General features: G+C 70.5%; 104 protein-coding genes, 1 pseudogene and 1 riboswitch (2 of these 106 only partly in view). Of the genes and pseudogenes, 49 read left to right on the top strand and 56 right to left on the bottom strand.

Translation table 11 applies throughout. The annotated features are described in order from the left end of the window. From E7742_RS03820 to E7742_RS03805, 4 genes are all read right to left on the bottom strand, one after another. On the bottom strand, positions 1-475 hold the beginning of the coding sequence (locus tag E7742_RS03820) for a lactate utilization protein B (protein ID WP_137797726.1). The gene continues 1040 nt to the left of window position 1, outside the view; 475 of the gene's 1515 nt are visible here — the first part of the coding sequence; the start codon lies at positions 473-475; the stop codon falls past the left edge of the window. Continuing rightward, on the bottom strand, positions 472-1233 hold the full coding sequence (locus tag E7742_RS03815) for a (Fe-S)-binding protein (RefSeq protein ID WP_137797725.1): 762 nt from the start codon (positions 1231-1233) through the stop codon (positions 472-474). The genes E7742_RS03820 and E7742_RS03815 overlap by 4 nt, the downstream gene beginning before the upstream one ends. Positions 1234-1321: 88 nt before the next feature. Next, complete coding sequence (locus E7742_RS03810; protein WP_137797724.1) at positions 1322-1831, bottom strand: O-acetyl-ADP-ribose deacetylase; 510 nt, start codon at positions 1829-1831, stop codon at positions 1322-1324. Next, positions 1828-2814, bottom strand: a complete 987-nt coding sequence (locus E7742_RS03805) for an ADP-ribosylglycohydrolase family protein (protein ID WP_137797723.1) — start codon at positions 2812-2814, stop codon at positions 1828-1830. Before E7742_RS03805 ends, E7742_RS03810 begins: the two co-directional genes overlap by 4 nt. Positions 2815-2876: 62 nt before the next feature. Here E7742_RS03805 and E7742_RS03800 point away from each other — a divergent pair, with 62 nt between their 5' ends. The 3 genes from E7742_RS03800 to E7742_RS03790 all read left to right on the top strand — a co-directional run bounded on the left by E7742_RS03800 (position 2877) and on the right by E7742_RS03790 (position 5332). Next, entirely contained in the window at positions 2877-3575 is a 699-nt protein-coding gene (locus E7742_RS03800) for an NUDIX hydrolase (protein ID WP_137797722.1), read from the top strand. Between the two features lie 124 nt (positions 3576-3699). After that, on the top strand, positions 3700-4731 hold the full coding sequence (locus E7742_RS03795) for a T3SS (YopN, CesT) and YbjN peptide-binding chaperone 1 (protein WP_137797721.1): 1032 nt from the start codon (positions 3700-3702) through the stop codon (positions 4729-4731). Between the two features lie 169 nt (positions 4732-4900). Further along, positions 4901-5332 (top strand): DUF7144 family membrane protein, encoded by a 432-nt coding sequence (locus E7742_RS03790; RefSeq protein WP_137797720.1) that lies wholly within the window; start codon positions 4901-4903, stop codon positions 5330-5332. A 47-nt stretch (positions 5333-5379) separates the two neighbouring features. Here E7742_RS03790 and E7742_RS03785 read toward each other — a convergent pair whose 3' ends face one another. Beyond that, positions 5380-5778, bottom strand: a complete 399-nt coding sequence (locus E7742_RS03785) for an SHOCT domain-containing protein (RefSeq protein ID WP_137797719.1) — start codon at positions 5776-5778, stop codon at positions 5380-5382. 195 nt (positions 5779-5973) lie between these two features. Here E7742_RS03785 and E7742_RS03780 point away from each other — a divergent pair, with 195 nt between their 5' ends. Next, the gene (locus tag E7742_RS03780; protein WP_137797718.1) at positions 5974-6252 is read left to right on the top strand and encodes a GNAT family N-acetyltransferase; all 279 of its coding nucleotides are present in this window, start codon (positions 5974-5976) and stop codon (positions 6250-6252) included. A gap of 107 nt (positions 6253-6359) precedes the next feature. Beyond that, on the top strand, positions 6360-7358 hold the full coding sequence (locus E7742_RS03775; RefSeq protein WP_137797717.1) for an MBL fold metallo-hydrolase: 999 nt from the start codon (positions 6360-6362) through the stop codon (positions 7356-7358). Positions 7359-7404: 46 nt separating this feature from the next. Here E7742_RS03775 and E7742_RS03770 read toward each other — a convergent pair whose 3' ends face one another. Then, positions 7405-7605: a hypothetical protein gene (locus E7742_RS03770; protein WP_137797716.1), complete on the bottom strand. Its 201-nt coding sequence runs from the start codon at positions 7603-7605 to the stop codon at positions 7405-7407. A gap of 11 nt (positions 7606-7616) precedes the next feature. After that, positions 7617-8543 (bottom strand): SPFH domain-containing protein, encoded by a 927-nt coding sequence (locus tag E7742_RS03765; protein WP_137797715.1) that lies wholly within the window; start codon positions 8541-8543, stop codon positions 7617-7619. Positions 8544-8687: 144 nt separating this feature from the next. On the opposite strand from E7742_RS03765, the gene E7742_RS03760 reads away from it, so the two are divergent. Together E7742_RS03760 and E7742_RS23590 are read left to right on the top strand one after the other, a co-directional pair. Continuing rightward, positions 8688-9473, top strand: coding sequence for an enoyl-CoA hydratase/isomerase family protein (locus E7742_RS03760; protein WP_137797714.1), 786 nt, complete (start codon positions 8688-8690; stop codon positions 9471-9473). Positions 9474-9516: 43 nt separating this feature from the next. Beyond that, the gene (locus E7742_RS23590) at positions 9517-9639 is read left to right on the top strand and encodes a hypothetical protein (RefSeq protein WP_302660618.1); all 123 of its coding nucleotides are present in this window, start codon (positions 9517-9519) and stop codon (positions 9637-9639) included. Here E7742_RS23590 and E7742_RS03755 read toward each other — a convergent pair. The 3 genes from E7742_RS03755 to E7742_RS03745 all read right to left on the bottom strand — a co-directional run bounded on the left by E7742_RS03755 (position 9636) and on the right by E7742_RS03745 (position 11263). After that, positions 9636-10121 carry a DUF2029 domain-containing protein gene (locus E7742_RS03755; RefSeq protein ID WP_137797713.1) on the bottom strand — a complete coding sequence of 162 codons (486 nt, stop codon included), beginning with the start codon at positions 10119-10121 and terminating at the stop codon, positions 9636-9638. The two genes, E7742_RS23590 and E7742_RS03755, sit on opposite strands and share 4 nt — an antisense overlap. A gap of 2 nt (positions 10122-10123) precedes the next feature. Next, entirely contained in the window at positions 10124-10339 is a 216-nt protein-coding gene (locus E7742_RS03750) for a helix-turn-helix transcriptional regulator (protein ID WP_137797712.1), read from the bottom strand. Between the two features lie 63 nt (positions 10340-10402). Continuing rightward, on the bottom strand, positions 10403-11263 hold the full coding sequence (locus E7742_RS03745; RefSeq protein WP_175420395.1) for a spermidine synthase: 861 nt from the start codon (positions 11261-11263) through the stop codon (positions 10403-10405). Positions 11264-11381: 118 nt separating this feature from the next. On the opposite strand from E7742_RS03745, the gene E7742_RS03740 reads away from it, so the two are divergent. From E7742_RS03740 to E7742_RS03730, 3 genes and pseudogenes are all read left to right on the top strand, one after another. Then, the gene (locus E7742_RS03740; protein ID WP_254699153.1) at positions 11382-12122 is read left to right on the top strand and encodes an aspartate/glutamate racemase family protein; all 741 of its coding nucleotides are present in this window, start codon (positions 11382-11384) and stop codon (positions 12120-12122) included. A 183-nt stretch (positions 12123-12305) separates the two neighbouring features. After that, the gene (locus tag E7742_RS03735; RefSeq protein WP_254699152.1) at positions 12306-12947 is read left to right on the top strand and encodes a hypothetical protein; all 642 of its coding nucleotides are present in this window, start codon (positions 12306-12308) and stop codon (positions 12945-12947) included. A 608-nt stretch (positions 12948-13555) separates the two neighbouring features. Beyond that, positions 13556-16906 (top strand): annotated as a pseudogene (locus tag E7742_RS03730) (cation-translocating P-type ATPase); the annotation flags it as partial. 62 nt (positions 16907-16968) lie between these two features. On the opposite strand, the gene E7742_RS23700 reads toward E7742_RS03730, so the two are convergent. Further along, a complete protein-coding gene (locus E7742_RS23700) occupies positions 16969-17037 on the bottom strand; it encodes a hypothetical protein (RefSeq protein WP_354371112.1) in 69 nt (22 codons plus the stop codon). 150 nt (positions 17038-17187) lie between these two features. Between E7742_RS23700 and E7742_RS03725 the strand changes: the two genes are divergently transcribed. Then, positions 17188-17472, top strand: coding sequence for a hypothetical protein (locus E7742_RS03725; RefSeq protein ID WP_137797709.1), 285 nt, complete (start codon positions 17188-17190; stop codon positions 17470-17472). Between the two features lie 6 nt (positions 17473-17478). Here the strand turns inward: E7742_RS03725 and E7742_RS03720 are convergent, their stop codons facing one another. Both E7742_RS03720 and E7742_RS03715 read right to left on the bottom strand, forming a co-directional pair. Continuing rightward, positions 17479-18123, bottom strand: coding sequence for a response regulator (locus tag E7742_RS03720; RefSeq protein ID WP_137797708.1), 645 nt, complete (start codon positions 18121-18123; stop codon positions 17479-17481). Then, positions 18111-19364, bottom strand: coding sequence for a sensor histidine kinase (locus E7742_RS03715; RefSeq protein WP_137797707.1), 1254 nt, complete (start codon positions 19362-19364; stop codon positions 18111-18113). The genes E7742_RS03720 and E7742_RS03715 overlap by 13 nt, the downstream gene beginning before the upstream one ends. A 109-nt stretch (positions 19365-19473) precedes the next feature. Between E7742_RS03715 and E7742_RS03710 the strand changes: the two genes are divergently transcribed. The 4 genes from E7742_RS03710 (at position 19474) to E7742_RS03695 (ending at position 24461) form a co-directional block, all read left to right on the top strand. Next, a complete protein-coding gene (locus E7742_RS03710; RefSeq protein ID WP_137797706.1) occupies positions 19474-20244 on the top strand; it encodes an ABC transporter ATP-binding protein in 771 nt (256 codons plus the stop codon). A 2-nt stretch (positions 20245-20246) separates the two neighbouring features. Then, the gene (locus tag E7742_RS03705; RefSeq protein ID WP_254699151.1) at positions 20247-22760 is read left to right on the top strand and encodes an FtsX-like permease family protein; all 2514 of its coding nucleotides are present in this window, start codon (positions 20247-20249) and stop codon (positions 22758-22760) included. Between the two features lie 142 nt (positions 22761-22902). After that, positions 22903-24168 (top strand): MFS transporter, encoded by a 1266-nt coding sequence (locus tag E7742_RS03700; protein WP_137797704.1) that lies wholly within the window; start codon positions 22903-22905, stop codon positions 24166-24168. Continuing rightward, entirely contained in the window at positions 24165-24461 is a 297-nt protein-coding gene (locus tag E7742_RS03695) for a DUF2470 domain-containing protein (protein ID WP_137797703.1), read from the top strand. The genes E7742_RS03700 and E7742_RS03695 overlap by 4 nt, the downstream gene beginning before the upstream one ends. Before the next feature lie 113 nt (positions 24462-24574). On the opposite strand, the gene E7742_RS03690 is transcribed toward E7742_RS03695, so the two are convergent. Together E7742_RS03690 and E7742_RS03685 are read right to left on the bottom strand one after the other, a co-directional pair. After that, positions 24575-25909: an HNH endonuclease signature motif containing protein gene (locus tag E7742_RS03690; protein WP_137797702.1), complete on the bottom strand. Its 1335-nt coding sequence runs from the start codon at positions 25907-25909 to the stop codon at positions 24575-24577. Between the two features lie 48 nt (positions 25910-25957). Beyond that, positions 25958-27526 carry a carboxylesterase/lipase family protein gene (locus E7742_RS03685; protein ID WP_137801032.1) on the bottom strand — a complete coding sequence of 523 codons (1569 nt, stop codon included), beginning with the start codon at positions 27524-27526 and terminating at the stop codon, positions 25958-25960. Between the two features lie 125 nt (positions 27527-27651). Next, positions 27652-27748, top strand: a riboswitch (TPP riboswitch). On the opposite strand from E7742_RS03685, the gene tenA reads away from it, so the two are divergent. From tenA to E7742_RS03665, 4 genes are all read left to right on the top strand, one after another. After that, the gene (gene tenA, locus E7742_RS03680; RefSeq protein WP_137797701.1) at positions 27742-28470 is read left to right on the top strand and encodes a thiaminase II; all 729 of its coding nucleotides are present in this window, start codon (positions 27742-27744) and stop codon (positions 28468-28470) included. (Overlaps the previous riboswitch by 7 nt.) Continuing rightward, positions 28467-29495: an ABC transporter substrate-binding protein gene (locus E7742_RS03675; RefSeq protein WP_137797700.1), complete on the top strand. Its 1029-nt coding sequence runs from the start codon at positions 28467-28469 to the stop codon at positions 29493-29495. The genes tenA and E7742_RS03675 overlap by 4 nt, the downstream gene beginning before the upstream one ends. Continuing rightward, entirely contained in the window at positions 29473-30288 is an 816-nt protein-coding gene (locus E7742_RS03670) for an ABC transporter permease (protein WP_137797699.1), read from the top strand. Before E7742_RS03675 ends, E7742_RS03670 begins: the two co-directional genes overlap by 23 nt. Continuing rightward, positions 30281-31042 (top strand): ABC transporter ATP-binding protein, encoded by a 762-nt coding sequence (locus E7742_RS03665; RefSeq protein WP_137797698.1) that lies wholly within the window; start codon positions 30281-30283, stop codon positions 31040-31042. The genes E7742_RS03670 and E7742_RS03665 overlap by 8 nt, the downstream gene beginning before the upstream one ends. A 9-nt stretch (positions 31043-31051) precedes the next feature. Here the strand turns inward: E7742_RS03665 and E7742_RS03660 are convergent, their stop codons facing one another. The 4 genes from E7742_RS03660 to E7742_RS03645 all read right to left on the bottom strand — a co-directional run bounded on the left by E7742_RS03660 (position 31052) and on the right by E7742_RS03645 (position 34722). Beyond that, positions 31052-31240: a hypothetical protein gene (locus E7742_RS03660; RefSeq protein WP_137797697.1), complete on the bottom strand. Its 189-nt coding sequence runs from the start codon at positions 31238-31240 to the stop codon at positions 31052-31054. Positions 31241-31595: 355 nt separating this feature from the next. Beyond that, positions 31596-33134, bottom strand: coding sequence for an FAD-binding protein (locus E7742_RS03655; RefSeq protein WP_137797696.1), 1539 nt, complete (start codon positions 33132-33134; stop codon positions 31596-31598). 87 nt (positions 33135-33221) lie between these two features. Then, positions 33222-33740, bottom strand: coding sequence for a VOC family protein (locus tag E7742_RS03650; protein ID WP_254699150.1), 519 nt, complete (start codon positions 33738-33740; stop codon positions 33222-33224). Between the two features lie 112 nt (positions 33741-33852). Beyond that, positions 33853-34722 carry a uracil-DNA glycosylase gene (locus tag E7742_RS03645; RefSeq protein ID WP_137797694.1) on the bottom strand — a complete coding sequence of 290 codons (870 nt, stop codon included), beginning with the start codon at positions 34720-34722 and terminating at the stop codon, positions 33853-33855. 101 nt (positions 34723-34823) lie between these two features. Here E7742_RS03645 and E7742_RS03640 point away from each other — a divergent pair, with 101 nt between their 5' ends. Beyond that, positions 34824-35588, top strand: coding sequence for an SIR2 family NAD-dependent protein deacylase (locus E7742_RS03640; RefSeq protein WP_137797693.1), 765 nt, complete (start codon positions 34824-34826; stop codon positions 35586-35588). A 13-nt stretch (positions 35589-35601) separates the two neighbouring features. Here the strand turns inward: E7742_RS03640 and E7742_RS03635 are convergent, their stop codons facing one another. Together E7742_RS03635 and E7742_RS03630 are read right to left on the bottom strand one after the other, a co-directional pair. Then, complete coding sequence (locus tag E7742_RS03635) at positions 35602-37395, bottom strand: AMP-dependent synthetase/ligase (RefSeq protein ID WP_137801031.1); 1794 nt, start codon at positions 37393-37395, stop codon at positions 35602-35604. Next, positions 37388-37867, bottom strand: a complete 480-nt coding sequence (locus E7742_RS03630; RefSeq protein WP_137797692.1) for a MarR family winged helix-turn-helix transcriptional regulator — start codon at positions 37865-37867, stop codon at positions 37388-37390. The genes E7742_RS03635 and E7742_RS03630 overlap by 8 nt, the downstream gene beginning before the upstream one ends. 132 nt (positions 37868-37999) lie before the next feature. Here E7742_RS03630 and E7742_RS03625 point away from each other — a divergent pair, with 132 nt between their 5' ends. Beyond that, positions 38000-38272, top strand: coding sequence for a chorismate mutase (locus E7742_RS03625; RefSeq protein WP_137797691.1), 273 nt, complete (start codon positions 38000-38002; stop codon positions 38270-38272). Positions 38273-38368: 96 nt separating this feature from the next. Here E7742_RS03625 and E7742_RS03620 read toward each other — a convergent pair whose 3' ends face one another. The 3 genes from E7742_RS03620 to E7742_RS03610 form a co-directional block, all read right to left on the bottom strand. Beyond that, on the bottom strand, positions 38369-39067 hold the full coding sequence (locus E7742_RS03620; RefSeq protein ID WP_137797690.1) for a GntR family transcriptional regulator: 699 nt from the start codon (positions 39065-39067) through the stop codon (positions 38369-38371). A 31-nt stretch (positions 39068-39098) separates the two neighbouring features. Next, the gene (gene atzF / locus E7742_RS03615; protein WP_137797689.1) at positions 39099-40820 is read right to left on the bottom strand and encodes an allophanate hydrolase; all 1722 of its coding nucleotides are present in this window, start codon (positions 40818-40820) and stop codon (positions 39099-39101) included. Positions 40821-41010: 190 nt separating this feature from the next. After that, on the bottom strand, positions 41011-42156 hold the full coding sequence (locus E7742_RS03610) for an alpha/beta hydrolase (protein ID WP_137797688.1): 1146 nt from the start codon (positions 42154-42156) through the stop codon (positions 41011-41013). 148 nt (positions 42157-42304) lie between these two features. On the opposite strand from E7742_RS03610, the gene E7742_RS03605 reads away from it, so the two are divergent. After that, positions 42305-43453, top strand: coding sequence for a T3SS (YopN, CesT) and YbjN peptide-binding chaperone 1 (locus tag E7742_RS03605; protein WP_137797687.1), 1149 nt, complete (start codon positions 42305-42307; stop codon positions 43451-43453). A gap of 114 nt (positions 43454-43567) precedes the next feature. Next, positions 43568-44200 (top strand): TetR/AcrR family transcriptional regulator, encoded by a 633-nt coding sequence (locus E7742_RS03600; RefSeq protein ID WP_137797686.1) that lies wholly within the window; start codon positions 43568-43570, stop codon positions 44198-44200. 17 nt (positions 44201-44217) lie between these two features. On the opposite strand, the gene E7742_RS03595 is transcribed toward E7742_RS03600, so the two are convergent. From E7742_RS03595 to E7742_RS03565, 7 genes are all read right to left on the bottom strand, one after another. Beyond that, a complete protein-coding gene (locus E7742_RS03595; protein WP_137801030.1) occupies positions 44218-44805 on the bottom strand; it encodes a TetR family transcriptional regulator in 588 nt (195 codons plus the stop codon). 43 nt (positions 44806-44848) lie between these two features. Continuing rightward, positions 44849-45718: an SDR family NAD(P)-dependent oxidoreductase gene (locus E7742_RS03590; protein WP_137797685.1), complete on the bottom strand. Its 870-nt coding sequence runs from the start codon at positions 45716-45718 to the stop codon at positions 44849-44851. Beyond that, positions 45715-47916, bottom strand: a complete 2202-nt coding sequence (locus tag E7742_RS03585) for an acyl-CoA dehydrogenase (protein WP_137797684.1) — start codon at positions 47914-47916, stop codon at positions 45715-45717. The genes E7742_RS03590 and E7742_RS03585 overlap by 4 nt, the downstream gene beginning before the upstream one ends. A gap of 6 nt (positions 47917-47922) precedes the next feature. Continuing rightward, positions 47923-48786, bottom strand: coding sequence for an amidohydrolase family protein (locus tag E7742_RS03580; protein ID WP_137797683.1), 864 nt, complete (start codon positions 48784-48786; stop codon positions 47923-47925). Beyond that, positions 48783-49643: an SDR family NAD(P)-dependent oxidoreductase gene (locus tag E7742_RS03575; protein WP_137797682.1), complete on the bottom strand. Its 861-nt coding sequence runs from the start codon at positions 49641-49643 to the stop codon at positions 48783-48785. Before E7742_RS03575 ends, E7742_RS03580 begins: the two co-directional genes overlap by 4 nt. Next, positions 49640-50875, bottom strand: coding sequence for an amidohydrolase family protein (locus E7742_RS03570; protein ID WP_137797681.1), 1236 nt, complete (start codon positions 50873-50875; stop codon positions 49640-49642). Before E7742_RS03570 ends, E7742_RS03575 begins: the two co-directional genes overlap by 4 nt. A 233-nt stretch (positions 50876-51108) precedes the next feature. Then, a complete protein-coding gene (locus tag E7742_RS03565) occupies positions 51109-52461 on the bottom strand; it encodes a cytochrome P450 (RefSeq protein WP_137797680.1) in 1353 nt (450 codons plus the stop codon). Positions 52462-52573: 112 nt separating this feature from the next. On the opposite strand from E7742_RS03565, the gene E7742_RS03560 reads away from it, so the two are divergent. Continuing rightward, a complete protein-coding gene (locus E7742_RS03560) occupies positions 52574-53191 on the top strand; it encodes a TetR/AcrR family transcriptional regulator (protein WP_175420394.1) in 618 nt (205 codons plus the stop codon). A 26-nt stretch (positions 53192-53217) separates the two neighbouring features. Here the strand turns inward: E7742_RS03560 and E7742_RS03555 are convergent, their stop codons facing one another. Further along, positions 53218-54390, bottom strand: coding sequence for a hypothetical protein (locus E7742_RS03555; protein WP_137797678.1), 1173 nt, complete (start codon positions 54388-54390; stop codon positions 53218-53220). A gap of 109 nt (positions 54391-54499) precedes the next feature. Next, positions 54500-55375 (bottom strand): SDR family NAD(P)-dependent oxidoreductase, encoded by an 876-nt coding sequence (locus E7742_RS03550; RefSeq protein WP_137797677.1) that lies wholly within the window; start codon positions 55373-55375, stop codon positions 54500-54502. A 126-nt stretch (positions 55376-55501) separates the two neighbouring features. Between E7742_RS03550 and E7742_RS03545 the strand changes: the two genes are divergently transcribed. Together E7742_RS03545 and E7742_RS03540 are read left to right on the top strand one after the other, a co-directional pair. Continuing rightward, complete coding sequence (locus E7742_RS03545; protein ID WP_137797676.1) at positions 55502-56737, top strand: CaiB/BaiF CoA transferase family protein; 1236 nt, start codon at positions 55502-55504, stop codon at positions 56735-56737. Further along, positions 56737-57687 (top strand): hydroxymethylglutaryl-CoA lyase, encoded by a 951-nt coding sequence (locus tag E7742_RS03540; protein ID WP_137797675.1) that lies wholly within the window; start codon positions 56737-56739, stop codon positions 57685-57687. Before E7742_RS03545 ends, E7742_RS03540 begins: the two co-directional genes overlap by 1 nt. Before the next feature lie 15 nt (positions 57688-57702). On the opposite strand, the gene E7742_RS03535 is transcribed toward E7742_RS03540, so the two are convergent. Genes E7742_RS03535 through E7742_RS03525 form a run of 3 tightly spaced genes read right to left on the bottom strand, consistent with a single transcriptional unit; the run spans position 57703 to position 62932 of the window. Further along, positions 57703-60579 carry an ATP-binding protein gene (locus tag E7742_RS03535; RefSeq protein ID WP_137797674.1) on the bottom strand — a complete coding sequence of 959 codons (2877 nt, stop codon included), beginning with the start codon at positions 60577-60579 and terminating at the stop codon, positions 57703-57705. A 31-nt stretch (positions 60580-60610) separates the two neighbouring features. Next, the gene (locus tag E7742_RS03530; protein ID WP_137797673.1) at positions 60611-61750 is read right to left on the bottom strand and encodes an acyl-CoA dehydrogenase family protein; all 1140 of its coding nucleotides are present in this window, start codon (positions 61748-61750) and stop codon (positions 60611-60613) included. 6 nt (positions 61751-61756) lie between these two features. After that, positions 61757-62932, bottom strand: a complete 1176-nt coding sequence (locus tag E7742_RS03525) for an acyl-CoA dehydrogenase family protein (RefSeq protein WP_137797672.1) — start codon at positions 62930-62932, stop codon at positions 61757-61759. Positions 62933-63401: 469 nt separating this feature from the next. On the opposite strand from E7742_RS03525, the gene E7742_RS03520 reads away from it, so the two are divergent. Next, complete coding sequence (locus tag E7742_RS03520) at positions 63402-64589, top strand: serine hydrolase domain-containing protein (protein WP_137797671.1); 1188 nt, start codon at positions 63402-63404, stop codon at positions 64587-64589. Between the two features lie 50 nt (positions 64590-64639). On the opposite strand, the gene E7742_RS03515 is transcribed toward E7742_RS03520, so the two are convergent. The 5 genes from E7742_RS03515 to E7742_RS03495 all read right to left on the bottom strand — a co-directional run bounded on the left by E7742_RS03515 (position 64640) and on the right by E7742_RS03495 (position 72438). Then, entirely contained in the window at positions 64640-65680 is a 1041-nt protein-coding gene (locus tag E7742_RS03515; protein WP_137797670.1) for an alpha/beta fold hydrolase, read from the bottom strand. A 203-nt stretch (positions 65681-65883) separates the two neighbouring features. Beyond that, positions 65884-68409, bottom strand: coding sequence for an ABC transporter permease (locus tag E7742_RS03510; RefSeq protein WP_137797669.1), 2526 nt, complete (start codon positions 68407-68409; stop codon positions 65884-65886). Between the two features lie 4 nt (positions 68410-68413). Beyond that, positions 68414-69181 (bottom strand): ABC transporter ATP-binding protein, encoded by a 768-nt coding sequence (locus E7742_RS03505; RefSeq protein WP_137797668.1) that lies wholly within the window; start codon positions 69179-69181, stop codon positions 68414-68416. A 71-nt stretch (positions 69182-69252) separates the two neighbouring features. Continuing rightward, positions 69253-71607, bottom strand: a complete 2355-nt coding sequence (locus tag E7742_RS03500) for an arylsulfatase (RefSeq protein WP_137797667.1) — start codon at positions 71605-71607, stop codon at positions 69253-69255. Between the two features lie 69 nt (positions 71608-71676). Further along, positions 71677-72438, bottom strand: coding sequence for an SDR family NAD(P)-dependent oxidoreductase (locus tag E7742_RS03495; RefSeq protein WP_137797666.1), 762 nt, complete (start codon positions 72436-72438; stop codon positions 71677-71679). A gap of 113 nt (positions 72439-72551) precedes the next feature. On the opposite strand from E7742_RS03495, the gene E7742_RS03490 reads away from it, so the two are divergent. From E7742_RS03490 to E7742_RS03480, 3 genes are all read left to right on the top strand, one after another. After that, complete coding sequence (locus E7742_RS03490; RefSeq protein ID WP_137797665.1) at positions 72552-73328, top strand: deoxyribonuclease IV; 777 nt, start codon at positions 72552-72554, stop codon at positions 73326-73328. Between the two features lie 110 nt (positions 73329-73438). Next, positions 73439-74068, top strand: a complete 630-nt coding sequence (locus E7742_RS03485) for an AMIN-like domain-containing (lipo)protein (RefSeq protein ID WP_137797664.1) — start codon at positions 73439-73441, stop codon at positions 74066-74068. Positions 74069-74163: 95 nt separating this feature from the next. Next, positions 74164-76056 (top strand): ABC transporter ATP-binding protein, encoded by a 1893-nt coding sequence (locus E7742_RS03480; protein ID WP_137797663.1) that lies wholly within the window; start codon positions 74164-74166, stop codon positions 76054-76056. Here E7742_RS03480 and E7742_RS03475 read toward each other — a convergent pair whose 3' ends face one another. Together E7742_RS03475 and E7742_RS03470 are read right to left on the bottom strand one after the other, a co-directional pair. Further along, positions 76057-76656 carry an NlpC/P60 family protein gene (locus tag E7742_RS03475; RefSeq protein ID WP_441346879.1) on the bottom strand — a complete coding sequence of 200 codons (600 nt, stop codon included), beginning with the start codon at positions 76654-76656 and terminating at the stop codon, positions 76057-76059. A 170-nt stretch (positions 76657-76826) separates the two neighbouring features. Next, positions 76827-78641, bottom strand: coding sequence for a DEAD/DEAH box helicase (locus E7742_RS03470; RefSeq protein WP_137797662.1), 1815 nt, complete (start codon positions 78639-78641; stop codon positions 76827-76829). A gap of 213 nt (positions 78642-78854) precedes the next feature. Here E7742_RS03470 and E7742_RS03465 point away from each other — a divergent pair, with 213 nt between their 5' ends. Beyond that, complete coding sequence (locus E7742_RS03465; RefSeq protein ID WP_137797661.1) at positions 78855-80138, top strand: TrpB-like pyridoxal phosphate-dependent enzyme; 1284 nt, start codon at positions 78855-78857, stop codon at positions 80136-80138. Between the two features lie 55 nt (positions 80139-80193). Here the strand turns inward: E7742_RS03465 and E7742_RS03460 are convergent, their stop codons facing one another. Beyond that, positions 80194-80721 carry a DUF7700 domain-containing protein gene (locus E7742_RS03460; RefSeq protein ID WP_137797660.1) on the bottom strand — a complete coding sequence of 176 codons (528 nt, stop codon included), beginning with the start codon at positions 80719-80721 and terminating at the stop codon, positions 80194-80196. Between the two features lie 120 nt (positions 80722-80841). Here E7742_RS03460 and E7742_RS03455 point away from each other — a divergent pair, with 120 nt between their 5' ends. From E7742_RS03455 to E7742_RS03445, 3 genes are all read left to right on the top strand, one after another. Continuing rightward, positions 80842-81486 (top strand): phosphoribosyltransferase, encoded by a 645-nt coding sequence (locus E7742_RS03455; RefSeq protein WP_137797659.1) that lies wholly within the window; start codon positions 80842-80844, stop codon positions 81484-81486. Between the two features lie 68 nt (positions 81487-81554). Then, positions 81555-82265, top strand: coding sequence for a heme peroxidase (locus E7742_RS03450; RefSeq protein ID WP_137797658.1), 711 nt, complete (start codon positions 81555-81557; stop codon positions 82263-82265). Between the two features lie 164 nt (positions 82266-82429). Then, a complete protein-coding gene (locus E7742_RS03445; RefSeq protein ID WP_137797657.1) occupies positions 82430-84217 on the top strand; it encodes an AMP-dependent synthetase/ligase in 1788 nt (595 codons plus the stop codon). A gap of 102 nt (positions 84218-84319) precedes the next feature. On the opposite strand, the gene E7742_RS03440 is transcribed toward E7742_RS03445, so the two are convergent. The 4 genes from E7742_RS03440 to E7742_RS03425 are packed head-to-tail and all read right to left on the bottom strand — an operon-like array spanning position 84320 to position 87643. Then, a complete protein-coding gene (locus E7742_RS03440; RefSeq protein WP_137797656.1) occupies positions 84320-85075 on the bottom strand; it encodes a maleylpyruvate isomerase N-terminal domain-containing protein in 756 nt (251 codons plus the stop codon). Further along, positions 85075-85710 (bottom strand): alpha/beta hydrolase, encoded by a 636-nt coding sequence (locus E7742_RS03435; RefSeq protein WP_137797655.1) that lies wholly within the window; start codon positions 85708-85710, stop codon positions 85075-85077. The genes E7742_RS03440 and E7742_RS03435 overlap by 1 nt, the downstream gene beginning before the upstream one ends. 43 nt (positions 85711-85753) lie before the next feature. Then, on the bottom strand, positions 85754-86932 hold the full coding sequence (locus tag E7742_RS03430) for an alanine racemase (RefSeq protein WP_137797654.1): 1179 nt from the start codon (positions 86930-86932) through the stop codon (positions 85754-85756). 45 nt (positions 86933-86977) lie between these two features. Then, complete coding sequence (locus tag E7742_RS03425) at positions 86978-87643, bottom strand: TetR/AcrR family transcriptional regulator (protein WP_137797653.1); 666 nt, start codon at positions 87641-87643, stop codon at positions 86978-86980. Between the two features lie 77 nt (positions 87644-87720). Here E7742_RS03425 and E7742_RS03420 point away from each other — a divergent pair, with 77 nt between their 5' ends. From E7742_RS03420 to E7742_RS03410, 3 genes are all read left to right on the top strand, one after another. Next, positions 87721-89031, top strand: coding sequence for a D-arabinono-1,4-lactone oxidase (locus tag E7742_RS03420; protein ID WP_137797652.1), 1311 nt, complete (start codon positions 87721-87723; stop codon positions 89029-89031). Between the two features lie 69 nt (positions 89032-89100). Further along, positions 89101-90441 carry an amidase family protein gene (locus E7742_RS03415; RefSeq protein ID WP_137797651.1) on the top strand — a complete coding sequence of 447 codons (1341 nt, stop codon included), beginning with the start codon at positions 89101-89103 and terminating at the stop codon, positions 90439-90441. A gap of 80 nt (positions 90442-90521) precedes the next feature. After that, a complete protein-coding gene (locus E7742_RS03410; protein WP_137797650.1) occupies positions 90522-91694 on the top strand; it encodes a thiolase family protein in 1173 nt (390 codons plus the stop codon). Between the two features lie 70 nt (positions 91695-91764). On the opposite strand, the gene E7742_RS03405 is transcribed toward E7742_RS03410, so the two are convergent. Then, positions 91765-92631, bottom strand: a complete 867-nt coding sequence (locus E7742_RS03405) for a hypothetical protein (RefSeq protein WP_137797649.1) — start codon at positions 92629-92631, stop codon at positions 91765-91767. 206 nt (positions 92632-92837) lie between these two features. Here E7742_RS03405 and E7742_RS03400 point away from each other — a divergent pair, with 206 nt between their 5' ends. Both E7742_RS03400 and E7742_RS03395 read left to right on the top strand, forming a co-directional pair. Beyond that, a complete protein-coding gene (locus E7742_RS03400) occupies positions 92838-93377 on the top strand; it encodes a Dps family protein (protein WP_137797648.1) in 540 nt (179 codons plus the stop codon). A gap of 86 nt (positions 93378-93463) precedes the next feature. Beyond that, the gene (locus E7742_RS03395) at positions 93464-93724 is read left to right on the top strand and encodes a GlsB/YeaQ/YmgE family stress response membrane protein (RefSeq protein ID WP_137797647.1); all 261 of its coding nucleotides are present in this window, start codon (positions 93464-93466) and stop codon (positions 93722-93724) included. 91 nt (positions 93725-93815) lie between these two features. Here E7742_RS03395 and E7742_RS03390 read toward each other — a convergent pair whose 3' ends face one another. The 4 genes from E7742_RS03390 to E7742_RS03375 all read right to left on the bottom strand — a co-directional run bounded on the left by E7742_RS03390 (position 93816) and on the right by E7742_RS03375 (position 97957). Next, on the bottom strand, positions 93816-94781 hold the full coding sequence (locus E7742_RS03390; RefSeq protein ID WP_137797646.1) for an adenosine deaminase: 966 nt from the start codon (positions 94779-94781) through the stop codon (positions 93816-93818). Positions 94782-94786: 5 nt separating this feature from the next. After that, positions 94787-95548, bottom strand: coding sequence for a crotonase/enoyl-CoA hydratase family protein (locus E7742_RS03385; protein ID WP_137797645.1), 762 nt, complete (start codon positions 95546-95548; stop codon positions 94787-94789). Continuing rightward, positions 95538-97064 (bottom strand): class I adenylate-forming enzyme family protein, encoded by a 1527-nt coding sequence (locus E7742_RS03380; protein ID WP_254699149.1) that lies wholly within the window; start codon positions 97062-97064, stop codon positions 95538-95540. The genes E7742_RS03385 and E7742_RS03380 overlap by 11 nt, the downstream gene beginning before the upstream one ends. Positions 97065-97147: 83 nt before the next feature. Then, complete coding sequence (locus E7742_RS03375) at positions 97148-97957, bottom strand: enoyl-CoA hydratase/isomerase family protein (protein WP_137797644.1); 810 nt, start codon at positions 97955-97957, stop codon at positions 97148-97150. Positions 97958-98074: 117 nt separating this feature from the next. Between E7742_RS03375 and E7742_RS03370 the strand changes: the two genes are divergently transcribed. Then, entirely contained in the window at positions 98075-99220 is a 1146-nt protein-coding gene (locus E7742_RS03370) for an acyl-CoA dehydrogenase family protein (RefSeq protein WP_137797643.1), read from the top strand. Here the strand turns inward: E7742_RS03370 and E7742_RS03365 are convergent. After that, the gene (locus tag E7742_RS03365; protein ID WP_137797642.1) at positions 99183-100088 is read right to left on the bottom strand and encodes an alpha/beta fold hydrolase; all 906 of its coding nucleotides are present in this window, start codon (positions 100086-100088) and stop codon (positions 99183-99185) included. The genes E7742_RS03370 and E7742_RS03365 overlap by 38 nt on opposite strands. 165 nt (positions 100089-100253) lie before the next feature. After that, entirely contained in the window at positions 100254-102623 is a 2370-nt protein-coding gene (locus E7742_RS03360; protein WP_137797641.1) for an ATP-binding protein, read from the bottom strand. A 120-nt stretch (positions 102624-102743) separates the two neighbouring features. On the opposite strand from E7742_RS03360, the gene E7742_RS03355 reads away from it, so the two are divergent. Further along, positions 102744-103448: a GNAT family N-acetyltransferase gene (locus tag E7742_RS03355; protein WP_137797640.1), complete on the top strand. Its 705-nt coding sequence runs from the start codon at positions 102744-102746 to the stop codon at positions 103446-103448. 122 nt (positions 103449-103570) lie between these two features. Beyond that, on the top strand, positions 103571-104548 hold the full coding sequence (locus E7742_RS03350; RefSeq protein ID WP_441346906.1) for a glutathione S-transferase family protein: 978 nt from the start codon (positions 103571-103573) through the stop codon (positions 104546-104548). Between the two features lie 3 nt (positions 104549-104551). On the opposite strand, the gene E7742_RS03345 is transcribed toward E7742_RS03350, so the two are convergent. Then, on the bottom strand, positions 104552-104938 hold the full coding sequence (locus tag E7742_RS03345) for a VOC family protein (protein ID WP_137797638.1): 387 nt from the start codon (positions 104936-104938) through the stop codon (positions 104552-104554). A 163-nt stretch (positions 104939-105101) separates the two neighbouring features. On the opposite strand from E7742_RS03345, the gene E7742_RS03340 reads away from it, so the two are divergent. The 7 genes from E7742_RS03340 to E7742_RS03310 all read left to right on the top strand — a co-directional run. Then, the gene (locus tag E7742_RS03340; RefSeq protein ID WP_137801027.1) at positions 105102-105854 is read left to right on the top strand and encodes a hypothetical protein; all 753 of its coding nucleotides are present in this window, start codon (positions 105102-105104) and stop codon (positions 105852-105854) included. Positions 105855-105881: 27 nt separating this feature from the next. Beyond that, positions 105882-106703: an alpha/beta fold hydrolase gene (locus E7742_RS03335; RefSeq protein WP_175420393.1), complete on the top strand. Its 822-nt coding sequence runs from the start codon at positions 105882-105884 to the stop codon at positions 106701-106703. 31 nt (positions 106704-106734) lie between these two features. Continuing rightward, complete coding sequence (locus tag E7742_RS03330) at positions 106735-107142, top strand: DUF6153 family protein (RefSeq protein WP_137797637.1); 408 nt, start codon at positions 106735-106737, stop codon at positions 107140-107142. A gap of 79 nt (positions 107143-107221) precedes the next feature. Next, positions 107222-107905, top strand: a complete 684-nt coding sequence (locus E7742_RS03325) for a DUF305 domain-containing protein (protein ID WP_137797636.1) — start codon at positions 107222-107224, stop codon at positions 107903-107905. A 74-nt stretch (positions 107906-107979) separates the two neighbouring features. Next, positions 107980-108915 (top strand): ATP-binding cassette domain-containing protein, encoded by a 936-nt coding sequence (locus tag E7742_RS03320; protein WP_137797635.1) that lies wholly within the window; start codon positions 107980-107982, stop codon positions 108913-108915. Positions 108916-108968: 53 nt separating this feature from the next. Next, positions 108969-112817, top strand: coding sequence for an ABC transporter ATP-binding protein (locus E7742_RS03315; RefSeq protein WP_137797634.1), 3849 nt, complete (start codon positions 108969-108971; stop codon positions 112815-112817). A 112-nt stretch (positions 112818-112929) separates the two neighbouring features. Then, a protein-coding gene (locus E7742_RS03310; protein ID WP_137797633.1) for a multifunctional oxoglutarate decarboxylase/oxoglutarate dehydrogenase thiamine pyrophosphate-binding subunit/dihydrolipoyllysine-residue succinyltransferase subunit crosses the window boundary here: on the top strand, positions 112930-115343 show its 5' portion. It continues 1396 nt past the right edge of the window; 2414 of the gene's 3810 nt are visible here — the first part of the coding sequence; it begins with the start codon at positions 112930-112932; the stop codon falls past the right edge of the window.

The raw sequence follows: 115343 nt of genomic DNA, 5'->3' as shown, positions 1-115343 counted from the left end.
GCTCGGCCAGATCGGTCTCGTACGCGCGGATGCCGACGGACTCGAGATGTTCGTTGAGACCGATCTCCTGCGTGGCCATCGACTTGACCTTGATGACCTCGCGCGAGCCGGTCGCCTCCACCAGCTCGGTGACGATCGCGTCGGCCTCGATCGCGTCCGCCGCCCAGTGCACCACCCCGCCGCGGGCAACGACGGCGGCCTCGAACTGCTCGAGCAGCTCCGGCAACCGGTTGAGGGTGTCGACCTTGACCGCGGAACCGGTGTCGCGCAGAGCCTGCCAGTCCGGGAGTTCCCCGGTGACCCGCAGCCGTTTCTCCCGAATGGTGTGCGTGGCCTTGGCGATGTTCCTGCGCAGCTGCGGGTTGGCCAGTTCGTGGTGCGCCGCTTCCGGAAACGACTCGGTACCGCGCAGGAAGCCGACACCGTCCGGCGCTCGGGGCGGAAAGCCGGGCAGCCCCAGCCCGACGGCCGTCATACCGTCACCCCGCTCGCCACCTTCGACTCGACGGAGGCCAGGATCTCCGCCAGGTGGATGGTCCGGGTGGCCATCCGCAGGCGCGTCATGCCGCCACCGATGTGCATCAGGCACGACGAGTCACCGGCACAACAGAACTCGGCGCCGGTGTCGCCGACGTTGCGGATCTTGTCGGCCAACATGGCCGTCGACGTCTCGGCGTTCTTGATCGCGAACGTGCCGCCGAAGCCGCAGCACGAGTCGGCCGCCGGCAGCTCCGCCAGATCGATCTCGCGCACCGCCCGCAACAGCCGCAGCGGCTTTTCGCCCACCCGCAGCATCCGCAGCGAGTGGCACGTCGGGTGATACGTCACGCGGTGCGGGAAGTACGCCCCGACATCCGTCACGCCCAGCACGTCCACCAGCAACTCGGACAGCTCGTACGTCTTGGCCTTGACGGTCTCGACTCGGCCGCACAGCGCCGTGGTCCCGTACCGCCGGGCAACGATCTCGTGCTGGTGCCGCACTGAGCCCACGCAGGAGCCGGACGGCGCCACGATCGCGTCGATCGAGCCGTCGCCGAAATTCTCGGCGTAGTTCTCCACCAGCGGGAGCGCATCTGGCTGATAGCCGGTGTTCACGTGCATCTGCCCGCAGCACGTCTGCCCGGGCGGGAACACGACGTCGTGTCCCAGCCGCGTGAGCAGCAGCGCGGTCGACTTGGACGCGTCGGGGAAGAGCGTGTCCCCGATACACGTCGCGAACAGGGCAATCCTCATTCGGACCTCCCGCCGTCGGGCTGTAGCGCCCACGCTAGCGCCGATCCCGCGGCAGCGCCCGACTACTCCGGGAGTCGCGGCTGCAGCGCTACCCCGCCGCCTCCCGCAGCAGATCGGCCACGGCCGCATCGAACGCCACGAAGGTCACGACTGCGACGGCCGTCGTCGTGGCGCGGACGGCTCCGACCGCCTGTTCCACCGCGTCCACCCGCGGCCACCCGAAGGCGCCCGCCGAGATGAGCGGGAACGCGACAGTCGCGGCGCCGAGCTCGTCGGCGACCGCGAGGCTGCGCCGGTAGCACGAGCGCAGCAGCTCGCTGCGATCGTCACCGGGCGAGAACCGCGGCCCGACGGTGTGGATCACCCACTGGGCGGGCAGGTTCCCCGCGGTCGTCGCGACGGCCGCGCCCTCCGGGAGCCCGTGCGGCAGCGTCGTCGCCCGCAGCGCGCGGCACGCCTCCAGGATCGCCGGGCCACCGCGCCGGTGGATCGCGCCGTCCACGCCACCACCGCCGAGCAATGACGAATTGGCGGCGTTGACGACGGCGTCGACCCGCTGCGCGGTGATGTCGCCCTGCACGATGTCGATGACGGTCATGCGCGCTCCTTCGATGTGGTGGCGTCGGTTCCCGACCCCGGGCGCGCCTCGACCGACGCTATCGCCTCGGCCAGCCGCACCAGGTCGTCGGCGCGGTAGCCGGGCCAACCGTGCAGCATGCGGCTCCAGCGGGCCGGGACCGCGGAGGCACCCCACCGGGCACCGAGCAGTCCGCCGGCGATCGCCGCGGTGGTGTCGGTGTCGCGGCCGGCCCGCACCGCCCGCTCGAGAGCGCGTGGCAGGTGATCGGGACCGGACACCTCCGTGGTGGCGATCGCCCACCACGCGGTCAGCAGCGCGTCGACGACCCATCCGTTGTTCGGGAAGTCGGCGGGAGTACCCCGTCGGGCCACCTCGAGCAGCGGCGACCAGTAGGAACGCGTGCCCGCGGACGCTGTCGCCAGGTACTCCCCGACGCCGTCGAAAGTGCCGTACAGCACGGCATGCCGGACCGCGTACGTCCACATCTCGCATGCCTCGACAGCGCGCTCGTCGTGATGGGTGAGCAGTCCCACCGCCCGGGCCGCCCGCAGGCACCCCGGGGCGTCGTCGAGGTAGGCGAGCGCAATCGGAGCCGTACGCATGAGCGAGCCGTTGCCGCCCCGCCGCCCCGGGACGGCACGCGCGGCCCGGAGCATGGCGGCGGCCGTAGCCGGCCGGGCAGCGAGCACCGCGGACGTCTGATTCCCGATGTCGGGCGGATCGGAGTCGTACCACCGGATAAACTGTGCCGCAACAGCATCAAGCCCCGCACCGGACGCGAGGTCCACGCCGGTCGCGGCAACCTCGGCGATCGCGACGGCCATCGCCGTGTCGTCGGTCCACTCCCCCGGCGCGAATCCGCCGAGCCCACCGCCGATCATGTCGATCACCGTCTCCGGGCGCGGCGTGGTGAATTCGTAGCCGGCGCCGAGGGCGTCACCGGCGGCGGTCGCGAGCAGCACACCCGCCACCCGATCGGATCGAACCTCGGACAAGTCCATGACACCCCCATTGGATCGAAGTTGCGCTAAACATTAGATCACCATTGCGCTAACCTGCAAGGGTGGCTCGACAGTCAGCAGGAACCTCGTGGCGCGACCGCGCGGGCAAATCGCTCACCGACTACCCCCGCCCCTCGGTGGCGGTGGACGTCGCGGTCCTCACCGTCCGCACCGGGAGGCTGCACGTCGTGGTGGTCGGTCGCCCCGACGGCGGGTGGGCGCTGCCCGGCACTTTCCTCCGCCCGGGTGAGCGCCTCGCCGACGCCGCCGAACGCGCGCTGCGCACCAAGGCCGGCCTGACCGGTACCGGCTTCCATCAACTGGCGATGTTCGACGCCCCCGACCGGGACGACCGCGGTTGGGTGCTGTCGATGGCCCACGGCGCCGCCCTGCCCTCCGAGGATCTCCCCGCCGACACCCAGCTCGTCCGCGTCGACGGCCGGACGGTCGCCGAACCCCTCGCGTTCGACCACGCGGCCATGGTGGCGCACGCGGTCGACGATCTGCGCGAGCGCTACACCCGCCGCGTCGACCCGTCCGGACTCCTGCAGGAGACGTTCACGGTTCTCGAACTGCGCCGTCTGTACGAGACGGTCTTCGACCGCGCCCTCCCGAAGGACTCGTTCCGGCGACTGGTGATCGATGCGATCACGCCGACGGGCCGGACGGCGAGCGTGGGGTCCGGCCGGCCGGCCGAGCTGTTCCGTCGGCGCGGCGACGGCGACCTCGCCCCGGGCGCCGCACGCGTGCTCACCGACTGACCACTCGCGCCGCGGCCCGGCGCCCGAAAGTTGTCGGCCCCCCGAGCTAGGTTGAACCGGACACGAACGGGGTACCACCCAGTTACTCGCACGTGCCGCACCGGCCCGACAGACAGGGGGCATCATGTTCGACGACACGAGTTTCGACAGCACCGACTTCGACGCGGCCGTGGATCGAGCGTGGATCTCGTTCCAGCGCAAGCTCGCCGACCACCTCGCCGCCATGCGGACCGACGACATCCTGATCCTGGACTGGATCGACGAGACCACCGTGGACGGCTTCACGCCGTGGATCCAGTTCCTGCTCTGGGACGACGAGTACGTGCGCGCCGAGGTGTCGTCCAACGCCTACCTCGCGCCGCAGTACCGCCTCGGTTCCGCCGACGAGACCCGGCTGGTCGAGCTCGGCTGGGTGCCTCCCACCCGGCTGCCCGACGACGAGCCCGACGACGGGTCACCGGCGTTCTTCATCGACCGCGAACAACGGTGGGCCGACCAGATCGCGGCGATCGCGGTCACCACGCTGCGCGAGACGTGGAGCGTCCCGCATCCCAGCTTCCTGCGCCCGGAGATCGTGGGCACGCTCGAGGGCACCTACCTGCTGGGCGGTGATTCGGCCGATACTCAACCGGCACACCCGTCGCCGACACTCGACGACACCGCCTCCGTGCTGGCACGCGATCCCGCGGAGCTACGGGACCTGGTGGCCCGCACCGTCGAACAGACGCTCGGGTTCCAACCGGAGATCGACGAGGACGGTGACGTCGTGCTGCGGCTCGACGACGATCAGCCGGTGTTCGTGATCGCGCACCCCGAACGGCCCCTCGTGCGGGTGTGGGTGCCGCTACTGCACGGCATCATCGGCCGCACTCGCGCCGCCGAGAATCTGTGCGACCTCACCCGGCGCTGGCCCGGCATCCGGTTCACGCTCGACGACGACCGCCTCAACGCGTCGATCGACATCTCCGGAAATCCGTTCGTGCCGCGCCATCTCGCCGACGCGCTCGACCAGCTCAGCGCGTTCGTACCGCTCGTCGACACACAGTTCGCGGCGCGGTTCGGCGCGGCGCGGTTCGCCGACGGACTTCCCGACGACGAGAGCGACCCGTCCGATACCTCGGTCGACGACGACGGGGGCGCCCGGCCGCAGTGGTGACGCCGGCGTCCCGGCACCGGTCCGTCCCGCGGCGTTACGTCCCGCGGTAGGTCCCGCGGTGGTGATCACTCAAATCCGCGACCCGGGGGCCCAAGCCCGCCCGGCGGGCCGCCCGCTGGGTGCAGAATGGTGCCACCGCGGGCGGTGGAACTCGGGAAGGGGCACCACCATGTCGGACGAGACGGTTGTGGACGAGACGGTCATCGAACAGGCGGTCGCCAAGGGAACGGCGCTCGGCGGCGCCGTCCTGCTGATCACCGCCGGCGTGCTCGAGTTCTTGCAGGGCCTGTCGGCGGTGACGGAGGATCGGATCGTCACCATCGAGGTCGGTTACCTCTTCCGCCTGACCGACACCGCGTGGGGCTGGCTGCATCTGGTACTCGGCGTCGTGGTCACCGTCGTCGGCGCGGCACTCTTCACGGGCCGGGCCTGGGCGCGGCTCTGCGCCATGGTGATCTGCGCGGTCTCGATCGTGGTCAACTTCTTGTGGCTGCCGCACTACCCCACCTGGGCGATCCCGATCATCGCGCTCGACGCAGTGGTGATCTGGGCGGTCGCCACGTGGGATCCGCAGCAGAACCGGCCGGCGGCGCGTCGCTGAGGTGGACGGCCGGACCAGCCGGGAGCGGGCGCCATCGCGCCCACGGCTCACCTCAGCGCGTGTTGCTTGCGCTGCTCGAACTCGGCTTCGGTGATGAGTCCGGCCGCGAGCAACTGTTTGGCCTGATCGATCTGGTGCGCTCGTGATCCGCGGGCACTGCGAGCCGCGAAGTCCTGCTCCTCGTGTCGAATTCGGTCGAAGTCGTGCTCGAGGTGCTCGTACGCGGCATGGGAGCGCCGCGCCATGGCGTCGCCCTTGATGATTACGTAGATCAGCGTGGACGCCACCGGTACGACGAGTAGGAAGACGATCCACAGGGCCTTGGCCCAGCCGGAGGCCCGATGGTCGCGGAACAGATCGGCGAAAACCGCGAACAGCACCACCAGATAGGCGCCGAACACGAAGCAAGCGAGGACGGCCCCCGCCACGTTCCAGAAGTTGTTCATGGTTCGACTCCTGTCGCCCATCACACGACTTCGCCACCGGCGAGTCGAGGCCTCGACGCCGGGCTCTCAGTATCCCACCGGCAGGCGGGGCCGGGGCGGGGTTCCGCGAAGCCGGGCAGGCGGGAATACGCAACCCCGATTCGCGTGCTGTACCCGAGTAACGTGCGATCGTAAGCACAACGAAAGGAGCCGGCCGTGGCGAACAGGATCGAACACAACGCCGATCAGAACCGTTTCGAGATCTACGTCGACGACGCCCTCGCCGGGTACGCCGATTACGTGGAGTCGAACGGGGTCCGCGATTTCGGGCACACCGTCACCGATCCGGACTTCCGCGGCCAGGGCCTGGCCGGTCAGGTGGTGAAGGCGGCGCTGGACACCTCGCGCGAGCAGGGTTTCAAGATCGTGCCGTCGTGCTCGTACGTCGCGAAGTACGTCGACTCGCACCCGGAGTACGCCGACCTCGTCGCTTAGCCCCCCGGTTCCGTCGAGTGGGACCCGTCGCACTGCATCCGCGGGGCACGGGGTAACTATGAGGGCATCGATAGAACGGGTTTCAACTAGCCAACGAGGTTGCGCGAATGAGTGATGCTTCGGCCATCGGTGATGGCATCTTCCAGATCTCGGTTCCCATGTCCCACAATCCACTGGGCAGCACGCTGGTCTACGCGATGGAGTCGCCGGGCGGGCTGGTCCTGGTCGACGCGGGCTGGGACGGCGACGAGGGCTGGGAAGGTCTGACGGCCGGACTCGAGTCGGTCGGACATTCCGTCTCCGAGGTGGAAGGCGTGGTGCTCACGCACTTTCACCCCGACCACACGGGGCTGTGCGGCCGCGTCCGCGAGGCCTCCGGCGCTTGGATCGCGATGCACGAGGCCGATCACGACCTGTTCGCGAAGATGTCCTCCAGGCGCGACCAGGAGTGGATGGACTTCCAGCTGTCCAATCTCGAGCGCGCCGGCGCCCCGCACGCCGACCGTGAGGCGTTCCGGCAGGCCGCGGACCGCGAGCCGCCGGTCGGTCCGGAGTCCACGCCCGACCGGATCCTGCTCGACGACGAACTGATCGCGCTCGCCGGCCGAAACCTGCGCGCGGTGTACACCCCCGGCCACACGCCGGGCCACGTGTGCTTCTACCTCGAGGACGCCGACGTGATGTTCACCGGCGACCACGTGTTGCAGAAGACCACGCCGCACGTCGGCAACTTCGTGTACCCGCTCGAGGAGCGGGACGCGCTCGCCGACTTCATGGAGTCGCTGCGACGGGTGCAGAAGATGGACGTCACCCGCGGGCTGGGCGCCCACGGGCTGCCCATCACCGACGTCGCGGGCCGGGCCGGCGAACTGATCGACCACCACGAGGAACGCCTCGACCACCTGTACGAGGCGTTCGCCGACGACGAGATCACCGTGTGGCAGGTGGCCGAGCGGATGAAGTGGTACCGGCCCTGGGACAAGTTCCACCCGATGGCCAAGGGCATGGCGCTGTCGGAGGCCGCCGCGCACCTACGTCATCTCGTCGCGCGCGGACGGGTGGCGGAGGTGCCCGGCACCGAACCGGCGCGGTTCGCCCGCACCTGAACGGAGTCCAGTGGGGCCCGGCGGCACCGGCCGCCGGGCCCCACTGTCATTCCTCGTCCTTGCGCGGCCGTCCGGGCCGACGCATCTTCTCCGCGTTCGACGGCGCCCGCCCCGCCTCGTCGAGCGCCCGCCGCAGCAGGAACTCGATCTGGGCATTGGTGCTGCGCAGCTCGTCGGCGGCCCATCGCGCGAGCGCGTCGTGCACCGCGGGGTCGAGGCGCAACAGCACCTTCTTGCGTTCGACCATGACGGGGCAGCCTACTGGTAGAGGGTTCCGGTGTTGACGACCGGTTGGGCGCCCTGGTCACCGCAGAGCACGACCAAGAGGTTGGAGACCATCGCGGCCTTGCGCTCCTCGTCGAGTTCGACGGTGTGCTCGCGTTCGAGCCGGTCCAGCGCCGCGGCGACCATGCCGACCGCACCGTGCACGATCTGTTCCCGCGCCGCGATCACCGCCCCGGCCTGCTGGCGTCGCAGCATCGCCTGCGCGATCTCCGGGGCGTACGCCAGCTGATTGATGCGGGACTCGATCACCCGCACACCCGCCGATCGAACCCGCTCCCCCACCTCCTCGGACAGCCGTGAAGTGATCTCGTCCGCGTTCTGCCGCAACGAGATCGCGGAACCGTTGCCGTCGTACGGGTAGCTACCGGCGATGTGCCGAACCGCGGCCTCGGTCTGCACGGCGACGAACTCCTCGAAGTCGTCGACGTCGAACATCGCGCGCGCGGTGTCCTCCACCTGCCACACGATCACGGCCGAGATCTCGATGGGATTGCCGTCGGCATCGTTGACCTTCGCCTTGCCCGTGTCGTGGTTGCGGATTCGCGTGGAGATCGCGCGCCGAGTGTCGAGCGGGTTGACCCACCGCAGCCCGTCCTGACGCAGCGTGCCCTGGTAGGAGCCCTGCAGCAACTGCAGTACCCGCGCCTGCCCGGGTTCGACGAGAACCAGTCCGCCCAGCGCCACCAACGCCGCGACCACCACCACCGCTCCACACACCACGAGCGGAATGTTCGTGTCGGACCACACGAGCAGTCCGGCCGCGATGATGCCGGCGCCGGCGAGCACCGCCAATAGTCCCCCGACGGCGACAGGCCAGCCGTTGGCCGACCAGCCCAGACGCTCCACCACCCCGGTCGCCTCCACCACGCTGCGACCTGCTGGTTCGGTCCCCGCTGCCATCGATGTCCTCCTCATCCGCGTGCACCACGCCGTCGCGCCCATTCGAATGAGATATTAAAGTGATATCAGTTTTCAGGCAAACCGCGAACGGCGCGCCGACGGAAAGACATTCCGCCGGACGGAATTACCTTCTACTGTGCTGGCATGAGCATCCTCGTCGACGACCACGCGCGCGTCCGCACCCTCACCCTCGACCGGCCGGAGGCCCTCAACGCGTTCAGCGAGGCGCTCTACGACGCCACCACCGAGGCACTGTTGGCCGCCGCCGACGATCCGAGCGTCGCCGTCGTACTGCTCACCGGCAACGGCCGCGCCTTCAGCGCCGGCACCGATCTACGCGAGATGCAGGCCCTCACAACGGATCCGAACTACCAGCGCGGCAAGCACGGCTTCAACGGCATGATCGACGCCCTCGCCGACTTCCCCAAGCCGCTGATCTGCGCGGTCAACGGCATCGGGCTGGGCGCCGGCGCCACCATCCTGGGTTTCGCCGACCTCACGTTCATGTCCAGCACCGCGCGACTCAAGTGCCCGTTCACCGACCTGGGCGTCGCACCCGAGGCCGCCTCGAGCTTCCTGATGCCGCAACTGATCGGCCGCCAGAACGCCACCTGGCTGCTGATGAGCTCGGAGTGGATGGACGCGGACGAGGCCCGGCAGATGGGCCTGGTGTGGCGGGTGTGCGAACCCGACGATCTGCTCGACGTCGCCCGCGCCCACGCGGAAAAGCTCGCAGCCAAGCCTATTTCGAGTCTGATCGCGGTCAAGCGGACGATGACCGAACCTTTGCGCGCCGCAATCGCCGACGCCCGGGAACGGGAGAACGCCTGCTTCCGCGACATGCTGGGCGGCCCCGCGAACCGGGAAGCCCTGGCCGCCTTCGCCGAGGGGCGCCCGGCGGACTTCACCACCCTCCCGGCAGGCGCCTGAGCGTCCCGCCGCGCGTACCACTGGCCTCGGCATCCTGGTTCCGATGCCGGAGACACTGCTGGCGGCGCTCGTCGGAGTGGGCGCCGCCGGCCTGCTGGGCTTCACCCTGGGCGCGGCCTGGACGGGGGTGCGGGCCGCCCGCGGCCTGCCCCTTCGGGAGGACTAGTCCTCCTCCGCCTCGAAGCGCGCACGCCGACGTCGTGCGGCGGCGATTGCGTATGCCGCGGCGGCGGCGCCGACGGCCGCACCCACCGCGATTCCCCACCACGTGGAGACCGGACTGTCACTGTTCGGCACCATCAGTCGTGCCACGATGCCGACCACCCCCACGGCGTAGAGCACGAGCGCCAGGGCAAGGCGCGGCTTGCTCAGCGTGGCCGTCGCGTGCAGGTCGACGTCCCGATGCCGGGCGAATCCCAACGTGGCGGCGGAAATCCCGACCGCCACCACAAGAACACCCAGCGCCGTCCACGCTCCCACGGTCCCGGCCACCCACGGCAACACCGCTGCGGCGAGGAAGGCCGCCCACAGGAACAGCTGGAATCCGACGGCGGCCGCCTCGTTCCACACGTCGCGTTGCCGCTCGTCCCGGTAGAACTCGTCGTCGAGATCACCGACCACCCGCATGGCAGTGACGAAAGCGCTCACGGTCATCCCTCCTCGTTCAGCGGGAACAGCATCTCCACCGTCGTTCCCAGTGCCGCCGCGAGCCGCAACGCCAGGTAGACGCTCGGCGCGTAGTCACCGCCCTCCACCGACACGATGCTCTGTCGGCTCACCCCACCGGCCCGGGCCAACTCGGCCTGGGTGATCCCGGCCGCCTTTCGGTGTTCGCGGACTCGGTTCCGCCGCGGCTTGTCGGACACGACAAGAAGTAAAGGATGCTTGACACTAAATGTCAAGCATCCTTGTCACTGCGTCGTCGCCGGCTACTGCACGACCGGGACGTCGCGCAGCACCGTCGCCGCCTCGGCGAATCGGCGTACCTGCGCGTCCTGCCACACGTGCGCCTGAGCGCCGCCGCCGAGCAGGCGACTGGCGAGCGCCGACGACGTCCCGACGGGAGCGTCGCTGCCGGCGATGACGACGTTGCCGTCGCGCCGGCCCTTGAGCATCGCCGGGTCGGCGATGATCGCGGTGTGTTCGAACACCGCACCGATCGTCGCGGCCTCGGCCCGCGCGCCGCGCAGATCCGCGGCCCCGCCGCAGTTGACGACGTAGAGCCCGCCGGGTGCGAGCACGTGGCGCACGTGCCGGGTGAACTCCAGCGTGGTCAACGGATGTGGAGTTTCGTTGCCCGCGAACACATCCCGCACGACGATGTCACGACTGTCCTCGGTGAGCGCTTCGGTGACCGCGCGCGCCTCCCCCACCCGCACCCGCAGCAGCGGCGCCCGGGGCAGATCGAACCAGTCCCGGACCAGCACCGCGAGGCGTCCGTCGAGCTCGACGACGACCTGCCGCGCCTGCGGGTACTCGGCCGCGAAGGCCCGCGCGAGCGTGCACGCCCCGCCGCCGAGGTGGAGGAACCGCAACCGCGACGACGGATCCCACTGGGAGCGGACCAGTTCCGCGATCCACCGCATGTAGTCGAATGCCAGCGCGCGCGGGTCGGTGAGGTCGATGTGCGAACTGGGCTCGCCGTTGATCCGGACTATCCAGCTCTGCTGGTCGAACGGATCGGGCTCGAGTTCGCACGTGCCGGTGTCGATCTCGTACACCCCGGCGACGGGTCCGTCGGATCGCTCCGGACCGCCGTCATTCCTGCGGCCGCCCCGCTGCCTGCCCATCGACGCCATCCCTACTGCCGGTCTGCGCCACCACTGCGCACGCCCGCCGACAAGGGTAGCGGTGGGCGATGGGAGGTTCGGGCCGGTCCCCCGTGGACTCGATGAGAAGGTGGACCACATGAACGAGACGCCGATGCGCCGAATCGGGATGTTGGGCGGAATGAGCTGGGAGTCGACGGTCGAGTACTACCGGCTCACGAACGAGCTGGTGCGCGCTCGTCTCGGCGGCGTGCACTCGGCCCGGATCGTCCTCGACTCGGTGGACTTCGCCGACATCGAGACCCTGCAGGCGGCCGGGGAATGGGAGAAGGCCGGCGTCGCACTCGCGGCGAGGGCACACGCGGTCGAGGCTGCGGGCGCGGAGCTGATCGTCTTGTGCACCAACACGATGCACGTGGTCATCGACGCGATCGAGGACGCGGTCTCGGTTCCGGTGCTGCACATCGCCGACGCCACCGCCCGCAGCATCCGGGCCGCCGGCCTCACCCGGGTGGGCCTGCTCGGGACGGCCTTCACGATGGACCGGGACTTCTATCGCGGACGGCTTGCCGGCCACGGCATCGACACCATCGTGCCCGGTGCATGGGATCGGCAGACCGTGCACACCGTCATCTACGACGAGCTGGTCCGCGGCATCGTGTCCGACGCCTCCCGCGACGCCTACCGCGCCGTGATCGAACGCTTGGTCGTAGACGGCGCCGAGGGCATCATTCTCGGCTGCACCGAGATAGAACTTCTCGTCTCCGCGAGCGACAGCCCGGTGCCCGTCTTCCCCACGACCCGGCTTCACGTCGAGGCCGCCGTGGACCTGGCGTTCGGTGATCGACTCGACGGTCGCTCCGAGGAACCGTCCACCTAAACCATCCGGTCGCGACCTTCACTTCCCGCACAACCCTTGACACACTGGACGATTCGACTCGTTCTCCCCGAGACCGGTTCACATCACGAGTGGTCGGGTTTAGACTCGGCTACGAGTGGAAACCCCCCTCCCACGACAGACGTACGCGACGATTTCGCCCGCGAACCGAACGATGGGAACTCGATGGAACCGACAGGGAACACCTCGCACAACGGGCACGGATCCGGTAACGGCGGTTTGTCGTTCGCCGACGGTGCCGTTCGGACCGTGTCCGGCCTCGCCGAGGTGACGACCTCGTCCATCGGGGCCCTCGGCGGCGCCGCGGTGGGGAGCGTCGTCGGGGGGATGCGGGGCGTCGTCACCGGAGTCGCCGACGGCGCGCGCCGCGGGCTCGGCCGTGGCAGCCACTCGACACCGGCCGCCGTCCTCACGATGGCCGCCGCGGGTGCGGCCGGCCTGATCGAGTGGCCGGTGGTCCTCACCGTCGGGGGCGCCGCGCTCGTACTGCGACAACTGCACGAGCGCGGCGCGCAGCCCGGCCGCACCGACACGAACCACGCCGAGCCGGCACCGCCGGCGGTCGCTCCGGAGGCCGCCGGGCTCCCCGACACGCACACGGCGCAGGTTCCCATCCCCGAGGACTCCGCGACAACGACGACCGCCGCGACGACGCCGTCCGCGAACCCGGTGCGGAAGACCGCCCCGCGAGCGGCGACGCCCGAGAGCACCGTCGCGGGAAGCACCCCGACGCAGAAGAGCACGGCGGCGAAACAGCCCACCACGAAGAGCACGACACCCCGGCCACGGGGGCGTACCGCTCGGTGAGAATCGCGGGGGTCCGGACTCTGGCCGGGCAGGCCCGCGGGCTGCCCGGTCGGTCTCTCCACGCCGCGCTCACCACCGTCACCGTCGGAACCGCCGCCACGGCCGGTGTGGTGACCGGGGTGCTGGCGCCGTGGACTCGCCAGAGCCCGCAGACGCCGGCCTCGTCACCGCCGCTGCCGCCCGCGTGGGACGACACCGTACTGGCCGCTCGCGTCACCGCCCTCACCGCGCACTCGGTCGGCTTCGGGCTCGCGGCGGCCGGGCGAGTGCTGCGAATCCCCCGCCTCCCGGCGGCCGCAGCTGCACCCGTGACGCTTCTCGACTACCAGCCTGCGGCGCGGCGGCTGCTCGAGGCGGCGGTCGGTCCCGCTCGCGCCGACCTGCTGCTGTCGACCCTCACCGCGGCGAGTTACACGCTGGTGCAGGCGCCACCGTCGCTCGCGATCGAGGCGCTGATCCGCGCCTCCATAGTGGGCGAGGTGATCGCCGCCCGCCGTGCCTGGGAGCGCAGTGGGCGCCGTCCGGCACCGGACGCGGCGCCTCGCCCACCGGTGTCCGGTCCCGTCGACCGTCACCTCGTCCGTGCCGGCTGGGCCCAGCTGGCTAGCATGGCCGCGGTGGGCCTGGCCAGCCGAAGCGTCACCACCGCCGGCACGGCCGCACTCGTCACCGCCCCGAAGGCGGCGCCCACCGCCCGCGAGTCCTTCGCCAGCACGCTGGGACGGGGCCTCGCCGGCGACCACGACGTCCTGTACCGCGCACCCGACGTGCTGCGCCGGTTCGACGCCGTCACCGCGCTCGTCGTCGACCCACGAGCCCTGCTGACGTCCGACTTACGGGTGAGCCGGATCCGCGGCGTCCGCGACGCGCGCCGCGCCGCGGTGTGGGAAGCGGCCCGCACCGCTCTCGACGCCGGTGCCATCGGGGAGGGTTGGCATCGGCTGGCCGACGTCCCCGGCGCCGGGGCGGAGGATCCCGACGCGGCCGTCCTGATCTCGCCGGTCCGGGACCCGCTGGCGGGGGCCGTGCTCGAACAGGCGCGACAAGCGGGTGTCACCGTCCACTCCGTCGACGACGAGGCGCTGGGCACCCTGCGATCGGCATTCGACGAACTCCGGAAGCCGTCGGGGCCGGTCGACTCCGATCTGGTGTCGACGATCACCGGCCTGCAGGAGGCCGGCGGGACGGTGGCCGTCCTGGCGACCCGCTGCCCCGCCGCCGTCACCGCCGCCGACCTGAGCGTGTGCGTGGCACCGGGCGCGACGACCCCGTCCTGCGACCTCCTCGTACCGGACCTCGCCGCCGCGTGGCGGATCCTGCGCGCCCTGCCGGCCGCCCGTGCGGCCGCCCGTCGCGGCATCGAACTCGCTTCCGGCGCTTCCCTTCTCGGTTCGCTGCTGATGATCCCCGGGACGCACGGGCGAGGCCCCGGACCGGTGAGCGTGGGAGCGGGCGCCGCACTGTGGACGGGCCACTCGCTCGCCCGTCAGGTGCTGGGCGCCGACCCGCCGCGGCCGAGTCCTCAGCACGACTGGCACGCGATGTCGGTCGATCGCGTGCGGCGGCTGGTGGGTTCGCCGCCGCCGCGCCGATCGGTGGCCACGCCCGGCCGGATCGGCACCGGCATCGGTCGACTGCGGCGCCCGGTGACCGGGGCGTGGGCCTTCGGCAGGTCGCTGCGGACCGAACTCGCCGATCCCCTCACGCCGATCCTCGCAACGGGATCGGCGGCCAGTGCCGTGCTCGGCTCCCCCGTGGACGCGATCCTCGTCGGCACGGTGCTGGTCGGCAACGCCGCGCTCTCGGCGGCGCAGCGACTGCACGCCGAGCGCCTGCTCACCCGCCTGCTCGCGGTCGAGGACGCCCCGGCCCGGATCCGCGTCGCGGACGGTGAGTACGAGTCGGTGGATGCGCGGCTGCTGCAGCCGGGTGACGTGATCGAGGTCCGGTCCGGCGAGGTGGTGCCCGCCGACGGCCGACTGATCGCAGTGGACGGGGTGGAGGTGGACGAATCCTCGCTGACCGGCGAATCCATGCCGGTGGACAAGCAGATCGACGCCACCCCGGGCGTGCCGCTGGCCGAACGCAGCTGCATGCTGTTCGCCGGCACGACGGTTCTGACCGGCACCGCGCTCGCCCTCGTCACCGCCGTCGGTGACGACACCGAGACCGGCCGGGCCGCGGCGCTCTCCCCGGCACCGGTGCGGAAGGTGGGCCTGCAGTCGCAGCTGCGCGGGCTCACCGACCGGGTGCTGCCGGTGAGCCTCGCCGGCGGCGTCCTCGTCACGGTCATCTCGATGCTCCGCGGCGGTGGCCTGCGCTCGGCGGTGACGAGCGGCGTCGCGGTCGCCGTCGCCGCCGTCCCGGAGGGCCTGCCGCTGGTGGCGACGCTGGCGCAGCAGGCCGCCGCGCGCCGTCTCACCCACGCGTCGGTACTCGTGCGCGCCCCACGGTCCGTCGAGGCCCTCGGCCGTGTCGACGTCGCGTGTTTCGACAAGACCGGCACACTCAGCGAGGACCGCTTGCGGGTGACCGAGATCCGGCCGACCGGCACCGTCGACCGGGACCGCATCGTCGTGGCCGCCGCCCGCACGTCCGTACTCGCGGACGGCCGCGCCGCACCGCACGCGACCGACCGTGCCGTCGTCGAGGCCGCGCAGCAGCAACCCCGCGCGTTGGTGTCCGACGTCGTCCTGCCGTTCCGCGCAGGACGCCCCTACGCCGCGGCGTTGCAGGGCACCGAACTGACGGTGAAGGGCGCCCCCGAGGTGATCCTGGACGCCTGCGCCGACGATGCACCGCACGCGCGCGACGGGATCGCCGGTGACGTGCAGTCGATGGCGGCCGCCGGCCTCCGCGTGATCGCTGTCGGCCGGCGCACCGTCACCGACGCCGAGGCGAGACGAGCCGCGGCGGACCCCGACGTCGTCGAATCCCTGTGCGCCGGCGGGCTCGAGCCGATCGGGCTGCTGGGATTGTCGGACACGACCCGCCCCGAGGCGGTCGGACTCCTCCCCGAGCTCGAGGAGCGGGGTGTGTCGGTGCGCCTGATCACCGGCGACCATCCGGTCACCGCCGCCGCGGTCGCCCGCGACCTCGGGCTGGACGTCGGCACCGGTGACGTGCTGAGCGGGAGCGAATGGGAGTCGCTGGCACACCGCGACCAGGAGACCGCCGTCCGCGAGCGGCGGGTTTTCGCCCGGATGTCTCCCGAGCAGAAGGTCCAGATCGTGCAGACGCTCGAGCGTTCGGGGCACGTGTGCGCGATGGTGGGCGACGGCGCCAACGACGCGGCCGCGATCCGCGCCGCGAGCATCGGGATCGGCGTCACGTCGCACGGCAACCATCCGGCGCGCAGTGCCGCCGACATCCTCCTGATCGGCGGCCACGTCGACGCGATCCTGGACGCCGTCGACGAGGGCCGGCAGCTGTGGCAGCGGGTGCAGTCCGCCGTGGCCGTGCTGCTGGGCGGCAACGCCGGCGAGGTCGCGTTCGCGCTGATCGGCAGCGCGGTCAGCGGGCGGGCGCCGCTCAACGCCCGACAGTTGCTGCTGGTGAACCTGTTCACGGATGCGTTGCCCGCCGCAGCCCTCGCGGTGAGCCCGCCCAACCGGAACCACGCGTACGACGGCCGCGGGCCCGACCGTGCCGCACTGTGGCGGACGGTCGCCATCCGGGGCACGGCGACGGCGGCCGGCGCGGGTGCCGCGTGGGGAATCGCCTCGCTCACCGGACGCCCGCGGCGCGCGTCCACGGTGGGCCTGGTGGCGCTCGTCGGCGCCCAGTTGGGGCAGACGCTCATCGACTCCCGCAGCCCGCTCGTGGTGGCGACGGCCGCGGGGTCACTGGCGGTCCTGGCCGGGGTGATCAGCGTGCCCGGACTGAGCCAGTTCCTCGGTTGCACCCCGCTGGGGCCGCTCGCCTGGGCCCAGGCCCTCGGGCCGGCCGCCGCGGCGACCGCCGCCGCGGCTCTCACGCCGCGGGCACTGGCGCGCTGGTCGGAGCGGCGCGTCCCGACGGCTCAGTCGACGACCAGCACGCCGGTCCGCAGCAGCACCGCGTACGCGTGGCGCAACGGCGGCGTGAGCACGGCGGTGACGGCACCGGTCAACGGGTCCGGCGGCGACGGACGCAGGGCCGAGGTGAACGCGGACAACGCGGATAACGAAACGATCACAGTCAACACTGTGACGGCCGAAGGTGTCCGGCAGATGAACGACGAGGATGGGCGGGGCGAACTATGACCGAAGCAACCCTCCACCGCGGGGTCGACCTGCGCTCGCACACCGCCGCCCTGGCCCGGATCAACGCGGGCTCGCGGTTCGCGATCCGCGTGCCCCTGCTCGGCGACATCGGTATCCCGCGCCCCGACCAGCTCGCCTATCTCACCGCGCTGGGCTTGCTGGCGGCCTTCGAGGTGATCGACTGGCCGGTGGCGCTGGCGATCGCCGTCGGGCACGCGCTCGCGGAGGACCAGCGCCATCGCGCGCTGCGCGAGGTCGGTGCGGCACTCGAGAGCGTCTGAGCCGGGTCACGAGCGCAGGTGCGCGAGCACCGCCAGCACCCGGCGATGCCCGCTGTCCGACGCCGCCAGCCCCAGCTTCGCGAAGATGTTGCCGATGTGCTTGCTCACCGCGGTGTCGCTCACCACCAGGCGGCGGGCGATGTCGCCGTTGCCGAGCCCCTCGGCCATCAGTCCGAGCACTTCCGCCTCCCGGGGTGTCAGCGTCCGAATCGGGTCGTCGGCGCGGCGCCGGCTCATCAGCTGGGAGACCACCTCGGGATCCATCACGGTGCCGCCCTCGACCACGCGGCGCAGTGCGTCGACGAACTCCTCGACCTTTCCGACACGTTCCTTGAGCAGGTAGCCGACGCCGCCCGTGCCGCCCGCGAGCAGGTCACCCGCATAGCGGTCCTCGACGTACGCCGAGAGCACCAGTACCGGGAAGCCCGGGCGCCGCCGCCGGGCCTCGATCGCGGCCCGCAGCCCCTCGTTGGTGAACGTCGGGGGCATCCGGACGTCGAGCACGGCGCCGTCGGGACGGTCGGTCTCGAAGGCCTCCAGGAACTTCTCGGCGTCGTCGACGGCGGCGGTCACCTCGATCCCGACGCTGCCGAGCAGCAGCGCGAGCCCTTCCCGCAGGAGCGCGTCGTCCTCGGCGATCAGAATCCGCACGGCAGTTCCACCTCGAGTCTCGTCGGCCCACCGAACGGGCTGTCCATCGTCACCGTCCCCTCGAACGCTGCCACGCGTCGACGGATGCCCGCCAATCCGCCCCCGTCGCGCTCCACCGCGCCACCGGTGCCGTCGTCGACGACCTCGATCACCATGGTCGATCCGCCCGCGACGTCGCTGCGGGTGCGAATGGTGACCCGAACCTGGTGGGCGCCGCTGTGCTTGGCGACGTTGGTCAGCGCTTCCGCGACGACGAAGTACGCGGCGGCCTCCACCGCGGCGGGTGCGCGGCGCAGCTCGTCGACGTCGAGCACGCACGGCACGCTGCTGCGGCCCGCGAGCGCCGACACCGCCCCGTCCAGCCCGAGTTCGTCTAGGACCGGTGGATAGATGTCGTGCACGAGGGTCCGCAGCTCGGACAACGCGTCCGATGCCGCGTCCTGCGCGCGAAGCAGCTGTGGCAGTGCCTGTTCGGGCGCGACACGCAGGGATCGTTCCGCCAAGCCGAGCATCATCACGACGGCCACCAGCCGGTTCTGGGCGCCGTCGTGCAGATCCCGCTCGATGCGGCGCAGCTCCGCCGCGTGCGCGTCGAGGGCGGCGGCCCGGCTCGCCGTCAGCGCCGAAACCCGTTCCGAGAGCGCCATTTCCCGACCCGGCGCGAGCAGGTGCGCAGCCAGGGCCGCCACCGCGCGCGCCAGCAGCGGCGTCAACCACCAGCCCAGCGCGGCGTAACCGATCGCGATGAGCGGCATCGGTGCGGCACCCCACCACGACGTCACCGGGTAGAGGCCGCTGACCGGGTCGTCGGGCGGCATGGTCCACCAGTAGAACGGGATGGCCAGCGAATTGACGGCGGCGGCCGGCAGCCCCAGCGCCAGCAGTCCCGCGGTGGGGGCAGCCACCGCGTGGATCGCGACCCACCCGAAGTCGCGCCGCGTCGACGGCGCCACGAGCAGGCGGCGCAGGTCGTCGAAGCCGGCCCGTTGCGGGATCGGCGGGTAGCCGTCGACGATCGCCGACCCGCGGTAGTACCCGGCGCGGAGCCGCTCCCGGCCCGCCCACCACCGCAGCAGCCGCAGGTACGACGGCAGTGCCACCCATCCCACGATGAGGATCAGCAACGCCCCCACCACCAGGCCCACGACCAGAAGACAGAGGGACACGACGGCAGCGGCGGTCTCGACCGCCAGGAAGCGCAGGGCGCGCCACCGCACCGCGAGCCGTTCGCCGGAAACCATCGCTCCAGCATGCCGTACCGGTCCGGCGCTGTCGGTACAGCCAGCTACACCATCGATCCGGTACCGCGCGGGATGTTCCGTACCGTCGGCGCTCCATAGCGTTTCGGACATGTCCTCCTACACCGCCGCCCCGCCCCTCGTGCAGAGCCCGCCCCGGGCCGCCGTCCGGCTCGCCGACGTCACCAAGACGTACGGGTCCGGGCACACCCGGGTCACCGCGCTCGACGCCGTCAGCCTCGCCCTCGCCCCCGGAACCTTCACCGCGATCATGGGCCCGTCCGGGTCCGGCAAGAGCACGTTCCTGCACTGCGCCGCCGGCCTGGACCAGCCGACCCGCGGTTCGGTGTGGCTGGGCGACACCGAGATCAGTGCGCTGAAGCCGAAGGCCCGCACCGTGTTCCGGCGCGACCACATCGGCTTCGTGTTCCAGGCGTACAACCTCATGTCGGCCCTCACGGTCGAGCAGAACGTGACGCTGCCGCTACTGCTCGCGGGACGCACCACCGACCGCGCGCACCTGGACCACGTGCTGGCGGCGGTGGGCCTGGCCGACAAGCGCGACCGGCGCCCGGCCGAACTGTCGGGCGGCCAGCAGCAGCGGGTCGCGATCGCGCGCGCCCTGGTCACGCAGCCGCACGCGGTGTTCGCCGACGAACCCACCGGCGCACTCGACAGCCGCACCGGACGGCAGGTGCTGGACCTGCTGCACCACACCACCACCGAGCTCGGCCAGACGATCGTCATGGTGACCCACGACCCGGTCGCGGCCGCGCACGCCGACCGGGTCCTGTTCCTCGCGGACGGCCGGCTCGTGGGCCGCATGGAGTCCCCCACCGCCGCCGCGATCGCCGACCACATGACTCATCTCGGGGAGTGGTGACCATGTCACGCGCACGTCTACGCCCGCTCGCCCGCGCCAACATCCGGGCGCAGTGGGGCGGTTTCACTGCGGTGTTCGTCGCGGTCCTGTGCGCCGCCGTCCTCACCTGCGGCCTCGGGGTGCTCTTCGAGTCCGGGATTCGCGGCGGCGTGACCGCGCACCGCTACGCGGGCGCCGACGTCGTGGTCGGGGCAGCCCAGGCTCTCGACGTCCGTGAGGACATCGATCAGCCGTACGTCGAACGGGCGCTGCTACCGGCCTCGGCGGTGGACGATCTGGCCACGATTCCCGGCGTGCGTGCCGCGGTGCCCGACCTCGGGGTTCGCCTGACCGCCGAGGACGGCACCGTCGTCGACGCGCACGGCTGGGCGTCGGCGGCGCTCGCCCCCTACGAGCTCACGGCCGGGCGGGCCCCCACGGCGCCCGACGAGGTGGTCGTGACCGGGGCGGCGCACGGAGCCGTCGGCGATCGAATGACGTTGCGACATGGCGGTATCGCCACCGACTACCGCGTGTCCGGGGTGGTGGCGGCGCCCGAGCCCGAGCCCCGCGACCGGCCCGCCAGCCTCTTCCTCACCGACAGCCGCGCGCAGGCGTTGTGGCCGCACGGCGACCGGGTCGCGGCCGTGGGCCTGCTCGCTGACGACGGCGTGGATGCGGCGACGCTGGCCGGGCAGGCACGTGAGCGTTTGGCGGGCGAAGACGTGCACACCTACACCGGTAGTGCGCGCGGCGACGCCGAGTACCTCGACGTCGGGGCGGCCCGTAGCGAACTGATGATGCTGTGCGGATCGTTCGCCGGTCTGGCGATCCTGATCGCGATGTTCGTCGTCGCCAGCACACTGTCCCTGTCGATCCAGCAGCGACGACGCGAGTTCGCTCTGCTGCGGGCGACCGGCGCCACGCCCGGCCAGGTGCACCGTCTCGTGGGCAGCGAGGTGCTGTCCGTCGCCGGCGTGGCCGCCCTGCTCGGAGTCGGGCCCGGGTACGCGCTGGCCCAGCTCCTGCGCTCCCAGTTCGCCGCCGCCGGCGTGCTCTCGACGGATTTCTCGCTTGCCTACAGCCCGCTGCCGGCCGTGGTCGCGGTGGCTCTGGCGATCGGCACCGCCCGGATCGCCGCGGCCGTCGCCGCGCGCCGACCGGCTCGTCTCGACCCCACCGAGGCGCTGCGCGAGTCGGCGGTCGAACCGGCCTCCATCGGTCGGGTCCGACTCGTCACCGGCATCGTCTTCGGACTCGGCGGGCTCGCGACCTCGCTGCTGCCCGCGGTGCTGCCGGGGCCGGCCGCCCTGGCGGGTGCGGGTGCGTCCGCGGTGCTGCTGGTGATCGCGGTCGCGGTGCTGGGCCCGATGCTGGTGGGCGGCGCTGTCCGACGGTTCGGCGGGCCGCTCCGCCGCAGCGCGTCACCGTCGCTCGTGCTCGCGGCGGCGAACTCCGGGGCACGCGCGCGCCGACTCGCGTCGGCGATCACGCCGCTGGCGTTGGCGGTCGCCATCGGCTCGGTGCAACTGTTCACGCAGGACACCGTCGCCGCGGCCGCCGACCACCAGTCACGCGCCGGGATCACCGCGAACCTGGTCGTGACGGCGCCGGCCGGGCTGGCGCCCACCCTGGTCGACGCGATCGCAGCCGAGCCCTCCGTCCGCGCGGTCAACCCGGTCGCGCGCAGCCAGGCGCTGTTCACGACGGGCGGCGAATCACCGTCCACCGAGCCGTATTCGGTGCAGGGCATCGACGGCGCCTCGACTGCGCCCACCCTCGACCTCGACGTCCGCGACGGCGACCTCGGCGGGCTGCGGGACGGTACGGTCGCGCTCAGCACCGACGCCGCGTTCGGCATGAGCGCGCACGTGGGCGACACGGTGCCGCTGCGTCTCGGCGACGGCACCCTCGTGACCCCCACGGTGATCGCGACGTACGGCCGCGGGCTCGGGTTCGGCGACGTGACGCTCCCGGCGTCGCAGGTGCGGGAGCACACCACCAGCGGCCTCACCGACATGCTGCTGGTCGCGGCCGAGCCCGGGCAGGTCGACCAGGCCCGCGCGGCGATCGGTGCACTCGGTGGCGTCGCGGTGGCCGACCGCGAGCAGTTCGCCGCCGCCGGGCAGGAGGAGCGCCGCACCCAGGCGTGGGTGAGCATCGTCGCGCTCGCGGTGCTGCTCGGCTACCTCGCGGTGGCAGTGGTGAACACGCTCGTGCTCGCCACCGCCGAACGCGGCCGCGAATTCGCCCTGCTCCGGCTCGTCGGCGCGAGCGGCCGGCAAGTGCGCCGGATGATGCGGGCCGAGGCGGTGATCGTCGTGACCGTCGCCGCGGTGCTCGGGTCGGCGGTCGCGTTGCCCCCACTCGCCGGTGTCGCGGCGGCGGTGTCGGGGTCGCCCGTGCCGACCGTCTCGCCGGGTGTCTATGCGCTGATCGTCGGCACCACGGTCGTGCTCGGGCTCGCCGCGATCTCGATCCCCACTCGGACAGCGCTGCGCCAGGACCCGGTGGCCGCCATCGGCACCCGGGAGTAGCGACCGACGATCCCGGAGGATCCCGCCCGGCTTCCGGGCGGGATCCTTCGCGGACGGTCCGCCGGAGCGAAAACCGCTCGCGTGGGTTCCGTCCGCGCTGTTAGCTTCGGGTTCGACGCCCGTCCGACCGAAGGCCCGTGCCGTGACCGCCCCCGTTTCGCCCGAGACCCGGCGCTTCGCGCCGCTCGTCCTGCTCAACGTCGCCACCCTGCTCTCGGCGACCGGCAACGGCATCGTCATCGTCGCGCTTCCCTGGCTCGTGTTGGAACAGACCGGCCGCGCGACCGACGCCGCGATCGTGGCGGGCGCGGCGACCCTTCCCCTGCTACTCGCGAGCCTGTTCTCGGGCACCGTCGTCGACCGGTTCGGCCGCCGCCCCACCTCCCTGGTCTCCGACGCGTTGTCCGCGCTGTCGGTCGCTGCGATTCCGGTGGTCGCGGGCACGGCGGGCCTGTCGGTGCCGGTCCTGGCCGCGCTGGCCGCGCTCGGGGCCACGTTCGATCCGGCCGGCATCGCGGCGCGCGAGTCGATGCTCCCGGCGGCGACGGCGGCCGCTGGTTGGCGGCTCGACCGGGTCAACAGTCTGTACGAGGCGAACTACAACGTCGCCTACCTGATCGGCCCCGGTATCGGTGGTGTCCTCATCGCGCTGGTGGGCGCCGAAAGCACGCTCTGGGTCACCGCCGGCTGCTTCGTCCTCTCCATCGTGACCATCGCCTTCCTGCGCCTCGAGCACGCCGGGCGCCCGGATCACGCGACCCGCCCGGCGTCGATGTGGTCCGGCACGCTCGACGGCCTCCGGTTCGTGTGGCGCGATCGCCTGCTGCGCACCCTCGCGCTCGTGGACATGGTGATCGTCGCGCTGTACCTGCCGATCGAGTCGGTGCTGTTCCCCACGTACTTCACCGAGCACGGCGAACCCGCCCAGCTCGGCTGGGTGCTGATGGCGATGAGCGTCGGTGGACTGGTGGGGGCGCTGTCCTACGGCGCGCTCGCGCCGCACCTGCGCCGGCGCGACCTGATGCTGGTCGCGGTGTCCGGATTGGGGCTGGCGATGATCGGGATGGCGTTCCTGCCGCCGCTGTGGGTACTTCTCGGGCTCTCCGTGGTGATCGGCCTCGTGTACGGGCCGGTGGGACCGATCGCGAACTGGGCGATGCAGACCCGCAGCCCCGAGCACATGCGCGGACGTGTCGTCGGTGTGATGACCTCCACCGCATATGCCGCCGGGCCGCTCGGCTACCTCCTGGCCGGCCCGCTGATCGACCAACTCGGCATCCGGACGACGTTCTTCGCGCTCGCGATTCCCGTGGTCGGGGTGGCTGCGGTGTGCTTCGCGCTGCCGGTGTTGCGTGAATTGGACGCCGACCGGACGCCCCCGACGGTGCGGCTAGGCTCGCCGTCATGACGAGCTTCGATTCGGCCGTGGTCGCCGCCGTGACTGCACACATGAACGGCGACCACACCGCCGACAACCTGCTCATCGTCCGCGCGTTCGCCGAACCGGAAGCCACTGCCGCACGCATGACCGGACTGGACGGTGAGTCCGGCGAGTGGATAGCCGACGTCGCCGGGTCCCAGCGGACCGTGCGGGTGCCGTGGCTCGGCCCGGTCACCGATCGCGCATCGATCCGCACCGAAGTGGTCGCGCTCTACCGCGCCGCGTGCGACGAGCTCGGCGTCGCGCCGAACGAGCACTGACCGCAGCAGAGACACCGGCAGCGTTACCGAGCAGTACAACCCATTGCGGCCGGCACCCTTACTGCGGGTGTCGGCTACAACAGATGGTCGAATTAGCTTGCGGTTCCCCGGGTTCAGGCGGCGTGGGGTCCGGCGCGATTGTGCGCCGGCATGGGTTTCTTGTACGGGTCCACCAGTGACGGCGGGGTGAACCAGGGATGGTGGTCGGCGCCGATCTGCACTTCCCAGTGGGAGTGGTGCAGGAGCCGGTGGTGGTAGTGACACAGCAGCACGAGGTTGTCGAGGTCGGTGGGTCCGCCGTCCGCCCAGTGATGAACATGGTGGCCTTCGCAGTGGGCGGGCGGGGCTCCGCAGCCCGGGAAGGCGCAGCCGTGGTCGCGGGCGATCAACGCCCGGCGTTGCTTCTTGGAGACGGTTCGGGTGGTGCGGCCCAGGTTCAGCGGAATGCCGTCGTCCATCACGACCGGGGTGAGGTGGCAGTCGCAGGCGAGGCGGCGGGCGGTGGCGATGGTCAGCGGTCCCAGGTGCGGGAGGCGCGCGACGTCCCTTTTCTGAAATTGTCTGCTGCCGAACAGGTCCGGCGTGTCGGCGTCCCTGCCTCGGCTCGCCCACGCGCCGTGGTCGTGGTCGTGGTCGGTGCGGGCGAGGTCGCGCGCGTTCACGTGCAGCGACAGGTGCGGTCGCTCGCCGCCCTCGATGGGCGCGTCGCCGGAGTCGAGGTAGCGGCGCAGGATTTCGGCGAACGCTTCCGCCCGCCGCTGCGCCGGCGTGCGGGTCGCGGCGGGGTCGTCGTTCGGGTTCCGCGGTTTCGTCAGCGCGGACAGTGCCGTCAGCAGCATCTCCCCGGTGACTGCGTCGAGGTCGCCTTTGACCGCGACGCGCCCGTTCAGGGTTTTCGAGGCGTGAAATTCGTTGCGGTCACTGTCCTCGCTGGGCGGGAGTTCGTCGGATTCGAAGATCCGCTCGAGCCGTGAGATGCAGGTGCGCACACTCATCGTGGTCGCCGCGGGGTTCGCCGCGCAGTCGAGTAGTACTTGCCGGCACGATGGAAGGGCTTCAAAGGGCATCCCGCGCGGCGGCTGTTCGCAGAACTTGGTGATCAGAGCGGCATGCTCGGACGAAACCTGACCGTTCTCGTGCGCCGCGGCGACCTCGGGTTCCCGCCGCAGCACCTTCCCCAGCGCCAGGATTCGCGCCGCGGCAGGAACTTCCAGCAGCGTGTTGGTTGCGAGCCACTGCTTGACGCTACGAAACCCCAGCGTGTCGAACGAGACTGCGCGCTCGTCGATTTCGGCCACCGCCGTCACGCGCAGGGCTTCGAGGTGTTCGATCAGACGCGAGAGATCCACCGTCGTGCGCACCAGGTCCAACTCGGCCAGTCCCCGCACGTCATCGTGACTGAGCGCCACGAGTGCAGCAGTTGTGGTGTCGAGTCCCCCCGGATTCATGACACGAGGTTAGTTCGAACTGGTGTTCGAGTCAAGGGTCAGTACTCATCAGCTGAACCCCATCGCCTCACTGCCCCATGCGATCCGCATGTCCCGGTCCGGATCCGAGACGAGACGGTCGCGGCCGTCGATCAGCAGCGTCGACCGATTCTCCTCGGTGTACGCTGCCCAGTGCTTGGACCCGTCGAGTGCGGCCGGGACGGCGTAGCGGGCGAATGCGAGCCAGCGCCGCTGCACCCGGCCGGACACCTCGATCGCTCCCTTGCGGCCACCGAGCCAGAACGTCGGGTCGGGATCGAGGGTCCCGAAATTTCCGAACACATAGGGCAATTCGGTTGCGTGGCCGGCACCGACGCGGGCCGCCCGGAGCATCGGGGTGGAGTGGTCGAACCGGTACACCCAGGTGGGCGAGTGCCGGCTGTGGGCGTCGGCGACCCACAGGGCCGGCATCCGGAACGCTGCATCACGTGAAAGGGCAAGCACACCTCGTGGTTTGGTCGATCCCGGGTAGGCCGCCGCGATCTGCGCGAGCCGGACCGGTGAGAGTCCCGGGTTGTCCTCGGCGAGTCCCGCGAACATGCGCTGGACGGCGTCGGGGCTGACCGGCAGCAGGGGTGAGCGCATGAACTTGAAGATCGACGCCTCGTCCCGATTGGAACCGATGATCAACGGGATGCGGTGCGAGCGTCCCTTCTGGAACGCGGCCACCGGGTAGTGCGGAACCAGATCCCGGTCGACGACCGGGGCCATGGCCAGCGTGCCCGGAACTCGCGTCGGCACCTCGTCGACGAGAACGTCACCGGCCTGTACCAGGCGTTCGGCCGGCATTCCCGCCAGATCTGCGACGCGCGTGACGGGCACTTCCAGAATCTCCAGGAACCGCCGCGCGACCGTCGCGGCACGCTCCGCCCCGTACACCGACGTCGCCGGCGGGCTCTGGGCGATGGCGCGGTGGAACAGTCCCTCGGCCCGCGGCACCGTCATCAATGTCGTGATCGCCCCGCCGCCGGACGACTCTCCGAACAACGTCACCTCTTCCGGATCGCCGCCGAAAACGGCGATGTTCGCGCGCACCCACTCGAGGGCGGCGATCTGGTCCCGCAGCCCCAGGTTGGACTCGAACGTCCGCTCCGCGGTCGAGAACGACGACAGGTCCAGGAAGCCCAGGGCGCCGAGCCGGTAGTTGAACGTCACCAGCACGACATCCCCACGCTCGACGAGCAGCCGCCCGTCGTAGATCGGTTGCGCGGACGATCCGAGACAGTAGGCGCCGCCGTGGATCCACACCATGACCGGCCTGGGGGTACCGTCCGGGCGGGGCGCCCACACGTTGACGGTCAGACAGTCCTCACCGATCCGCATCGACGGATCGAGCGGGACCGAGTTGTCGTGGCCCTGCGGGGCCATCGCACCGAACGCGGCGCCGTCACGGACCTCGCTCCATGCGTCGGGCGGTACAGGCGACCGGAAGCGCCGCTCCCCCGTCGGCGCGGCGGCATACGGAATACCCTTCCAGGCGAACACCGGTCCGTCGGCGTAACCGCGCACCGGTCCCCGGTCCGTCTCGACGACGAGTGTCTCGGGCCCGCGGGCCGCTCCGGTCTCGAGAACTTCCACTGCTTGCACGATGCGGCCCTCCTCACGCTCCGACAACGCGGTCGGTACGGCTGCGCGCCGGTCCCCTCGGCCGGACGGACAGCCGACTGCCAACGTACCAATCCGGCGGTGCTATGGTCGGCTCGTTCACTGACACGGGGTGCTCCGCACGGGCGGGGCTGAGATCACACCCGGGAACCTGCATCAGGTAATGCTGACGAAGGGATGTCATGGCGATGACGACGCCTGTTCACGACATATCTGTCCACCCCGACGCCGACGGCTCGCGCTTCACGGATCTGCTGTGGGCACGGACTGCGGTCCTGCGGGCCGCGATCGACGACATGGAGTTCCTGCGCCGGCTCGGCGACGGCACGCTGCCGCTCGATGTGTTCCGGACCTACATCGAGCAGGACTCGCTGTACCTGGCCGAATACGCCAAGGCGCTGGCGCTGGTGGCGGCGAAGGCCCCGGACCCGCAGACGGCCGCGTTCTGGGCGACATCGTCCGCGACTGCGGCCGTGGTGGAGACCGAACTGCACGAGGGACTCATGGCCGGCGGGGTGTTGCCGGAACGGTCGACCGCGCCGGAGCATTCGCCGGCGTGCCTCGGGTACGTGTCGTACCTGACGGCGACGGCGGCGACCGAGTCGTACGCCGTGGCTGCGGCGGCGGTCCTGCCGTGTTTCTGGATCTACGCGGAGGTGGGCCGTCGCCTCGCCGCCGACGCGCACGAGGTGCTGGCCGCCGACCCGGCGCACCCCTACGCGCAGTGGGTCACCACGTACGACGATCCGGCGTTCCACGAGTCCGTCGCGACCGCGCGCCGGCTCGTCGACGAGGCCGCGAACGCCGCGACGACGGAGGAGCGTGAGGCGATGGTCCGGGCCTTCGTCACCGCGAGCCGCTACGAGTACATGTTCTGGGACACCGCCCTGAACCCGCAGCCCTGGCCCGCGTCGTGACGTCGGTGTCGCGGCTGCGCCGCGTGCTGGCCACCTCGGCGATCGTCGCGTCCGCGATGAGCATCCTCACCGGGTGCGCCAGCTCCGACAGCTCCGGGGACACCATCCGGTTCGCTCTCGACTGGACGCCGAACACCAATCACACCGGCCTGTACGTGGCGCTGCAGGAGGGGTACTTCGCGGACGCGGGCCTCGACGTCCAGGTGCTGCCGTACAACAACACCTCACCCGACACCCTCGTGGACGCCGGGAACGCCGAGTTCGGCACCAGCTTCCAGGACGCGGCCACGTTCTCCCGCGCCGCGGGGGCGCAGACCGTCTCGGTGCTGGCGCCGCTGCAGCACTGGGCGACCGGTATCGGCGTCAAGGCGGACCGCGCCGACCTCGCGAGCCCCAAGGACCTCGACGGCAAGACCTACGCCGGGTTCGGTGATCCGGGCGAGCGGGAGATCCTCCGTCAGGTCATCCGGAACGACGGGGGCACAGGCGATTTTGACACCGTGGTGCTGGGCACCTCGGCGTACGAGGCCGTCTACGGCGGCCAGGCGGACTTCACGGTGTCCTACGCGGCGTGGGAGGGCGTCGAGGCGGCGCGCCGCGGTACCCCGATGCGCTACTTCGACTACACCGACTACGGCTTCCCGGACGCGTACGCGATCGTCGTGAACGGCAACGAGCAGTGGCTCGCCGAGCATCCCGAGCAGGCGCGCAAGTTCGTCCAGGCCCTCCAGCGCGGCTACCAGTTGGCGGCCGACGACCCCGACCGCGGCGCGAAGGCACTGATCGACGCGAATCCAGGGGTCTTCGGCGACGAGGAACTCGTGTACGAGAGTCAGCGGATACTGGCCGCGGACTACATGAAGGACGCGTCGGGGCGCGTGGGCACCCAGACCCGCGAGCAGTGGGCGGGCTATTCGGGTTTCCTGTACGCGCACGGGCTGCTCGCCGGACCCGACGGCAAACCACTGACCGCCGAACCGGACTGGTCGACGTACTTCACCGATGAGTACCTCGCAGCGCCGTAGGCGCGACGCGGACGACACCGCGGGCCCGCTGCGCCGGCTGCTGCCCGCGGTGGTCGTCGCGCTGGCGCTGGTCGCCCTGTGGCAGTTGTACGTGACGGTCAGCGGCATCCGCCCGCAGGTGTTGCCGTCGCCGGCGCGGGTGCTCGAGCAGGGGTGGCTGCACCGCGACGACATCGCCGGCCACGCGTGGGCCACGCTGCAGGTGACGCTCGTCGGGTTCGCGGTGTCGTTGGTGGTCGCGTGGACGCTCGCGGTGCTCGTGGACTTCTCGCCCTGGCTGCGAAGGGCTTTCGTTCCGCTCTTCGTGGTGTCCCAGACGCTCCCGATCATCGCGATCGCCCCGCTGATGATCATCTGGTTCGGCTTCGGTCTGCTGCCGAAAATTCTGGTGATCGCGCTCGCGACGTTCTTCCCGATGGCGATCGGACTGATCGAGGGGTTCGCAGCCGCCGACCGCGAAGCCGGCGCCCTGCTGCGGAGCATGGGCGCCTCCCGATGGCAGGAATTCCGGTTCGTACGGCTGCCGTCCGCTCTCCCCCGGTTCTTCACCGCACTCCGGATCGGCGTCACCTATGCGGTCGTGGGCGCCGTGTTCGCCGAGTACGTCGGGGCCAGTTCGGGACTCGGCATCTACATGAGCGTGCAGAAGAACTCCTTCCGCACCGACCTGGTCCTGGCCGCGGTCCTCGTGACGGCGGCGATCAGCATCGCGCTCTACGCCGCCACGTTCGCGATCGAGCGGGTGATGGCGCCGTGGATCCGGCACCCCCGACAGGAGGCCCGCCGTGGGTGAAGCACCGGTCGTCGAACTGTCCGCGGTCACCAAGTCGTTCGGTACCCGCCGGGTGCTCGACGGCATCGACCTCGACGTGCGCCCGGGCGAATTCGTGTCGGTGATCGGACCCAGCGGGTGCGGCAAGAGCACGGTGTTCGGGATCATCGCCGGCCTCGACGCTCCCGACACCGGTTCGGTCTCCGCCCCCACGTGCGCGCACATGCCGCAGAAGGACTTGTTGTTCCCGTGGCGCTCGGTTCTCGACAACACGACTCTCGGGCTCGACGTCCAGCGCGTGCCGCGCAAGCAGGCCCGGGCACGGGCCGCCGAACTCTTCGCGAGGTTCGGGCTCGCGGGCTTCGAGAACGCCCGCCCGCATCAGCTGTCGGGCGGTATGCGCCAGCGTGCCGCGCTGCTGCGGACCGTGGTCCAGGATCGTCCGGTACTGCTGCTCGACGAGCCGTTCGGCGCCCTGGACTCGCTGACCCGCACCGAGATGCAGACCTGGCTGCAGGACGTCTGGCAGCAGTACCGCTGGACCGTACTGATGATCACGCACGACGTGCGGGAGGCGGTTTTCCTGTCGGACCGGGTGATCGTGCTCTCGGCCCGGCCGGCGACGGTCCGTCGCGACGTTGCCGTCGATCTGCCGCGCCCACGCGAACTCGCCCTGCTCACCTCACCGGAATTCGCGGCGATCGAACGCGAACTCATCGACGTCCTGCACGACGAGTCCCGTCGGGCGCTCGCCGAGCAGGACGCTGTCGGCTGACGGTCCTCGTCAGTTCCCGCCGCCGACCATCATCGCGGCCAGCACGGCGCACAGGGCGGTGAACACCGCGACCACCACACCGTCGGCAAGCGCCCCCGAGGTCCACCAGGTCAGCAGGCCCACACTGGTTCCGGTGGTGGCCGCGATCGCCGTGACCGCGCTCACGTGCAACCGCGCGCCCGGACGGGCAGTGTCCATCTGCTCCACCACGGGCCGCTTGTGACCCGGTCGGCAGGAGGGCGGAAGATCAGCAGTCAGGAAGTCCGGCGACCGGTACTCCGGTGGGACCTCGGTTCTCGGGGGAATCCGATGTGGCATCGGCAGCTCACCGCCTCGGGGCAACGACGTGCAGACCCCCGACGCTGCTGGCTGAACACCGGGACAGCCCCATGATAAAGACCTCGTCACGGCCGTTTCCAGGGGTCGAGACACATGCCACAGACACGCCGGCGCACGGTGATCGCCCGTGGAACGGGGCGCACCCCCTCGACGACGCGCGCCCCGCAACCGGAGAGCCGGCTGCGGGGCGCGCGTACTGCGAACTGTGTCCGGACTACTTGCCGGCGATGTTCATCGCGGCGATGTGGCTGAACAGCATGCTGGTGCCGATCGGGTTACCGCCACCCGGGTAGGTGGTGCCGCTGGGGGCCGCCATCGTGTTGCCGGCCGCGTACAGACCCGGAATGGGGTTGCCGGAGGTGTCGAGCACGCGCGCGGTGGTGTCGGTGCGCAGACCACCCTTGGTGCCGAGGTCGGAGATACCGAACGCGGCCGCGTGGAACGGGCCCTGCTCGATCGGGATCAGCGCCGGGCCGCCGCCGGTGAACGCACGGTCGTACGCCTCGTCGCCGCGACCGAAGTCCTCGTCCACGTCGTTGGCTGCCATCGCGTTGAAGCGTTCGACGGTGGCCACCAGGTTCTCGGCCGGGATGCCGATCTTCGCGGCCAGCTCCTCGAGCGTGTCGGCGGTATGCCACAGACCGGCGTCCACGTACTTCTCGGTCTCGACCATCGAGACATTCGAGGCGCCCACCGGCGGACGCTCGCCCGCGCGGTCGTCGTAGATCATCCAGTACGGCAGCGTGACCGAGCCGTCCTCCAGACCCGCGATGACCTCGCGGCCGAGACGGTCGTACGGCGCGTACTCGTTCACGAAGCGCTTACCGTCCTGGTTGACGAAGATGCCGCCGGTGAAGCACAGCGCGAACGCCGAGCGTCCGTCCGGGTGGGTCAGGCCGGGCGACCACCAGGCCTGGTCCATCAGGTCGGTGTCGGCACCCACCGCGATGCCGGCCTGGTGTGCCTTGCCCAGGTTGCCCCACGGACCCATGGTGTCGCGTGCGACGCCCGGAACGCCGAACTTCTGACGGAGCTCGTCGTTGCCCTCGAAGCCGCCGGCGGCGAGGATGACGCCCTTGCGGGCACGGATCGCGACCTGCTCGCCGTCGCGCTCGACGATCGCGCCGACCACGGCACCGTCCTCGACGACCAGCTCGACGAGCGGGGTGTCGAGGTTCAGCTTCGCGTTCGGGTAGTTCCCGATCGCCTTGAGGAAGCGGCCGATCAGCGCGCGGCCGCCGATGAGCATCTCGGGCAGCTCGGCGCCGAGCCGGTCGAAGTCGAGCGGTCCGCGGACGAGCTTGTGCAGGTCACCGACCTCCGAGATCGGCAGCGGCGTCGGCATCGTGTGGCGCTGGCCGTCGTTGCGGGCCTTGGGCATCTTGCCGTAGTAGTCGGGCCACGGCAGCATCTGGAACTTGAGGTTCTCGTCCTGCTCGAGGTACTCGACCAGCGGCGCGCCGCCCTTGACGTACGTGTCCTGCAGCTCGCGCGGGGTGCGGTCACCGACGACGGCGTGGTAGTACTCGAGCGCGTCCTCGATCGTGTCGTCGGTGCCGGCGCGCTTGAGCACCGGGTTGGCCGGGAACCAGAACCCGCCGCCACCGGAGTACGCGGTGGTGCCACCGAACTTGTCCGTCGCCTCGACCAGGATCACGTCGAGACCTTCGCGGGCGGCGGTGTAGGCGCCGGTGACGCCACCGGCGCCCGACCCGGCCACCAACACGTCACATTCTTCGTTCCAGTTGACCATCGTTCAGCCTTTCCCGGCCATGCCGGCTTGGGTTCTCCCCCTCGTCGAGGAGGACAGTGGGACTCGAAAGTTCGAAGTCGCCTGCGCTCAGGCGATCGGACGGACGGGATCGGACCCGTCCCAGGTACGGGCCTGAGCGATTCCGTAGTCGAGCATCGCGCGCATGCCGTCGCTCTGGATGTACTCGAAGACGACACCCGGCTGCGCCGGTGAGTGCAGGTAGGCGACGCGGGTGCCGGGGCCTTCGGCGAGGAACAATTCCTCGAGTCCTCGGGCCCGAGCCGTGGCCAGAGCACCGTCGAGATCGTCGGTGATCCAGGCCATGTGATGGGGTCCCACCAGGGGCTCACCGGCGTCATCCGTGTACGGCGACGGGGTCGACGACGTGATCTGCATGAGTTCGATCTGGAGTGCGCCGGTGTAGCCCATCGCGACGTCCATGGTCACGACGGTGTCCGAGCCCGCGTATCGGCCCTGCAGCGTCACGCCCCGGAACACCGTCCAGGGCCCGACGCGGGCGTGGGTCACCCAATGGTCGACGGCGGCGTCGAGATCCGCGACGACGTACCCCATCTGGACAGCGGGTTCGGGGACCTCGTGGGCCATGCGCACCTCCAACGGCATTCGACGTGGCTGTGATGGTAGCCACGCCTGCCGCCCGGTCCTCAAGTTCGTGTCCCACTCAGAGGACGGATGCGCACCGGGTGGTCGACGGCCGTCAGCGGCCGGAGCCGCCGCACCCCCATCCGAGACCGGCCAGGTCCCGCCCGCGGGCGATCACGTCGTCGAGCATCTTCTCCGTGAGCCTGCCCGTGAAGGTGTTCTGCTGGCTGGGGTGATAGCACCCCACCACGTCCAGGCGCCGTCCCGCGGGCGTGTGGAGCTCGGCCACCGCCCCGTGCCCGAACTTGGGCTTGGGAGTGGGCACGGTCCCCCCGATCCGGCGGATCGCGCCGAGGGTGGCGTCCCACCCGAACGAGCCGAGCGCGATGATCGCGCCCACCCACGGCAGCAGGTCGGAGAGTTCGGCGTCCAGCCATCCGGAGCAGCAGTCCCGCTCGGTGACGGTGGGCTTGTTGTCCGGCGGTGCACAGCGCACCGCGGAGATCATCCGGGCGCCGAACAGCTTCTGCCCGTCGCCTGCGAACTCGACGGTGGGCTTGTTGGCGATGCCGGCGCGGTGCAGGGCCCGGAACAACCAGTCACCGGCCTGGTCGCCGGTGAACATCCGGCCCGTGCGGTTGCCGCCGTTCGCGGCCGGGGCCAGTCCCATGATCAGTAGTTTGGGGAACGGGTCGCCGAACCCGGGGAGTGGACGCCCCCAGTAGGGCTGGTCCGCGAAGGAGCGGCGCTTGACCTCAGCGGCGTGCTCCCGCCACTCCACCAACCGTGGGCAGGCCCGGCACACGCTGATCCGGGCGTCCAGCTCGCTCGGTCCGGCCGAGGCGGCCAGCGCGCGGACCTCGTCCGCGGAGTGCGCGACGGGGGTGTCCGCGGGCGCCGGGTCGCCCGGCCACCCGGTGCCGGGCGGCACCGGCGACGGGAAAAGCTTCCCGGTGTCGGGATGTGGCAGCAGCTGGCCCGTCATCGGTTCCGCACCCTCGTAGACATGCGTCAATTCAACCCGATCGGACGGCGGGACGCTGACGGGCACGGACGTACCGAACGCAGTCCCGGAGAATCGACGGCATGACCTCGCACCTTCCGGATCCGGCCGTAGTCGAAGCAGCCCGCACGGCGCGACGGGTCGTCGTGTTCAGCGGCGCCGGTATGTCCGCCGAGAGTGGCATCCCGACGTTCCGGGACGCGCAGACAGGACTGTGGGAACGATTCTCACCCGAGCAACTCGCGAGCCCGGAGGGGTGGGAGCGCGACCGCGGCCTGGTGTGGGCCTGGTACCAGTGGAGAACCGGGCTGGTCCGCCGGGTACACCCCAACGAGGGCCACCTCGCGCTGGCGGCGTGGGCGCGCCACGTGCCGCTCACGATCGTCACGCAGAACGTCGACGATCTCCACGAGCGGGCCGGCAGCGAGGTCGGTGTGCATCTGCACGGCAGCCTGTTCGCACCCCGCTGCAGTGGCTGCGAAGCCCCGTTCCCCTCGGACGGTGGCCTCGATGCCGAACCCACCGGACCGCTGACGCCGCCGGCCTGTCCGGTCTGCGGCGCCCCGGTGCGGCCGGGGGCCGTGTGGTTCGGCGAGGCCCTGCCGCAGGATGCGTGGGAGCGGGCGGAGAAGGCCGTGGCCGAGTGCGACCTGATGGTCGTCGTCGGCACCTCCGGAGTCGTCCACCCGGCGGCGATGCTGCCGCTGCGGGCGGTCGACGGCGGCGCGACCGTCGTCGAAATCAATCCGCAGGCAACGGAACTGAGCCCCCACGTGCATCACTCGTGGCGTACCACCGCCGCCGGCGGACTGCCCGCCCTGGCCGAGGCACTCGGAATCGCCCTCTGAGGAGGCGGGGACCTCAGCGCCGACGGTAGATGGAAGCGATCTGCTCGGCGTACCGCTCCGAGACCACGTTGCGCTTGATCTTCAGCGTCGCGGTGAGCTCGCCGGCCTCCTCGGTGAGATCTCGCGGGAGGATCTCGAACTTCTTGATCGCCTCCGTGTGCGAGACCGTCGTATTGGCGTCGTCCACCACGGCCTGCACGGCCTTGCGCAGATCGGGGTCGTCGGCGAGGTCGGACACGGTCGCCGACGCCGGTTTGCCGTTGGCCGCCTTCCAGTTCTCGAACGGTTCGGGATCGAGCGTGAGCAGGGCGCCGATGAACGGCCGGCCGTCCCCCACGACGACCGCCTGCGAGATCAGGACGTTCGACCGCAGTCGGTCCTCGAGGGGCCCGGGTGAGACGTTCTTGCCACCGGCCGTCACCAGCAGGTCCTTCTTGCGACCGGTGAGCGTCAGGTAGCCGTCGTCGTCCAACTCCCCCAGGTCCCCGGTGCGCAGCCAGCCGTCACGGAGGGCCTCCGCGGTGGCCTGGTCGTTGCGCCAATACCCGGCGAACACCACACCGCCGTGCAACTCGATCTCGCCATCGTCGGCGATGCGCACGGTGTTCCCGCCCATCGGCCGTCCGACGGAGCCGATCCGCTGCTGGCCGGGCACGTTCACACAGTGCGCCGCAGTCGATTCCGTGAGCCCGTAGCCCTCGTAGATCGGCACGCCGGCGCCGCGGAAGAAGTGTCCCAGTCGCGGCATGAGTGCGCCGCCGCCGGAGATCGCCCACCAGCACTCGTCGCCGATCGCCGCCCGCAGCTTGCGGAAGACGAGACGGTCCGCGACCGCGTGATACGCCCGCAGCCGCAGCGACGGTCCGCCGGCGTCGAGCGCCTGGCTGTACGCGACGGCGGTGGCCTCGGCGAACCCGAAGATCGCGCGGGGAATGCGTCCGCCCTTCTCGGCAGTGTGCGCCGCGGTGTCGCGCACCTTCTCGAAGACCCTCGGGACGCCGAGGATCACGTGCGGACGGAATCGCTCGAACTGGCCCGCGACGCTGCCGAAGTTGGACCAGTGCGCCTGTGTCCCACCGGCTTCGAACATCGCCAACGAGACGGCGCGGGCGAGCACGTGCGCGAGCGGCAGGAAGGTGAGCATCCGGTTCCCGGGGCGCGCCACCTCGCCGATCGAGGCGGTGAGGATCCCGCGCACCTCGGACAGGAAGTTCCGATGGGTGAGCACGCACCCCTTGGGTCGACCGGTGGTCCCGGACGTGTACACCAGCGACGCGGGGTCGTCCGCCCGGAGGCCGGCCAGGCGTTCGGCGACGACGGCGTCGTCGAGGCTCGCGCCCTCCGCGACGAGCTTGTCCACGGCCCGGTCCTCGATCTGCAGCACGCGGGACAGCTGCGTCGCGGCGCCCTCGAATGCGCTTGCGTGCGCCGCGGTCTCGGCGATCGCCAGCACGGCACCGGAATCCTCGACGATCCACGCGACCTGCTCGGTGGACGACGAGTCGTAGATCGGCACCGAAACCGCGCCGGCCGCCCAGATCGCGAAGTCGAAGAGGGACCACTCGAATCGAGTCGCGGACAGCAGCGCCACCCGATCACCCTGCTGCACACCGGCAGCCACGAGACCCTTCGCGACTCCGGTCACCAGGTCCGCGAACTCGGCCGCGGTGACGTCGACCCAGTCCGCGCCGCTCGGCCGTGAGAACACGACGAGGTCCGGACTGCGGCGCGCGTGCTCGAACACGGTGCGAACGACGGCGTCGTCGTCCGCGACCGTGAAGCTGGCGGGGGTGCCGTACTCACGCATGGGCGTCATCTCCAACTCGAGTCGTGGTGTCGGGAGCTGTGGTCGGGACCGGTGCCTCACGAAAGCGCCGCAGGATGCCCGCGAACGCCGTAACCTCCGCCGGCGACCACCCGTCCACACGGGCCCGGACCTCGTCGAGGCGTCTGCGGTCGGCGGCCGCCAGCACGGCTGCGCCCTGCGCGGTGAGGCTGAGCGGGTAACCGCTGCGGAGCGAGCCGGGTTCGGTCCGCACCCACCCGGACTCCACGCATCCGCGCAACTGTCGCGACACCGTGGAACGGTTGACGCCGAACGAGTCGGAAATGTCCGTGGCACGGCACCCGGGATGGCGGGCGATGAACGACAGCGCCGAGTGCTGAGCGAACGACGGTCCGCCCTGTGCGTCCCGTCCGCCGGCCACCAGGTCGCGGGCGAATTGCACCAATTCGGCGTGCAGCGCGGCCACGTCGTCGGCCCTCGTTTCGTGTTGCACGATGCAACTGTACGCTCCGACCGTGATCTGCACCGCTCACGTACCGGACGTAACGTGTAGCTCAGTACTGCGACTAACAATGAGACAGCGTCGCAGCGGGAGCCCTACCCGCCCGAGACCGAAGGAGTCGATGTGTCTGTTCAGACCGAATCGTGCGCCCTCCACACCACTGGATCGTCCCGGGACGCCGACGTGGCCTCGCTCGACCACCTCGAGCAGGAAGTTGCCGACCTGGACGCCCTCATCCTGGACGCCGTGCGCCGACGCAGCGACCTGGCACGCAGCCTCGGCGCGGTCGAGGTCGCGGATCCTGCCGATCCCTCGTCGTCCTTCTCCGAGTTGGGGCCGGACGGACGCGCACTCGAACGCATGCTGGCGCGGCTGAGCGCCGCCGAGCCGGGATAACGGACCCGTCTCGAGTCCGCCGAGCCGTCTTCGCTTCGTGATGTTCGTCACCACAAACGGAGGCGGTTCGCCCGTTTTACGGACCCGTCGTCGGCGTCAGCGTCGTCCGCGCAGAGCGTGTGCGGTGACCGCCTGCACCGCCCGCTGCTCGACGACGTCCAGTGATTCGCCGACGTGGCCGTGCAGGCTCTCCAGCGCACCGGTGAGGTCGCCGTCGAGGATCTGCTCGACGATCGCGACATGCTCGGTGACGGTGGCCCGCACCCGCTCGGGGCTCTGGTAGTCGTACATCCGCACCAGCCGGATCTGGCTGTTGACGGTCGCGAGCGCCCGCGTGAGGGCCGGGTTCCCGGCGGCGGTCGAGAGTTCCAGGTGGAACTGCTGATCGAGCTGGACGATGTCGGGTGACGGCGCCGGCGGGTCGGCCTCCAGCGCGCGCCACCGCCCCCGCACGGCCTCGAGCAGCGCCCGATCGAACCGGAGATCGGTGTTCTCGACGTGGCGCGCGATGCCCCGCAGTTCGAGCGTGATGCGCAGCTCGTAGAGATCCCGGATGCTGTCCAGGTCCGGAAACATCGGGTAGTACCCGTCGTCGCGGCGGGTGACGATCCCATCCGCGTGCAAACGCACCAGTGCCTCCCGCAGCGGAGTGCGGGAGACTCCGAGGGCCTCGCACAACCGGCCCTCGACGAGCCGATCGTGCGGGGCCACGGCCCCGCTCATGATCTGTTCCCGCAACTGCAGGTAGACCTGTTCTCGCAGACCGGTTCCCGACCCGCCGCCGACGGTGGCCATCTCGTTCCTTCCGTTCCCGCGCCGGCGGGCGTCAGGCCGACGCACCGGCCAGGTACGCGCGCCATCCTCCGAACGCTGTGATGTCCACCCCGTGGGCCGCGGCCGCCGGGGTACAGGTGAATCCGACGGCCCGGGTGCCGTCCGCGAGAGTCATCTCGGTGAGCGCCATCGGCGACGGCAGCGCGGCCAGGAAGGACCCCAGGCCGGCCGGTGAGATGCGGTACAGCTCGCCCGGCAGGGATCGGCCCACCCCGTGCGCCACCCGCACGAGCCCCGGCTTGGGCGGCACCGAGTCCAGACGCACCATGAGGTAGTCGTCCGTCGTCGTGACGGGCCGTTCGAACCGGGCCCCCAGCGCCTCCAGCTGGTGGTGCAGCGGCTGGTCGCGCAGGTGCGCCCCGAACACCGCCAGCGGCACCCCCGCGTCCGGCGCGAGGACCGCCGGGGCACTACCGGCGATACGGGCCGCGACGTCCAGCGCCACCTGGTCGCCGAACGCGGGCGCCACGGTCATCACGCCGAACGACTCCCCCGGGGCGCCGTCCACGGGTACCGCGACCGACGACAGGTCGAGCAGGTTGCAGAAGTTCGTGAACGTGCCGAGCCGGCGGTTGATCTCGACCGGGTCGGCGAGCACGTCCTCCACCAGCGGGTGTTCGGTCGTGGTGGGCAGCAGCAGTGCGTCCACGTCCGAGAACAGCGCGGCGGCGCGGTGGCGCGCGGCCACCAGCAAGCCCGTGTCGCGGACGAATTCGTGCGCCCGCGGTTCGGCGGCGCCGCGCACGATCGCTGCCACGGTGGGATCGAGGGTGGCGTCGGGGTTGGCGACGACGAAGTCGCCCACCGCGTCGAACCTCTCGGCGACGAGGGCGCCGTCGTACAGCAACCGTGCGGCGGCCAGCAACGAGTCGATGTCGACGGGCACGACGTCGGCGCCGGCTTCGCGGGCGCGCCGCGCGGCCGTCGCGAATCCCGCACGGTAGCCGTCGGAGAGGACGTCGAGCTGCGCGTCGAGGGGGACGCCGACCCGCGGGCGGCGCGGCGCCGACAAGGGGACGTCCGACGGCCACGTCCGGCTGCGCGGATCGCGGGCGTCGGGACCGATCATGACCGACATCGCCAGTGCGGCCAGGTCGACCGTCGGCGCCATCACGGTGACGCAGTCGAAGTCGGCGCACGCCGGCACGACACCGGACGTCGGGACCAGACCGAGTGTCGGCTTGATGCCGACCACACCGTTGAACGCCGCGGGGACGCGGCCCGATCCGGCGGTATCCGTCCCCAGCGCGAAGTCGACGAGGCCCAGGCCCACCGCGACCCCGGATCCGGAGCTCGAACCACCGGACACCCGGTCGGGATACCGTGCGGCGCGGACGATTCCGTAGGGGCTGCGGGTTCCGACGAGGCCCGTGGCGAACTGGTCCAGGTTGGTCTTGCCGAGCACCAGCGCACCGGCGTCGAGCAGCCGTGCCACCGCCGGCGACGACACCTGTGGGGTGTAACCGAACTCGGGGCACCCGGCGGTCGTCGGCAAACCGGCCACGTCGATGTTGTCCTTGACCGCGAAGAGCTTTCCGGCGAGCGGCAACTGCGCGCCCGCCTCGACGCGGGCGGCGATCCGTGCGGCCTCGGCGACGACGTCGGACTCCGGCCGAAGGTGGATCCAGACCTCCGGTCGATCGCACTCGCGCACCCGGGCGAAGGCGGACCGCACTCGCTCGGTCAGGGTGGGGGCGTCGAACATCGTCGTCATCGGGGCCGCTTTCTCGCACGGGCCGCGCACGCCGGCCCACCGTGTATACGTCTGCGTATACGCTAGGTGGCCAGGTGTTACGTCAGCGCTACACGACGTGACGATCTCGTATCGAGCGAGCGGTGCGCGGCGACCGGTGACGGCGGGAACCGGCTCGCGGTTCGGGCCGTCACCGGCTCACCCCGGTCGTTCAGGACAGGCCGAGCGCCTTCTCGAGCGTCGGCCAGGCCTTCGGCAGCTGGACGCGCCAGTAGTCCCACTCGTGCACTCCGGCACCCTCGTACGCGATGGTCGCCGGGATACCGAGGGTGCGCAGGCGTGCGTCGAACACTCGCGTGCACACGTTGGCCGCGGCCTCGATGGCCCCACCGAGGTAGAGGCGACGGGCGTCGTCCGATCCCTCCTCGAAGGGCCCGGGCCGGCCGTTGGACACCGACAGGTAGATCTGCTTGCCGCGCAGCCGTTCCGCGTTGAGCACCGAATCGTGCGCCTGCCGCTCCGCTTCGTCGGCCCACATGTTCGCGGGGTCACCGCCCTGGGACGTCACGCTCGTCTGGACGGTGAGCCGACCGAGCGCGTCGCTCGTCGAGTAGCACCCGCTGAACGCCGCGACGCCCTGGTACAGCTCCGGATTCCGGTGCGCGAGCATGACTGCGGCTTGGGCGCCCATCGAGTTGCCGGCAATCGCGTTGACGCCGTTGGTGTCCAGCTTCGCGTCGATCAGCGGGGGCAGCTCCTCGGTGATGAAGGTCTCCCACTTGTTGAGGCCCAGCTTCGGGTCCACCCGGTCCCAGTCGGCGTACAAGCTCGCACGCCCGCCGTTGAGCATGACGAGATTGACGTCCTTGTCCTCGAAGAACTTGGCCGCGGCACCCTGGCGGTCGCTGATCCATCCACTGTTGCCGTTGCGCGCACTCACGCCGTCGAGCATGTACAGCGTGGGCCGCGGAACCGAGCGGTCCGCGGCAGGCTGCACCTGGACCGACACCTCACGACGCAACGCCGGCGAGGTGATCGTGTACTTGATCACGCCCCGCGCCTGCTGCTCCTCGGCCGTGATCTCGACGGTGTCGATGTCGTCGCGGGTCGCGGGCGGGGGACCGGGATCCTCCTGGAGCGACTCGGGGATCGACGATCCTGCCCCGACGCTGCCACCGGTGCCGCTTCCGCTGCCGAGGCTTCCCAGACTGCCCAGACTGCCCGAGCCGGGCGCGGCGGATGCCGTTCCCGCCGCCAGCACGACGGTCAGCGCCGCCGCACCCACGCCTGCCAGCGCTCTCCCCCACCCTCGCGGTGACTGTCCACCGCGCCGGCTCCGTTCGCCCAACGACTGCATCGTTCTTCCTCCGTGTCGATCCTGCGTCGACACGATAGGCTGCCGGCCCGACAACCCGGACATCGGTTCCCGACCGGTGGTCGGACCGGCCCGCCCTCGCGACCACTCTGTTCCCGACACCGCCCGTGGGCGCGATACCGTATCTCCCGTGTCCGAGTTTCCGAACAGATCCACTGGAAGCGATTTCGACCGCACGATGGACGATGCCTGGGGCACCTATCGAGGACGCCTCGCCGATCGTCTCGCGACGGCTGCGCAGGGCGATCAGTTGGTACTCGAGACGGTGTGCGACACCGACGAGTCCGACGGCCGCGTCCCGTTCGTCCAATGCAACGTCGTCGCCGGTCCGCACGGGCCCGTCGTGCGATGCGAGATTCCCTCCGAACTGCAGTTGCCACCGCGGCGCCGACTGACCGCCGCCGACCACGCCCGGCTGGTCGCCCAGGGCTGGTCCGCCCCGGCGGCGTCCACGTCGTCGCCGGCCGCGGAGCCGGAGGCAGACGAGGCGGAGGCGGGCGACGATCCGGCACTCGTCGTGGAGAAGGCCCCGCGCTGGGCGGACCAGCTGGCCGCGATGGCCGTGTCCGTCTTCCGTGACACCTGGGCGGTGCCGCACCCGAGCTTCCTCTCGCTCCACCACCTCGGTTCCAGCGTCGACCTCGACGTCGCGCCGGAGACCACAGCCGCCCCGCGACCGACGCCGCTCGACCGTCACGTCGCGATTCGGCCCGCCGACACCGACCATCTGCGCGAGGCCATCGCGCTGACGCTGACCGACATCTACGGTGGCGTGCCCGAGCGGGATTCCGACGGCGACTTCGTCCTGCGGTTCGGCTCTGCGCTGGCGCTCGTCATCGCCAACGACGCGGCCCCCGAAGTGCAGTTGTGGGCGCCGCTGGTGCGCGACATCAGCGGCCGCACCCGCGCGTCGGAACTCGTCACCGACCTCAACCGCCGCTGGCCCTACCTGCGGTTCGGGCTGTTCGAGGACCGGCTGCGGGTCATGGTGGACATGCTCGCCGATCCGTTCGTGCCCCAGCACCTGGCCGACATGATCGAGCACCTCGGCGACTTTCTCAGCGGAGTGGACGAGGAGTTCGCCGAGCACTTCGGCGGTCGCCTGCACTTCCCCAAGCCGGCCACCACGGTGGGGAATGCGCCCGCGGGTACGCCCGCCCAGTCCCCGGCGCCTTCGGACCCCGCTCGGGAGTCCTTGCCGGAGAAGAGCTCCGAACAACAGCAGGCTGCGGACGAGCCGATCCAACCGTCACTGTTCGACGACCTCGACGATCAGTGACGGCCTGCCGGCGTAGCAAGCGTTTGTTGGCGCGTCTGCGTCGGGGCTGCCATGATGATCGAGTTTGGGAACGAGGGGCGCCGAGCGCTCCCGTGTTGCATAAGGACCGTACACATGCCGTCGAAGCTCGATCAGGGATCCGCGCGCGGGCGCGCCACCACCGGTGAGGCCAAGGCCGCCTACCTGACGAGGATTCGCGAAGCGGCACTGCGACAGTTCGCCGAGAGCGGGTACGACGGCACGTCGATGCGCGACATCGGCTCCCTCGTCGGGGTCCACGCCGGCAGCCTCTACGTCCACATCAAGAGCAAAGAAGACCTGCTCTACCAGATCGTCGGCGGAATCGCCGACAGCGGCGAAGTGGCGCTGCGGCAGGTGGAGGCAGCGGACGTCGGCGCAGTCGACAAGCTCCGGATGCTCGCCCGGATCCATCTGCGCTGGGCGATCGCCAATCCCGATGCCGCGAAGGTCTTCGAGCGGGAGTGGATGCGCCTCAACGGCGCTCAACTCGCAGAGGTCCAGGACAAGCGGCGACAGTGGGCGGACGCCGTCGAACGGATCATCCAGTCGGGCATCGACGAGGGCACCTTCCGCGAGATGGACGTGGCCCTGGCCGCCCTCGCGTTCCGGTCGGTGCTCAACGCGAACTACACGTGCGACGGCGACCCGGACGTCGACGGCGCCGCCCTCGCCGACGAGTTCGTCGGCTTCCTGTTCAACGGCTGGGTCGCCCCCGGCAACCGCTGACCACACCGCACGGCGGTTTACGCGTAGTCGGCGAGCACCAGGCGCGAGACGTCCTGGACATTCCGCAGCGCCTCGGGGAACCCGATGCGTCCGGTGGTCCACAGGACCAGCGAGTTGAGCATCGTGCTGCCGATCGACAGCGACGCCAACCGGGCCAGTTCGGCGGGCACCCCGTCCATCAACCCGAACAGCGCCGTGCGGTTCACGGCCGACCGCTCGTCGAGGGTGTCCCGAACGTACGGGTCGTCGGACGTCTGCAGTTCCACTTCGAGGCGCGCGAAGTTCGGTCCCCGTTGGAAGGCCTTCATCTGCCGGCCGTAGAGGTCCAGTACCCGGTCGAGGACAGAGCCCCTGCGCCCGCCGGACGCCTTCTCCGCCGCCAAGCGTTCGGCGAGAATCTCGTTCCAGGCGACCATGGTCGCCGCGAGCAGGTGCTGTTTCGCCGGAAAATAGCGGTACAGCGTGCCGAGGGCGACACCCGAGCGCTCCGACACCTCGCGCATCTGGATCCGGTCGGGGCTCGTCTCGGCGAGCATCTCGATGACCGTGTCGAGCAGGTGCCGTCGCCGGTCCCGTTGTGCAGCGGACATGTCGTCGGGACTCATCGGCACGGCAACGGAATCGCTCACGTGTGCAGCCTAGCGCTCGTCACCCTGCCACCTCTCGGCCCGCCACCACCTCGGTGAGGTGTCCGCCGAGCACCTCGTGCAGCTCGTGCTGGGTCCAGGCGGACGCCGACCGCAGGCTCGCCTCGACGGTGGGGGCCGACATCACGTCGATCCGGTCACCGTACGCGACGAGCACCCGGCCGGTGATCGAGTCCGCTTGCGGGGAAGCGAGATAGACGACCAGGGGCGTGATGTGGTCGGCGTCCAACGGATCCGCACCCGCCTCGGGCGCGGGGCCGAAGACGTCGCGCGTCATCTCGGTCCGGGCGCGCGGGCAAATGGCGTTGGCCCGGACGCCGAAGGATCCGCAGCCCCGCGCCGTCGAGACGGTGAGCGCGACCACTCCGGCCTTGGAGGCGGCGTAGTTCGCCGCTCCCGGTGGACCCGACGCGTACGCCTCCGACGACGTGTTGACGACCCGCGCGTACACCGGTTCGCCCGTCTGCTTGGACCGTCGCCGCCAGTGGTCGGTGGCCGCCCGGGTGGTCAGGAACGTGCCCCGCAGGTTGACACGCAGAACCGAATCCCACTCCTCGTCGGACATGTTGAACACCATCCGGTCCCGGATGATCCCGGCATTGTTCACCAGTACGTCGAGCCCGCCGAACTCGGAGACCGCGAGCGCGACCAGACGGTCCGCGGTGGCCCGGTCACCGATGTCGCCGCGCAGGGTCACGACGCCGCCACCCGCACCGCGAATCTCGGTGGCCACGTCGTCGACGCGGTCGCTGCGGGAGTTGAGGACCAGGTTCGCTCCGGCCGCGGCGAGCGCGAGGGCCTCCGCCCGGCCGAGGCCCTCGCCGGCGCCGGTGACGATCGCGGTCCGCCCGGTGAGCGGACGCGCGCTCATCGAGGTTCCCGCGGCAGGCCCAGGATCTGCTCGGAGATCACGTTGAGCTGGATCTCGAGTGTGCCGCCGCCGATCAGCAACGACGGGGTGGACAGGTACGCCTTGGCGGCTCGTCCCCCACCGGAGACGTCCGCACCCAGACTGCCTACCGCGGCCTCGGAACCGAACCACTCGAGCACCTGTGCCGCCGCGTCCGTGATGTGTCGCGCCGAGGCCGCCTTGAGCGCACTGGCCTCGACCCCTGGATCCAGTCCGGACAGCCGCTTGAGCACCGTGCGATGCGCGAGGGCGTCGAGCGCTCCCGTGGTGGAGGTGATCCGGCCCAGCGCCGGCAGCGCCTCCTGCCGGCGCTGCGGATCCAGCTCGCGGGCCACCGCGATCGGGTCGAAGCGGTGGCCACCCGCGACCGGTGTGGTCCCCATCGCGACACGCTCGTTCGCGAGTGTCGTCCGGGCCACCTTCCACCCCTCCCCCGGTGCGCCGACCAGGTCGGCGTCGGGCACGAACACGCCGTCGAGGATCACCTCGTTGAACATGCTGTCGCCGTTGGCCTCTCGCAGCGGTCGCACGTCCACGCCGGGTGCGCTCATGTCGACCAGGAAGAAACTGATGCCACGGTGCTTGGGTGCCTGGCGGTCGGTACGTGCCAGGCAGATCCCCCAGTGCGCCTCGTGCGCCTTGGAATTCCACACCTTGCTGCCGTCGATGCGCCAGCCGCCGTCCACCGCGGTGGCCGACGTGGTGAGCGACGCCAGGTCCGACCCGGCACCCGGCTCGGAGAACAGCTGGCACCACACGATCTCGCCGCGCAGCGTGGGGACGACGAGGCGTTCCATCTGCTCCGCGGTGCCGTACTGCAGGATCGACGGCAGCGCCCACTCCCCGATCACGGTGGTCGGCTGCGGAACCCCGGCCCGCGCGAACTCCTCGGCGATGATGATCTGACCGGCGGTGTCCGCGGCCAGACCGTACGGCTCGGGATAGTGCGGCGCGACGAGCCCGCGATCGGCCAGCAGCACCCGCGCCGCCGCCGGGTCGAGGGTCGCGGCCTCGGCGATCGTGGCGGCGACCCGGGCCCGGAAGTCCGGCCGGTCCTCGACGCCCGGCTCCGCGTGCCGCTCGATGCTCAGCGCCATCTCACCAGCGGTGCGGGCCCACTCGTCCTGCGACCCGCCCAGAGCGAGCAGGCTCACCGCCCGCCGCCAGTACAGGTGGATGTCGTGCTCCCACGTGTTGCCGATACCGCCCAACAGCGTCAGGCAGTCCAGGACCACGTCGACGGCCTCGCGTCGGCACGCGGTCGCGGCCCGTGCGGCGGCCAGCGCCGCCTGTTCGCGGTCGGCACCGTCCGCGGCCGTGGCCGCATCCCACACGACGCTGGTCATGACCTCCACCCGGATGAACAGCTGCGCGCACTTGTGCTTGATCGCCTGGAACGATCCGATCGGGCGGCCGAACTGTTCGCGGATCTTCGCGTACGCGAGGCTGGTCTCCTGCGCCCACCGGGCCAGTCCGACGGCCTCGGCGCACTGGAGGACGACGGCGAGCGAGGCCACCTCGCCGGGCAGCGCGCCCAGGACGTGGTCGGCGGGAACCCGCACCTCCGACAGCCGCACCCGCCCGATGTCCCGGGTGAGGTCGACGCCCTCCTCGGCGATTCGCTCGACGCCGGCCGCGTCCGCGGGAACGACGAACCACACCGGCGTCTCGCCGCACTGTCCGGCGAGCACCAGGAGGTCCGCGCCGAGCGCACCGAGGACGGGCGCCGTGATGCCCGACGCCGTGATCTCGTCGCCGTCCCCCTCGACGGTGACGGTGCCGGGCTCGAGTCCGCAGGCACCGGTCGCGCCCGCCGCGAACCGTGGCAGCAGGTGCTTGCGCGCGGCGTCCGTGCCGTGCGCCTGGATCACGGTGCTCGCGGTGACCGTCGGCAGCAGCGGGCCCGGAATCAATCCGTACCCGGACTGCTCGAGCGCCACGGCCAGTTCCAGCAGTCCCGCGCCGGCGCCGTCGTACTCCTCGGCGATGTGCAGGGAGGGGATGCCCATGTCCACCAGACGGTCCCAGTGGTCCGGACGTTCCCCGCGCCCCAGCGCGTCGAACCGCGCCCGCGTGCGGTCGACCGGGGTCTCACGCGCGGCGAGACGAGCGAGCGTCTCGGCGAGCGCGTCGTGATCCGGTCCGATACCGATCGGCATGTCCGATCATCCCTTCAGTTTCAACACCTTGCGGGCGTTCTCGTGCAGGAACTTCGGCCACACCTCGTCCTTGAACGGCACGTGCGGCATGTCGCCGAAGATGCGGTCCAACGTCAGTCCGGCCGGGAAGTACCCCGCGTAGATGATCTTGTCTGCGCCGCGGGTGTTCGCGTAGTCGACGATCGCCGCCGGGTAGTGCTTGGGCGCGAACGCGGACGTCGAGTAATACAGGTTGGGCCACTTGATCATCAGCTTCACCGCGAGGTCCTCCCACGGTTCGCATCCGTGCCGCGTCACGAAGACCAGATCCGGGAAGTCGAACATCACGTCGTCGATGAGCTGAACGTGCTGCACCGACGACCGGACCCGGGGCCCGGCGATGCCCGCGCACGCGAAGATCGGGATGTCGAGCTCGACGCACTTGGCGTAGATCGGATACATCTGCGGCGCGTTGAGGGCCACCTGCGGGAACGTCCCGGCGGCAAACGAACTCACCGAGCGGATGCCGAACTCCTCGTACTCCCGTGTCATCCGATTCAGGGTGCCCATGATGTCGTTGGGATCCACCGCGGAGCCTTGCGGCACGAATCGGTCCGGGAACATCCGCACCGCGCGCTGCCCGGACTCCTTGGCCATGCTCACCATGCCGATCTCGATGCCGTGCTTGTCCATCTCGTGCAGCGTCACCGAGATCGGATCGTCGGTCGGGAGGTCGGGCACGCCCTTGAACATGTACTGCGCCGGCATGCTGAACTCGCCGCGGCTCTCGCGGTCCTTGGTCTGGCGCGTGATGAAGGCGTACTCGTCGTAGCCGGCCTCGCGGAACCCGATGTGCGTGTCGATGATCGGGATGCCGTCGTAGGGCGTCATGCGTTCTGCTCCTTCGGAATCGGCCCACCGTCCAGGCCGTGCACAGTGACCTTCTCACGTTCGAGGATGTCCAGGCTCGCCTCGACGTGGCCGGTGTGGTGCGGACCGACGTCGCACAACCACGTCACCGCCTCCACCATCTCCTCGAGCGACTCGGGCACGAACCACTGCGAACCCACCATGTTCGACGCGACCGACATCGCCCCGGCCGTCGCGACGGCCGAACGCGGCCGCACCGCGTTGACGCGGATCCCGGTGCCGTTGAGTTCCGCCGCCAGACCGGCGGTCATCCGGTCCTGTGCTGCCTTGCTCATCCCGTAGAGCGCGGTGCCGTGGATGTCGGCGTCGAGGTCCGTCTCGCCCGCCGGGAGTGGTTCGACGGGCCGGATCCGGGCGGTCCCGCTGGTGATGTTGACGATCCAACCGGCGCCGCGTTCGATCATGCCGGGGATCACCCGCTGCGCCAGGTCCAGCGGCGCATGCACGTTCACCTCGAACGTCAGGTGCGCCCGCTTGGCCGGATAGTCCCGCAGCGGCTGGAAGATGGCCGCGGCCGCATTGTTTACGAGAATGTCGATCGGTCCGCCGAGACCTGCCTCGGCTTCCGGAACGATCGTGGCGCGCGACTGCGGGTCCTCGAGCGCGGCAGGCACGATCACCGCCGTGCCGCCCGCCGCTCGGATCCTGCCGGCCGTCGCGGCGAGGGTGCCCTCGAAGCCGCGATCGGGCTCGTCGACCGTGCGGGCGACGATCGCGACCGCCGCCCCCTCGGCGGCGAGTCGCTGCGCGATGCCCGCGCCGATCCCGCGACTGGCACCGGTGACCAGCGCGCGGCGGCCGACCAGGCGACCGGTCATACGCCGAGCTCCGCCTCGAGCTGCTTGGCGAAGGATTCGCGGAGCAGGACGTCGTTCGGGTTCTCGGGCAGGTCGGTCAGCGGCTGGGCGACCTCGGACGGCGTGGGCCCGTACTTCGCGGCCAGCGGCGCCAGCGCGTCCAGGTCGAAATCGTAGAGTTCGGCAGCGTTCTCCGCGAACAGCTTCCGCAGCTCGGACTCGTCGACGTCGTGCATGACCTGGCGGATGCACTCGCGGGTGAACGGGTAGGTGCCCTCGTTGTGCGGGTAGTCGCTGCCCCACATGAACTTGCCGTCGCCGAGAGTGTCCCGCGACGCCATGTCCTGCGCCGACGGCATCGTCGCACCCACCCACACGTTGCGGCGGAAGTACTCGCTCGGGCGCAACGGCAGCTGCTCGTCCTCGCTGTAGAACAGCTCGCCGATCCGGCCCGTGCGCTTGACGCGCAGGTCGACGGTGTCGAGCTGGCGCATCAGGTCCGGAGCCCACGCGCAGCCCTGCTCCGACACCGCGAACTTGAGCTTGGGGAACCGCTCGAAGACACCCGAGAGGATCATCTGCACCAGCGGACGCATCGAGTAGAAGCCGACCTCGTTGATGTAGAGCAGCGACGAGGTCTTGTAGCGGCCGTAATCCGGCAGTCCGGTGCCGGCGTGGCTGTTGACCGGGACGCCGAGGTCCTCGCAGACCTTCCACAGCCGGTCGTACTCGGGGTCGTACAGCGGCTTGACCCACTTGACGTCCGGCGCCAGGTTGGGCAGCAGGATCCCGCCGCGCAGCCCGTGCTCCTTGACCCATTCGACGTCCTTGACAGCCTGGTCGACATCGTTGAGGAACACCTGCGCGACGCCGGCGCGCTGGACGGGTGCGTCGTTGCAGAAATCCACCAGCCAGCGGTTGTGGGCACGAATGCCGGCCAGGCGCTTCTCGAAGTCCTCGGCGCGCGGCGGACCGGCCAGCACCGCGGCGCTCGGGAAGAAGGGCGGCACCGTGTTGGGGAAGAGCACCTCGCCCACCGTGCCGTCGCCCTGCGTCTCGCGCAGCCGACGCTCGTTGTCCCAGTTGCGGGTTCGGCCGTCGTCGACGAGGTCGCGGTACGGGTTCTTGTACTTGCCGCGCCAGGCGTCGAACTCCTCGTGCCACTTCGACTCGAGGTAGGTGCGATAGGTCGCGTGATCGGCGCCGGCGTGGCTGTCCGCGGAAATGAGGATGTAGGGGGCTTCGTCGGTCACGATGGACACTCCTGCTCGAAGAGATAATTTGAAACTGTGTTCTAAGTTACGACCCTCACTTTAGCGGCGAGCACCACGGTGTCAAGACGAACGGGGTCGATTTTCAGAACTCCGTTTCACACTCCGGCCGCAGGTCTGCCCCACTGCACGAAACCAGCCCCCGACTCGAGAGAGTCGGGGGCTGGGGCCCTCGGCCACGGCACACCGGACAACCCGGCACTGCGCCGCGCCGATTACAGCGGACGCAGATCGACGGGTTGCCCGTCCCGGGGATAGGGCAACGACGTGAAGTCGAGCGGTGCCGAGTAGCCGGGATCGACGTGCCATGCGAACCGCAGCAGCAGGTGGTGCATGACGGCCTTGACTTCGGCTCCCGCGAAGTGCATGCCCAGACACTTGTGCACACCGCCGCCGAAAGGCTCCCACGCGTAGCGGTGCACCTTGTCCTCACGGCGGTCCGCCGCGAAACGCTCGGGGTCGAAGCGTTCCGGGTTGGGCCACACCTCCGGCATGTGGTGCGTGAAGTGCGGGACCACGGTCACGTACGTTCCGGCCGGAACGTAGTGCCCCAGCACCGCGGTGTCCGTGACCGCCCGGCGGGCGAGGCCGGGAACGGGGGTGACCAGCCGCAGGCACTCCTTCATGACGAGGTCGAGCGAGGTCAGCCGGCCCAACTGATCCAGAGTCGGCGATGCGGTGCCGAGACTCTCGGACTCCGCGCGACATCGCTGCTGCCACTGCGGATGCTGCCCCAGGTACTGCAGCATCGTCGACAAGGTGATCGTCGACGTGTCGTGCGCGGCCATGAGAAGGAAGATCATGTGGTCGACGACATCGTCGTCGTCGAAACGGTGCCCGTCCTCGGATTCGATGCGGCACAGTACCGAGAACAGATCGTCGGCGTCGCTGCGGCGGCGGGCCGGTAGGTAGCTGCGCACGAAGGCTTCCAGTTCGCGGCGGCCGTCGAGTCCACGCTTCCACCGGGTCCCGGGAAGCGGATACCGCACCAGGGCCGTCGCCGCCTGTACGCAGCCGATGAACGCCCGGTTCAGGGCGGCCATCTCTTGCGGTGTCGTCCCCTCCGCCCCGCCCATGAAGATGCTGGTCGCCAGATCCAGAGTGAGGGATTTGAGCGCCGGATAGGCCGCGAAGTCCGGGCCGGGTCGCCACCCGTCCAACCCGGACTCGATCGCGGGATGCAGGGACTCGGTGTACCGCGCGAGGCGGTCACGAGTGAAGGCCTGCTGCATGATTCGCCGGTGCTTCAAGTGCTCGTCGGCGTCGAGCAGCATCAGGCCCCGGTCGAAGAACGGTCCGATGAGTCGCCGCCACCCGGAACCGTTCACGAAGGCCCGATCACGGTTGGCCAGCACCACTTCGCACGCGTCCGGACCCAGTACCACCACCCACCGCGACCTGGCCGCACTGAGCCAGGACACCGGCCCGAACTCCTCCCAGCGCCGGCGGAAGAGCGCCAGCGGGTCGCGGATGTAGTCGAGCGTGTGACCCACCAACGGGATACCGGGCGACCCCGGCACCGGACGCAGATCCGAATGGGACGGCACCTCGGCGAGCACCTTGACCATGTCTCTCCCACCTCGCAGAGAATCTGACAGGATGTCATGTCACTTTCGATGTAGTCTGGGTCACACCAGGACGGCCTGTCAACCGCGACGGGGGCTCTGTCAACATCGAACGGTGAGTCCGCAGCCCCGCCGCTATCAAGGCCGAACCGCTATCGAGCGCACCGCCGAACGACGTGAGCGGCTGTTCGAGGCCGCCCTCGCGTTGTTCGGCCGCCCGGGCGGTGAGGGAACGACCATGACCGCGATCTGCGCCGAGGCACAACTCACGGAGCGATACTTCTACGAGAGTTTCAGCAGCCGGGACGATCTGCTGACCCAACTGGTGCAGCGGATCGCGGACGAGATCCGCCGAGCGGTCCTCGCGGCACTCGAGGCCCCCGCCGGCACGCCGAACGATCGTGCCCGAGCCGCGATCGCCGCGTTCGTGCAGGTCCTCACCTCGGATCCGCGGAAAGGGCGAGCGACGATCATCGAGTCGGCCGGCGCGGAACCGCTCCGCACCCACCGCCGCACGCTGCTGCGCGAGTTCGCGCAGCTCACCGTGGAGGGCTCGCACGAACTCTACGGAGACAGAGCCCTCCCCTCACCGCACGATCAGCTCACCGCTCTCATGTTCGTCGGCGGACTCGCCGAACTCATCACCGCCTGGCTCGGTGGCGAGATCGACGCCACCCCCGAGCACATCGTGGACGCCGCGACCGCTCAGTTCACCTCGACCGCCCACCGCTGACGGCGCCGTCCGCCTCGTGGGGCGCGCTACCCGCGCGCGGTGAGCGCCGCGATGTCCCCGCCCAGCGTGGCCCGGAAGGCACCGAGCAGTTCCTCGACCTCGCCGAGTTGGTCGCCGACCTGATGGGTGTTCTCCGCCGACAGTTCCCGGTTGCCCGACCGTGCGATGAGTTCGTCGATCCGGTGGTCGAGACCGGTCGCCCACCGCATCGAGGCCACGGCACGAAGCTGACTCTCCGCGTGCGCCAGCAGATCTCCGATCCGGGCCAGTGCCGCCACCCGCTCGACCAGCTGGTCCCACACCGGCTCGAGTGCAGCGCGCCGGGAGGCCACGTGCTCCCGCGCCTCCGGCGTGGACGAGAGTGCACCGTCGAGTTCGCCCACGATCCCGTGCAACGCGACGGTGTCGACGGCGATCTGTGTCAGCTCGTCGGCCAGGTCGAGCTGCGCGCGCTGGATCGAGAAGTGCTCCGAATGCCATGCGCCCGAGCCCTCGATGCGGTCGTACAGCGTCCCGGCCAGGAACAGCAGGGTGTCGTACCGATCGACGAAGCGGTCGTCGTCGGAGATCGCGGCGCGTTCGAGTGCTTCCGCGACACGGTGCCCTGCGTCGCGCGCCCGGCTGCGGTCGGAGATCCGGGCCACCCGGACCGCGGCGCCCTCGAGCAGCGCGTTGCGCACGTCGTGCAGGTGCTGCCGCTGCACCGACACCGGGGCCGGGGTGCGGGTGAGCGCGTCGAACAGCGCATCGCGCTGGTCCAGATCCAGGTGCACGCCGTCCCGGCGGTCGCGGCGAATGGCCCGGACCCCGCTCGCGTAGTGGGCGCCGGACATGGTCATCGTCGAGCGCAGCGCCCCGAGCCGCTTGCCGAGTTCACCGGCCCGGTACCGGTAGGCGAGTTGCACGGGTCCGGGACGCAGGGCCCCGGCCCGGTCCACGGTCCGCGAGTGCTCGTCCGCCAGCCGGCGCAGTTCGCCGAAGCCGCCGATCGATGGGAATGCGCGGCCCGCGCGGCGCCGGGCGCTCAAAATCTCCCGCGTGGCGGGATCGACCCGACCCGCCGCGATGAGCAGGGCGGCCGCGTCCGACAGATCCGGGTGCCTACCGTCGAGCCGCGCACGCTCACACCAGTGACGGACCTGCTCGGTGATGCGCGAGCGCCGTTCGGCGGCGCCGGCGAACGCGTCGGATGCGGGCATCGTGCCTCCTCGAGGAGCCTTCCGCCCACCACTGTTCCAGAAACCGGCGCGCGGCGCGCCGGCCCCGCGGTCGAATCCGAGGAGCCGCGCGCCGCGCAGGTGCGGCGATTCAGTCGATGACCGCGTCGGAGAACACCGGCGGATTGCCGAGGAACGCCCGGTGCGAGGGCGGCTGCTTGCCCCCGACGTCCGTGACGCCGAGTTCCTCCGCGACCTCGGCGCCCACCAGCACCTGGCCGCTGCGCTTCATCAGCTGCGGGTCGCGAGCGAGGGCGTCGATGACGCGGCCGGGGAACTCCGCCGACTCCGCGGTCGCGGCCAGGCCGTCGTACGCTCCCGGGTTGGCGTCGAATCCGGCCTTGGTGCGCTCGGTCAACAGCAGACCCATCCACAGCGAGACCACCGCGACGTCGAACGGCCGGAAGTCCACGGCCATGTCGTGGGCCATCTTGTCGACCGCGGCCTTGCCGGCCCCGTACGCCGGCCCGTGCATGTAGCAGGTCCCGCCGAAGGACGACGTGTTGACGACGAGGCCCTCGCCGTTGGCGGCCAGCAGCGGCGCGGCGTAGTAGCTCGACACATAGCTCGAGCGCATGCCGACGTCGAGCACGTCCAGCAGCGCCAGCGGCTTCTCCCAGAACGGACCCTTCTGGGTCAGGGCATCCGGGACGGTGAGCGCATTGTTGACGAGAATGTCCAGGCGGCCGTGCTCCTCGCGGAGCCGCGCGAAGAACGCCTCGACCTGGGCGTCGTCGCTGTGGTCGAGCACGACCGGGACGCCCTCACCACCGCGGCGGGTGATCTCCTCGGCGGTGGCGAACACCGTGCCGGGCAGCGGCGCATCCCCCTCGGTCTGCGTCCGTCCGGTGACGTACACCTTGGCGCCGGTCTCCCCCAACGCCAGCGCGATGCCCTTGCCCGCGCCCCGGCTGGCGCCGGTCACCACCACGATCCGATCCGAACTCAGGCCCACGGTCCACTCCATCCGTCGTCGAAGGCCACTGGTGTGGCGCACGTCTCACCCAGCACACCGTAGGTGCGCGGGTCCGTGCATGTCACTTCCCGATGGTCGGGAGAACCGATTCCCGCGCGCAGCTGCTTGAATCGACCCATGACGCAGGACAGCCCGGCGCGGCCGCTCGACGGTGTGCGCGTACTCGAACTCGGCAACTACATCGCGGCCCCCACCGCCGGGCGGCTGCTCGCCGACTTCGGCGCCGAGGTCATCAAGGTGGAGCGGCCCCGCACCGGGGACGAACTGCGCAACTGGCGCCTGTACTCGGGCACCACGTCGATGCTGTACCGCACGATCAATCGGAACAAGAAGTCGATCGTGCTGGACCTGCGCTCGGACGAAGGCCGGCAGTTGGTACTCGACCTCGCTGCCGAGTGCGACGTCGTGCTCGAGAACTTCCGGCCCGGCACCCTCGAGAAGTGGGGCCTCGGCCCCGACCAGCTGAACGCGGCCAACCCCGAGCTCGTGATCACCCGCATCTCCGCCTTCGGGCAGACCGGGCCGCTCGCCGAGCGGCCCGGCTTCGCGGCGGTCGCCGAGGCGCTCGGCGGCTTCCGGGAACTGGTGGGCGACCCGGACCGGCCGCCGGTGCGGGTGGGCGTCTCGATCGGCGACTCGATCGCCGGACTGTACGCGGCCTTCGGTTCCGTGATGGCGTTGTTCCAACGACAGTCCCGCCGTGGCGAGTCCCTCCCGGTGTCCCAGCGCATCATCGACGTCGCGCTCAACGAGTCGATCCTGTCGATGATGGAGTCCCTCATCCCCGACTATCTCGCCTACGGGGTCCAGCGCGAACGGGTCGGCGGCCGGATGGAGGGCATCGCACCGTCCAACGCGTACCCGTGCAGCGACGGCACCAGCATCATCATCTCCGGCAACGGGGACGCGATCTTCCAGCGCTACATGGAGACCATCGAACGCCCCGACCTCGCGGCGGACGCGGAGCTGCGGACCAACGCCGGCCGGTGGGCCCGCCGGGACGAACTCGACGCCGCGATCGGGGCGTGGACGTCACGACACACGCGGGACGAGGCCCTGCGCATCCTCGACGAGGCACACGTCCCGTCGGGGCCCATCTACACCGCCGCGGACATCGTCGAGGACGAACAGTACAACGCGCGCAACATGATCCAGACGTTCTGGGTCGACGCCGGTGGCGGTTCCACTCAGCCGGTGGGGTTCCCGGGCATCGTGCCGGTGCTGGGCGGGAAGTCACTGCCGATCGACCACGTCGGCCCGGACCTCGGCGAGCACACCCGCGAGGTCCTCGCGGGCGTGCTCGGCCGCTCCGACACCGAGATCGACCGGATCGTCGCAGAGACGGAGGGGTGATGACGTATTCCTTTGCTCCGCAGTCGATCCTGCGGGACGTGACCCTGCGCGACGGGCTGCAGCTGACCGGCAAGATGCTGCCGACCGCACGCAAACTCGAGATCGCCCGCGGCCTGCTGGATCTCGGGGTGCCCGAGCTCGAGATCGGCTCGATGGCGCGACCGGACCTGGTGCCGCCGATGGCCAACACGCTCGAGGTGATCGGGGAACTGACAACCGACGAACTCGCCCGGTGCTGGGTGTGGGTGGCCACACCACGGCACGTGGAGAAAGCCGCCGCAGCCGGCGCCCGCAACTTTCAGTACTGCTTCTCGGCCTCGGAGTCGCACAACCGCGCGAACATCGGCCGGTCCACGGACGACAGCCTCGCCGCGATGCCGGCCGCGATCGACATCGCACGGGCGGTCGGCGGCCGGATCCAGTTGTGCATCGCCACGTCGTTCACGTGTCCGTTCGAGGGCGCGGTCGCGGCCGACCGGGTGCTCGCCCTCGCGAACGATCCCCGCGCCGACGGCGCCGACGGCGCCGACGACATCGTGCTGGCCGACACATTGGGCCAGGCCGTCCCCGCCCAGGTGGCCGCCCTGGTCGCCCGGGTGCGGAGCGAATCGCCGCACCGCCGCATCGTCTTCCACGGTCACGACACGTGGGGGCTCGGCGTCGCCAACACGTTGGCGGCGATCGGAGCGGGGGCGAACGTCGTCGACGGCTCGCTCGGCGGACTGGGCGGCTGCCCGTTCGCACCGGGTGCCAGCGGAAACACTGCGAGCGAGGACATCGTCTTCGCGACCCGACCGGACTGGCTCACCCCGGCGACGCTGACCGCCCTGGTCGACATCGCGACACCGATGCTGGCCGAACTCGGCGAGCCCAACCGGTCCCGGACGGCGGAGGGCAGCCGTTCGGAGGCGCACGCCTTCGAGTGGGTGCGGCCGGCGAACGGTCACTGACCCGAGTCGCGGCGGTCACCGTCGCGACTCGGCGACCGGCCCGTCGACGAGTTCCCCGACCAGGCGGTCGACCTGCTCGCGCGTCAGGTGAGCGCCGGCGGCCGCATACCGCTCGAACTCGTCCTCGCCGAGGGCATCGCGAACGACGGCCGCCTCGATGGGACCGTCGACGGCGTCGATCCAGGCCGGTAGGAACCCGGCCTGCGCGCCCAGCGAATCGACGGCCCCCATGAGGACGGCCCCGTCCGCGGCCCGCCCGGCCGATGCCAGCACGGCGGCCGTCGAGTGGATCATCACGAGCCACGAGATGACGTCCTCCTCGTTCTCGAGGTCCGCGCGCAACACCTGCATCGATGCCAACGCCCCCTCGATGTCCCCCACGTCGGCCGCGGCTTTCATCAGCCCCCACGTCGACGACGTCACCGCCCACCGGTTGCCGGTCCGCTCGCCGACGCGGATCGCCTCCCGCAGTTCGTCCCGCGCTTCCTCGGCCAGACCCACCGAGCGCAACAGCAGACCGAGCACCGTGCGGGCCTCGGCCTCGATCCACCCTGCGTCGTGCTCGCTCGCGACCTGCACGGCGTGGCGGGCCAGCTCGACCCCGCCCTCCCTGCGGCCCTGCATCGCGGCGAAGTGCGCGCGCCACGCCTCGTCGCGGGCCACCTCACCGACGTCACCGATCGAGGACCACAGCTGCACGGCCCGACGGACCGCGTCCTCGGCCGTCACCGCGTCCCCCGTCAGGTACGTCAGCGACGCCAGTCCGTCGAGGGCCCGGGCCATCACCCGCGGCTCCGGGGGCCGCCAGTCTCCCGCCACCAGTTCCAGTGCGGTCCGCAGGAATACGAGCCCCTCCCCCACGTTCCCCGTCCGATACCAGAACCACGCGAGGTGGCCTGCCAGTTCGAGCGCGTAGTGCGGATCGTCGACCTCGAACGCCGACTCGAGCGCGGCGCGGTGCTCGGCCTGGTCCCGGGCGAGCAACGCCAGCGCGTGTCCCGCCCGCGTGGTCCGGTACGCGGCGGCCACGCCGGCCACCCGCTCCGCGACGAAGCCCCGGTGCGCGGCACGGATGGCCACCGACTCGGCGTCGTCGGCCTGCTCGCGCGCGAACTGGCGGATGGTGGCGAGCATGCGGTAACGCGTCGGCGACGATCCGGGCACCACCCGCACCAGACCGCGGCGGACGAGGGTGGTGAGCGCGGCCGACACCTGCGCGACCGAACCCATCATGCACAGCGCGGTCGCGCCCTCGATGTCGAACGAGCCCGCGAACACCGCGATCCGGCGGAGCAGCCTCGCCTCCCCGTCCGACAGCAGGCGGTAGACCAGGTCGATGGTGTCCCACAGCCGTCCGCCCGGCCCGACGTCGGGCGACGGGTCGCCGTGCTGCAGCGTGAAGCGGTTCACGAGAGCGGCCGCGATCCGGTCCACATTCAGGTACCGCAACTGCGCCGCAGCGAGTTCGATACCCAACGGCAGGCCCTGCACCTCGCGGCAGATCGCCAGCACCGCTGCCCGGTTCTTGGGAGTCACCCCCCACCCGGCGTCCACACCGGCGGCCCGCTCGGCGAACAGGTCCACCGCTGCCCCGTCGACGGCCAGCGGCATCACCTCCCGCACCACCTCGCCCGACACCTTCAGCGACGTCCGCCCCGTGACGATCACCCGCATCTGCGGGCAGCGCGCGACGATGGTGCGCACGACGTCGGCCGTGTAGTCGGCGACGTGCTCGCAGTTGTCCAGCACCAACGTGGACGAGCGGGGCCCCAGGACCTCGGCCAGGTGGGTCGCCGAACCCACACCGGGCAGCCGCAACAACGTCGCGAGCGTCGACGGAATCAGTGCTCCGTCGCTGACTTTCGTCAGATCGACCACCCACGGACCGTCCTCCGCTTCCCGTCGCCGACACAACTCGACGGCCAGCCGGGTCCGACCCACGCCGGGCGGACCCACAAGGGTCAGAAGGGGTTGTTCGTCGAGTACCTGCATCAGTGCGGCCACCTCGCGCTCGCGGTCGACGAGCCGCGTGCGTGGCAGCAGCAGGTTCGAGCCGCGGATGCTCGTCGGAGGCGACAGGTGGGCCGACTCGAGGTACACCGTGTCCTTGGTCAGGACCGCAGTCTCGATCCGTCGCAGGCCGGCGCCGATCTCGCACCCGAGCCGGTCGTCGAAGATCGCGCGACAGCGGCGAAGCGCCGCCAGAGCGTGCGCCTGCTGTCCGGATCGGTACAGCCCCAGCACCAACAGCTCCCAGGCTCGCTCGTCCAGCGGGTGATCGGCCACCAGCGCCTCGGCCTCGACGGCCGCCGACGCCGGCTCGCCCCCGTCGAGTTGCGCACGCGAGAGCGCGACCCGTGCCTCGAACCGAAGTTCGGTCAACCGCGCGACGTGGGACTCGACGTACACGGTGTCGGCGAACGCCGACGCCGGAATGTCCGCGTACGCGAGCCCACGCCACAGTCGCAGGCCCTGCCGGTAGGCCTCGGCCGCGGCATCCGGTGCACGATCGGCCAGGGCGTCGCCGCGGCGGACCTCGTCGACGAATCGGACGGCGTCGACCGCCTGGCGCGGGACGGCGAGTCGGTACCGCGTGCCCGTGCGAACCAGGACTGTCCCACCGTCCCCGGCTGCCCCCGCGTCGAGCCTGCCGCGCAGGTCCTCGAGGGCGCGCTCGAGCGGGTCGGGTCCGCCGACGGCCTGGCCGTTGCCCGCTGCCGCCGCGCGAGTGTGCCGCACCTGAGCGCGCAACCGCTCGATGTCCACCGAGTGCGGGAAGGCCGCGAGCAGCGCGGCGAGCAATGCACGCTGGTGGTGTTCGAGCACGATCGGTCTGCCCCCGCGTGTCACCGTGACGGGACCCAGCACCGCGAACTCGATTCCGTCCGCCACCACGCGCTCCCTTCACCCCCTCCCGCAGCGCCTAGTCCGCGACCTCGACCATGTCGTGGCCTGCGACGTCGGCGACCAACACCCGCAGGTGGTCGTCCGTCGCCCCGAGGGTCTGCTCGATGGCCGTCAATCTGGCGACGTAGTGCCCCACGGCGTATTCGGCCGTCATCCCGATTCCCCCGTGCATCTGGATCGCTTCCTGCCCGATGTGCCGCGCCGAACGCCCGACCCGTAGTTTGGCCCGCGACGCGACGACCGGGTCGACGACGCCGTCCGCCAGCGACATCGTCGCGTACAGACTCATGCTTCGTGCCAGTTCGAGCGAGACGTACATGTCCGCCGCCCGCTGGGTGAGGGTTTGGAATGTAGCCAGCGGAACCCCGAACTGTCTTCTCGTACGCAGGTATTCGGTGGTGATTCGCAGCGCCTCCTCCATCGCGCCGACGGCCTCGGCGCACAGCGCCGCCTGCGCCCGCACGTGTGCGGCACGGACCGCGACCGTGCTGTCCCCGACATCGCCGTCGCCGAGGGGCTCGGCGACGACATCCCGGAGATCCAGCTGTGCGGCACGCAGACCGTCGTGCGTCGGGTACGGCGTGCGCACCAGTCCGGGTGCGTCCGCACTCACCAGGAACAGACCGACCCCGCCGTCCGGCAACGTCGCGGAGACGACCAGCAGATCCGCGCAGTCGCCGTGCGGCACAGGGTTCTTGGTGCCGGTGAGCGCCCACGAATCCCCCTGCCGTACGGCTCGGGTGGCGACGTCAACCACGGGCCACCGGGAACCGGGTTCGGTGTGGGCGAACGCGAGCAGCGTGCCTCCCGCCGACACGGCGGGAAGGAGCTTGCGGCGTTGGGCCTCGCTACCGACGTCGGCGATCAGGCCGCCCGGGACCAGCACGGCGTCGAGGACCGGCTCGGGGGCGAGACGCCGCCCCAATTCCGTCATCACCACCCCGATTTCGACGGCGCCCCCGCCGGAGCCACCGTCCTCCTCGGCGAATCCGAGACCGAGGAGCCCGGTCTCGGCCAAGCGCCGCCACACGTCCTCACTCCATCCGCGCGGCGTCGCCTTGACCGCGGCCAGGGTCTCCGTGCCGTAGCAGCGGCCGAGCAACTCCCGGGTGGTGTCCTGCAGCAGCGTCTGTTCGTCGTCCAGTGTGAAATCCATGTCGCCTCACAGTCCGAGGATCGAGGACGCGATGATGCTGCGCTGCACCTCGCTCGATCCGCTGTAGATGGACACCTTGCGGTAGTTCAGATAGATCGGTGCCGCCCGCTGGGCCCACTGCGGACTGGCCACGTCCGTACCGGCGTCGAACGGCAGCGAGTCCGGCCCGGCGACGTCGACCAGCAGCTCGGTCGCGGCCTGTTGCAGCTCCGAGCCCCGCAGCTTCAGCAACGACGACGCCGGATCCGGCTTGCCGTGCGCCGAACCGGCGACGACGCGCAGCTGGGTCAGCTCCAGCGCGAGCAGGTCGTTCTCCAGTTCCGCGACCCGCGCCGCGAACAGCGGGTCGTCGAGCAACGTCCCGGACCCGAGCGCGGTCCGCGCCGCATGCTGCTTGGCCCGCGCGAGCTTGACCTTGGTGCGGCCCACGCCGGTCACCCCGGTCCGTTCGTTGCCGAGCAGGAACTTCGCGTAACTCCATCCCGCGTTCTCCTCGCCGACGAGGTTCTCCGCCGGCACCCGGACATCGTCGAAGAACACCTCGTTGACCTCGTAGCTGCCGTCGATCAATCGGATCGGCCGGACCGTGACGCCCGGGGACGCGAGATCGATGAGGAGAAACGAGATGCCGGCCTGCTTCTTCGGGGCGCTCGGGTCGGTGCGGACCAGGCAGAAGATCCAGTCCGCGTACTGAGCCATCGTCGTCCACGTCTTCTGCCCGTTGACGACGTAGAACTCGCCGTCCCGGACCGCGCGGGTCTGCAACGACGCCAGGTCGGAGCCGGCCTCGGGCTCCGAAAAGCCCTGGCACCACCAGATGTCGAGGTTCGCGGTGGGCGGCAGGAACCGAGCCTTCTGTTCTTCCGAACCGAAGGTCGCGATCACCGGGCCCACCATGTTGGCGTTGAACGCGAGTGGCTCGGGCACCGACGCCAGTTGCATCTCGTCGAGCCAGATGTGGCGTTGCACCACCGACCAGTCCCTACCGCCCCACTGGACCGGCCAGTGCGGCACCGCGAGGCCGGCGGCGTGGAGGATGCGCTGCGACGCCACGAAGTCGTCGCGTCCGATCGGCGCGCCCGACGCCACTCGCTCGCGTGTCTCGGCCGGGATCTCACTGCGGAAGAAGGCCCGCATCTCGTCCCGGAACGCACGTTCTTCCTCGGTCAGAGCCAGATTCATCGACGATTTCCTCCACACGCCGGTCCATCGAGGGTCCTCGATGCGAACGCTACTCCACCGGACTTCTCCGGCAGCGGTCTTTGGAGACGTGGCTGTCGCGCGGCCCCCGAGGAGCTCGCCGGTCGAACCACGGCCCCTCCTCGAGGTGCGCGCGCTCGCGCGACGAACCCGTCGGCGGAACTGCGGCACGGGCAGATACCGGAGCACGGATCGGACGTACGGTACGGCGAGTCGCATCGGCGGGGAAGGCAGCGGCGGTGACCACCGATACCGACCGCCCCGGTCATGGAGGGTCACGTATCCGTCGTCGAGGGGGCTCGCCGGCCGGTCCACTTCCTCCGCCAGCGCGCCGAACGGTCGTTTGTTTCAATCTCGTTGACAGTCGTAAGGGGCCTGTTACGCGGCGCCGAAACGGCGAAATGCCCCTCTAGCATCGGCGTGTCCGAAAACCACGATCCCGAGGTGTCGAGTGAAATCTGTCCAACGCAAGGTTCTGTATCCGGCTCTCGCCGTGGCTTTTTCGAGCACATTGGCGTTCTCCGCCACCGCGCAGGCGCTTCCTGCGGGCTCGTCCTCGGGCGTCACGTTGCCGTTCGGGTCGACCGGCTCGTACGGAGAGGGGACCGACGACCCCTCGTACGCCGCCGTCGCGCACCGTATCGGTGCCGTCCTCGCCGAGCGCGGGATCCCGGGCGCGCAGGTGATCTACGCGGACAACTCGACCGAACGTGCCTTCAACTACGGTGTGTCGAGCGTCGCCACCGGCGACCCCGTCTCTTCCCGCACCGTCTTCGAAGCAGCATCGCTGACCAAGGTGGTGGCCGCTTACGTCGTCCTGCAGCTGGTGGACGAGGGTGTGCTGGATCTCGACCGGCCGCTCTCGGAGTACTTCACGTATCCCCGGATCGCGGCGGACCCCGCAGCCGATCGGATCACCGCGAGAATGGTGTTGACGCACACCTCCGGCCTGCCGAACTGGGCGACCGGTCCGTCCAGCCCCGAGTTCGAATCGACTCCGGTGCACACCGTTTTCGAGCCTGGAACGCAGTGGTCGTACTCGGGCGAAGGCTTCTACTACCTGCAGAAGACGGTGGAGTCGTTGACCGGAACACCGTTCGACCGGCTCCTCCAGGAGCGGGTGTTCGACCGGTTCGCGATGGCAGACAGCGACCTGGTCACCGATCCCGCTTTCGAGGCGGTGACCGCTGTCGGTCACACCGCGGACGGCAGCCCGAAGCCCGTCCGCAATTTTCCCCGCGCGAACATCGCCTACACGCTGCGGACCACCGCCGCCGACTACAACAGGTTCATCCGCGGCGCGCTGCTCGGCGGCGTCGGGCTTGCACCGACCACCCGCGACATGATGTTCGACGCGGCCGGCAGCGCCGACCACGGGGGTGTCGACCGGGAAGCGACCGACCACATCGACTGGGGGCTCGGCATCGGGCTGCAGCGCAACGAGCTGGGGGACGCCGTCTGGCACTGGGGCGACAACGGACCTTTCAAGGCGTTCTTCATCGCCTATCCCGACACGGGCCGCAGCCTCGTGCTCATGACCGACAGCGAGTCCGGTCTGACGGCCGTCGACGACCTCGTGCACGAGTTCTTCGGACCCGGCACCGTCTATGCGACGAGATGGATCGCCGAAGCCGAGTAGGCGTCCCCGACGCGCCCGGGCCGGTCACGAGCCTGCCCGGGCGCTGACGCTCACTCGTCCCCGGACGGGGCGAGTAGCTCGCGGACGGCCCGGTCGATGAAGGCGGTGTCCTCGTCGTGGGAGCCGCCGCCGGCGAAGTGCCCCCAGATACTCGGGATCACCCGCAGCTCGGTGCCCGCGATGAACTGGGACGCCCACTGCTCGTCCTCCGGGCAGAAGTAGAGGTCGGTCTCGCAGGGCATCTGGATGATGCGCGCTCTGATCGACCGCAGCGCGGCCTCGGTGTCACCGTCGAAGCCGGGGGTGTTGCCCACGTCCCCGTGCTTCCACGTCCACAGCATGGACAGCAGATTGTTGACGTCCCGCCCGTCGAGGAAGAAGCCCTCCCAGAAGCCGACGAGAAAGTCGTCCAGCGAGCTGAATCCCAGTGTGCGCCAGTCCTCCTCGCGATAGAACGCCTGGGAGAACCCCCAACCGGCGTACACCCGTGCCGCCGCTCGCAGACCGATGTGCGGCTGTTCGGTGTACCAACCGTCGTTCCAGGCCGCGTCGGCGGTGAGCGCCGCCGCGACGCTGTCGAGGAAGACCTTGTTGTGCGGGCTGGTGACGGAGGACCCGCAGAAGGGCAGCAGCGCATCCATCATGTCCGGGTAGCTCACCCCCCACTGGTACGTCTGGCCGGCGCCCATCGACCACCCCAGCACCAGCGCCAACCGTTCGATGCCGAAGTGCTCGGTCACCAACTTGTGCTGGCACTCCACCTGGTCGTAGAAGGTGACGCGCGGAAACCGCGGACCGTCGAAGGGCGGCGGCGTGTTGCTCGGAGACGACGACAGACCGTTGCCGAGCATGTTCGGCACGATGATGAAGTACTTCTCCGGATCCAGTCCCTTGCCCGGGCCGATCAGCCATTCGTTGTCCCAGTGCCGACCGGAGAACCAGGTGGGGTACACGACGGCGTTGCTGCGGTCCTCGTCCAGCGTGCCGTACGTCTTGTAGGCGAGCTTCGCTCCGCGCAGGGTGAAACCGCTCTGCAGTTCGACATCCCCGAGGTCGTAGACGTCGTAGTCGCGGTGGCTCTGGTCGGTCATCCGGGATCCTCTCGTCGTCGCTGCCGGCTCGGCGACGGACGACCACGCGAGGGCGCCCTCGCCGAAACGGTGATTCACCACTAAAGCACGCGTCGCGGGCTTTCGACGGGGTTCGGATACCGGTCCGTCACCCGTCCACACGAGGACGGCACCTTCGCGGGGATCCCCGCGAAGGTGCCGTCGGAATGTCGTCGACGCGTCGGCTAGACGTCGGCGATGGCCTCGAGCGGTTTCGTCCGCGCCGCCCGGGAAGCGGGCCACAGGGCCGCCAGCACCCCGACCACGCCGGACCCGATCAGCATCGCCACCACCTGGCCCCACGGGACGGCGATGTGGTCGAGTCCCTGGTCGGCCAGCGTCCGGACGAAGCCCCAGCCGAACACCACCCCGAGCACGACGCCGACGAGGGCACCGAAGACCGCGATCAACACGGATTCGAGGTAGATGGTGCGCCGAACCTGAGCCCGCTGCATGCCCACCGCACGCAGCATGCCGATCTCGCGACGACGTTCGACGACCGAGAGCGCCAGCGTGTTGACGATGCCGAGAATCGCGATGACCACCGCGAGCGCGAGGAGCCCGTAGAGCACCGCCAGCAGCATGTCGATCTGCTGTCCCTGGGTGCCCTTGAACTGCTCCCGGTCCTGCACCTGCACCACGACGAACGGATCGGTGGCGCGCGCCAGGTCCGTCGCCATGGCCGCGAGGTCCGCGTCGGGGGCCGCCTCGATCAACACGGCCCACTCGGTGCGCATGTTCAGCGGCGTCACCTGCTGGTACACCTCGTCCGACACCACCCACGGTCCGAGCAGCTGGTTGTCGGCGTAGATGCCGGTCACCGTCGTGGTCACCTGCTCGCCGTCCCGGTCGGTGAGCGTGACCGGGGTCCCGAGCTTCCAGCCGTGGTCGGCAGCCTCGGTCTCGCTCACCATCATGTCGGTGCCGCTGACCGACCCCGCGCCCTCGGTCATCGTGTAGTCGAGCACGCCGTCGGGCGAGTTGCCCAGCGAGGTGCCGAACGCATCCTCGCCGTCGATCTCGACCGCCACGCCGTGCAGCGAGACGGCCTTCTCGACACCGTTCACGCGGGCCGCCGCTCCGGCGGCGCCGGCCGGGACGCCGATGCCCTGCGGTCCGGTGAGCACGAAGTCGGCCTCGACGCCCTTGTCGACGAGCGAGTTCACGCTGGCCTTCGCGGACGCACCGAACACGCCGATCACCGACACCAGCATCAGGCCGAGAGTCAGTGCGAACGCGGTGGCGGCCGTGCGCTTGGGGTTACGGACGGCGTTGGTGCGGGCCAGTCGGCCCACCGATCCGAACGGCTTGGCGAACACCGCGCCCAGCGCACCGACGACCGGGCGCGACAGCGCCGGTGCCGCCAGCAGAACCGCGAGCACCAGAGCCAACGCTCCGAGCCCGACGGTCGCCGCCGCACCCCCACCGGTGGACTGGGCACCGACGACGAGAGCCAGCACCCCCAGCACCGCGGCGATCGCACCGACGAGCGTCCGCACCCTCAGCGTGTCACCGGTGGACGCGAATTCCTCCCGCATCGCGGCGACCGGCGGGACCTTCGACGCGCGACGCGCCGGGGCGTAGGCGCTGACGACCGTGACGATCACACCGAGCACCAGCGCGACGACGATCGTGCGGGGCGCCACCTGCAGCGGGCCCTCGGGCAGGCCGAGGTCGAACGCGTTGAGCAGCCCGCGCAGGCCGTAGGCGAGGCCGATGCCGCCGGCGAGTCCGAGCGCGCTGCCGATCACGCCGACCACCAGCGCCTCGAACACCACCGAGCGGCCCACCTGCTTGCGGCTCGCACCGATCGCGCGCAGCAACGCCAGCTCGCGCAGGCGCTGCGCCACGATCATCGAGAACGTGTTGTAGATGATGAACGTGCCCACCAGCAGTGCGATCGCCCCGAACGCGAGCAGGAAGTAGTTGACGAAGCTCAGGGCCTCGCCGATCTCGTCCTTCGTCTCCTGCTTCACCTCGGCGCCGGTCTGCACCTTGGTGTCGGGGAGTGCTGCCGCGACGCGGTCTCGCAGTTCGTCCTGCGAGGCGCCGGTGCCCGCGACGTCGATGTAGCCGACGTGGCTTCCGTCGGTGAACAGCTGACGCGCCTGCGCGTCGGTGAACAATGCGCCGACGTAGCCCCCGGTGTCGGTCTCGGGCGCGTAGATGCCGGAGATCGTCACGTCCTGCCAGCCGGCCATGGTGAGCACCCGGGTGGAGGCGCCGACCGTGAGTCCGGCCCGCTCGGCCGCGCTCTCGTTGAGCGCGATCCGGCCGGGCTGCTCGGGTGGCGTGCCCGAGACGAACTTCGTGGGTTCGCCGAGCTGCTGCTCGGGCGGCAGGTAGGACGCGCCGACGCTCGGAGCGCCCCCGTTCTGCATCGGCTTGCCCGCCGAGTCGAGGACCACGATCTGACCGCCCACCGACGGTGCGACCGCGCGCACCCCGTCGACGCCGCGGATGGTGTCGACATCGGCGATCGGGACACCGCTCGAGCCCTCCTCGACGGGGCTGACCCGGACGTCGACGCCCTGCGCGGTGCCCTCGAAGATGCTGTCGAAGGTCTTCTGGAGGGTGTCGGTGAACACGAACGAGCCCGCGACGAACGCGGTACCGAGCACCACCGACAGCACGGTCAGAACGAGCCGCACCTTGTGCGCGGCGAGGCTGCGCAGGGACACCTTGCGCATCGGAGAAGTGGTGACGGCCATGGCGTCAGACCGTCTCGAGGTTCTTCATGCGGTCGAGGACCGACTCCGCCGTGGGCTCACGCAGTTCGTCCACGATCTGCCCGTCGGCGAGGAACACCACCCGGTCGGCGAAGCTCGCGGCGCGGGGGTCGTGCGTGACGATCACGACGGTCTGGTCGAACTCGTCGACGGCGGCCCGCAGGATCGAGAGCACCTCACCGGACGAGCGCGAGTCCAGATTGCCGGTGGGTTCGTCACCGAAGATGATCTCCGGCTGTCCGGCGAGGGCGCGCGCACACGCCACCCGCTGCTGCTGGCCGCCCGACAGCTCCCCGGGCCGGTGGTCGAGGCGATCCCGTAATCCCAACCGATCGATGACCGTGTCGAGCCACTGCTGGTCGGCCTTGCGGCCGGCGATGTCGAGCGGCAGCGTGATGTTCTCGAGCGCCGTGAGGGTCGGCACCAGGTTGAACGCCTGGAACACGAACCCGATCCGGTCGCGGCGCAGCTGCGTCATCTGCTTGTCCGAGAGCGTCGTCAGATCGGTGGCGCCGATCAGCACCGAACCCGAGGTCGCCGCGTCCAGGCCGGCGAGGCAGTGCATGAGCGTCGACTTGCCGGAGCCGGACGGCCCCATGATGGCGGTGAACTCACCCCGTGCGAACTCGGCGGAGACCCCGGCGAGCGCATGGACCTGGGTGTCCCCCGTCCCGTAGACCTTCGCGAGGTTGACCGCGCGGGCGGCCACTGTGGTGTCGGTGGGCATCTCGGTTTCGGTTGGCATGCCCAACATCCTCACCCGGCGAGGGGTCCGAAGACCATCGGGGACTTCCCTGATCTTGTACCCCGACCTGCGGATGCCCGTCAGTCGTGCGCGAAGGCGCGCGCGATCTCGCGCTCGAGATCGAGGTAGGGAACGCCCGAGACGTCCGCGGTGACGTCGAGAACGGTGCCGCCGCGGAACCGGAACGGCACCGAATACAGACGTGATACCGACTGCCCGGTGTCACGTCCCACCCGAATTCCCTGCCCCACACCGGAGAACATCGCCGGTTGGATCCGTACACCACCGCGCGCCCCCACGTTGCGGTCGTCGATGTGCAGGGTCACGTCCCCGACCGGTGTGAAGCCGTCGTCCGCGGCGCCGGTCCGCGTGAAGCGCACCCCCAGCACCCGGGCCTCGCGCGGGACGGGCTCCGCCGAGACGACGACCTGTTCCTCCTCGCCCAGGAAGTTGTAGACGTACTTCAGACGACCGTCCTGGACGAACAACGTGTGCCCGCCCAGTCGACCGCCGTGGGCGAACAGCACGCCCTCCGCGTCCGCGGACTCCAGCCGCACCCGCGCCAGGACCGAGAACGAACGCCCCCGCATCTCGAGTGCGGCCCCCGGCCCCACCTCGGCGGCGTCCGGGTAGTACACGAACGACTCGCGGGCCCCGGTCAGATACGGGCGGGCGCGCAGGAACGCCGAGAGCACGTCGAGATCGTTGAGAGGCAACCCGTCGTACTTCGCGGCCTCGTCGAACCACAGTCGACGAAGTTCGTCGAGTTTGTCCGGGCGGGCCGCGGCGAGATCGTGGACCTGGCTCCGGTCGCGCTCGAGGTGGAACAGTTCCCAGCGGTCGTCGTCGAAGTGGGACCAGTTGGACGGCGCCGCCGGGTGGACCGTGTTCGCGAACCACCCGTCGTGCCAGATCCCGCGCGTACCGAGCATCGAGTAGAACTGCGTCCGTTTGCCCGTCGCGGCGTCCGGGTCGTCGAGGATCGCACGGAAGCTCGTGCCCTCGAGCGGCCGCTGCGGCACCCCGCCCACCAGCGGTGGCGGGACGATCCCGAGGCACTCGTACACGGTGGGGGTGATGTCGCAGACGTTGACGTAGTTGTCGCGGACCGCGCCGCGGGCGGAGACGCCCGCCGGCCACGAGATCACACACGGGTCGGCAATGCCGCCCTCGTGCGAGGCGTACCGCTTGAACAGCTTGTGCGGCGTATTGAACGCCATCGCCCACCCGGTGCAGTAGTGGTTGTACGTCTCCGGACTACCGAGCGCGTCGATCTTCGGGAGCCCGTCCTCGACCCGATCGGGGTAACCGTTGAAGAAGCGATACTCGTTGACCGAGCCGTTGGGCCCGCCCTCGCCGCTGGCGCCGTTGTCCGACAACAGCACCACGATCGTGTTGTCGAGCTGGCCGGATTCCTCGAGGTAGTCCAGCAACCGGCCGATCTGGGCGTCCGTGTAGCTCTGGAAGCCCGCGAACACCTCCGCCATCCGGCAGAACAGCCGCCGCTCGTCGTCGTCGAGCGACTCCCACGGCCGCACGGTGTCGCCGACGGGCCACGGCGCCCCGTCGGCGCTCACCTCGTCCGCGTACGGGTTCAGCGGCGAGAGTTCGGTGTCCGCGGGAAGCAGGCCGAGCCGTTTCTGGTTGTCGAGGACGATCTCGCGATACCGCTCGTATCCCATGTCGAAGCGACCGCGGTACCGGTCGGACCATTCGGTCGAAACATGATGCGGCGCATGCCCGCAACCCGGACAGAGATAGAGGAACCACGGCTTGTCGGGGGCGATGACTGCGGCGTCGCGGATGAACTCGATCGATTTGTCCGCGAGGTCCCTCGACAGGTGATAGCCGTCCTCGGGGGCCGCCGGCGACGTCACCGGATGGTTGTCGTAGACCAGGTTGGGATACCACTGGTCCGCTTCCCCGCCGAGGAACCCGTAGAACCTCTCGAAACCCCGCGACAGCGGCCAATTTCGTTTGGTGGCAGCCAGATTCGACTCTTCGAGCGGGGTCAGGTGCCACTTGCCGACGGCATAGGTGTTCCATCCGCGCGCGCCGAGCACCTCGGAGATCAGTGCGGTGTCGGCGGGAATCCGTCCGCTCGCGTTGGGGAAGCCGTCGGTGAACTCCTCCACCGTCGCCATTCCCACCGACGTGGGATTACGTCCGGTCAGCAGCGACGCACGGGTCGGCGAGCACAGCGCCGTCGTGTGGAACTGACTCAGCAACACACCCCGGTCGGCGATGCGCCGCAGGTTCGGCATCTCGACCAGGCCGCCGTAGAAGTCCCAGGTCCCGATCCCGGTGTCGTCCCACACGAGATACAGCACGTTGGGCGCACCCTCGGGGGCGCGAGGTTCGGCGAACGGCGCCCAGTCCGGCGTCGAATCCCGAATGTCGACCGTTACCTTGCCCGTGAACTCCGCAGCAGCCATGGCCGGGTCCTCCCGATGCGGTGGAATTCCATCATCACACGCACCGGGAGGCTCCGGGGGCAGGTTGGGTCAGGACCAGCGGGCCTGGCCACCGTCGAGCGGAATGGTCGCACCGGTCAGGTACGCCGAGTCCGGGCCCACCAGGAACGCGACGGCGTTGCCGATATCGGTCTCCGGATCACCGATCCGGCGCATCGGGATGCTCGCGACGAAAGCCGCGGCCTCCTCCGGTCGCGCGTCCGCCCAACGCTGCAGGCCCGGCGACATCGCATGCGGGGCAACGGCGTTGACCCGGATGTTGTCGACACCCCACTCGCAGGCCGCGGCGCGGGTGAGCGAGCGCACCGCTTCCTTCACCGACGCGTAGCCGCCGTAACCGCTCGCATCCCAGCGGACCGCGACCGAGGACACCATGTTGACGATGGCGCCGCCGCCGCGCTCCTTCATCGAGGGGTAGCACGCCTGCATCGTCCGCAGCGCCGCGATCGGCCCGGAGGTGTACGCGCGCTCGAGCAGATCCGCCTTCAGGTCGTTGATCGGCCCCAACGGGTTGAGACTCGCATTGTTGACCAGGATGTCGACGCCGCCGAAGAGCGCACACGTCGTGTCGACCGAGCGCGCGATGTCGTCACCGTCGGAGACGTCCGCCACGACGGGTTCGGCGACGCCACCGAAGGCGGCGATCGCCTCACACGTGTCGATCAACTTCGACTCGGTGCGCCCGGAGACCGCGATCCGCGCACCCTCCTTCGCGAGCGCGAACGCGACGCCCTGACCGACTCCCTGGCCTGCACCCGTGATGAGTGCGACCTTTCCGTCCAGCTTGCCCATGTGGTTTCAATCTCCCGCAAAGTCCGATGTGCCGACCGACACACAACCAGGAAGCGCGCCGGCCCGCGTCGCGTTTCCCGGTCATCGGGACCGCCCCCGGCTACGCTCGTCGCATGCGGATCGGAGCCCATGTCCGGCAGGACGCGGACCCCATCGGGGCCGGCGAACGTCTCGGTGCCGACATCGTCCAATTGTTCCTCACGGACCCCCAGAAGTGGAACAAGCCGGGGCCGCACCCGCAGACCGAGCGGATCCTGCAGAGCCCCATCGACGTGGTGGTGCATTCGTCGTACGTCATCAACGTCGCCAGCCTCAACAACCGCCTCCGGATGCCGTCCCGGAAGGCAGTGGCCGAACAGGCCGCGGCGGCCGCCGACATCGGCGCGATCGGGCTGGTCGTCCACGGTGGCCACGTGCGCGACGGAGAAGACCCCGCAGAGGGAGTCACCAACTGGCGCAAGCTGTTCCAGCGCCAGCAGGACAAGGGCGGATTCCCCGTGCCGATCCTCGTCGAGAACACCGCCGGCGGCGATTTCGCGATGGCTCGCCATCTCGACGCGGTAGCCCGGCTGTGGGACGCGATCGGCGAGTTCGGCGCCGGCTTCTGCCTCGACACGTGCCACGCGTGGGCGGGCGGAGAACAGCTGCTCGACATCGTCGACCGGGTACTGGCGATCACCGGACGGATCGACCTGGTGCACCTGAACAACTCGCGTGACGAGTTCGACTCGGCGCGCGACCGGCACGCCAATCTGGCGACGGGCCTGATCGACCCGGGGATGCTCACGGCCGTCGCGGCGGCCGCGGACGCGCCCGTCATCCTCGAGACGCCGGCGGACGGGATCGCCGACGACCTGGCGTACCTGCGGGATGCGCTCAGCGGGGGCTGAGGAGTTCGCAGGACTCCGGCGACGAGGGTCTCGGACGTCACATACCGAAACGGCTACGACGCCGCGTCGAATCCGGACGTAACGGCCGGCTACCCCTACCATCCCGAGACATGACGCACTTCCGGTCTCGCCGCACGCTCGCCCTGTCCTCCGTCGCCGCCGCCGCACTCGCGCTCGCCGGGTGCTCGAGCCCCGAATCCGAGCCGACCGCATCGACCACGTCGATCACGTCCTCGACGGCCGCCGACGAATCGACCGCCCCGTCGGCCTTCCTGGAGGCCGAGGGCACCCTCACCGCGGCGCCCACCGACACGGCACCCCAGACCGCGGCCGCATCGCCCGACGCCGCGCTCACCATCACCGACATGCGCGTCGGCCGTCACGACGACTTCGACCGCGTGGTCTACGAGTTCGGCGGCACCGGCACGCCCGGCTGGCGCGCCGAGGTCGTCTCCACCGCGTCGCAGCAGGGCAGCGGCAAGCCGCTCGCCGTGGCGGGTGCCGGCATCCTGCAGGTCCTGGTCGACGGCGCGTCGATGCCGGTGTCGACCGGCGTCGAGGAGTACTCCGGCCCCAACCCGATCGAGGTCGAGAATCCCGGCGCCGTGACCGAGGTCCGCAACGCCGGCACCTTCGAGGGCACCGCCCAGACGCTCATCGGACTGTCCGACCGCGATGCCTCGTACCGCGTGTACACCCTGAGCGACCCCACGCGCCTCGTCGTCGACGTCTCGCGCTGACCTCCCCGACGGTTGACCTCAACCATTGTCGAGGTTCTACCGTCGGTGTCGTACCCCCTCCCTACCGTGACGGGGGCCGACGAGAGGGGCGACGGATGAGCATGGACGTGACCGCGTGGAACGCGATGTACAACGCGATGCACGCGCAACAGGACCGTCGCCCCTTCTCGCGTGCCACCCTGCGCCGCGTCGCGGGGTATGCGCGGCCGCACCGTCGCCACATCCTCTGGTACCTCCTGCTCAGCGTGGTCACGGCGGCGCTCGCGGTGGCCACCCCCGTCCTCGCCGGACGCGTGGTCGATGCGATCGTCGCCGGTGACCAGGTCCGGGTCGTCGTCCTGTTGGCCGCGTGCATCGCGGTGATCGCGCTGCTCGAGGCCGGCCTGGCGGTACTGGCCCGCTGGCTGTCGGCGAGCATCGGCGAGGACCTCATCCTCGATCTGCGCACCGCGGTGTTCGACCACGTCCAGCGCATGCCGGTCGCGTTCTTCACCCGCACCCGTACCGGCGCGCTGGTCAGCCGCCTCAACAACGACGTGATCGGCGCCCAGCGGGCGTTCAGCGACACCCTGTCCGGAGTCGTCGGGAACCTGGTCACGCTCGCGATCACCCTCGTGGTGATGATGGGGATCTCGTGGCAGATCACGCTGCTGTCGCTGTTGCTGCTCCCGGTGTTCGTGATCCCGGCGCGCCGCATGGGCGCGCGACTGGCGCAACTGAATCGCGAGGCGGCCAACCACAACTCGGTGATGAGCACCCAGATGACCGAACGTTTCTCCGCGCCCGGTGCGACGCTCGTCAAACTGTTCGGCCGGCCGGCCGACGAGTCCGCCGCGTTCGCCGTGCGGGCGCGCCGAGTGCGTGACATCGGGGTGCGCACCGCGATGTTGCAGTCGGTGTTCGTGACCGCGTTGACGCTGGTCTCGGCGCTCGCGCTCGCGCTGGTCTACGGCCTGGGCGGCTACTACGCGCTGCGCGGCCGGCTCGAGGCCGGCGCGGTCGTCTCGCTCGCGCTGTTGCTCACGCGGCTGTACTCGCCGCTGACCGCCCTGGCCAGTGCGCGTGTCGACGTCATGAGCGCGATGGTCAGCTTCGAGCGAGTCTTCGAAATCCTCGACCTGAAGCCGCTCATCGCCGAGAAGCCCGACGCCGCCCGGGTTCCGGAAGGTCCGGTGTCCGTCGAGTTCCGGTCGGTGGGCTTCGCCTACCCGTCCCCCGACAAGGTCTCCCTCGCGTCGCTCGAGGAGGTCGCGGGTCTCGACACCCGCGGCGGCGAACCCGTGTTGCACGACGTCTCGTTCCGCGTCGAGGCCGGCCGGATGGTGGCGCTGGTGGGGTCGTCGGGGGCGGGCAAATCGACCATCGCACAGCTGCTGCCCCGGCTGTACGACGTCGACACCGGCGCGGTGCTGCTCGGCGACGTCGACGTACGGGACCTGACCACCGACTCGATCCGCGCCACCGTCGGGATGGTGACCCAGGACGGGCACCTCTTCCACGAGTCGGTGCGCGCCAACCTGCTCCTCGCCCGGCCGGACGCGACCGAGGCCGAGCTGTGGGACGCGCTGCGGCGGGCCAACCTCACGGACCTGATCGCGGCACTGCCCGACGGTCTGGACACCGTCGTCGGCGAACGCGGCTACCGGCTGTCCGGCGGTGAGCGTCAACGGCTCACGATCGCCCGCCTCCTGCTCGCGCAGCCGCGGGTCGTCATCCTCGACGAGGCCACCGCGCACCTCGACTCGACCTCCGAGGCCGCCGTGCAGGACGCGTTGTCGGAGGCCCTGTCCGGCCGCACCGCGGTCGTCATCGCGCACCGGCTGTCGACGATCCGCGCGGCCGACCAGATCCTGGTCGTCGAGGCCGGCCGGATCGTCGAGCAGGGTGACCACCCCACGCTGCTCGCCGCCGGCGGCCGCTACGCCGAGTTGTACCGCACCCAGTTCGACACCGGCGCCGCGCCCGTGCTCACCGAGGTGCTGCGCTGATCAGAAGAACCGGCGGATGTTGTGAATATCGAAGTCGGACAAGGGAGTCAGGCCGATCGGGACGGCCGAACCGTACGCGTTGAAGACCATCCCGTTGCCGGCGTAGATCCCCACGTGCCCGGCGATGTCGTAGGTGTTCATCGTGATGACGTCACCCACCTGCAGCGCCGACAGCGGGACCAGCATGCCACCGGTGAAGCGCGCCATCTCCTGGCTGGTGCGGGGCAGGTTGATGCCCACGGTCCGGAACGCCCACTGCACAAGACCCGAGCAGTCCCAGACATCCGGGCCGTTGCCGCCCCACACGTACCGCTTGCCCGCCTGCGTGGTGGCCGCCGCGAGTGCCGCCAGGGCGCGCGGACTGGGAACGGGCAGCGGGATCGCCAGCTCACCGCTGCCGGCGAACAGGCTCGCGCTGCCCGACCCCCCGCTGCTGCCCGAGCTGCCCGACGACACGACGTCCGTCAGGCTGTCGGCGATGTCGGTCGCCGCGGTGATGGAACCGAAGTCCGGCTGCGCCACCGCGGGGGCCGCGAATGCGGCGGCTGCCCCGCCGACGAGTAGTGCTGCGATCAATCCTCGACGAATCGTGTCGGCCACGTTCGTGCCTCCTTGATGAGAATGCGCGGATCCCCGACCGCAAAAACTGTGAGGCACGTTACAGAGCGGACTTCACTCCTGTCACAGGATCCACTCATTCACAGAAACGGGCGCCGGTGAGTCGAAAACTCACCGGCGCCCGTTTCGGCAGCTGTTCGCGCGGCCCGACGTCAGTCGCGCGGGCGACGCTTGCCGTACTTGTCGCCTCGATCGCCCCGATCGCTTCGGTCACCCCGGGGGCGGCTGAACTTGCCGCCCGCCCGCTCGTCGCGGCCACCGCGGGAGGGCCGCCCGGACGGCGCACCCTGATCGGGCTGCAGCTGGATCAGCACGCCCGAGATCCGCGTCGCGCGCAGCGCCTCCACCGTCTCCTTCGGCAGGTTCGCGGGCAGCTCGACCAGGCTGTGATCGGGCCGGATGCTGATGTGCCCGAAGTCGCTGCGGCGCAGGCCACCCTCGTTCGCGATGGCACCGACGATCGCGCCCGGAACGACCTTGTGCCGCTTGCCCACCGCGATGCGGTAGGTGGCGAACTCCTGACCGTCGCGACCGACGCGCGGCCCGCTCGGACCGCCGTCGTCGAACCGGCGGGCGGGCCGCTCCCGCGGCTCACGCTCGCGGCGCGGCGGGGCCGGCGGCTCGGGCTCCATCAGGAAGGACTCGCCGTCGCGGGACTGCACCGCCAGCGCGGCGGCGATGTCGGCGAGCGGAACGTCGTGCTCGCGCTCGTAGTCCTCGATGAGCTTGCGGAACAGCGCCAGATTCTCCGAGCTCAGGCTCGCCGTGATGGAGTCGCCGAACTTCGCGACACGCTGCGCGTTGACGTCCTCGACGGTGGGCAACTGAATCTCGGTGAGCGGCTGCCGCGTGGTGCGCTCGATCGACTTGAGCAGATGCCGCTCGCGCGGAGCCACGAACAGCAGCGCGTCACCGGTGCGGCCGGCGCGACCGGTGCGGCCGATGCGGTGCACGTAGGACTCGGTGTCGTGCGGGATGTCGTAGTTGACGACGTGCGAGATCCGGTCGACGTCGAGGCCACGCGCCGCGACGTCGGTGGCGACGAGAATGTCGAGCGCGCCGGACTTGAGCTGGCCGATCGTGCGCTCACGCTGCGCCTGCACGATGTCGCCGTTGATCGCGGCGGCCGAGAAGCCGCGGGCCCGCAGGCGCTCGGCGAGATCCTCGGTGGCCTGCTTGGTCCGAACGAAGATGATCATCGCCTCGAACGACTCGACCTCGAGGATGCGGGTGAGGGCGTCGAGCTTGCGCTGGTGTGCCACCTGCACCCAGCGCTGGGTGATGTTCGACGCCGTCGCGGTCTTCGCCTTGACGGTGATCTCGACAGGATCGTGCAGGTACTGCTTGGAGATCTTGCGGATCGCCGGCGGCATGGTCGCCGAGAACAGTGCGACCTGCTTGTACTCGGGCGTGTCGGCGAGGATCCGCTCGACGTCGTCTTGGAAGCCCATCTTGAGCATCTCGTCGGCCTCGTCGAGCACGAGGTACTCGAGGTGGGAGAGGTCGAGGGTGCCCTTCTCGAGATGGTCGATCACGCGACCGGGCGTACCGACGATGATCTGGGCGCCGCGCCGCAGTCCCGACAGCTGCACGCCGTAGGCCTGACCGCCGTAGATCGGCAGCACCTGGAGACCGGGGATGTGTGCCGAGTACTTGCCGAACGCCTCGGCGACCTGCAGCGCGAGCTCGCGCGTCGGCGCCAGGATCAGTGCCTGGGGCACCTTCCGCTCGACGTCGAGGCGGGAGAGGATCGGAATCGCGAACGCGGCCGTCTTACCGGTACCCGTCTGGGCCAGGCCGACGACGTCCTTGCCCTCGAGCAGCGTCGGGATGGTCGCGGCCTGGATCGGCGAGGGCGACTCGTAGCCGACGTCGGAAAGGGCCTTCAGCACCCGTTCGTCGATCTGGAGGTCGGCGAAGGTGATGGGATTGTCGTCGGTCTGCGGGTCGCGCTCGGTGTCACTCATTTGACCAGTCAGTTTAGTCGATGCGTGGTATGGGCTGCGCTGCCCTCTCCCCCTTCGCCGTCCCGAACGGGAATCCACGGCACGCTCCGGGGCTCGATCCGTGCCGTGAACTCCCGTTCGGGACTCCCGAGCCGATCCCGACCCCGGCGGACTGCCCGGAATGACCGGGATCACAATGTGGGCACTCGCCCGTCACCTCGAGAGGACCCCGCAGTGGCCGACACGACGCCCATCCCCACGCACTGGTACAACATCGTCGCGGACCTGCCGGTCGCGCCGCCGCCGCACCTGCACCCGGGCACGCGGGAGCCCGTGACCCCCGCTGACCTGGCCGCTCTCTTCCCGAGCGCGCTGATCGAGCAGGAAGCCACCACCGAGCAGTACATCGAGATCCCCGAACCGATCCGTGAGGCCTACCGCACGTGGCGCCCGGCCCCGCTGATCCGGGCGCGGGAGTTCGAGAAGGCGCTGGGAACCCCGGCCCGCATCTATGTCAAGTACGAGGGCGTGAGCCCGGTCGGCAGCCACAAGACCAACACCGCCGTCGCGCAGGCGTACTACAACGCCCAGGACGGCGTGAAGAAGATCACCACCGAGACCGGCGCCGGCCAGTGGGGCAGCGCGCTGTCGTTCGCGTGCGCCAAGTTCGGCATCGACCTCGAGGTGTGGCAGGTTCGCGCGTCGTACGAGTCGAAGCCGTACCGCCGGCACCTGATGGAGACCTACGGCGGCACGGTGCACCCCAGCCCGTCCGAGCTGACCGAGTCGGGCCGCAAGATGCTCGCCGACTACCCCGACACCCCCGGCTCGCTCGGGATGGCCGTCACCGAGGCCGTCGAGGTCGCCGCGAACGACCCCGACGCGCGGTACGCGCTGGGCAGCGTGCTCAATCACGTGGTGCTGCACCAAACCGTGATCGGCCTCGAGGCGGTCGAACAATTGCGGAACGCCGGCGAGGCCAACGCGGACGTCGTGTTCGGTTGCGCCGGTGGCGGATCCAACCTCGCCGGGCTGGCGTTCCCGTTCATCCGGGAGGTGCTGCACGGCCAGGCGCAGACCCGGATCGTCGCCGCCGAACCGGCGGCCTGCCCGTCCATCACCCAGGGCGAGTACCGCTACGACCACGGCGACGTCGCCGGTCTGACGCCGCTGTTGAAGATGCACACCCTCGGCCAGGAGTTCGTCCCGGACCCGATCCACGCGGGCGGTCTGCGCTACCACGGCATGGCGCCGCTGCTGAGCCACACCGTCGAACTCGGTTACGTCACGGGCCAGGCCATCGACCAGCGGGACTCCTTCGACGCCGGTGTGCTTTTCGCGCGGACGCAGGGCATCGTGCCCGCTCCGGAGTCGGCACACGCGATCGCCGCGGCCGCCGAGTACGCGCGCGGCCTGACCGAACCAGAGGTGCTGGTGATCGGGCTGTCCGGCCACGGCATGCTCGACCTGCCCGCCTACCAGGCGCACATCGACGGGGACCTCGTCTCGACGGCGTAGCCCCTCCCACGCCCGAGGGCCGCGGCGGAGGGTTCCGCCGCGGCCCTCGGCGCGGTCACCGACGGTTGCCGCGCAACAGCTCGGCGACGGGCGCGATCGCGGGTTCGACCTCGGTCCAGCGGGCGCGCACCACCGCGGCGAGCTCCGACGCGCCTGCCTGCTCGAGCATCTCGGGCAGCCGGGACTCCATACGCGCAATCGCCCACTCGGCCGGGTCGGGCTCGGCGACGTCGTCGATGCGGACCACGGTGTTCACGCCCCTGGCGTGGTCGATGTAGTGGTAGTGCGGTTCGCTCTCGAAACAGTCGAACCGCAGGTACTCGAGTCCGTCCGCGACGCCGCTGACGTGCAGCGACATCCCGGAATCGTCGAGATCGAGCGACGCCACGTACTCCGGATCGGGCGTCGCCATCCCGGCGTCCGCGAGTCCCCGCATCATGATGTCGTTCGTGAGCGTCCGGGACTCGACCGTGAAACGAATCGGCCCGGCGTCGAGCGACACGCAGTGTTCCGGCACGACGGGCACCGGCATGACGTCGAACGGGATGCCCAACCGGTAGGGATGGACGTGGTCGTCGAGCATCGGGTCTCCGTTCGTCGACGGCGTGCGAACAATCGATTGATCGAACACCGTCACCGTAAGCCGTCCCGGGCCCCGATGGCGGGCGTATCGTCGGAAACGAGAGCGGAACGGAGCACTCGCATGCACTATGCGACGCGCGCGAGAGCCGGTCGCGCGCTTGCGAAGTCGTTGAGTCGCCTCCGCGGGTCGGATCCGGTGGTGCTCGGCCTTCCCCGGGGCGGCGTCCCCGTCGCGTACGAGGTGGCCCGCGCGCTCGGCGCCCCTCTCGACATCGTTCTCGTCCGTAAGCTCGGCGTCCCCTGGCAACCCGAACTCGCGATGGGGGCGATCGGCGAGGGCGAGGCGGAGGTCCTCAACGACGACGTGGTGCGGCTGGCGCAGGTGTCGCGGCAGGCGGTCGAGGCGGTACGCGCGAAGGAGCATCGCGAACTGACGCGCCGGGCGGAGGTCCTCCGCGGCGGCCATCCCCGCACACCACTGTCCGGTCGCACCGTGATCCTGGTCGACGACGGCATGGCGACCGGGGCCACCGCGGCCGTCGCGTGCCGGGTCGCCCGCGCCGCGGGTGCCGAGCGGATCGTCGTCGCGGTACCCGTGGCCTCCCCCGAAGCGGTGGCCCGGCTGCGGGTCACCGCCGACGACGTCGTCTGCCCGTACGTTCCCGCGAACCTGGGCGGTGTCGGGGGCGCGTACAGCGACTTCCATCAACTCGACGACCAGGAGGTCACGGCGCTGCTGGCCCGGTCGCGCGAATCCGCCACGTGACGCGTGCAACATCCGGCGCGTCCGCGTCGATAGACGTATCGGAGGCCCGACGCAGCCAGGGAGGATTCGTGAGCGTCCCGGAACAGCACGTACAGACCGTCGTCGCAGCCTGTCGGGAGCGCCTCGGCGACCCGGCCGGTTGGGTGTCGCCCGACGAGTACCGCAGGAGTCTCGCGCTCTGCATCATCGAGTCGGTGCAGGCCGCCGGCACGCGGCTCGCCGACGCCGGAACGGTGGTGGACCGCTACCGCGCGTACCGCCGATCCCGCGAACCCGGCCCGCTGACCGACGGCGCCCGCGCGCTGCTGCGGACGTTCGAGGCGGTGGGCAGCGCCGACCAGTGGGCCGGCAAGATCGGTAATTACAAGCGGCGCTACTCCGAGTCGGCCGCTCCACTGCGGGCCCGCGCGATCCAGCGCACCGCCGAACGCCTGCACGCCCTCGCGATCGACTCGGTCCGCGACCTCGTGGATGCAACCAACGACCGGTCGAGCCGCGACGACGTTCGCAGCGCGTGGGACGAGTCCTGTGGCGCGGGCGACGACACCACGTGGCAGCACCTGTTGCTGCTCGCGGGTGCCCCCGGCGCGGAGCAGTCCACCGCTGCCGCGGACACGTTCGTGCGCTCCGCGCTGGACGATGATCCGGCCACCGACGATTCGGCCCCCGAGATCCTGGCCGCCGCCGCCGCGCGACTGGGTGTGGCGCCGGCCGCGCTCGAGTACGCCGTGCGGCGGTGGAACTGCACTCGCGAGGACCATTTCGTCCCCGTCGCATGACACCCCGACGCCCCTACCTGCAGAAAATTAGCCGAACTTACGGTTACAGTTATTTCCGCAGGTCAGCCCGGAAATGCGCACAAAACGGGCAGTTGACTTAGTGCAAAGCTGGATCAAGTGTGATCCAATGCACATTCAACATGTCACTTTTTGGAGGGGTCACAGTGCGTGAGTATTCGGTTCCACAGTCGTTCACCATCCCCGAAGACGCGTCGATGGCCGACACGGTTTTCCGGTACGAGACGGAATGCCCGAAGCTCATCCCCTTCAAGAAGTCCGTCGGCGGCAACTGGGTGGATGTGACCGCGGCCCAGTTCGCCCAGGAGGTCAAGGCAGTCGCCAAGGGGCTGATGGCGTCGGGGATCGAACTGGGTGACCGCGTCGCGATCCTGTCCGCCACGCGGTACGAGTGGGTGGTTCTCGACTACGCGATCTGGACCGCGGGCGGCTGCACCGTCGCCATCTACGAGACGTCGTCCTCCGAGCAGGCGCAGTGGATCCTCGAAGACTCCGCGACGTCGTTACTGGTGGTGGAGACGCCCGCGCACGGTGAGCGGGTCAAGGACGTCGCCGAGGCCGCGCCGGCCCTGCGCGAGGTGCTCCAACTCGAGGCCGGTGCAATCGACGAACTCGTCACCCGCGGCGCCGGGATCAGCGACGATGCGCTGCACGAGCGCCGCCACCAGGTTCGCGCGTCCTCGCCCGCGACCCTCATCTACACGTCGGGCACCACCGGGCGCCCCAAGGGCGTCCAGCTGACCCACTCGAACTTCTACGCCGAGTCGGCGGCCGTGCAGATCGCGCTCGGCGATGCGATGCAGGAGGGCAAGCGCACGCTCATGTTCCTGCCGCTCGCGCATGTGTTCGCGCGGGCGATCTCGTTCGGCGCGTTCGAGTCGAAGGTCACCGTCGCGCACACGTCCGACCTGACCACGCTGCTCGACCAGTTCGCCGTGTTCAAGCCGAACTTCATCCTCTCGGTCCCCCGGGTGTTCGAGAAGGTTTACAACTCGGCCAAGCAGAAGGCCGAGGACGGGGGCAAGGGCAAGATCTTCGCCAAGGCCGCCGACACCGCCATCGCGTGGAGCGAGGCCCAGGACACCGGCGGCGCCGGGCTGGGCCTGCGCCTGCGGCACGCACTGTTCGACAAGCTCGTGTACTCCAAGCTGCGCTCCGCGCTCGGCGGCGAGTGCGACCGTGCGGTCTCCGGTGGAGCCGCGCTGGGCGCCCGCCTGGGCCACTTCTTCCGCGGCGTCGGCGTGCCGGTCTACGAGGGCTACGGCCTGACCGAGACCAGCGCGGCGATCACCGTGAACACCACGCGGGACCAGAAGGTGGGGACGGTCGGCAAGCCGATCAACGGGCACGCCGCCCGCATCGCCGAGGACGGCGAACTGCTGGTGCGCGGGCCGGTCGTCTTCGACGGCTACTGGCACAACGAGCAGGCCACCGCGGATGCGATCCGCGACGGCTGGTTCCACACCGGCGATCTCGGCTCGATCGACACCGAGGGCTACGTCTCGATCACCGGCCGCAAGAAGGAGATCATCGTGACGGCCGGCGGCAAGAACGTCGCCCCGGCCGTGCTCGAGGACGCGCTGCGCGCCCACCCGCTCATCAGCCAGTGCCTCGTCGTCGGCGACGCGAAGCCGTTCATCGGCGCTCTCATCACGCTCGATCCCGAGGCCCTGCCCGGCTGGAAGGAGCGGCACGGTCTGCCCGCCGATGCGCCCATCGCGGACCTCGTCAAGCACCCGGACCTCGTCGCCGAGATCGACGCGGCGGTCTCCGACGGCAACAAGAAGGTCTCCCACGCCGAGCAGATCAAGAAGTACCGGATCCTCGAGGTCGACTTCACCGTCGAGACCGGGGAGCTGACGCCGACCCTCAAGCTCAAGCGCAACATCATCCACGAGCAGCACTCCGACACGATTGCGCGGATCTACTCGTAGCCCATCGCCCGCGCGGGGCCCGGAGCCGTCGGCTCCGGGCCCCGATTGCGTTGCAGGGCTGATTCCGTCACAGGACTGGTTCCGTCACAGTACTGGATGTCGTTACAGCGCTACCGAATCCAGCAGCGCATGGGCCACCGAGACGTCGCCCACTGCGTCGATGCCGGCCAGTGGGCGCCGCCGCCACACCGTCAACAACAACTCCTGCGCCGGACCCCGCAGCGCGACATCTCCCTTGCGGTGCTCACGGACCACCTCGACGGCGCCGGGACCGAACGCGAGGTGCCACTCCGCGGAGGAGGTGTCCGTGCCGTGCAGGTGCACGGTCGTGCCGGCGAGACTGTCCGGCAGCCGTCCCCCACGCGCCAGCCGCCCCAGGAACACCGACGCCCATTCGTCGACACCGTCGGCCGCCGTCTCCGCGTCCAGGGCCGCCCCGGCCGGACCTCCCGCCGCGCGAAGGGCGTCCGCGACGTCGATCCGGTGCACCGCGGCCTCGTGTGCCTGACGCCGCGCCCACCACGCGACGGTGCCCGGGCCCACCATCGTCGGTGCCGGGTCGGTGGCGTCGCGCCGGTCGAACTCCTCCAGCAGGGCGTCGAGCGCCGCTCGGTACGCGGTGAGGCAGTCCGCGCCGCGCGGCATGTCCCCGCTGCGGCGCACACTCGACAGGGGCGCGTCGGCCGGCTCGCGGAGCGCGGCCAGCACCCATTGGTGCACCTTGCCGGTGTGCCGGACGACGTGCTCGACCGTCCAGCCTGGCACGGTGGGCACCGGCTCGGACAGCGCGTCGACGGGGGTCGCCGCGATCATCTCCCCCTGGGCGCGCAGCGTCGCGAGCAGCCGTGTGGTGTCCATCAGGTCACCGTAACGCCGAGCGCGAACTCCGCGACGTCGTTCGTGACCGTCCGGTGGATCTTCTCGTGCAGCAGATCGTGTCCGGTGTCGGGATACTCCCGCAGGGTGACACCGGGCAGCCCCGCGGTCCAGGCACGGACGCCGTCGACCGGCGCCAGGCGGTCGTCGACGCCGTGGATCGCGAGCACCGGGAAGCCCGGATGGGCGAAGTCCGCGGTCCCGGCATGGTGCACAACCGATTTGGGTGTGCCGCACAGGACGGCCGCCCGGAACGGCAGTCGGCTGCGCCGCAACAGCGTGATCGTCACCGCCGCGCCCAGCGAGTGCCCCATCACCACCAGCGGCAGCTCCGGCCGATCGGCGGCCGCGACGTCGGTGAGGCGGGCCGCGTCGTCCGCCAGGTCCGCGAGCGCGCCCGGCACACCCGGTGTGCCCTCCGAGAGCCCGTGCCCGGCTTGGTCGAGCCCCCACAGTTCGATGCCGTGCGCGGCCAGCCCGGCGGCGAAGCGATGGTAGTGACCGGTGTGCTGCCCCATCCCGTGCAGGAACACGACGCCCGCCCGGGGCGCACGCCCGCCGGTGAGCGGCCAACGGCGGTAATGGATCTGTCCGGTGGCACCGGCGAGGAACGGCATGCCTCCATTGTGCTGATCGCCGCCGAGGCGACGAGAGACGGCCTCACGCGAAGCACTTTCCTTCACCGCGATAGGTCGGCGCCGCGGTGGTGGTCCCGTCGCCGTCCACGAGATGTACCTCGGTGAACCGCTCGCACAGCTCACCGGCCTTCGCGTGCCGGAACCAGACCCGGTCCCCCACCGCGAGTTCCGCGGCACTGCCGCCGGTGACCGGCGTCTGCACCTCGCCGGCGCCCTCGTTGCGCAGCAGCTTCAGCCCGCGCGGCCACACCGGTGCGGGTACCCGGGTCTTGCCGGCGGGTCCGGAGGCGATGTAGCCGCCACCGAACAGCGTGGTGATCCGCGGCGTCGGTTTGCGCACCGCCGGCAGCGCGAAGAACATCGCCGGGCGCGGGGTGAACGCCCGGTAGCGGTCGAACAGCGTCGGTACGTACAGGCCCGAGCCCGCGGTCACCTCGGTGACGACGGAATCGGCGGCGCTGACCTCGAGCGAACCGGTGCCGCCGCTGTTGACGATCTGCAGCGGGCCCACCTCCGCGGCCACGGCGTCCACGACCGCTGTTCGCCGCGTGGACAATTCGGCGGCGGAAGCCTTCTTGACCATCCGCACCGCGAAGCTGGTGTCGGGCAGTCCCGCGATCTGCGCCTCGTAGAACATCACCCCGACCACCGCGAAGCCCCGCTCGGTCGCGAGCCGCGCCAGCCGGGCCACGGCGGCGGGCTCGCGCAGCGGCGACCGCCGGACCCCGAGGTGGGCGGGCCCGAGCCGCAGCGACGCGTCGACGTCCAGGCAGATCCGCGGTCGCACACGATCGGTTCCGATCGCGGCCCGCGCCGCGTCCAGCTGCGCAACGTCGTCGACCATCAGCGTGATCCGCTCGACGGCGGTGGGATCGGAACCGAGTTCGGCCAGCGCCGCCCGGTCCACCGTGGGATACCCCATCAGGACGTCCCGGGCCCCGGCGCGGGCCAGCCACAGCGCCTCCCGCAGCGAGTACGACATGATTCCGCGGAATCCGCCGGCGGCCGTGAGTCCCGAGCCGAGCGCGATCTCGAGTACCGCCCGACAGCGCACCGACTTGCTGGCCACTCGTACCGGCGTACCCTCCGCGCGTCGGACGAGGTCGGCTGCATTGGCGTGCAGCGTCGGAAGATCCAGCGCCGCCAGCGGCGGGTCGAGGTGGACCGTGGCAGCGGTGAGTCGGTCGATCGAGGCAGTCACATCAGTTCCGTTCGTCAGTCCGAGGCCGGCGTCCGGATCAGTCGATCACTCTCCTGAACGATTGTCCAGGTCCGCTTCGACCGCCTTGCTCGCGACGATCCGCACGAGGTCGTCGAGTTCGGTGAGGATCGCGTCGCTGTCCCGGTCGACGAGCCAGCGCAGCACGATGCCGTCCAGTACGGCCAGCGCGAATCGCGCGACGGCCTCCACCGGCTCCGTCCACGTGCACCCCGTCCGGCGCGCACTTTCCTCGAGGAACACCGTGGCCTCGGCGTCCATGGTCCGGTACTGGTCGTCGGCGACGCTCCCGGCGAGCGGGGCACCGGCCGCCCGATGACGCAGCGCGTACGCCGTGATCTCGTAGGTGAGCAGCTGCCGGTCCGCGGTGGCCTCGATGAGCGGCCACATGCCGGTCAGTCCGGTGTGCAGGACCTCCCGCAGATCGCGCAGCCCGCTCAGTTCCTGACCGCCCCACACCGACGCGAACGACTCCCGCATGCCCTCACTGAGCTGCAGCACCAGGCTCTCGGCCATGGCCGCGACCAAGGCCTCCTTGCTCTCGAAGCAGTAGTGCACCACGCCGAGCGAAACGCCCGCCTCCTCCGCGACCGCGCGGATCGTCACGGCAGCGATTCCGCCACGTTCAGCGATGGTCAGCGCAGCTTCCACGAGCTGGGCGCGGCGCTCTTCCGCCGGGAGCCGATTCAACATCCCCCGATCGTAGAACCCGAGGCCACGATTGCGTGTTTCATTTGCCTGGACGAGCGTCCAGGTGAATAGTTGCCGGAATGGCACAGGACACGTGGCGTAACTGGGCGGGGACCCACTCGTCGACACCGCACCGATTCGACACTCCGCGGACGGTGGCCGAGTTGAGCGCGCTGGTCGCCCGCGCGACCGAACTGGGGTTGCACGTCAAGGCCGTGGGAGCGGGGCACTCCTTCACGGGGGCCGCCGTCACCGACGGTGTGCTGGTGAGTCTGGACAACATCGCCGGGATCGAGTCGGTCCGCACCACGCCGGAGGGCCCGGTCGCGACGGTGCTGGCGGGCACCCGGCTGCGCAGCCTGAACGAGCAGCTCTGGAGCCGCGGCCTCGCGATGATCAACCTGGGCGACATCGACGTGCAGTCCATCGCGGGGGCGCTGTCGACCGGAACCCACGGAACCGGCGCCCGCTTCGGCGGACTGGCGACGCTCATCCGTGGACTGCAGATCGTGCTCGCCGACGGCTCGGTCGTCGACTGCTCCGAGACCGAGAATCCCGACCTCTACCAGGCCGCGCGGATCGGCCTCGGCGCGCTCGGCATCATCTCCAAGCTCGACCTGGCCGTCCAGCCCGCGTACGCGATGCGCGCCGTCGAGGGCCCGGCCCGGCTCGACGAGACCCTCGACGGCCTCGAACACGACCTCGCGAACGTCGACCACTTCGAGTTCTACTGGTTCCCGCACACCAACCGCGTACTCACCAAGCGCAACACCCGACTTCCCGGCGACACCCCGCTGCGCCCCCTGGGCCGCGCGCGCGGATTCGTGGACGACGAGCTGATGTCGAACACCCTCTTCGAGGGGATCAACCGGCTGACGACCACGTTCCCGGGTGCCATTCCCCAGATCAACCAGCTGTCGGCGCGAGCGCTGTCTGCCCGCGAGTTCACCGACCGCAGCTACCGGGTGTTCGCGTCACCGCGACGCGTCCGCTTCCGCGAGATGGAGTACGCGGTGCCGCAGGCGGCCGTGAAGGACGTCCTGCGCGACATCGGGTCGTGGCTCGACCGTTCGGGCTGCCGAATCGCCTTCCCCGTCGAGGTGCGGTTCGCGCCCGCCGACGACGTGTGGCTGTCCACCGCGAACGGCCGCGACAGCGCGTACGTCGCGGTACACCAGTACCACCGCCGGGACCACCGCGAGTACTTCGCCGCGGTCGAGGCCATCGCCCGCGCCGTCGACGGACGCCCGCACTGGGGCAAGATGCACGGCCGCGCCGCGGCCGATCTGCGGCCCACGTACGCACGGTTCGACGACTTCTGCGCCGTCCGCGACAAGTACGACCCGGCACGGACTTTCGACAACGACTACCTCCGGACGGTTCTCGCCTGACGACGACTCGGGTCGGCCCGGACGCCAATCCGCCCGAATACCGGTCGGCGCGTCGCTACTGTGAGCGACGTGCCGACCGGACCCGATTTCCCGCATCTCGACCGGCGGACGTTCCTGCGCGTCGGTGCGCTCGGGATGACGGCCGCCGCGGCGGCGTTGGCCGCGGGATGCGGTGACGGCCCGCGTGATCCGGGCGTGCCCCCGCTCCCCGGTGGGAACGCCGTCGCCGACGACGCCGCTACGTGGCGCGTACGCGGCAACCCACTGCCCGCGCCCGCCGGACCGGCGCCCGACCTGACCGTCGCCGTCACCGACCTGCTGGCGGTCGAGGGGCAGCGCATCGGAGCCGGAAACCCGGCATGGCTCGGACAGGCCGCGGCCGAGACTGCCACGGCCGAGTCGCTCGACCGGCTCCTCGCCGGCGGCGCCGTCATGGCCGGTATCGCGCAGACCACCGACTTCGGATTCGGGCACTCCGGCGTGAACGCGGCATACGGCACCCCACCCAATCCCGCGGCGCCCGGACGGGTGCCGGGCGGATCGACGTCCGGAGCTGCGACCGCGGTGGCCCGAGGAATCGCGAAGGCAGGCATCGGTCCGGACACCACCGGATCCGTGCGCATCCCGGCGGCGTACCAGGGGCTGTACGGGTTCGGGCCCACGCTCGGCGCGGTGTCGACTGCGGGGATGCTGCCGCTGTCGCGGACATTCGACACGCTGGGATGGCTCGCTGCCGACGCGGCGACCGTCGCGGCCGTCGGCGACCTGCTGTTACCGCGGACCGGGAACGTCGACTTCGACGCCGCTGTCACGTCCCCGGGACTGAACGCCGTCGCGGACCACCGCGTGCAACCGGCGATCCGGGACGCGCACGCGCAGTGGCGCCGCTCCGCGCTGCCGACCCTGACCGACGAGGACTTCGACATCGCGGCGCTACCGGACTGGTACGACGCGGTGGTGGCGGTGCAGGGCTACGAGGCCTGGCAGCAGCACGGCGGCTGGGTGTCGACGGCGACCGGGACCGTCGGAGACGAGGCGCGGGCGAACTTCCTTGCCGCGTCGAGGGTCTCGGAGGCGACGTACCTGCGCAGCGTGGACGAGGTGCGCACCGCCGGCGAGGAGGTGCGCCGGTTCCTGGGCTCGCGGGTCCTCCTGCTGCCCACCACCGGGTCGCCGGCGCCGTCGCGGGCCGACGACCCCGCCGACATCCGCCTCGCGGCGCTGCTGCGCACGACCGGTCTTCTCACGACGGTCGCGTCCATCGCAGGCCTGCCCACCGCCACGGTTCCGGTACGGACGGCCGACGGGGCGCCGGTGGGGCTGTCACTGGTGGGCCCGGCCGGACGGGACCGGGACGTCCTGGCGCTCGCCGAGCGCGTTGCGGGCACCGGTGTCGTCGCCCGGGCGTGAGTGAGGTCGGACACACATCGTCCGCAAAAATCGTCTACCTGATTAAACTCGATCATTACCTGAGGAGAGAGTGAGGCGACATGCGTGACGCAGTAATCGTCGAGGCAGTCCGTACCCCCATCGGCAAGCGCAAGGGCTCCCTTGCCGACGTACACGCAGTGGAGCTGTCCGCTCACGTGCTGCGCACGATCGCCCAGCGCACCGGCATCGACCCCGCGATCGTCGACGACGTCTACTGGGGCAACGTCAACAGCGTGGGCATGCAGACCGGCAACATCGGCCGAATGGCCGTGCTCGGCGCCGGCTGGCCCGAGTCCGTGCCCGGGCTGACGGTCGACCGCCAGTGCGGCTCGTCGCAGCAGACCATCTCGATGGCCGCCGCGTCGGTCATCTCCGGACAGGCCGACATCATCGTCGCCGGCGGTGTGGAGATGATGACCTCCGTGCCACTGGGCTCGTCGAACGTGCCGGGCACCGGCGACTCGGCCGGCCCCGCCCGCGACCGCTATGCCGCCCAGCTCGACGCGCCCGGCTTCAACGGCCGGTTCAACCAGGGCGTGGGCGCCGAACTGATCGCGCAGCAGTGGAACATCTCCCGCGCACAGCTCGACGAGTACTCGGTGGCGTCGCACGAGCGCGCCGCCGCCGCCCAGGACGCGGGCGCCTTCGACGCCGAGATCGCCCCGTTCACTCTCGCGGACGGCACCGTCTTCGCGGCCGACGAGGGCATCCGTCGCGGGTCCACCACCGAGAAGCTGGGTCAGCTGAAGTCGCCGTTCCTCGAGGACGGCGTCATCACCGCCGGCAGCGCATCGCAGATCTCCGACGGCGCCGCCGCCGTCCTGGTGATGACCTCGGAGAAGGCGAAGTCTCTGGGCCTGACGCCGCTGGCCCGCATCCACACCGCCGTCGTCGCCGGCGACGACCCGGTCAAGATGCTCACGGGTCCGATCCCGGCGACCGCCCTGGCGCTGAAGAAGTCCGGGCTGTCGCTCGACGACATCGACACCTTCGAGGTCAACGAGGCCTTCGCGTCGGTGCCGCTGGCGTGGCAGCTCGAGACCGGCGCGGCGGCGGACAAGCTCAACCCGCTCGGCGGCGCGATCGCACTGGGCCACCCGCTCGGCGGTTCGGGCGCGCGCCTGGCGGCCACGCTGGTCCACCACCTGCAGCGCACCGGCGGTCGTTACGGTCTGCAGACGATGTGTGAGGGCGGCGGCACCGCGAACGCCACCATCTACGAGCGCATCTGACCCTCACCCCCGCCGCAGTGGAGGCGGCCGTCCCGGAGCCGGGGCGGCCGCCTTCGCGTTCGGCGCCGCATCACTCGAGCTCGGCGACGGCATCCTCCGCATCGGAGACCCGCCGCTGCGCCTCGACGACCGCGTCACGGGCCGCCGACACCGAGCGGGACGCCGAGGTCTCTGAGCGGCCCAGGAATTCGGCCCTTTCCCCGAGGTGGGCGAGCTGGGCTCGCAGGTCCTCGATGCGCTCGGCCACCTCCCCGGCCTCGGCACGCACGGCTTCCAGTTTCTCCTCCGCATCCGACAGTTCCGCGGCGGCGGTGCGGGCCGCCGCACGCGCGGCATCCAACTCGGCTGCCGCCCGCTCGCGCTTCTTCGCGCGCGTGCGGTTGCGCGCTTCGGCAGACGTGCGCGGCGCGGCGGCGGACGTCCGTCCCCCGCTCGACCCGCCGGCAGCGACGGATTCCAGCCCCACCGGCCCGAAGCCGCTGTAGCTGGCCGCGGTCAGCAGGCGACCGCGCCGCACCACCTCGGCGAGCTCGGGATCCGCCATCGCGGCGTGCAGCGTCTGCGACACCTCGCGCAGCGCGTTCTCGTTGAGCTCCCGGCCGCGCGCACGCGCCAAGCCCTGAGCCCGTGCGGCGAGCGCGCGCACCAACTGCTGTCGCTGCTGGGTGAGCTCCCGCAGCGTGTCCGCGTCCAGGCGCCGCTGCGCGCGCTGCAGAGCATCGCCCAGCGAGAGCACCGAATCGACCTCGTCCGAGCGTTCCGCGGACAGCAGGTTCACCGCCCACCCCACGACGGTCGGCTTCTTGAACGCCGCAATCCGTTTCGCGGCGTCCCGGTCCCCGCCTTTACGCGCCTGCTGCACGCGTTCGGTACGGGCCGCCACGAACTCCGACGGATCCAGCCGATACAGCTCGTCGGCCACAGCGTCCACGTCCACCCCCCGATCCTGACACCGAAAGCGGGTCCCGGCCGTGCTTCCGCCGGGAAGTTCGCCAAGGGAACTTATCTGCCGTGCACGACATAGATTTTGTAGTAGCGTGAATGACGACAACATCGCTTGCGTGCGACAGACTCGATCATCGAGCGCGGCCCCACCGGCCGCACGCGCCGGCGAGTTCGCCGAGAGGAAGAAAGGAACAGACCATGACGAACTTCACCGTCCCCGGCCTGACCGTCGACCAGGGTTCGAAGGTCGCGGCCGCCCTCCAGAATCGGCTCAGCGCCTACAACGACCTGCACCTGACCCTCAAGCACATCCACTGGAACGTGGTGGGCCCCAACTTCATCGGTGTCCACGAGATGATCGACCCGCAGGTCGAGCTGGTCCGCGGTTTCGCCGATGCCGTCGCCGAGCGCATCGCCGCCCTGGGCGCCTCCCCCAAGGGGACGCCGGGCGCGATCGAGAAGGACCGCAGCTGGGACGACTACTCCGTGGGCCGCGACAGCGCCCAGGCTCACCTGGCCGCGCTCGACGTCGTCTACACCGGGCTGATCGAGGACAACCGCAAGGCGATCACCGAGGCCGGCGAGGTGGACCCGATCACCGAGGACATGCTGATCGGCCAGACTGCCGAGCTGGAGAAGTTCCAGTGGTTCGTCCGTGCCCACCTGGAGAATTCGGGCGGACGCCTGGCCAACGAGGGCGAGTCCACCGAGAAGAGCGCGGCGGCAGCAGCACGCTGACCCCGTGATCGTGGTCCGGATGTCGTCGGGGCGTCCGGATCACCGGCCTCGCCTCCCCGTCGCGCCCCTACGTGAAAGGACCGCTCATGCTTTCTCTCGGAATCATCGGTTGGATCATCATCGGCGGTCTCGCCGGCTGGATCGGCAGCAAGGTCATGAAGACCGACGAGCAGATGGGGATCATCCTCAACATCGTCGTCGGCGTTGTCGGCGGTCTCATCGGCGGCTTCATCCTCAGCGCATTTCTCGACGTCGAGGGAGGCGGGCTGATCTTCAGCTTCCTCACCTGCTTGTTCGGCGCCATCATCCTGCTCTTCCTGGTCAAGCTCGTCACCGGGCGACGCTGAACCCTGCCCCACGGCACGAGTGCCCGGCACCCTTCGGGGGTGCCGGGCACTTTCGTGTGGGACGGCCGCGGGTGGGACCGCGCGACGCCGGTCAGCCCCCCAGCAACTCCGCCTTGCGCGCCGGCGAGGCGAACGACGCCTCGATCGAGTTGCGCGCGAGCAGTTCGACCTCGTCGTCGGTGAGCGCCAGACGCTCGCGCAACTGCGCGAAGTTCTCGCCCACATCTCCACCGAAGTAGGCCGGGTCGTCCGAATTCACGGTGACCCGCAGACCGGCCTGCAACATCGTCCGGAGCGGGTGGTCGGCGATCGAGTCCACCACGCGGAGACGAACGTTCGACAGCGGGCACACCGTCAACGGGATCTCCTCGTCGACCAACCGTTCGACGAGCGCGGGATCCTCGAGGCAGCGCACCCCGTGATCGATACGCTCGGCGCCCAGCAGGTCGAGTGCCTGCCAGATGTATTCGGGAGGCCCCTCCTCGCCCGCATGCGCGACGACGTGCAGCCCCTCCGCCCGGGCCCGGGCGAAGACGTCCTCGAACAGCGTCGGCGGGTAGCCGACCTCGGCGGAGTCCAAGCCGACGCCGATGACGGGGGCGCGCAGACGGAGGATCTCGGCGAGTACCTCCTCGGCGTCGTGCACCGGCTGGTCCCGCAGAAAGGACGCGATCAGTCCGCTGCTGATGTCGAACTCCCGCTCACTCGCGGCGAGTGCGTCGAAGATCCCGTCGAGCACCACCTGCAGCGGAACCCCCCGGGAGACGTGCGCCTGCGGGTCGAAGAAGATCTCCGCGTGTCGCACCCCGGCGGCCGACGCGCGACGCAGGTAGTCGCGGGTGAGGTCGGCGAAGTCCTCCGCGGTCCGCAGCACCGCCATGTTCGCGTAGTACAGGTCGAGAAACGACTGCAGATCCGTGAACTCGTAACGGGATTCGAGATCCGCCAGATCGGTGTACGGCAGATGCATGCGATTGCGCTCGGCCAACGCGAAGATCAGTTCCGGACCGAGGGCGCCCTCGATGTGCATGTGCAGTTCGGCAAACGGCGTCGCCATTCTCGTCAACGTCCCTTCCACACCGGTGCGCGCTTCTCCGCGAAGGCGGTGGCGCCCTCGCGTGCGTCCTCGGAGCCGAACACCGGTGCGATGACCTCGAGCTGCCGCGCGAACGCCTCGTCCGCCGACCATTCGGCCGAACGGACGATCACTTCCTTCGTCTTCGCCACCGCCAGCGGGCCGTTCGCCGTGATGCGCTCCGCCAGCGCGAGCGCCCCCTCGAGCGCGCCGCCCGGTTCGGTGACGGTGTTGACGAACCCGTACGCCGCGGCCTCCTCGGCGGTGAAGGCGTCGCCGGTCAGCGCGTATTCCATCGCCTTCTGCGGCGGAATCCGTCGGGGCAGGCGCAGCAGGCCGCCCGCGCCCGCCACCAGCCCGCGCTTGACCTCGGGGATCCCGAACTTGGCCGTACGTGACGCCACCACCAGATCCGTGGCGAGGACCAGCTCGGTACCGCCCGCCAGCGCGTAGCCCTCCACCGCGGCGATGATGGGTTTGCGCGGCGGGGCCTCGGTGAAGCCGAGTCCCTTACCCGGAGCCACGATGTTCTCACCGGCCACGAACGCCTTGAGATCCATCCCCGCACAGAAGTTTCCACCCGCACCGGTGAGGATCGCGAGCGAGAGACCGTCGTCGGCGTCGAGCTCGTCGACCGCCGCCGCCAGACCCCTGCTGACCGCACCGTTGATCGCGTTGCGCGCGTCGGGGCGGTTGATCGTGATCACCAGGATCCGATCGCGGCGCTCGAGCAGAACCTCATCCGACATCGACACTTCCCTTCGTCGTGGAGCAGGATACTTCCAGCCGCGCCCGCACCGATCGCCGGTCGACACGTCCCGTTGCGGTACGCGGGAGGGCGGCGACGGCCGCGCACAGCCGTGGGGGCACCCGGTGCCCGAGCGGCGCGTCGAGATGCGCGCGCACGGCGTCGATCGTGAGATCGACCCCCGGTTCCGGCACCACTGCCAGCCCGAGGTCCGGGCCGCGCGGCGTCATCACACCGACCACGACGGACTCGGCCACGCCGGGATGAGCGAGCAGCGCGTCCTCGATCTCGCGGCTGTAGACGACACCGCGGGGGATCTCGATGGCGTCGGCCGCCCGGCCGACGAACCGAACCTCCCCCGCCGGCCCGATCCGCACGACGTCCCCGGTGTGGAGCCAGCCGCCCGCGACCGTGCGGGCCGTCGTCTCGGGATCGCCCCAGTACCCCCGCATCACGCTCGGACCCCGGCACCACAGCTCCCCGACGTCGGGCGCAGGACCTGCGACCGCGAATTCCATTCCGGCGTGCGCAGATTCGCCGGGACCTTCCGATCCTCCGGAGCGCAGGACCAGTCCGGCGCCGCCGGTCTCGGTCATCGCCCACCCCGAGACGACCTCCGCGGCGGGAAATCGCTCGCGCAACCGCGTCAGCGTGGTGGCGGAGACCGGTTCGTCGTCGAGCGCGAGGACTCGCAGCGACCCGCCGCCGGCGCCCGACGCGCGCGCGAGCCGGCGCAGCAGCGGCGCGGACACCGAGAGGCGCTCCACTCGTTCGACGTCGAGCGCCCGCAGCAGGCCCGCACCGTCGCACGCGGACGTGAGGACGACCGTCCCACCCGCGACCAACGTCGGCAGGAGGTGCGCCACGCACGCCGTGGCCGAACTCAGCGGCAGCGCCACCGCGTGCCGCACACCGGCCACGGCCGGATCGGCGCCGGACCGGATCACCCCCTCCACCGTGGACAGCACGTTCTCGTGGCTCAGCACCACGCCCTTGGGCACGCCCGTGGTCCCGCCCGTGTAGAAGAGCAGCGCCGAATCGTCCGGCGCCGCACCGTCGTCCATGAACGGCCGCCCGGCCGGCAGCTCACCGTCCAGCAGCAGGAGGCTTCCGCTGTCGGCCAGGATGCGCCGGACCTGCGCGGCGCCGTGGCCCGGATGGATCGGCACCGGCACCCCACCGGCCAGCAACACGCCGAGGAACGCTTGCACCCAGCGGACGCCGTTCGGCATCCGGATCGCGACCCGGTCGCCGATCCCGACGCCCTGCTCGAGCAGGCCCCCGGCCACCCGCGACGCCGACGTCCACAGCCGGCCGTACGTCAGCCGCGGGCCGCCGTCGACCTCGACGACCGCCTCGCGGGTCGAGTACCGGTGCGCGGTGACGTCCAGCAGCTCGGTCAGGCACGGGGTGAGGCCGGTGTGGTGCAGCAGGCCGTCGGCGCGTCGCACCATGCGACCGTCGTTCGACTGAGACGACGGGTCTGCCGTCGACGGGTACGCGAGCAGTGACGCCACAGCCACCTCCACCGGGTCGGGTTGGCCCCGACTATATGACCCCGGTCACAGCGCCGCCGTACGAACCGAGCGGTCCGGTCGAGCTAGCTGCCGGTGTACGTGGCGTGGCCGGGGCCCACCTCGAGGAAGCTGCGTACCGCGCCGCGCAGGTCGGAGGTGCCGAACAGCGCGCCCGACACCTCCGCGGTGACCGAATCCGCGTGCGCCACACCGCCCGACCGCCACGCCGCCACGATCTGCTTGGTGGCGGCGTGGGCCCGCGTGGGGCCGTCCGCGAGCCGCGCGACGAGGGCCCGGGCAGCGGTGTCGACGTCGTCGGACACGATGTTCACGACGCCCCAGTCGCGGAGCGTCACGGCGTCGTAGAGGTCGGCGGTCATCACCAGTTCCCGAGCGCGTCCCGAGCCCGCCCGTTCCGCGAGCCGCTGCGGGCCGCCCATCGACGGCGTCAACCCGACGACCGTCTCGACCAGCCCGAACCGGGCGTCGGGGGCGGCGACCAGGAGGTCGCACGCGAGCGCGATCTCGAACGCCGCGGTCAGCGTCAACCCGTGGGCGGCGAACACCACGGGGCACGGCAACGCCTCGAGCGGATGACAGATCCGCGCGAACAGCGACTGCCACAGTTCGGCTCCCTGCTCCGGGGTGAGGCCGTCGAACACGTGGACGTCGACACCACCCGAGACCACCCTGCCCTCGGCCCGCAGCAACACCGCGCGGGGCGGGTGCGCGGTCAATGCGGCGATGTCCGCGATGACGGCGTCGAACATGGCGCGGTCGAACAGGTTGAGCGGCCCGTGATCGAGCGTGAGAATCGCGATCTCGGCATCCGCGTCGGTGGTGACCCGTTCGAGGCGTGTGGGGCTCGCCGGCCCGGAGGACTCTGCTGCCATGGCCACAGCGTGCCACAGCCGGTGCCGCACCCGAGGCCGACGCGCGAGGCGACTCGGGCGTTAGGTTACTGGGGAGTACGCCCGAATCGGGCGAGTGAAGCGACACCGGAGGTAGGGATGAAGCGCACCCTGTACGGCCCTGACCACGAGGCGTTCCGCGAATCCGTTCGCGAGTTCGTGGGCCGCCACATCATGCCGCGCCAGGCGAAGATGATCGAGCAGCGGTACATCGACCGGGAGGTGTGGCTCGAGGCCGGGCGGAACGGATTCCTGGGGCTCGAGGTTCCGGAGGAGTACGGCGGCAGCGAGGCCGGTGACTACCGCTTCAACGCGGTGCTCGGCGAGGAACTCGCGCGCGCAGGCGCATCATTCTCGTCGTCCTTCGGCATCCACTACGACATCGTCGCGCCGTACCTGGTCAAGCTCACCACCGACGAGCAGAAGCGACGCTGGCTGCCCCGGTTCTGCACCGGCGAGATGGTGACCGCGATCGGCATGACCGAGCCGTCGGGAGGCTCCGACCTCGCCGCCCTCAAGACCACCGCGGTGCGCGACGGGGACGACTGGATCATCAACGGCTCCAAGACCTTCATCACCAACGGGTACGGGGCCGACCTCGTCGTCGTCGCGGCCCGCACGAGTCCGGAGAAGAAGGCCCGCGGCATCACGCTGTTCGCCGTCGAGGCCGGGACCGAGGGCTTCGAACGTGGGCGCAAGCTCGACAAGGTGGGCCAGCCCGAATCGGACACCGCGGAGTTGTTCTTCGACAACGTCCGGGTGCCCGCGACCGACATGATCGGTGAGCTCGACGGCGGCTTCATCCACATGATGCAGCTGCTGCCGCAGGAGCGGATCGGCGCCGCCGTCGCCAACCTCGCGCACGCCCGCCCGATCCTCGAGGACACGCTCGACTACGCGAAGGAGCGCAAGGCGTTCGGGCAGCCGATCGGGCAGATGCAGTGGAACAAGTTCCTGCTCGCCGAGCTGGTCACCAAGCTCGATGTCGCGCAGGCCTACGTCGACAACTGCGTCGCCGCGCACGACAGCGGTGAGCTCACCGCGATCGACGCCGCGAAGGCCAAGTGGTGGAGCGCGCAGATCCAGAACGAGATCCTCGACCACTGCGTCCAGCTGCACGGTGGCTACGGCTTCATGAAGGAGTACCGCGCGGCCCGCGCATGGATGGACGCGCGCGTCACGAAGATCTGGGCCGGCTCGAACGAGATCATGAAGGAACTGATCGGACGCGATCTGGGCCTCTGACGTCGCCCGCGGCCGGGACGGTCGCCGAGCCCAGGATCTCGGCGATCGCCCGGCCGAACCGGTCCGGGTGGCCGATCAGCCAGCCGTGGCAGCCGGCGACCCGGTGCACGCGGGGGTCGCCGAGCGCGTCGCGCAGCGACTCGAAGCTGGCCCGCGGAATGAACGTGTCGCCGCGGCTCCACAGCAGGGTGGTCGGGGTGCCACGGGCGACGATCCGCGCCGCCTCCGTCCGCAGGTCCGCCGAGCGTGCCAGCACCCCGATCCGCCACAGCGCGGCCGGATCGCGCAGCACGTTGCGCACCCCGTCGCCCGCGATCGAGGCGAGCGCCGACACCGGCGTCCCGGTCAGGACGGTGTCCACGACCGCGGCGGCGCCCCAGCGCCACAACGGCCGGTGCCGGATCTCGCGGACCGTGCCGCTCGGCGCCCACGCGCCGCCGCCGACGGAGTTGACGAGCACCAGGTCCGAGACGCGGTCCTCCAGCGCGTGGGCCGCGGCGAGGGCGACCCCGCCACCGAACGAATGCCCGACCACGGTGACGGGTTCGTCGAGTCGGGCGGCGTCCAGGAACCGTCCGACCCAGTCGCCGTAACCGCTGAATCCGTGAGTGGCCGCGGGCAGGCCGCCCGTGCCGGCGAAACCCGGCAGCGCGGGGGCGTAGACCCGCGTTCCGGTCGCGGCGAGGCGATCGATCGCGCGCCCGTAGGTGCCCGGGGTGAGACCGAAGCCGTGCAGGAACAGGACCGGTCGCCCGCCTCCGGTCACCCGGTACGGCACCGCTCGCCCGTCCACCACGGCTTCCCGCCACGACGGAGTGGCGGCGGCAGCCGAGTCGAGCGTCGGGTGGTCCTGCGGCTGGGGGCGCATCGGGATACCTCGCGTTCTGCAGTCGGGACGTGACCGACCACAGCATCACCGCCCGCGCGCGCCGCGCACGACGGTAGATCTACCTGTTCCGTATACGTGTTCGGGACGGGGCGGCGTCCCCGGCGACGCCTCGTGCCGACGTCCCGGACGACGCCTCGCCCCAGGTCAGGACGATGCCTCGTCCCGCTGTTCGGCCACCCAGGCCGCGATCTGCGTACGCGACCCGAACCCGAGCTTGGACAGAATCCGCTCGACGTGGCCCTCCGCGGTCCGCTGCGAGATCACCAGCGTCTCCGCGATCTCCCGGTTCGTCAGCCCCCGCGCCACCAGGTCCGCCACCTGGCGCTCGCGCCGCGTGAGCGCGGGCGGCTCCCCGGTCGGCACCACGATGCGCATCGGTGCGGTGGGCGCCTCCATCTCGGCACGAGGAATCCCGACGCCCTCGCCGCGACCGAGCGCGAACTCGACCGCCTCCGGGAACTCCAGCGTCGCGCCCTTGGCGAACGCCACCTCGAATCCACGGTCCCCGAGAATCGAGCGGCACAGCCGGCGGCACTCCTCGTGGTAGCCGAGCATCGTCGGGATGAGCACCGGCGGCACCCCCATCGTCTGCCGCATGGCCTCCGCGGCACCGGACAGGATCGCCGCCCGCTCGCCGCGCCGGGAAGCCGCCTCACCCCACGCCAGCGACTCCAGGCACCCGGCCCCCGCGAAGTGGTCGTCGACCAGGCGGGTCAACTGCAGCGCCTCGACGAACAGCTCCGCGGCCCGCGCGCGGTCGCCGCGCCGCCACAACGTCAGCGACAGCAGATACATCGCGCGCGCCCGGTACTCGCTCTCCCCCCGGGCCTCGGTGACGCCCAGAACCTCCTCGTGACACGCCTGTGCCGACGCGATGTCTCCCGCCATCCCCGCCGCCAGACCCAGCGCCTGCAACGCCCAGATCGACCACTGCGGATTCGACGCCTCCCGCAGGGGCCCCACCGCGCGCGAGAGCAACTCCATCGCCACCCCGAGGTCGCCGCGGTAGAGCGCCTGCCGACCGGTCGCCTGCACTGCCAGCGCGGCGACGACCGGATCGCCCAGCACGTCGGCGAGGCGCGTCGCTCGCGCGACGAGGTCGGCGCCGGCCGCGAAGTCCTGCTGCATGCCCGCCAGCTGGCTCGCCGCGCACAGTGCCGCGATCCGCGCCGCGCCGGGTTCCTCGTCGGAGGCCGCGAACATGCGCGAGAACCAGCGTCGCCCCTCGCCGAGCATGCCGCGACAGAACCAGAGCGGGAACTGGGCGTTCGCCAGTCGAATACCGGTCGCACCCTCGCGCGCCCCCGCCGCGCAGTACTCGAGCGCGTCCCGCAGATTCGCCGTCTCCCGCGTGAGCCGGGCGATCCACTCCACCTGACGCGGGCTGATCCACTCCCCCTCGGCACGTTCGGCCAGTCCCAGGAACCAGTCCCGGTGCAGCCGTCGGCACCGGTCCGTCTCCCCCGCCTCGTCCAACCGTTCGCGGCCGTAGTCCCGCAACGTCTCGAGCATCCCGTACCGCACCACCGAATCGGTCTTCTCGATCGTGAGGATCGACTTGTCGACCAACGACGCGACGAGATCGACCGCGCGGTCGGAACCCACGGCCTCGGCGCAGAGACCTTCGACGGCGTCGAGCTCGAATCCTCCCGAGAACACCGACAACCGGGTCCACAGCTGCTGCTCGTCGGGCGTGCACAGGTCGTAACTCCAGTCGACGCTCAGGCGCAACGTCTGCTGCCGTGACGGCGCCACGCGACTGCCGGCGGTGAGGAGGCGGAAGCGGTCGGTGAGGCGCTCGAGGATCTGGTCGAGCGAGAGTACCCGCACCCGTGCGGCGGCCAGCTCGATCGGCAACGGCAGGCCGTCGAGCCGATGGCAGATGCGCGCGATGACGGCCCGATTGCTTTCGGTGACAACGAAATCGGGGTACGCGGCGCGGGCCCGATCGACGAACAACGTCACCGACTCGTATCGCGGCAGAGCCTCGAGCGACGGCGGCGAGTCCGGATCCGGCACCGGCAGCGGCGGCACCCGCACGACCGCCTCACCGCCCACCCCGAGGGCCTCCCGGCTCGTCGCGAGGATCCGCACGCCCGGGCACTCGCGCAACACCGTGTCGACCAGCTTCGCCGCCGCGTGCACCAGGTGCTCGCAATTGTCGAGGACCAGCAGCAGTTCACGCCCCGCCAGATACTCGACCAGCAGCTCCATCGGCGGAGTCGTCGCGTGGTCGTGCAACCCGAACACCGCGGCGACCGCGTCCGGCACCAATTCGGGGTCGTGCAGCTCGGCGAGTTCGGCGAGCCACGCCCCGTCCCGGAAGTCGCGCCGCAGGTCCCCCGCCACCTGCAGCGCCAGACGGGTCTTCCCCACACCACCGACCCCGGTCAGCGTCACCAGCCGCGACTGCGCAAGCAATCGCTTGGTGGCGGTGGATTCGCGTCGTCGCCCGACGAACGTCGTCAGCGGCGAGGGAAAGTTCCCGCCGGCGCTCCGTGCGGTAGGCGACATCGACCGTCACACTCCCTCGCGTTCCAGCTGATTCGACGGTACGCCTCGGCACCTCGGCGACGACGTCCGATCGTGGTCCACCCGCTGTGCACCGGCGACCCCCGCACTACCGTTGACGATGTGGACGGCCATCAGATCGACATCATCCGGCTGGCGTGGGCGCGAGAGCTCGGCCTGCCGGACCGTGCCTTCGACGACTCCGGAGTGCGTCACGTCCGGATCGACGACGACGCCGACCGGATCCGGTTCGTGACTCTGGCCGGCTCGACCGCGCTGGTGGGCCCCGCCTGGGCAGTCGACCGCGCCGAGGACCGGTCCGACAACGACCTCGCCCGGTCCGGCGGGCTGCTGGCGCTCGCCAAGGACCACTCCGGCCGGTGTTCGGGACCCGTCGCACTGGCCTGGGCGGCGGATTTCGGCAAGAGCGTCGCCGTCGAGCAGCCGCTGGTCTCACACGACCTCGAGCACGTCCGTGCGCTCGAGTCCGCCTGCCCGCCCGACGATGTCGCCGAGGCCGCACTGACCGACAAGGCCAACTGGTTCACGGTGCTCGACGATACCCATCGCCCGCTCGCATCCGCCGCCTTCCGGGAGTGGCAGGGCATCATCGCCGACATGGGCGCCCTGACGCTGCCGGACGCGCGCCGCCGCGGGTTCGGCGCCACCGCCGCCCGTCTGGCCACCAACGACGCGCTCGACGCCGGGCTGATTCCGCAGTGGCGCGCACACCGCGACAACGTCGCGTCGCGCCGCCTGGCGGCGCGCCTGGGATACGAGGAGCTCGGAACTGTCGTGTCGGTCGCGGTGACGGCCAGTACCGTGTGAGAGACGGCGACGGAGGGAGCTGATCGGCAATGAGCGACGACGGCGACGACACGACCACCGGCGACGGCAGCACGGCCGTCGGCGCGAAATTCGTGGCACCGGGCCAGGAGTTCTCCCGGGACATGAACTACATCCCCACGCGCATCACCGCCGACGGCCGCGACGGCTACCCCGTCGAGGCCGGCCGGTACCGGCTGATCGTCGCGCGCGCGTGCCCGTGGGCCAACCGCGCGATCATCGTGCGCCGCCTCCTCGGGCTCGAAGACGTTCTGTCCATGGGCATCTGCGGACCCACACACGACGAGCGCAGCTGGACCTTCGACCTCGATCCCGGCGGCGTCGACCCGGTGCTGAAGATTCCCCGCCTGCAGGACGCGTACTTCGCACGGTTCCCCGAATACCCGCGCGGGATCACCGTCCCCGCCATGGTGGAGATCGCGACCGGCCAGGTGGTCACCAACGACTTCGCGCAGATGACGCTGGACCTGTCGACCGAGTGGAAGGACTTCCACCGGGACGGCGCGCCGGATCTCTATCCCGAGGACCTGCGCAGCGAGATCGACGAGGTCGCCGAACTGGTGTTCCGGGACGTGAACAACGGCGTGTACCGGTGTGGTTTCGCGGGCTCACAGGAGTCGTACGACCGGGCGTACGACCGCCTGTTCGAGCGGCTGGACTGGCTCACCGAACGGCTCTCGACCCAGCGATTCCTGGTGGGCGACACCATCACCGAGGCCGACGTCCGGCTGTTCACGACGCTCGCTCGCTTCGACGCCGTGTACCACGGTCACTTCAAGTGCAACCGGAGCAAGCTGTCCGAGATGCCGGTGCTGTGGGACTACGCGCGGGATCTGTTCCAGACCCCCGGATTCGGCGACACGATCGACTTCACGCAGATCAAGCAGCACTACTACATCGTCCACAAGGACATCAATCCCACGCAGATCGTCCCCAAGGGGCCCGACCTGTCGCACTGGCTCGAACCGCACAACCGGGAACTGCTCGGTGGGCGGCCCTTCGGAGACGGCACGCCGCCCCCGCCTCCGCGCCCGGAAGAGGTTGTGCCGCTGTCGCACTGGGCCTCGACCCAGCGGGTCTGACGGTCATTCGCCGCGGTAGGTCCCGAAGCTCCAGAACACACCCTCGGGGTCGCGGCACGTGAAGCCACGGGAACCGAAGTCCTCGTCCTTCAGCCCCTGCACGACGTTCGCGCCCGCATCCACGGCCCGCCGGTACAGCCCGTCGGGATCGTCGGTGACCAGGTACACCGCCCCGGTTCCGGTCGGCAGGTCCGCGATGGCCGAATCCGGGCGTGCCGAACCGAGCATCACCCCGCCACCGCCGGGCCACGCGAGTTCCGCGTGATCGATACGCTCGCCCTCCCCGTGCACCGCCCGCTCCTCGAACCCGAACGCTTCGACGAGGAACACGATCGCCTCCCGCGCCTTCGCGTACCGGAGTGCGGGCCACACCGCGGTTGTGCCGGTCATCGTCGCTCACCTGCCTCGGCCGTCGTCGGTCTCACCAGCGTATCCGCGGACGCGGCCCCGGCACGGGGAATTCCGAGGCGGGAGGGCCGGTTTCCTATAGTCGAAGGTCGAGTGACCGAGTTGCCCGAATGCCCGGGGCCGGGAAACCGAGATGAGGACTGTCATGGCCGAGAAGCAGGGGCGTATCGAATCGACCATCGTGTCCGTGCTGGACAACGCGAGCAGGCTGCAGGCCCCGGCCGTGGCCAAGTACGTGGAACGGGTGCGGCGCGCTCACCCGGACGAGACGCCCGCGCAGATCGTGGCCCGGCTCGAGAAGATGTTCCTGACGGCCGTCACCGGCAGCGGCAGCGCGGTGGGCGCGACCGCCGCCGTCCCCGCGGTCGGCACGATGGCCTCGGTGGCCGCGGTCGGCGCCGAGACCGCGTTCTTCCTCGAGTCGTCGGCGCTGCTGACACTGGCCATCGCTGCCGTACACGGGATCTCTCCCGACGATCACCAGCAGCGGCGTGCCCTGGTACTGGCGGTCGCCCTCGGTGAGTCGGGCATGGAGATCGTCGAACGCGCCACCGGCCTGACCGCCACCAACTGGGCCCGGCTCGTCACCGGCAGAATTCCGCCGCAGACGATGAAGGCGATGAACAGCTCGTTGATCCGCAAGTTCGTGACCAAGTACGCCGCGAAGCGCAGCGCCCTCATCCTCGGCAAACTGCTCCCCGCCGGCGTCGGCGCCGTCATCGGAGGCGCCGGAAACCGCGCGATCGGCCGCGGAGTCGTCGACAATGCACGAGAGGCGTTCGGTCCCGCGCCCGCGAAGTGGTCGGACCCGGCCGGAACGATCGGCCGGCGCAGCCGGCTCTACGTGGTGCCGGAACAGCCCGAGCCTCGCAACGAGTCACGCAGCGCCCGGTCCTGACACCCGGGCCGACGAGAGGACGCCGCCGTGCGCGCCGAAAGTCTCGAGGGGTTACACGTCCTGTCGACCGGACAGGGTGAGCGCACGGTCGTCCTCCTGCACGGCTACTCGGACCACGGCGGCACCTGGCAGAAGGTCCTGCCCACGCTGTCCGAGCGCTACCGGGTGCTGGTCGTCGACCTGCCGGGATTCGGTCTCAGCGCCGCCGCCCGATGGCAGGAGCCGCTCATCGACGGCTACGTCGAGGTGCTCAGTGCGCTCGTCGGCGACGAGGACGATCGGGTCAGCGTGATCGGGAACTCGCTCGGGGCGGTGACCGCCCTGGCCTGGGCGTCCGCGCGACCCGACCTGGTCGCCGACGTCGTGCTGTCCGACATGCCCGGGGTCACCCGTGTCCCCCGCTCCTGGACCCGCGGCACCCAGTTGCGGGTGGACCGGCTCACGCAGTTGCTCACGCGCCCACTTCCGGCCCGGTACCTGCAGCAGATGGTGGGGGCGTTGTACGCGGGCGCCGCACTGCGCCATCCGATGCGCGCCGGTGCCGGCGTCCGAGCCGGGTACGTCGAGCACTACGCCACGCGGCAACAGGTCGCCGCCCTGCTGACGATCGGGCGCATCGTGATCCGCGAGATCGCGGAACTCCCGATCCCCACGATGATCGACGAACTCGCCGTCCCGGCCCTGCTGTTGTGGGGCGCGAACGATCTGCTGACCCCGGCCCGCGCGGCACGCCGCATCACCGTCGGCGCGGACCGCCGGGTCGCCGTCATCCCGAACTGCGGTCATTGTCCACAGCTGGACTGTCCCAGCGAGTTCCTCGGCGAGGTCCTGCCGTTTCTCGCCCGGTGACCGCACCCTCCCGGTCGGTACAGTTGTAACCATGCCGGGGCAGGTTCGAGCATCGCTCACACGATTGGCCGCACTCTGCGCCCTCGTGTTCGGCATCCTGGCGATGCATCATGTGACCACGGGCACGCTGGGCGCGGCCGGTCCGGCGGTGTCGGCCCACCATCCGGCCGAGCAGGCCGCTCCCGGACCGTCGGCGGCCGCCGACGACGCTCCCGCCCCCGCGCACGGCCGCGATCACGCCGGCTTCCACATGTGTCTGGCGATCCTGCTGGCCGCGGCGTTGCTGGCCGTCACGGCGTGGCTACTGCTGCGCACGGCCCGCGGCGGCCCGGCGCGGCCGCGCCGACCGTCGGCTCGGGCCGGCGGCGTCGGACGCGCCCCACCCTTCGCCCGAACCACCTCGGTCTTCCTGTCCTCGCTGTGCATCCTGCGGGTGTGACAGGGCCACTGCGGCGCGGCCCCGAGCCGTTCCGGCCGCAGTCCGGTCCACGATCACCAGACAGAAAGTGCAGATTTCCATGAACACCAAGCGCATGCTCGTCGCCGTCGGTGCCGCAGCGGCCACCGTCACGCTCCTCGTCGGCTGCTCCGACGACGTCGACAACGACACGGGCACCACGACCACCGCGGTCACCACGTCCGCCGCGGCGTCCGGCACGAACGAGCAGGGCGGCGCCCACAACGACGCCGACGTGGCGTACGTCGAGATGATGATCCCGCACCACGAACAGGCGGTCGAGATGGCCGAACTGGTGCCCAGCCGCAGCGGAAATCCGGAGGTCGTCGCGCTCGCCCAGCAGATCGAGAAGGCGCAGGGCCCCGAGATCGAGCAGATGGAGGGGTGGCTGAAGGCGTGGGGCGTCCCGGAGCCCAGCGGCATCCCGACCCCCGGCAACGGCGAGACGACGGCGCAGGGGCACGAAGGCATGAATCACGGCGAGATGTCGAGCATGCCGGGGATGTCCGGCGGGCACGAAGGCATGATGACCGGCGAGCAGATGCAAGCCCTCGAGAACGCCAACGGCGCCGACTTCGATCGCATGTGGCTCGAGATGATGATCGAACATCACGAGGGTGCAGTGGCCAGCTCCGAGCAGATTCTCGACACCGGTGAGAGCGAGCAGGTGCGGCAGCTGGCGCAGCAGATCGTTGCAAGCCAGCAGGCCGAGATCACGCAGATGCAGGATCTGCTGAACAAGTAGTGGCACGGGCCGCGCATCCGGCGTCGTCGGCGCCGGATGCGCGGCCGCAACCTCGGGTGCATCGGGGGTCGGCGATGACGGAGCAACGACCGAGGGTGGCATCGGCGGGCGGGCCCGCGGTCGCCGTGCACGATCTGTCCAAGCGCTTCGGCGCCGTCCAGGCTGTGGCCCACCTGAGCTTCACCGCGCCGCGCGGCGCGATCACCGCACTCGTCGGTCCCGACGGCGCCGGCAAGACGACCACGCTGGAGATGCTGCTCGGGCGCGTCCGGCCGGACACCGGCTCCACGACGATCGGCGCGTCCCCGCTGCGCGCGCTCCCCGTACCCACGCGCGGCGTCGGCGCCGTGCTCGACACCCGCGGACCGCACCCGGTCCGCGGCGCGCTCGACAGCCTGCGGGTGTACGCCGCGGCCGCCGGCGTCCCGGACGAGCGGGCGCGGCACGCGCTGCGCCGGGTGGGACTGACCGACACCGCCCTCCGCGCTACCGGCACGTCGGTACCGCACCGGCGCCTCCGGTTGCGGCTCGCCACCGCGCTGCCGGCGGACCCCCTGATGCTGGTGCTCGACGAGCCGGCCGACGGTCTGGACACCGCGGGCATCGCGTGGCTGCGGCAGTTCCTCGTCGACTTCGTCCGCCCCGGCCGTACCGTGCTGATCGCGAGCCGCGGGCTTACCGAGCTCGCGCCGATCCTCGATCACGTCGTCGTCGTGGCACGGGGTGCGGTGGTCCACGAAGGCCCCCTGACGCAACTGCGAGCCGCCTGCCGAGATCGGATCTGCGTCGCCAGCTCCGACCCCTACGGACTCGCGACAGCCCTCGCGGCGGCCGGCATCGTCGACGTCCGCCGGTTGCCCGACGGGCGGGTGGCGGTCGCCGGCGCGGACGCTGCGGCCGTCGGCCGCGCCGCCGCGGCGTCCGGCGCCACCGTCTACGGCGCCGCCCACGAACACGTCGATCTCGCGCACGTGCTCCGGACGATGACGGAGGGACCGCGCCGGACCTGATGCGAAGCGGCCACGGTCCGGTATGTCGCCCGGCCGGACTACGGTTGATCGCGATGGCTACACAGGACACCGCGACGGCTACCCAGGACACACAGACGGAGGCCGACGGTCGCCCGGGCTGGATCAAGAGGCTCGCGGCGGAGTGCTGGACCCACCGCCGGACGGCGGTGGGAGCACTGGTGGTGACCGTGGTCGCCGCGGTCATCGACATCCTGTTCCCGCTGCTGACCAAGGTCGCGCTCGACGCGGCCTCGGCCGGGGAATCCACGGCCACGCGCGTCATCGCGGGGATCGCGATCGTCATCGCCGTGCTCGCGTGCGTGCGCTTCGGCTGTCAGTACGGGCGCCGGATGCTCGCGGGCCGGCTGTCGCTGGACGTCCAGCACGACCTGCGGCTGGGACTGCTCGGTTCGCTGCAACGTCTCGACGGGCGCGGTCAGGACCAGATCCGCACCGGGCAGGTGGTGTCCCGCTCGATCACCGACCTCCAACTGGTCCAGGGCCTGCTGGCGATGGTCCCGATGTCGGCGGGCGTGGTCCTGCAGTTCGTGCTGGCGCTGGTGATCATGGCGTGGCTCTCGCCCCTGCTCACCGTCGTCGCGCTCGTCGTGGTGCCCGCCGTCGCCCTCGTCGTCTACGCCGTGCGGCCCACGCTGTTCGCGGCCACGTGGTCGGCCCAGCAACGCGCCGCCGACCTGGCCCAACACGTCGAGGAAACCGTCACCGGTGTCCGGGTCGTCAAAGGGTTCGGGCAGGAGTCCCGCGCGGTGGACCAGCTCGAGGGGCTCGGCCGCACGCTCTTCGCCGAACGGATGCGGGCCGCCCGGATCAACACCCGGTTCGCGCCGTCGATGGCCGCGATCCCCCAGCTCGGCCTGGTCGGTGTGGTGGCGCTGGGCGGCTACCTCGCGTTGCACGGTTCCATCACCGTCGGCACGTTCCTGGCGTTCGCGACGTACGTCACGACCATGACGGCCGCCACCCGCACGCTGTCGCAGGTCGTCATCATGGCCCAGCTGTCGCGGGCCGCCGTCGAACGCGTCTACGAGGTGATCGACACCGAACCCGACGTCGCCGATCCCGCGCATCCCACCGACCTGCCCGACGGTCCGCTCGGGGTGGACCTGCGCGACGTCTCGTTCGGGTTCGAGGAGGGCCGCGACGTACTCGACGGTCTCGACCTCACCATCGCCCCCGGCGAATCGGTGGCGGTCGTCGGCCCGGCCGGCTCCGGCAAGACCGCGCTGTCGTTGCTGCTGCCCCGCTTCTACACGCCCGGTGCTGGCTCCGTCGCGCTGACGAACGGCGGACACAGGTACGACGTCACCGAGCTCCGTGCCGAGCAGCTCCGGGAGGCCGTGGGGCTCGTGTTCGACGAGCCGTTCCTGTTCTCGGACACGATCGCCGCGAACATCGCCCTGGGCCGGCCCGACGCCACCGCCGAGGAGATCCGCGCCGCCGCGCGGCTCGCGCAGGCCGACGACTTCGTCGCGGCGCTGCCGGAGGGATACGACACGGTCGTCGGTGAACGCGGACTCACGCTGTCCGGCGGCCAGCGACAGCGCGTGGCCCTGGCGCGGGCGCTGCTGGTCGATCCGCGGGTGCTGGTCCTCGACGACGCCACGTCCGCGGTGGACGCGGGCACCGAGGCCACGATCTTCGAGGCGCTGCGCGACAGCCGCCGCCGCACCACTCTCGTCCTGGCCCACCGTCGTTCCACCCTCACGCTCGCCGACCGCGTCGCCGTTCTCGACGGCGGCCGGATCGTGGACATCGGGACCGTCACCGAACTCGACGCCCGCTGCGCCCTGTTCCGCACCCTGCTCTCGGCGCCGGATCCGCTCGGCACCGAACCCGACGCACCAGCCACCGCACCCGTCGTCGAGCCCACCGAGGCGCAGCTGTGGCCGGCCGTCGCGGGCGACGACGACGAAACCGCGGCCGGCGCGCCCGACCCCGGCCGTCCCGGCGGCGGGGGTGGGCACGGCGGCGGCGGCCACATGGCCGGCGCGCTCGGCGGGGTGGCCGCCACCCCCGAGTTGCGCCGTGCCGTCGAGGCGCTGCCGCCCGCGGACGAGGATCCGCGGACCGATACCGCCGCGATCCGCCGCGACGACTCCGAGTTCCGGCTGGGGCGCCTGCTGCGCCCCGTGCGGTGGCTCCTGGCCGGTGTCGTGCTGTGCCTGGCCCTGGACTCGCTGATCGGCATCACGTTCCCGTCGATCGTGCGGTTCGCGATCGACCACGGGGTGGTCCCGGGCGATGTCGGGCCACTGTGGGCGGCCACCGCGGTGGGCGGCACCCTCGCCCTCGTCGGCTGGCTCGTGGTCGCGATCCTCACGGTGATCACCGCGCGGGCCGGCGAACGGGTGCTGTTCGGGCTGCGCGTGCGCAGCTACGCCCACCTGCAAAGACTCGGCCTCGACTACTACGAGCGGGAGCTGTCCGGACGGATCATGACGCGGATGACCACGGACGTAGACGCGTTGTCGACCTTCATCCAGACCGGGCTGTCGACGGCGGTCGTCGCGCTGCTCACCCTGGTGGGCATCGCGGTCGCGTTGCTGGCCACCGATGCGGCACTCGCGCTGGTGGCGCTGGCCGCGCTCGTGCCGTTGTCGATCGCCACGCTCGTCTTCCGCCGGGTCTCGGGCACCGCGTACAGCGTCTCCCGCGAGCGGATCTCACTGGTCAACGCCGAGTTCCAGGAGAACATCGCCGGCCTGCGAGCCGCCCAGGCCTACCGGCGTGAGGAGTTCGCCGCCCGACGGTTCGCCGAACGCGCGGACAGCTACCGCCGCAGCCGGATGCGGTCGCAGCGCGCCATCTCGGTGTACTTCCCGTTCATCACGTTCCTGTCCGACCTGGCACTGGCCGCGGTCGTCTTCGTCGGGGCGCAGCGCGTCGCGGACGGCGCCACGAGCGCCGGCACCCTGGTCGCGTTCGTGTTGTACCTGGGACTGCTCTTCGGCCCGATCCAACAGCTGTCGCAGGTGTTCGACGGCTACCAGCAGGCGGACGTCGGGCTGCGGCGGATCGCCGATCTGCTCGCGACGCCGAGCTCGATCGAGACGGCCGACCCGGGTGACACCGTCCCGATCGAGGGTCATCTGCGCGGCGAGGTCCGGTTCGACGACGTCGGCTTCCGGTACCGGGGCGCCGACTCCGACGCGCTGCGCGAGATCAACCTGCACGTCCCGGCCGGGACGACGGTCGCGCTCGTGGGGCGCACCGGCGCGGGCAAGTCCACGGTCGTCAAGCTCCTGGCCCGCTTCTACGACCCGACGTCCGGTTCGGTGCGCGTCGACGGTGAGGACCTGCGCCGCTATCCCCTACACCGGTACCGCGGCCGGCTGGGCGTGGTCCCCCAGGAGGCCCACCTGTTCACCGGCACCGTGGCGAGCAACATCGCCTACGGACGTCCGGACGCGTCGCGGGCCGAGATCGAGGCCGCGGCGCGCGCCGTGGGCGCCCTGCCCACCATCGCGGCCCTCTCCGGCGGAATGAACCAGCCGATCGGGGAACGCGGACAGGGCCTGTCCGCCGGCCAGCGGCAGCTGATCGCGCTCGCGCGCGCCGAGATGGTCGACCCCGACCTGATGCTGCTCGACGAGGCGACCGCGACCCTCGATCCGGCCACGGAGCGATTGGTCCTGGAATCGAACCAAATGGTCACTCGGCGGCGGACATCGGTCGTGGTCGCGCACCGGCTGGCGACCGCCGCGCAGGCCGATCTCATCGTGGTCGTCGAGGGCGGCCGGATCGTCGAAACCGGTGCTCACGACGCCCTTCGGCGAGCAGGCGGCCACTACGCGCGACTCTGTGATGCGGCGGCCGGTGAACAGGGGAATAATTCGTCCACGAGAACCGTCATCGATGGAGACCCCATCGCAACAATGTGAGACAGCCGACACGCGACGGACCGGATGCCCGAGCTCGTCGCGCGGAGGCTAGCCTCATGTGTATAGGCGCTCTGATCGGGTACCGAAGAAAGAAACGAGGCGAACACCTGCCGTGAGCAGCAGCTCTACTTCCCAGTTCGGACAGAACCAGTGGTTGGTTGACGAGATGTACCAACGCTTCCAGGATGATCCCTCATCCGTGGACGCCAGTTGGCACGAGTTCCTGACCGATTACTCGCCCGATGCGGCGAATGCGGGCGGAAACGGTGAAGCGCTCAACGGCGCTGGCGACGTCGCCACCAAGAAGGCGAACGGTGCGGCTGGGGCCTCTGCAGCTCCCGCGCCCGCCGCCCCCGCAACCGAGGCATCCGCTCCGGCTCAGGCCCCCAAGGCGGCGACCCCGCCCGCGGCTGCCGAGTCCGCTGCCGCGGCGAAGCCGGCCGCCGCCACCAAGGCCGCTGCCCCCAAGGCCGCTGCCGCACCCAAGCCCGCTGCCTCCAAGCCTGCTGCTGCTCCCAAGGCGGAGACCACCGAAGCGGCCACCCAGGACACCAACCAGGTCCTGCGCGGCGCGGCTGCGACGGTGGCCCGCAACATGTCGGCGTCGCTCTCGATCCCGACCGCGACCAGCGTCCGCGCTGTGCCCGCGAAGTTGATGTTCGACAACCGCATCGTCATCAACAACCACCTCGCCCGGACCCGTGGCGGCAAGATCTCGTTCACCCACATCCTCGGGTACGCGATCGTGCAGGCGGTCAAGTCGTTCCCGAACATGAACCGCCACTTCGCCGAGATCGACGGCAAGCCGAACGTCGTCACCCCGGCGAGCACCAACCTCGGCCTCGCCATCGACCTGCCCGGCAAGAACGGCAGCCGCTCGCTCGTCGTCGCCGCCATCAAGGGCTGCGAATCGATGAACTTCGTGCAGTTCTACAGCGCCTACGAGGACATCGTCCGGCGTGCGCGCGACGGCAAGCTCACAGCCGAGGACTTCTCCGGTGTCACGATCTCGCTGACCAACCCGGGCGGCATCGGCACCGTGCACTCGGTGCCGCGCCTCATGCAGGGTCAGGGCGCCATCATCGGCGCCGGCGCCATGGAGTACCCCGCCGAGTTCCAGGGTGCGAGCGACGAGCGCATCGCCGAGATGGGCGTCGGCAAGCTCATGACGCTGACCTCCACCTACGATCACCGGATCATCCAGGGCGCCGAGTCCGGCGACTTCCTGCGCACGATCCACAACCTGCTGATCAGCGACGAGTTCTACGACGAGATCTTCCACTCGCTGCACATTCCTTACGAGCCGGTCCGCTGGCGCAAGGACGTGCCCGAGGGCGCCGTCGACAAGAACACCCGTGTGCTCGAGCTCATCGCCGCGTACCGCAACCGCGGTCACCTGATGGCCGACACCGACCCGCTGCAGTTCGTCAAGGACAAGTTCCGCAGCCACCCCGACCTCGACGTCACCACCCACGGTCTGACGCTGTGGGACCTCGACCGCGAGTTCAACGTCGGCGGCTTCCACGGCCAGGCGCGGATGAAGCTGCGCGACGTGCTGTCGATCCTGCGGGACGCGTACTGCCGCCACATCGGCGTCGAGTACACCCACATCCTCGAGCCCGAGCAGCAGTCCTGGCTGCAGGAGCGGGTCGAGGCCAAGCACGTCAAGCCGACGGTCGCGCAGCAGAAGTACATCCTGAGCAAGCTCAACGCCGCCGAGGCGTTCGAGACCTTCCTGCAGACCAAGTACGTCGGGCAGAAGCGGTTCTCGCTCGAGGGTGCCGAGTCCGTCATCCCGATGATGGACGCGATCATCGACCAGGCCGCCGAGCACAGCCTCGACGAGGTCGTCATCGGTATGCCGCACCGCGGTCGCCTCAACGTGCTGGCGAACATCGTCGGCAAGCCCTACTCGAAGATCTTCACCGAGTTCGAGGGCAACATGAACCCGGCCGCCGCACACGGCTCCGGCGACGTGAAGTACCACCTGGGCGCCGAGGGCACCTACATCCAAATGTTCGGCGAGAACGACATCAAGGTGTCGCTGACCGCGAACCCGTCGCACCTCGAGGCGGTGGACCCGGTCCTCGAGGGCCTCGTCCGCGCCAAGCAGGACATCCTGGACAAGGGCCAGGACGGCTTCACGGTCATGCCGCTCATGCTCCACGGTGACGCGGCGTTCGCCGGCCAGGGTGTCGTGGCCGAGACCCTGAACCTGGCGCTGCTGCGCGGCTACCGCACCGGTGGCACCGTGCACGTCGTCGTCAACAACCAGGTCGGCTTCACCACCGCCCCGGAGCACTCGCGTTCGTCCGAGTACTGCACCGACGTCGCCAAGATGATCGGCGCGCCGATCTTCCACGTCAACGGCGACGACCCCGAGGCCTGTGTCTGGGTGGCGCAGCTCGCCGTCGACTTCCGTGAGAAGTTCGGCAAGGACGTCATCATCGACCTCATCTGCTACCGCCGTCGCGGTCACAACGAGGGCGACGACCCGTCGATGACGCAGCCGGCGATGTACGACCT

This window comes from Rhodococcus sp. SGAir0479 (assembly GCF_005484805.1).
Classification (GTDB): domain Bacteria; phylum Actinomycetota; class Actinomycetes; order Mycobacteriales; family Mycobacteriaceae; genus Prescottella.
Note: the sequence above shows the minus strand (reverse complement) of the source record. Positions and strands in the feature narration are given on the sequence as shown.

Excerpts from the sequence above, each read along its gene's own strand:
- E7742_RS03485 (WP_137797664.1), top strand. The coding sequence starts at position 73,439 with ATGACGCACTTCCGGTCTCGCCGCACGCTCGCCCTGTCCTCCGTCGCC.
- E7742_RS03655 (WP_137797696.1), bottom strand. The coding sequence starts at position 33,134 with ATGGTCAACTGGAACGAAGAATGTGACGTGTTGGTGGCCGGGTCGGGC.
- E7742_RS03795 (WP_137797721.1), top strand. The coding sequence starts at position 3,700 with ATGTTCGACGACACGAGTTTCGACAGCACCGACTTCGACGCGGCCGTG.
- E7742_RS03435 (WP_137797655.1), bottom strand. The coding sequence starts at position 85,710 with ATGCCGTTCCTCGCCGGTGCCACCGGACAGATCCATTACCGCCGTTGG.
- E7742_RS03375 (WP_137797644.1), bottom strand. The coding sequence starts at position 97,957 with ATGGCAGCAGAGTCCTCCGGGCCGGCGAGCCCCACACGCCTCGAACGG.
- E7742_RS03480 (WP_137797663.1), top strand. The coding sequence starts at position 74,164 with ATGAGCATGGACGTGACCGCGTGGAACGCGATGTACAACGCGATGCAC.
- E7742_RS03315 (WP_137797634.1), top strand. The coding sequence starts at position 108,969 with ATGGCTACACAGGACACCGCGACGGCTACCCAGGACACACAGACGGAG.
- E7742_RS03530 (WP_137797673.1), bottom strand. The coding sequence starts at position 61,750 with ATGGATTTCACACTGGACGACGAACAGACGCTGCTGCAGGACACCACC.
- E7742_RS03385 (WP_137797645.1), bottom strand. The coding sequence starts at position 95,548 with ATGTCGGATGAGGTTCTGCTCGAGCGCCGCGATCGGATCCTGGTGATC.
- E7742_RS03815 (WP_137797725.1), bottom strand. The coding sequence starts at position 1,233 with ATGAGGATTGCCCTGTTCGCGACGTGTATCGGGGACACGCTCTTCCCC.
- E7742_RS03495 (WP_137797666.1), bottom strand. The coding sequence starts at position 72,438 with ATGGGCAAGCTGGACGGAAAGGTCGCACTCATCACGGGTGCAGGCCAG.
- E7742_RS03735 (WP_254699152.1), top strand. The coding sequence starts at position 12,306 with ATGGAACCGACAGGGAACACCTCGCACAACGGGCACGGATCCGGTAAC.
- E7742_RS03555 (WP_137797678.1), bottom strand. The coding sequence starts at position 54,390 with ATGCCCGCATCCGACGCGTTCGCCGGCGCCGCCGAACGGCGCTCGCGC.
- E7742_RS03460 (WP_137797660.1), bottom strand. The coding sequence starts at position 80,721 with ATGCTCGACGACCACGTCCATCCCTACCGGTTGGGCATCCCGTTCGAC.
- E7742_RS23590 (WP_302660618.1), top strand. The coding sequence starts at position 9,517 with ATGCCGGAGACACTGCTGGCGGCGCTCGTCGGAGTGGGCGCCGCCGGC.
- E7742_RS03340 (WP_137801027.1), top strand. The coding sequence starts at position 105,102 with ATGGCCGAGAAGCAGGGGCGTATCGAATCGACCATCGTGTCCGTGCTG.
- E7742_RS03505 (WP_137797668.1), bottom strand. The coding sequence starts at position 69,181 with ATGTTGGGCATGCCAACCGAAACCGAGATGCCCACCGACACCACAGTG.
- E7742_RS03350 (WP_441346906.1), top strand. The coding sequence starts at position 103,571 with ATGAACTACATCCCCACGCGCATCACCGCCGACGGCCGCGACGGCTAC.
- E7742_RS03805 (WP_137797723.1), bottom strand. The coding sequence starts at position 2,814 with ATGGACTTGTCCGAGGTTCGATCCGATCGGGTGGCGGGTGTGCTGCTC.
- E7742_RS03640 (WP_137797693.1), top strand. The coding sequence starts at position 34,824 with ATGACCTCGCACCTTCCGGATCCGGCCGTAGTCGAAGCAGCCCGCACG.
- E7742_RS03400 (WP_137797648.1), top strand. The coding sequence starts at position 92,838 with ATGACGAACTTCACCGTCCCCGGCCTGACCGTCGACCAGGGTTCGAAG.
- E7742_RS03610 (WP_137797688.1), bottom strand. The coding sequence starts at position 42,156 with ATGCAGTCGTTGGGCGAACGGAGCCGGCGCGGTGGACAGTCACCGCGA.
- E7742_RS03360 (WP_137797641.1), bottom strand. The coding sequence starts at position 102,623 with ATGTCGCCTACCGCACGGAGCGCCGGCGGGAACTTTCCCTCGCCGCTG.
- E7742_RS03370 (WP_137797643.1), top strand. The coding sequence starts at position 98,075 with ATGAAGCGCACCCTGTACGGCCCTGACCACGAGGCGTTCCGCGAATCC.
- E7742_RS03455 (WP_137797659.1), top strand. The coding sequence starts at position 80,842 with ATGCACTATGCGACGCGCGCGAGAGCCGGTCGCGCGCTTGCGAAGTCG.
- E7742_RS03515 (WP_137797670.1), bottom strand. The coding sequence starts at position 65,680 with ATGACCGACCAGAGCCACCGCGACTACGACGTCTACGACCTCGGGGAT.
- E7742_RS03345 (WP_137797638.1), bottom strand. The coding sequence starts at position 104,938 with ATGACCGGCACAACCGCGGTGTGGCCCGCACTCCGGTACGCGAAGGCG.
- E7742_RS03500 (WP_137797667.1), bottom strand. The coding sequence starts at position 71,607 with ATGGCTGCTGCGGAGTTCACGGGCAAGGTAACGGTCGACATTCGGGAT.
- E7742_RS03740 (WP_254699153.1), top strand. The coding sequence starts at position 11,382 with ATGAACGAGACGCCGATGCGCCGAATCGGGATGTTGGGCGGAATGAGC.
- E7742_RS03690 (WP_137797702.1), bottom strand. The coding sequence starts at position 25,909 with ATGAATCCGGGGGGACTCGACACCACAACTGCTGCACTCGTGGCGCTC.
- E7742_RS03595 (WP_137801030.1), bottom strand. The coding sequence starts at position 44,805 with ATGAGTCCCGACGACATGTCCGCTGCACAACGGGACCGGCGACGGCAC.
- E7742_RS03645 (WP_137797694.1), bottom strand. The coding sequence starts at position 34,722 with ATGACGGGCCAGCTGCTGCCACATCCCGACACCGGGAAGCTTTTCCCG.
- E7742_RS03470 (WP_137797662.1), bottom strand. The coding sequence starts at position 78,641 with ATGAGTGACACCGAGCGCGACCCGCAGACCGACGACAATCCCATCACC.
- E7742_RS03330 (WP_137797637.1), top strand. The coding sequence starts at position 106,735 with ATGCCGGGGCAGGTTCGAGCATCGCTCACACGATTGGCCGCACTCTGC.
- E7742_RS03650 (WP_254699150.1), bottom strand. The coding sequence starts at position 33,740 with ATGGCCCACGAGGTCCCCGAACCCGCTGTCCAGATGGGGTACGTCGTC.
- E7742_RS03440 (WP_137797656.1), bottom strand. The coding sequence starts at position 85,075 with ATGGACACCACACGGCTGCTCGCGACGCTGCGCGCCCAGGGGGAGATG.
- E7742_RS03425 (WP_137797653.1), bottom strand. The coding sequence starts at position 87,643 with ATGTTGAATCGGCTCCCGGCGGAAGAGCGCCGCGCCCAGCTCGTGGAA.
- E7742_RS03540 (WP_137797675.1), top strand. The coding sequence starts at position 56,737 with ATGACGTATTCCTTTGCTCCGCAGTCGATCCTGCGGGACGTGACCCTG.
- E7742_RS03660 (WP_137797697.1), bottom strand. The coding sequence starts at position 31,240 with ATGGACACTGCCCGTCCGGGCGCGCGGTTGCACGTGAGCGCGGTCACG.
- E7742_RS03320 (WP_137797635.1), top strand. The coding sequence starts at position 107,980 with ATGACGGAGCAACGACCGAGGGTGGCATCGGCGGGCGGGCCCGCGGTC.
- E7742_RS03710 (WP_137797706.1), top strand. The coding sequence starts at position 19,474 with ATGTCCTCCTACACCGCCGCCCCGCCCCTCGTGCAGAGCCCGCCCCGG.
- E7742_RS03575 (WP_137797682.1), bottom strand. The coding sequence starts at position 49,643 with ATGACCGGTCGCCTGGTCGGCCGCCGCGCGCTGGTCACCGGTGCCAGT.
- E7742_RS03525 (WP_137797672.1), bottom strand. The coding sequence starts at position 62,932 with ATGAATCTGGCTCTGACCGAGGAAGAACGTGCGTTCCGGGACGAGATG.
- E7742_RS03785 (WP_137797719.1), bottom strand. The coding sequence starts at position 5,778 with ATGAACAACTTCTGGAACGTGGCGGGGGCCGTCCTCGCTTGCTTCGTG.
- E7742_RS03810 (WP_137797724.1), bottom strand. The coding sequence starts at position 1,831 with ATGACCGTCATCGACATCGTGCAGGGCGACATCACCGCGCAGCGGGTC.
- E7742_RS03490 (WP_137797665.1), top strand. The coding sequence starts at position 72,552 with ATGCGGATCGGAGCCCATGTCCGGCAGGACGCGGACCCCATCGGGGCC.
- E7742_RS03635 (WP_137801031.1), bottom strand. The coding sequence starts at position 37,395 with ATGCGTGAGTACGGCACCCCCGCCAGCTTCACGGTCGCGGACGACGAC.
- E7742_RS03585 (WP_137797684.1), bottom strand. The coding sequence starts at position 47,916 with ATGCCGATCGGTATCGGACCGGATCACGACGCGCTCGCCGAGACGCTC.
- E7742_RS03410 (WP_137797650.1), top strand. The coding sequence starts at position 90,522 with ATGCGTGACGCAGTAATCGTCGAGGCAGTCCGTACCCCCATCGGCAAG.
- E7742_RS03545 (WP_137797676.1), top strand. The coding sequence starts at position 55,502 with ATGACGCAGGACAGCCCGGCGCGGCCGCTCGACGGTGTGCGCGTACTC.
- atzF (WP_137797689.1), bottom strand. The coding sequence starts at position 40,820 with ATGACGACGATGTTCGACGCCCCCACCCTGACCGAGCGAGTGCGGTCC.
- E7742_RS03670 (WP_137797699.1), top strand. The coding sequence starts at position 29,473 with ATGAGTACCTCGCAGCGCCGTAGGCGCGACGCGGACGACACCGCGGGC.
- E7742_RS03420 (WP_137797652.1), top strand. The coding sequence starts at position 87,721 with ATGGCACAGGACACGTGGCGTAACTGGGCGGGGACCCACTCGTCGACA.
- E7742_RS03565 (WP_137797680.1), bottom strand. The coding sequence starts at position 52,461 with ATGGTCAAGGTGCTCGCCGAGGTGCCGTCCCATTCGGATCTGCGTCCG.
- E7742_RS03770 (WP_137797716.1), bottom strand. The coding sequence starts at position 7,605 with ATGGTCGAACGCAAGAAGGTGCTGTTGCGCCTCGACCCCGCGGTGCAC.
- E7742_RS03775 (WP_137797717.1), top strand. The coding sequence starts at position 6,360 with ATGAGTGATGCTTCGGCCATCGGTGATGGCATCTTCCAGATCTCGGTT.
- E7742_RS03745 (WP_175420395.1), bottom strand. The coding sequence starts at position 11,263 with ATGGGCAGGCAGCGGGGCGGCCGCAGGAATGACGGCGGTCCGGAGCGA.
- E7742_RS03695 (WP_137797703.1), top strand. The coding sequence starts at position 24,165 with ATGACGAGCTTCGATTCGGCCGTGGTCGCCGCCGTGACTGCACACATG.
- tenA (WP_137797701.1), top strand. The coding sequence starts at position 27,742 with ATGACGACGCCTGTTCACGACATATCTGTCCACCCCGACGCCGACGGC.
- E7742_RS03395 (WP_137797647.1), top strand. The coding sequence starts at position 93,464 with ATGCTTTCTCTCGGAATCATCGGTTGGATCATCATCGGCGGTCTCGCC.
- E7742_RS03705 (WP_254699151.1), top strand. The coding sequence starts at position 20,247 with ATGTCACGCGCACGTCTACGCCCGCTCGCCCGCGCCAACATCCGGGCG.
- E7742_RS03365 (WP_137797642.1), bottom strand. The coding sequence starts at position 100,088 with ATGCGCCCCCAGCCGCAGGACCACCCGACGCTCGACTCGGCTGCCGCC.
- E7742_RS03390 (WP_137797646.1), bottom strand. The coding sequence starts at position 94,781 with ATGGCGACGCCGTTTGCCGAACTGCACATGCACATCGAGGGCGCCCTC.
- E7742_RS03325 (WP_137797636.1), top strand. The coding sequence starts at position 107,222 with ATGAACACCAAGCGCATGCTCGTCGCCGTCGGTGCCGCAGCGGCCACC.
- E7742_RS03590 (WP_137797685.1), bottom strand. The coding sequence starts at position 45,718 with ATGAGCGCGCGTCCGCTCACCGGGCGGACCGCGATCGTCACCGGCGCC.
- E7742_RS03790 (WP_137797720.1), top strand. The coding sequence starts at position 4,901 with ATGTCGGACGAGACGGTTGTGGACGAGACGGTCATCGAACAGGCGGTC.
- E7742_RS03620 (WP_137797690.1), bottom strand. The coding sequence starts at position 39,067 with ATGGCCACCGTCGGCGGCGGGTCGGGAACCGGTCTGCGAGAACAGGTC.
- E7742_RS03760 (WP_137797714.1), top strand. The coding sequence starts at position 8,688 with ATGAGCATCCTCGTCGACGACCACGCGCGCGTCCGCACCCTCACCCTC.
- E7742_RS03600 (WP_137797686.1), top strand. The coding sequence starts at position 43,568 with ATGCCGTCGAAGCTCGATCAGGGATCCGCGCGCGGGCGCGCCACCACC.
- E7742_RS03580 (WP_137797683.1), bottom strand. The coding sequence starts at position 48,786 with ATGACGCCCTACGACGGCATCCCGATCATCGACACGCACATCGGGTTC.
- E7742_RS03715 (WP_137797707.1), bottom strand. The coding sequence starts at position 19,364 with ATGGTTTCCGGCGAACGGCTCGCGGTGCGGTGGCGCGCCCTGCGCTTC.
- E7742_RS03765 (WP_137797715.1), bottom strand. The coding sequence starts at position 8,543 with ATGGCAGCGGGGACCGAACCAGCAGGTCGCAGCGTGGTGGAGGCGACC.
- E7742_RS03725 (WP_137797709.1), top strand. The coding sequence starts at position 17,188 with ATGACCGAAGCAACCCTCCACCGCGGGGTCGACCTGCGCTCGCACACC.
- E7742_RS03550 (WP_137797677.1), bottom strand. The coding sequence starts at position 55,375 with ATGGAGTGGACCGTGGGCCTGAGTTCGGATCGGATCGTGGTGGTGACC.
- E7742_RS03510 (WP_137797669.1), bottom strand. The coding sequence starts at position 68,409 with ATGGCCGTCACCACTTCTCCGATGCGCAAGGTGTCCCTGCGCAGCCTC.